This is a genomic window from Campylobacter sp. MIT 12-8780 (genome assembly GCF_006864535.1).
In the GTDB taxonomy this organism is placed as follows: Bacteria; Campylobacterota; Campylobacteria; order Campylobacterales; family Campylobacteraceae; genus Campylobacter_D.
The window spans coordinates 170527-285869 of record NZ_QHLL01000001.1; the positions used below are offsets into that span (position 1 = coordinate 170527).

General features: G+C 35.3%; 117 protein-coding genes and 1 tRNA gene (2 of these 118 only partly in view). 52 read left to right on the forward strand and 66 right to left on the reverse strand.

The genetic code is table 11. The features are described from left to right. Positions 1-1117 carry the 5' portion of a phosphoethanolamine transferase gene (locus DMB95_RS00835; protein WP_142930508.1) on the reverse strand. It extends 596 nt beyond the left edge of the window, so the window shows 1117 of its 1713 coding nt (coding positions 1-1117); it begins with the start codon at positions 1115-1117; its stop codon lies off the left edge, out of view. A 164-nt stretch (positions 1118-1281) separates the two neighbouring features. Between DMB95_RS00835 and radA the strand changes: the two genes are divergently transcribed. After that, entirely contained in the window at positions 1282-2625 is a 1344-nt protein-coding gene (gene radA, locus DMB95_RS00840; RefSeq protein ID WP_142930509.1) for a DNA repair protein RadA, read from the forward strand. Between the two features lie 132 nt (positions 2626-2757). Here the strand turns inward: radA and DMB95_RS00845 are convergent, their stop codons facing one another. Beyond that, entirely contained in the window at positions 2758-4065 is a 1308-nt protein-coding gene (locus DMB95_RS00845) for a major outer membrane protein (RefSeq protein WP_142930510.1), read from the reverse strand. Positions 4066-4316: 251 nt separating this feature from the next. Here DMB95_RS00845 and DMB95_RS00850 point away from each other — a divergent pair, with 251 nt between their 5' ends. The 3 genes from DMB95_RS00850 to ispG all read left to right on the forward strand — a co-directional run bounded on the left by DMB95_RS00850 (position 4317) and on the right by ispG (position 7032). After that, on the forward strand, positions 4317-5510 hold the full coding sequence (locus DMB95_RS00850) for an MFS transporter (RefSeq protein ID WP_142930511.1): 1194 nt from the start codon (positions 4317-4319) through the stop codon (positions 5508-5510). Between the two features lie 79 nt (positions 5511-5589). Continuing rightward, positions 5590-5883, forward strand: a complete 294-nt coding sequence (locus DMB95_RS00855; protein ID WP_142930512.1) for a hypothetical protein — start codon at positions 5590-5592, stop codon at positions 5881-5883. 78 nt (positions 5884-5961) lie between these two features. Next, positions 5962-7032 carry a flavodoxin-dependent (E)-4-hydroxy-3-methylbut-2-enyl-diphosphate synthase gene (gene ispG / locus DMB95_RS00860; RefSeq protein WP_142930513.1) on the forward strand — a complete coding sequence of 357 codons (1071 nt, stop codon included), beginning with the start codon at positions 5962-5964 and terminating at the stop codon, positions 7030-7032. A 75-nt stretch (positions 7033-7107) separates the two neighbouring features. On the opposite strand, the gene DMB95_RS00865 is transcribed toward ispG, so the two are convergent. Genes DMB95_RS00865 through lgt form a run of 7 tightly spaced genes read right to left on the reverse strand, consistent with a single transcriptional unit; the run spans position 7108 to position 16205 of the window. Continuing rightward, a complete protein-coding gene (locus DMB95_RS00865) occupies positions 7108-7815 on the reverse strand; it encodes a tetratricopeptide repeat protein (RefSeq protein WP_142930514.1) in 708 nt (235 codons plus the stop codon). Further along, the gene (locus DMB95_RS00870; protein WP_142930515.1) at positions 7815-9650 is read right to left on the reverse strand and encodes a dynamin family protein; all 1836 of its coding nucleotides are present in this window, start codon (positions 9648-9650) and stop codon (positions 7815-7817) included. The genes DMB95_RS00865 and DMB95_RS00870 overlap by 1 nt, the downstream gene beginning before the upstream one ends. After that, on the reverse strand, positions 9640-11853 hold the full coding sequence (locus DMB95_RS00875; RefSeq protein WP_142930516.1) for a dynamin family protein: 2214 nt from the start codon (positions 11851-11853) through the stop codon (positions 9640-9642). The genes DMB95_RS00870 and DMB95_RS00875 overlap by 11 nt, the downstream gene beginning before the upstream one ends. After that, on the reverse strand, positions 11834-12559 hold the full coding sequence (locus tag DMB95_RS00880) for a fumarate reductase iron-sulfur subunit (protein WP_137632744.1): 726 nt from the start codon (positions 12557-12559) through the stop codon (positions 11834-11836). The genes DMB95_RS00875 and DMB95_RS00880 overlap by 20 nt, the downstream gene beginning before the upstream one ends. Then, positions 12552-14543 (reverse strand): fumarate reductase flavoprotein subunit, encoded by a 1992-nt coding sequence (locus tag DMB95_RS00885; protein ID WP_142930517.1) that lies wholly within the window; start codon positions 14541-14543, stop codon positions 12552-12554. Before DMB95_RS00885 ends, DMB95_RS00880 begins: the two co-directional genes overlap by 8 nt. A 12-nt stretch (positions 14544-14555) precedes the next feature. Then, positions 14556-15305 (reverse strand): fumarate reductase cytochrome b subunit, encoded by a 750-nt coding sequence (locus DMB95_RS00890; RefSeq protein ID WP_142930518.1) that lies wholly within the window; start codon positions 15303-15305, stop codon positions 14556-14558. Positions 15306-15359: 54 nt separating this feature from the next. Further along, a complete protein-coding gene (lgt, locus tag DMB95_RS00895) occupies positions 15360-16205 on the reverse strand; it encodes a prolipoprotein diacylglyceryl transferase (protein WP_142930519.1) in 846 nt (281 codons plus the stop codon). A 98-nt stretch (positions 16206-16303) separates the two neighbouring features. Between lgt and DMB95_RS00900 the strand changes: the two genes are divergently transcribed. Further along, positions 16304-17032 carry a hypothetical protein gene (locus DMB95_RS00900; RefSeq protein ID WP_142930520.1) on the forward strand — a complete coding sequence of 243 codons (729 nt, stop codon included), beginning with the start codon at positions 16304-16306 and terminating at the stop codon, positions 17030-17032. Here the strand turns inward: DMB95_RS00900 and DMB95_RS00905 are convergent. From DMB95_RS00905 to DMB95_RS00930, 6 genes are read right to left on the reverse strand one after another with little or no spacing between them, the layout of a single operon-like run. Then, complete coding sequence (locus DMB95_RS00905; protein WP_137632739.1) at positions 17019-17555, reverse strand: hypothetical protein; 537 nt, start codon at positions 17553-17555, stop codon at positions 17019-17021. The genes DMB95_RS00900 and DMB95_RS00905 overlap by 14 nt on opposite strands. After that, entirely contained in the window at positions 17552-18112 is a 561-nt protein-coding gene (locus DMB95_RS00910) for a hypothetical protein (protein ID WP_142930521.1), read from the reverse strand. The genes DMB95_RS00905 and DMB95_RS00910 overlap by 4 nt, the downstream gene beginning before the upstream one ends. After that, positions 18109-19044: a hypothetical protein gene (locus DMB95_RS00915; RefSeq protein ID WP_142930522.1), complete on the reverse strand. Its 936-nt coding sequence runs from the start codon at positions 19042-19044 to the stop codon at positions 18109-18111. The genes DMB95_RS00910 and DMB95_RS00915 overlap by 4 nt, the downstream gene beginning before the upstream one ends. Before the next feature lie 12 nt (positions 19045-19056). After that, positions 19057-19680: a lysophospholipid acyltransferase family protein gene (locus DMB95_RS00920; protein ID WP_142930523.1), complete on the reverse strand. Its 624-nt coding sequence runs from the start codon at positions 19678-19680 to the stop codon at positions 19057-19059. Beyond that, positions 19664-20965 carry a tRNA (N6-isopentenyl adenosine(37)-C2)-methylthiotransferase MiaB gene (gene miaB, locus DMB95_RS00925; protein ID WP_142930524.1) on the reverse strand — a complete coding sequence of 434 codons (1302 nt, stop codon included), beginning with the start codon at positions 20963-20965 and terminating at the stop codon, positions 19664-19666. The genes DMB95_RS00920 and miaB overlap by 17 nt, the downstream gene beginning before the upstream one ends. Next, positions 20962-21204 (reverse strand): HP0268 family nuclease, encoded by a 243-nt coding sequence (locus DMB95_RS00930; protein ID WP_137632735.1) that lies wholly within the window; start codon positions 21202-21204, stop codon positions 20962-20964. The genes miaB and DMB95_RS00930 overlap by 4 nt, the downstream gene beginning before the upstream one ends. A gap of 137 nt (positions 21205-21341) precedes the next feature. On the opposite strand from DMB95_RS00930, the gene nusA reads away from it, so the two are divergent. Further along, positions 21342-22448: a transcription termination factor NusA gene (gene nusA / locus DMB95_RS00935; RefSeq protein WP_142930525.1), complete on the forward strand. Its 1107-nt coding sequence runs from the start codon at positions 21342-21344 to the stop codon at positions 22446-22448. Positions 22449-22608: 160 nt separating this feature from the next. After that, complete coding sequence (locus tag DMB95_RS00940) at positions 22609-23070, forward strand: hypothetical protein (protein ID WP_142930526.1); 462 nt, start codon at positions 22609-22611, stop codon at positions 23068-23070. 90 nt (positions 23071-23160) lie between these two features. On the opposite strand, the gene lepA is transcribed toward DMB95_RS00940, so the two are convergent. Beyond that, positions 23161-24951 carry a translation elongation factor 4 gene (gene lepA, locus DMB95_RS00945; protein ID WP_142930527.1) on the reverse strand — a complete coding sequence of 597 codons (1791 nt, stop codon included), beginning with the start codon at positions 24949-24951 and terminating at the stop codon, positions 23161-23163. A 154-nt stretch (positions 24952-25105) separates the two neighbouring features. On the opposite strand from lepA, the gene DMB95_RS00950 reads away from it, so the two are divergent. The 8 genes from DMB95_RS00950 (at position 25106) to DMB95_RS00980 (ending at position 36763) form a co-directional block, all read left to right on the forward strand. Beyond that, entirely contained in the window at positions 25106-26377 is a 1272-nt protein-coding gene (locus tag DMB95_RS00950) for a TolC family protein (RefSeq protein ID WP_142930528.1), read from the forward strand. Beyond that, a complete protein-coding gene (locus DMB95_RS00955; protein WP_137632729.1) occupies positions 26374-27111 on the forward strand; it encodes an efflux RND transporter periplasmic adaptor subunit in 738 nt (245 codons plus the stop codon). Before DMB95_RS00950 ends, DMB95_RS00955 begins: the two co-directional genes overlap by 4 nt. Before the next feature lie 3 nt (positions 27112-27114). After that, the gene (locus DMB95_RS00960) at positions 27115-30135 is read left to right on the forward strand and encodes an efflux RND transporter permease subunit (protein ID WP_142930529.1); all 3021 of its coding nucleotides are present in this window, start codon (positions 27115-27117) and stop codon (positions 30133-30135) included. Positions 30136-30208: 73 nt separating this feature from the next. Beyond that, positions 30209-30337 carry a hypothetical protein gene (locus DMB95_RS09690; protein WP_260604802.1) on the forward strand — a complete coding sequence of 43 codons (129 nt, stop codon included), beginning with the start codon at positions 30209-30211 and terminating at the stop codon, positions 30335-30337. Then, positions 30300-32009: a hypothetical protein gene (locus tag DMB95_RS00965; protein WP_142930530.1), complete on the forward strand. Its 1710-nt coding sequence runs from the start codon at positions 30300-30302 to the stop codon at positions 32007-32009. The genes DMB95_RS09690 and DMB95_RS00965 overlap by 38 nt, the downstream gene beginning before the upstream one ends. A 144-nt stretch (positions 32010-32153) precedes the next feature. Next, the gene (locus tag DMB95_RS00970) at positions 32154-32945 is read left to right on the forward strand and encodes a sulfite exporter TauE/SafE family protein (protein ID WP_142930531.1); all 792 of its coding nucleotides are present in this window, start codon (positions 32154-32156) and stop codon (positions 32943-32945) included. A 57-nt stretch (positions 32946-33002) separates the two neighbouring features. Further along, positions 33003-35837 carry an excinuclease ABC subunit UvrA gene (gene uvrA, locus DMB95_RS00975; RefSeq protein ID WP_142930532.1) on the forward strand — a complete coding sequence of 945 codons (2835 nt, stop codon included), beginning with the start codon at positions 33003-33005 and terminating at the stop codon, positions 35835-35837. Further along, positions 35834-36763 carry a hypothetical protein gene (locus DMB95_RS00980; RefSeq protein ID WP_142930533.1) on the forward strand — a complete coding sequence of 310 codons (930 nt, stop codon included), beginning with the start codon at positions 35834-35836 and terminating at the stop codon, positions 36761-36763. The genes uvrA and DMB95_RS00980 overlap by 4 nt, the downstream gene beginning before the upstream one ends. An 86-nt stretch (positions 36764-36849) precedes the next feature. Here DMB95_RS00980 and DMB95_RS00985 read toward each other — a convergent pair whose 3' ends face one another. Then, positions 36850-38307: an ankyrin repeat domain-containing protein gene (locus tag DMB95_RS00985; protein ID WP_142930534.1), complete on the reverse strand. Its 1458-nt coding sequence runs from the start codon at positions 38305-38307 to the stop codon at positions 36850-36852. A gap of 126 nt (positions 38308-38433) precedes the next feature. Between DMB95_RS00985 and DMB95_RS09515 the strand changes: the two genes are divergently transcribed. The 7 genes from DMB95_RS09515 to motB are packed head-to-tail and all read left to right on the forward strand — an operon-like array spanning position 38434 to position 44757. Continuing rightward, entirely contained in the window at positions 38434-38580 is a 147-nt protein-coding gene (locus tag DMB95_RS09515) for a hypothetical protein (RefSeq protein WP_162056656.1), read from the forward strand. Beyond that, entirely contained in the window at positions 38570-39709 is a 1140-nt protein-coding gene (locus DMB95_RS00990) for a MalY/PatB family protein (RefSeq protein WP_142930535.1), read from the forward strand. The genes DMB95_RS09515 and DMB95_RS00990 overlap by 11 nt, the downstream gene beginning before the upstream one ends. A gap of 51 nt (positions 39710-39760) precedes the next feature. Continuing rightward, on the forward strand, positions 39761-40198 hold the full coding sequence (locus DMB95_RS00995) for a YqaA family protein (RefSeq protein WP_142930536.1): 438 nt from the start codon (positions 39761-39763) through the stop codon (positions 40196-40198). A 3-nt stretch (positions 40199-40201) separates the two neighbouring features. Further along, positions 40202-40528: a YnfA family protein gene (locus DMB95_RS01000; RefSeq protein ID WP_142930537.1), complete on the forward strand. Its 327-nt coding sequence runs from the start codon at positions 40202-40204 to the stop codon at positions 40526-40528. 48 nt (positions 40529-40576) lie between these two features. Further along, a complete protein-coding gene (polA, locus tag DMB95_RS01005; protein ID WP_142930538.1) occupies positions 40577-43216 on the forward strand; it encodes a DNA polymerase I in 2640 nt (879 codons plus the stop codon). A 17-nt stretch (positions 43217-43233) separates the two neighbouring features. Continuing rightward, the gene (gene motA / locus DMB95_RS01010; RefSeq protein WP_142930539.1) at positions 43234-44007 is read left to right on the forward strand and encodes a flagellar motor stator protein MotA; all 774 of its coding nucleotides are present in this window, start codon (positions 43234-43236) and stop codon (positions 44005-44007) included. Between the two features lie 12 nt (positions 44008-44019). After that, a complete protein-coding gene (motB, locus tag DMB95_RS01015) occupies positions 44020-44757 on the forward strand; it encodes a flagellar motor protein MotB (RefSeq protein ID WP_142930540.1) in 738 nt (245 codons plus the stop codon). Positions 44758-44962: 205 nt separating this feature from the next. Here the strand turns inward: motB and flhB are convergent, their stop codons facing one another. Together flhB and DMB95_RS01025 are read right to left on the reverse strand one after the other, a co-directional pair. Further along, the gene (gene flhB, locus DMB95_RS01020) at positions 44963-46042 is read right to left on the reverse strand and encodes a flagellar biosynthesis protein FlhB (RefSeq protein ID WP_142930541.1); all 1080 of its coding nucleotides are present in this window, start codon (positions 46040-46042) and stop codon (positions 44963-44965) included. Between the two features lie 133 nt (positions 46043-46175). After that, positions 46176-46772, reverse strand: a complete 597-nt coding sequence (locus tag DMB95_RS01025; RefSeq protein ID WP_142930542.1) for a peroxiredoxin — start codon at positions 46770-46772, stop codon at positions 46176-46178. 182 nt (positions 46773-46954) lie between these two features. On the opposite strand from DMB95_RS01025, the gene ndk reads away from it, so the two are divergent. The 6 genes from ndk to DMB95_RS01055 all read left to right on the forward strand — a co-directional run bounded on the left by ndk (position 46955) and on the right by DMB95_RS01055 (position 50351). Then, positions 46955-47368: a nucleoside-diphosphate kinase gene (gene ndk, locus DMB95_RS01030; RefSeq protein WP_034905851.1), complete on the forward strand. Its 414-nt coding sequence runs from the start codon at positions 46955-46957 to the stop codon at positions 47366-47368. Further along, positions 47368-47727 (forward strand): DUF177 domain-containing protein, encoded by a 360-nt coding sequence (locus DMB95_RS01035; protein ID WP_137632713.1) that lies wholly within the window; start codon positions 47368-47370, stop codon positions 47725-47727. Before ndk ends, DMB95_RS01035 begins: the two co-directional genes overlap by 1 nt. A gap of 16 nt (positions 47728-47743) precedes the next feature. Next, the gene (rpmF, locus tag DMB95_RS01040) at positions 47744-47890 is read left to right on the forward strand and encodes a 50S ribosomal protein L32 (protein WP_137632712.1); all 147 of its coding nucleotides are present in this window, start codon (positions 47744-47746) and stop codon (positions 47888-47890) included. Next, entirely contained in the window at positions 47891-48877 is a 987-nt protein-coding gene (gene plsX / locus DMB95_RS01045; RefSeq protein ID WP_137632711.1) for a phosphate acyltransferase PlsX, read from the forward strand. Then, complete coding sequence (locus DMB95_RS01050) at positions 48867-49847, forward strand: beta-ketoacyl-ACP synthase III (protein ID WP_238386840.1); 981 nt, start codon at positions 48867-48869, stop codon at positions 49845-49847. The genes plsX and DMB95_RS01050 overlap by 11 nt, the downstream gene beginning before the upstream one ends. 69 nt (positions 49848-49916) lie before the next feature. Continuing rightward, positions 49917-50351, forward strand: a complete 435-nt coding sequence (locus DMB95_RS01055; RefSeq protein WP_142930544.1) for a hypothetical protein — start codon at positions 49917-49919, stop codon at positions 50349-50351. 98 nt (positions 50352-50449) lie between these two features. Here DMB95_RS01055 and DMB95_RS09520 read toward each other — a convergent pair whose 3' ends face one another. The 3 genes from DMB95_RS09520 to mraY all read right to left on the reverse strand — a co-directional run bounded on the left by DMB95_RS09520 (position 50450) and on the right by mraY (position 53014). Then, positions 50450-50590 (reverse strand): hypothetical protein, encoded by a 141-nt coding sequence (locus tag DMB95_RS09520; RefSeq protein ID WP_162056657.1) that lies wholly within the window; start codon positions 50588-50590, stop codon positions 50450-50452. Positions 50591-50734: 144 nt separating this feature from the next. Next, the gene (murD, locus tag DMB95_RS01060) at positions 50735-51943 is read right to left on the reverse strand and encodes a UDP-N-acetylmuramoyl-L-alanine--D-glutamate ligase (RefSeq protein ID WP_142930545.1); all 1209 of its coding nucleotides are present in this window, start codon (positions 51941-51943) and stop codon (positions 50735-50737) included. A 9-nt stretch (positions 51944-51952) separates the two neighbouring features. Further along, positions 51953-53014, reverse strand: coding sequence for a phospho-N-acetylmuramoyl-pentapeptide-transferase (mraY, locus tag DMB95_RS01065; RefSeq protein WP_137632707.1), 1062 nt, complete (start codon positions 53012-53014; stop codon positions 51953-51955). A 77-nt stretch (positions 53015-53091) separates the two neighbouring features. Here mraY and gpmI point away from each other — a divergent pair, with 77 nt between their 5' ends. After that, positions 53092-54570, forward strand: a complete 1479-nt coding sequence (gpmI, locus tag DMB95_RS01070; protein WP_142930546.1) for a 2,3-bisphosphoglycerate-independent phosphoglycerate mutase — start codon at positions 53092-53094, stop codon at positions 54568-54570. A gap of 47 nt (positions 54571-54617) precedes the next feature. Next, a complete protein-coding gene (gene fabG, locus DMB95_RS01075) occupies positions 54618-55361 on the forward strand; it encodes a 3-oxoacyl-ACP reductase FabG (protein WP_137632705.1) in 744 nt (247 codons plus the stop codon). Positions 55362-55383: 22 nt separating this feature from the next. Here the strand turns inward: fabG and DMB95_RS01080 are convergent, their stop codons facing one another. Then, positions 55384-55650: a helix-turn-helix domain-containing protein gene (locus tag DMB95_RS01080; RefSeq protein WP_137632704.1), complete on the reverse strand. Its 267-nt coding sequence runs from the start codon at positions 55648-55650 to the stop codon at positions 55384-55386. Positions 55651-55750: 100 nt separating this feature from the next. Between DMB95_RS01080 and DMB95_RS01085 the strand changes: the two genes are divergently transcribed. Further along, positions 55751-56272, forward strand: a complete 522-nt coding sequence (locus tag DMB95_RS01085) for a hypothetical protein (RefSeq protein WP_142930547.1) — start codon at positions 55751-55753, stop codon at positions 56270-56272. A gap of 83 nt (positions 56273-56355) precedes the next feature. Here the strand turns inward: DMB95_RS01085 and DMB95_RS01090 are convergent, their stop codons facing one another. The 4 genes from DMB95_RS01090 to DMB95_RS01105 all read right to left on the reverse strand — a co-directional run bounded on the left by DMB95_RS01090 (position 56356) and on the right by DMB95_RS01105 (position 60862). Continuing rightward, positions 56356-57021 carry a TenA family protein gene (locus DMB95_RS01090; RefSeq protein ID WP_142930548.1) on the reverse strand — a complete coding sequence of 222 codons (666 nt, stop codon included), beginning with the start codon at positions 57019-57021 and terminating at the stop codon, positions 56356-56358. 66 nt (positions 57022-57087) lie between these two features. Continuing rightward, on the reverse strand, positions 57088-59094 hold the full coding sequence (locus tag DMB95_RS01095) for an LTA synthase family protein (RefSeq protein WP_238386816.1): 2007 nt from the start codon (positions 59092-59094) through the stop codon (positions 57088-57090). After that, a complete protein-coding gene (locus DMB95_RS01100) occupies positions 59091-59702 on the reverse strand; it encodes a hypothetical protein (protein WP_142930549.1) in 612 nt (203 codons plus the stop codon). The genes DMB95_RS01095 and DMB95_RS01100 overlap by 4 nt, the downstream gene beginning before the upstream one ends. Further along, complete coding sequence (locus DMB95_RS01105) at positions 59699-60862, reverse strand: exo-alpha-sialidase (protein WP_142930550.1); 1164 nt, start codon at positions 60860-60862, stop codon at positions 59699-59701. Before DMB95_RS01105 ends, DMB95_RS01100 begins: the two co-directional genes overlap by 4 nt. 241 nt (positions 60863-61103) lie before the next feature. On the opposite strand from DMB95_RS01105, the gene acpP reads away from it, so the two are divergent. The 5 genes from acpP (at position 61104) to DMB95_RS01130 (ending at position 65378) form a co-directional block, all read left to right on the forward strand. After that, complete coding sequence (gene acpP / locus DMB95_RS01110) at positions 61104-61340, forward strand: acyl carrier protein (protein ID WP_137632700.1); 237 nt, start codon at positions 61104-61106, stop codon at positions 61338-61340. Positions 61341-61390: 50 nt separating this feature from the next. Next, entirely contained in the window at positions 61391-62605 is a 1215-nt protein-coding gene (locus DMB95_RS01115; protein WP_142930551.1) for a beta-ketoacyl-ACP synthase II, read from the forward strand. After that, the gene (locus DMB95_RS01120) at positions 62606-63544 is read left to right on the forward strand and encodes an acetyl-CoA carboxylase carboxyltransferase subunit alpha (RefSeq protein WP_137632698.1); all 939 of its coding nucleotides are present in this window, start codon (positions 62606-62608) and stop codon (positions 63542-63544) included. Between the two features lie 197 nt (positions 63545-63741). Next, the gene (locus DMB95_RS01125) at positions 63742-64149 is read left to right on the forward strand and encodes a hypothetical protein (protein WP_142930552.1); all 408 of its coding nucleotides are present in this window, start codon (positions 63742-63744) and stop codon (positions 64147-64149) included. Positions 64150-64205: 56 nt separating this feature from the next. Continuing rightward, on the forward strand, positions 64206-65378 hold the full coding sequence (locus DMB95_RS01130) for a DUF2972 domain-containing protein (RefSeq protein WP_142930553.1): 1173 nt from the start codon (positions 64206-64208) through the stop codon (positions 65376-65378). Between the two features lie 84 nt (positions 65379-65462). Here DMB95_RS01130 and DMB95_RS01135 read toward each other — a convergent pair whose 3' ends face one another. The 4 genes from DMB95_RS01135 to zapB are packed head-to-tail and all read right to left on the reverse strand — an operon-like array spanning position 65463 to position 68248. Continuing rightward, positions 65463-67310, reverse strand: coding sequence for a primosomal protein N' (locus tag DMB95_RS01135; RefSeq protein ID WP_142930554.1), 1848 nt, complete (start codon positions 67308-67310; stop codon positions 65463-65465). Then, positions 67307-67780 (reverse strand): prepilin-type N-terminal cleavage/methylation domain-containing protein, encoded by a 474-nt coding sequence (locus DMB95_RS01140; protein WP_142930555.1) that lies wholly within the window; start codon positions 67778-67780, stop codon positions 67307-67309. The genes DMB95_RS01135 and DMB95_RS01140 overlap by 4 nt, the downstream gene beginning before the upstream one ends. Before the next feature lie 5 nt (positions 67781-67785). Beyond that, entirely contained in the window at positions 67786-68028 is a 243-nt protein-coding gene (locus DMB95_RS01145; RefSeq protein WP_137632694.1) for a hypothetical protein, read from the reverse strand. Beyond that, positions 68018-68248 (reverse strand): cell division protein ZapB, encoded by a 231-nt coding sequence (gene zapB, locus DMB95_RS01150; RefSeq protein WP_137632693.1) that lies wholly within the window; start codon positions 68246-68248, stop codon positions 68018-68020. Before zapB ends, DMB95_RS01145 begins: the two co-directional genes overlap by 11 nt. A gap of 102 nt (positions 68249-68350) precedes the next feature. Here zapB and uvrB point away from each other — a divergent pair, with 102 nt between their 5' ends. After that, positions 68351-70321 (forward strand): excinuclease ABC subunit UvrB, encoded by a 1971-nt coding sequence (gene uvrB / locus DMB95_RS01155; protein WP_142930556.1) that lies wholly within the window; start codon positions 68351-68353, stop codon positions 70319-70321. A gap of 6 nt (positions 70322-70327) precedes the next feature. Here the strand turns inward: uvrB and DMB95_RS01160 are convergent, their stop codons facing one another. The 10 genes from DMB95_RS01160 to DMB95_RS01205 form a co-directional block, all read right to left on the reverse strand. Next, positions 70328-70681, reverse strand: coding sequence for a hypothetical protein (locus DMB95_RS01160; protein ID WP_142930557.1), 354 nt, complete (start codon positions 70679-70681; stop codon positions 70328-70330). After that, positions 70678-72063: a cytochrome P450 gene (locus DMB95_RS01165; protein ID WP_137632690.1), complete on the reverse strand. Its 1386-nt coding sequence runs from the start codon at positions 72061-72063 to the stop codon at positions 70678-70680. The genes DMB95_RS01160 and DMB95_RS01165 overlap by 4 nt, the downstream gene beginning before the upstream one ends. A gap of 6 nt (positions 72064-72069) precedes the next feature. Continuing rightward, positions 72070-73206, reverse strand: coding sequence for a DUF829 domain-containing protein (locus DMB95_RS01170; protein WP_142930558.1), 1137 nt, complete (start codon positions 73204-73206; stop codon positions 72070-72072). 105 nt (positions 73207-73311) lie between these two features. Then, positions 73312-74499 (reverse strand): capsule polysaccharide modification protein KpsS, encoded by a 1188-nt coding sequence (kpsS, locus tag DMB95_RS01175; RefSeq protein ID WP_137632688.1) that lies wholly within the window; start codon positions 74497-74499, stop codon positions 73312-73314. Between the two features lie 188 nt (positions 74500-74687). After that, positions 74688-76733, reverse strand: a complete 2046-nt coding sequence (locus DMB95_RS01180; protein ID WP_142930559.1) for a capsular polysaccharide biosynthesis protein — start codon at positions 76731-76733, stop codon at positions 74688-74690. A gap of 14 nt (positions 76734-76747) precedes the next feature. Beyond that, positions 76748-76837: transfer RNA gene (locus DMB95_RS01185), tRNA-Ser, on the reverse strand. A gap of 172 nt (positions 76838-77009) precedes the next feature. Next, complete coding sequence (locus DMB95_RS01190; protein ID WP_137632686.1) at positions 77010-77561, reverse strand: hypothetical protein; 552 nt, start codon at positions 77559-77561, stop codon at positions 77010-77012. Between the two features lie 173 nt (positions 77562-77734). Next, positions 77735-79552 (reverse strand): ammonia-forming cytochrome c nitrite reductase subunit c552, encoded by a 1818-nt coding sequence (locus DMB95_RS01195; protein WP_142930560.1) that lies wholly within the window; start codon positions 79550-79552, stop codon positions 77735-77737. Between the two features lie 18 nt (positions 79553-79570). Further along, positions 79571-80044 (reverse strand): cytochrome c nitrite reductase small subunit, encoded by a 474-nt coding sequence (gene nrfH, locus DMB95_RS01200; protein ID WP_442861438.1) that lies wholly within the window; start codon positions 80042-80044, stop codon positions 79571-79573. 308 nt (positions 80045-80352) lie between these two features. Next, positions 80353-80958, reverse strand: a complete 606-nt coding sequence (locus DMB95_RS01205; RefSeq protein ID WP_142930562.1) for a nitroreductase family protein — start codon at positions 80956-80958, stop codon at positions 80353-80355. 116 nt (positions 80959-81074) lie between these two features. Here DMB95_RS01205 and panB point away from each other — a divergent pair, with 116 nt between their 5' ends. The 3 genes from panB to panD are packed head-to-tail and all read left to right on the forward strand — an operon-like array spanning position 81075 to position 83137. Then, positions 81075-81896: a 3-methyl-2-oxobutanoate hydroxymethyltransferase gene (gene panB / locus DMB95_RS01210; protein WP_137632682.1), complete on the forward strand. Its 822-nt coding sequence runs from the start codon at positions 81075-81077 to the stop codon at positions 81894-81896. Positions 81897-81908: 12 nt separating this feature from the next. Next, positions 81909-82763 carry a pantoate--beta-alanine ligase gene (gene panC, locus DMB95_RS01215; RefSeq protein WP_142930563.1) on the forward strand — a complete coding sequence of 285 codons (855 nt, stop codon included), beginning with the start codon at positions 81909-81911 and terminating at the stop codon, positions 82761-82763. Next, positions 82754-83137 carry an aspartate 1-decarboxylase gene (gene panD / locus DMB95_RS01220; RefSeq protein WP_142930564.1) on the forward strand — a complete coding sequence of 128 codons (384 nt, stop codon included), beginning with the start codon at positions 82754-82756 and terminating at the stop codon, positions 83135-83137. The genes panC and panD overlap by 10 nt, the downstream gene beginning before the upstream one ends. A 1-nt stretch (position 83138) precedes the next feature. Here the strand turns inward: panD and DMB95_RS01225 are convergent, their stop codons facing one another. The 7 genes from DMB95_RS01225 to DMB95_RS01250 are packed head-to-tail and all read right to left on the reverse strand — an operon-like array spanning position 83139 to position 88478. After that, positions 83139-84014 carry an ATP-grasp domain-containing protein gene (locus DMB95_RS01225; protein WP_142930565.1) on the reverse strand — a complete coding sequence of 292 codons (876 nt, stop codon included), beginning with the start codon at positions 84012-84014 and terminating at the stop codon, positions 83139-83141. After that, positions 83992-84432, reverse strand: coding sequence for a pseudoazurin (locus DMB95_RS01230; RefSeq protein WP_142930566.1), 441 nt, complete (start codon positions 84430-84432; stop codon positions 83992-83994). The genes DMB95_RS01225 and DMB95_RS01230 overlap by 23 nt, the downstream gene beginning before the upstream one ends. A 22-nt stretch (positions 84433-84454) precedes the next feature. After that, a complete protein-coding gene (locus tag DMB95_RS09695) occupies positions 84455-84790 on the reverse strand; it encodes an ABC transporter ATP-binding protein (protein ID WP_260604804.1) in 336 nt (111 codons plus the stop codon). Beyond that, complete coding sequence (locus DMB95_RS09700) at positions 84768-85220, reverse strand: ATP-binding cassette domain-containing protein (RefSeq protein WP_260604805.1); 453 nt, start codon at positions 85218-85220, stop codon at positions 84768-84770. The genes DMB95_RS09695 and DMB95_RS09700 overlap by 23 nt, the downstream gene beginning before the upstream one ends. Continuing rightward, a complete protein-coding gene (locus DMB95_RS01240) occupies positions 85214-86281 on the reverse strand; it encodes a FecCD family ABC transporter permease (protein WP_238386820.1) in 1068 nt (355 codons plus the stop codon). The genes DMB95_RS09700 and DMB95_RS01240 overlap by 7 nt, the downstream gene beginning before the upstream one ends. Continuing rightward, positions 86278-87369, reverse strand: coding sequence for an ABC transporter substrate-binding protein (locus DMB95_RS01245; RefSeq protein ID WP_142930567.1), 1092 nt, complete (start codon positions 87367-87369; stop codon positions 86278-86280). The genes DMB95_RS01240 and DMB95_RS01245 overlap by 4 nt, the downstream gene beginning before the upstream one ends. Positions 87370-87371: 2 nt before the next feature. Then, positions 87372-88478, reverse strand: coding sequence for an ABC transporter substrate-binding protein (locus tag DMB95_RS01250; protein ID WP_142930568.1), 1107 nt, complete (start codon positions 88476-88478; stop codon positions 87372-87374). Positions 88479-88809: 331 nt separating this feature from the next. Here DMB95_RS01250 and DMB95_RS01255 point away from each other — a divergent pair, with 331 nt between their 5' ends. The 4 genes from DMB95_RS01255 to DMB95_RS01270 all read left to right on the forward strand — a co-directional run bounded on the left by DMB95_RS01255 (position 88810) and on the right by DMB95_RS01270 (position 94301). Then, the gene (locus DMB95_RS01255) at positions 88810-89961 is read left to right on the forward strand and encodes an efflux RND transporter periplasmic adaptor subunit (protein WP_442861439.1); all 1152 of its coding nucleotides are present in this window, start codon (positions 88810-88812) and stop codon (positions 89959-89961) included. 1 nt (position 89962) lies between these two features. Then, positions 89963-91924: an ABC transporter permease gene (locus DMB95_RS01260; RefSeq protein WP_142930569.1), complete on the forward strand. Its 1962-nt coding sequence runs from the start codon at positions 89963-89965 to the stop codon at positions 91922-91924. Position 91925: 1 nt separating this feature from the next. Beyond that, positions 91926-93275, forward strand: a complete 1350-nt coding sequence (locus DMB95_RS01265; RefSeq protein ID WP_142930570.1) for a TolC family protein — start codon at positions 91926-91928, stop codon at positions 93273-93275. Positions 93276-93371: 96 nt separating this feature from the next. Beyond that, on the forward strand, positions 93372-94301 hold the full coding sequence (locus DMB95_RS01270) for an AEC family transporter (protein ID WP_142930571.1): 930 nt from the start codon (positions 93372-93374) through the stop codon (positions 94299-94301). 1 nt (position 94302) lies between these two features. Here DMB95_RS01270 and DMB95_RS01275 read toward each other — a convergent pair whose 3' ends face one another. From DMB95_RS01275 to mapA, 7 genes are read right to left on the reverse strand one after another with little or no spacing between them, the layout of a single operon-like run. Continuing rightward, positions 94303-95274 (reverse strand): glycosyltransferase, encoded by a 972-nt coding sequence (locus DMB95_RS01275; protein WP_142930572.1) that lies wholly within the window; start codon positions 95272-95274, stop codon positions 94303-94305. Next, positions 95249-95440 (reverse strand): hypothetical protein, encoded by a 192-nt coding sequence (locus DMB95_RS01280; protein ID WP_142930573.1) that lies wholly within the window; start codon positions 95438-95440, stop codon positions 95249-95251. The genes DMB95_RS01275 and DMB95_RS01280 overlap by 26 nt, the downstream gene beginning before the upstream one ends. 16 nt (positions 95441-95456) lie before the next feature. Then, on the reverse strand, positions 95457-95909 hold the full coding sequence (locus DMB95_RS01285; RefSeq protein ID WP_142930574.1) for a hypothetical protein: 453 nt from the start codon (positions 95907-95909) through the stop codon (positions 95457-95459). After that, complete coding sequence (locus tag DMB95_RS01290) at positions 95885-96451, reverse strand: LPP20 family lipoprotein (RefSeq protein ID WP_335890269.1); 567 nt, start codon at positions 96449-96451, stop codon at positions 95885-95887. The genes DMB95_RS01285 and DMB95_RS01290 overlap by 25 nt, the downstream gene beginning before the upstream one ends. Before the next feature lie 55 nt (positions 96452-96506). Continuing rightward, the gene (gene gyrA / locus DMB95_RS01295) at positions 96507-99092 is read right to left on the reverse strand and encodes a DNA gyrase subunit A (RefSeq protein ID WP_142930575.1); all 2586 of its coding nucleotides are present in this window, start codon (positions 99090-99092) and stop codon (positions 96507-96509) included. Between the two features lie 39 nt (positions 99093-99131). Then, the gene (locus DMB95_RS01300) at positions 99132-99713 is read right to left on the reverse strand and encodes a ComF family protein (protein WP_142930576.1); all 582 of its coding nucleotides are present in this window, start codon (positions 99711-99713) and stop codon (positions 99132-99134) included. Next, positions 99710-100348 (reverse strand): outer membrane lipoprotein MapA, encoded by a 639-nt coding sequence (mapA, locus tag DMB95_RS01305; protein WP_137632664.1) that lies wholly within the window; start codon positions 100346-100348, stop codon positions 99710-99712. Before mapA ends, DMB95_RS01300 begins: the two co-directional genes overlap by 4 nt. Positions 100349-100543: 195 nt before the next feature. Here mapA and DMB95_RS01310 point away from each other — a divergent pair, with 195 nt between their 5' ends. From DMB95_RS01310 to DMB95_RS01320, 3 genes are all read left to right on the forward strand, one after another. Next, complete coding sequence (locus DMB95_RS01310) at positions 100544-101905, forward strand: SLC13 family permease (protein WP_142930577.1); 1362 nt, start codon at positions 100544-100546, stop codon at positions 101903-101905. A gap of 125 nt (positions 101906-102030) precedes the next feature. Then, complete coding sequence (locus tag DMB95_RS01315) at positions 102031-102669, forward strand: thiol:disulfide interchange protein DsbA/DsbL (RefSeq protein ID WP_142930578.1); 639 nt, start codon at positions 102031-102033, stop codon at positions 102667-102669. Then, the gene (locus tag DMB95_RS01320) at positions 102647-103327 is read left to right on the forward strand and encodes a disulfide bond formation protein B (RefSeq protein ID WP_142930579.1); all 681 of its coding nucleotides are present in this window, start codon (positions 102647-102649) and stop codon (positions 103325-103327) included. Before DMB95_RS01315 ends, DMB95_RS01320 begins: the two co-directional genes overlap by 23 nt. On the opposite strand, the gene DMB95_RS01325 is transcribed toward DMB95_RS01320, so the two are convergent. Next, complete coding sequence (locus DMB95_RS01325) at positions 103319-104314, reverse strand: alanine racemase (RefSeq protein ID WP_142930580.1); 996 nt, start codon at positions 104312-104314, stop codon at positions 103319-103321. The two genes, DMB95_RS01320 and DMB95_RS01325, sit on opposite strands and share 9 nt — an antisense overlap. Beyond that, on the reverse strand, positions 104314-105267 hold the full coding sequence (locus DMB95_RS01330; RefSeq protein ID WP_142930607.1) for a L,D-transpeptidase family protein: 954 nt from the start codon (positions 105265-105267) through the stop codon (positions 104314-104316). The genes DMB95_RS01325 and DMB95_RS01330 overlap by 1 nt, the downstream gene beginning before the upstream one ends. A gap of 255 nt (positions 105268-105522) precedes the next feature. On the opposite strand from DMB95_RS01330, the gene DMB95_RS01335 reads away from it, so the two are divergent. Genes DMB95_RS01335 through DMB95_RS01345 form a run of 3 tightly spaced genes read left to right on the forward strand, consistent with a single transcriptional unit; the run spans position 105523 to position 106924 of the window. After that, complete coding sequence (locus tag DMB95_RS01335; protein ID WP_142930608.1) at positions 105523-105903, forward strand: copper chaperone PCu(A)C; 381 nt, start codon at positions 105523-105525, stop codon at positions 105901-105903. Beyond that, positions 105903-106352, forward strand: coding sequence for a hypothetical protein (locus DMB95_RS01340; RefSeq protein WP_142930581.1), 450 nt, complete (start codon positions 105903-105905; stop codon positions 106350-106352). Before DMB95_RS01335 ends, DMB95_RS01340 begins: the two co-directional genes overlap by 1 nt. An 8-nt stretch (positions 106353-106360) precedes the next feature. Further along, positions 106361-106924, forward strand: a complete 564-nt coding sequence (locus DMB95_RS01345; protein ID WP_142930582.1) for an SCO family protein — start codon at positions 106361-106363, stop codon at positions 106922-106924. On the opposite strand, the gene cysK is transcribed toward DMB95_RS01345, so the two are convergent. The 3 genes from cysK to ciaB form a co-directional block, all read right to left on the reverse strand. Continuing rightward, entirely contained in the window at positions 106896-107810 is a 915-nt protein-coding gene (gene cysK, locus DMB95_RS01350) for a cysteine synthase A (RefSeq protein ID WP_137632657.1), read from the reverse strand. The genes DMB95_RS01345 and cysK overlap by 29 nt on opposite strands. Positions 107811-107960: 150 nt before the next feature. Next, complete coding sequence (locus DMB95_RS01355; protein WP_034902415.1) at positions 107961-108257, reverse strand: HU family DNA-binding protein; 297 nt, start codon at positions 108255-108257, stop codon at positions 107961-107963. Between the two features lie 106 nt (positions 108258-108363). Then, positions 108364-110217: an invasion protein CiaB gene (ciaB, locus tag DMB95_RS01360; RefSeq protein ID WP_142930583.1), complete on the reverse strand. Its 1854-nt coding sequence runs from the start codon at positions 110215-110217 to the stop codon at positions 108364-108366. Positions 110218-110312: 95 nt separating this feature from the next. Between ciaB and DMB95_RS01365 the strand changes: the two genes are divergently transcribed. Next, on the forward strand, positions 110313-110720 hold the full coding sequence (locus tag DMB95_RS01365) for an acyl-CoA thioesterase (protein WP_137632893.1): 408 nt from the start codon (positions 110313-110315) through the stop codon (positions 110718-110720). A gap of 11 nt (positions 110721-110731) precedes the next feature. Next, positions 110732-111130 carry an acyl-CoA thioesterase gene (locus tag DMB95_RS01370; RefSeq protein WP_137632655.1) on the forward strand — a complete coding sequence of 133 codons (399 nt, stop codon included), beginning with the start codon at positions 110732-110734 and terminating at the stop codon, positions 111128-111130. Between the two features lie 26 nt (positions 111131-111156). Here the strand turns inward: DMB95_RS01370 and DMB95_RS01375 are convergent, their stop codons facing one another. From DMB95_RS01375 to DMB95_RS01400, 6 genes are all read right to left on the reverse strand, one after another. Next, positions 111157-112086: a ribose-phosphate pyrophosphokinase gene (locus DMB95_RS01375; RefSeq protein WP_137632654.1), complete on the reverse strand. Its 930-nt coding sequence runs from the start codon at positions 112084-112086 to the stop codon at positions 111157-111159. 73 nt (positions 112087-112159) lie between these two features. Next, positions 112160-112840, reverse strand: coding sequence for an amino acid ABC transporter permease (locus tag DMB95_RS01380; protein ID WP_137632653.1), 681 nt, complete (start codon positions 112838-112840; stop codon positions 112160-112162). A 25-nt stretch (positions 112841-112865) separates the two neighbouring features. After that, a complete protein-coding gene (locus DMB95_RS01385; protein WP_137632652.1) occupies positions 112866-113618 on the reverse strand; it encodes an amino acid ABC transporter permease in 753 nt (250 codons plus the stop codon). Continuing rightward, positions 113615-114406 carry a transporter substrate-binding domain-containing protein gene (locus DMB95_RS01390; RefSeq protein ID WP_137632651.1) on the reverse strand — a complete coding sequence of 264 codons (792 nt, stop codon included), beginning with the start codon at positions 114404-114406 and terminating at the stop codon, positions 113615-113617. The genes DMB95_RS01385 and DMB95_RS01390 overlap by 4 nt, the downstream gene beginning before the upstream one ends. A gap of 21 nt (positions 114407-114427) precedes the next feature. Next, positions 114428-115156, reverse strand: a complete 729-nt coding sequence (locus DMB95_RS01395; protein ID WP_142930584.1) for an amino acid ABC transporter ATP-binding protein — start codon at positions 115154-115156, stop codon at positions 114428-114430. A 111-nt stretch (positions 115157-115267) separates the two neighbouring features. Then, positions 115268-115343: the final stretch of a CheR family methyltransferase gene (locus DMB95_RS01400; RefSeq protein WP_142930609.1), read on the reverse strand. 716 nt of this gene lie beyond the right edge of the window; 76 of the gene's 792 nt are visible here — the last part of the coding sequence; the start codon falls outside the window, past its right edge — the gene reads right to left on this strand; it ends in the stop codon at positions 115268-115270.

A 115343-nucleotide genomic window follows, 5' to 3' on the forward strand; every position in this document is an offset into this window, starting at 1 on the left:
TATCAATAAGGGGTAAAATTTTCTCATCAGGTTTTGAGTTTTCAAAATACGAGCTTAAACTCGCCCAATGAACCTCATCACTTCGCCCAAAAATCGTCGTTGAAGCCTTATCAAAGATACTGAATTTTTCTTGATTGGAAATATTTACATTTTTATAGCCTCCAAGTCTCATCGCATCGATAAGATTAAGGTATTCAAACCATTCTTTGTTACTATTTTCTTGATTTGCAAAGCTTAAAACTTGCGAAAGAGACTCATAAGTCGTAGCTCTTGAAGAGATAACATCATCAAATACAAGCAAATTCTTAGGTTTTTCATCTTTAAGCTTGCTTAAATTTGGAGTATTTTTAAGCTTATAACCATAAATTTGCATTAGATTTCTTTGTGCGGATTCACCGATGATTAAAACAAGGTTTTGAATTTGATCTTCTTTGCTTGCTTGAGTGTAGTTTAAATCTTTAATAAACGCATCATAATCATGCGAGATTTTTTCGTATTCTTTCATCGAAGAAAGAATCTTTTTCAAGCTTCCATTTACAGCAACTGCGGTGTTGTATATCACATCAGAAGCCCTTTCATAATGTGGGCGAAATTTAAAAATATGAGCTGCGGTAACAAAAAGCAAAAGCAAAACAAACACAAGCAAAATAACGCGACTCCCCCCCCCCTGTTTTAAAGCCCTTGCATACTTATACACAAGGTAAAAAAGCACGCAAAATAAAAACGCTAAAAGGCAGAATTTCAAGTCAAAATAAGTGATGAAAAATTCTTTACTCTCTCTTGGATCACTTTGCAACGCTACGCTCACAAGATAATCATTTAAAGTTACTTCAAAATGATACAGCATAAAAAGATTGATAAGAAAAAATAACACGCTTAAGGTTATAACACAGGCTAAAAAGAGCTTTTGAAACCATTGTATCTTGATAAAATAAATCAAACAAAAAGCTAAAAAATATGTGCAAAAAAGCATACTTTCGCGGTAAAAAAACGAGTAAAACCAATACATATCAAAAAGTTTAGGAAGATTATAAATTTGTGCCAGTGTGATAAAAAAAGAGTTTAACACAAAAAGCAAAATAAAGCTTTTTGCAAAACGCGTATCATGATAAAACATCTTACAACCCCTTTAAAAATAGGGCTAAATTCTACCATAAAAAAATAAATTCAAAACCTACGATATAAATTTAAAGTGTTTTTTGAAATTTCAAATGCAAAGATCAATTTTAGTTTTTGCTTAAGAAAAATGAGCTACAATAAGCTTTTGAAAAAAGGGAAGTTATGGCAAAAAACAAAAGTGTGATTTTTGAATGTCAGCATTGTGGTAACCAGCAAAGCAAATGGCTTGGAAAATGTCCTGATTGTGGCTCTTGGGATAGTTTTATCGAGCTTAAAGCCGAACAAATCGCTGTTTTAAAAGAAATCGCGACTCTAGGCTCTGCATCAAATGAAGCAGTGTGTATAGAAGAAGTGAAGATAGAGACTTTAAAGCGAATCAGCACTGATGATCATGAGCTTGATTTGGTGCTTGGCGGGGGTTTGGTGCAAGGTTCTTTAGTGCTTATCGGCGGAAGTCCGGGCGTAGGCAAATCCACGCTTTTGCTTAAAATCGCTTCAAATTTAGCCAAAAAAGGCACAAAAGTGCTTTATGTAAGCGGCGAAGAGAGTAAAACGCAGATCAAATTAAGAGCCAATCGCCTTGAAGCAAATGCTAAGGAGCTGTTTTTACTCACTGAACTTTGTCTTGAAGATATCATCGCTCAAATCCACAAAGGTGGATATGAAGTCCTCATTATCGATTCTATTCAAACTTTGTATTCAAACAAGATCACTTCAGCAGCTGGTAGCTTAACACAAGTAAGAGAGATCACTTTTGAGCTGATGAGGCTTTCAAAAGCTCATAATATCAGCACTTTTATCATAGGACACATCACAAAAGACGGAGCCATAGCTGGTCCTAGAGTGCTTGAACATATGGTTGATGTGGTGCTTTATTTTGAGGGCGATTCTACGCGTGAAATTAGGCTTTTAAGAGGCTTTAAAAACCGCTTTGGCAACACAAGTGAGGTGGGTATTTTTGAGATGAGTGCAAGGGGGCTTATCAGTGCTAAGGATATAGCAAGTCGTTTTTTTGTGCGTGGAAAAGCCACAAGTGGCAGTGCTTTAGGCGTCATTATGGAGGGCTCTAGAGCTTTGATTATCGAAGTGCAAGCTTTAGTATGTGAAAGCTCCTATCCTAAACGAAGCACTACAGGCTATGAAAAAAACCGCCTTGATATGCTCTTAGCCTTACTTGAGCGGAAGCTTGAAATTCCTCTAGGGCATTATGATGTGTTTATCAATATCAGCGGAGGCGTAAAAGTCAATGAAACAGCGGCTGATTTAGCTGTGGTTGCAGCTATCATCTCAAGCTTTAGAAATCGCCCCTTAAGCAAAGATAGCGTCTTTATCGGTGAGCTGAGTTTAAATGGAGAGATAAGAGAAGTTTTTAGCCTTGATACGAGGTTAAAAGAAGCGAGTATGCAACATTTTAAAAATGCTATAGTGCCGATTAAAGCTCTTGAAAAAATCGATATAAAATGCTTTGTCGCTAAAGAGCTTAGTCAAGTTTTAGAATGGATGTAAAAACCATAAATCAAAATTTAAAGTCTAAATTTTAAAAAAGAACAAATCTAAAAAAAGATTTTAATAAAAATAAGAAAAGAATTTTAAAAAAGCAAAGAGGCATAAAGCCTCTTTGTGCGGTTTAAACATGAATTAGAATTTGTAGATCGCTTGGAAACGAACTGAATTCTTTTTAGTGTCATAATCATCTGCAACGCCAGCTTCTGCTTTAGCTTTTACATCAAGATAAGAATAGTAAAGCAAGAAGTCAAGGTTTTTAGTATAGTTGTAGCTTACTTCTGCTACAGCTTCCATTTTATCGCCGCCACCTGCACCAGCAGAAGTTTGAGCAGTGCCTGCATCAGCAGTAGTTGCACCATAGATAAATTGAACGCCAAGTCTTAGATCAGATGGAAGAGTATAACCAGCAGTTACATAACCAAAGGTATTTTGTCCGAAGCTATCTGTAAGGTTAGAACCTTGCATATAGAAGATTTCCTTACCAGCTGGAAGCACTTTATAGCTTCTATCTTCGATCATGTTAATAGTAGTTTTACCTTTTTTACCATACATTACCCCACCAAGTGTGCCATCAAAGCCATAACCTTTGATTGTTCCTCTAAGATTTACAAAGTTACCATTAGCTACACTATCGCTACCAAATTTATCTTTTACAGTAGAATCCAAAGAGTTACCTAAGTAATTGACTTGAAGAGTCCAGCTTAAGTCTTGATCGATAGGTAAGCCATACACTACATCAAGAGCGTAGAAGAATGCTCTTTTATTCAAATAACCTAACCAAAGTTGAGTATCAAGAGTAGAACCACCCAAATCATACGCACCTATAGCAGCTGCACCATAGAAATTTTGTCTAAAGATGAAATCTGCTGCATTGCTACCAACAGCATCAACATTAGTTGTAGGTCTTTGGAAAGCTCTTTCTCCATCTGCTTCAAAACTATCTACAGCAAAAGCAGCTAAAGTTAAGCCATCTATGCCAGTATAAAGAGCTTTAGCAGCCATTCCTACCATATCATCAGTCCAAATGGTGCCAAGTTCTTGCTTACCCCAGATGAAGCTAGTGCCATAATCGGCTAAGTCATATTGCAAATATGCTTGACGAAGTTTAAAAGTCTCGCCGGTTGCAGTTGTATTACCTGCTCCATAACCACCATTATTGTCTTGTCCGTATTGAACTTGTCCAAATACTTTGAAGCCATCGCCAATATCAGCTTTTGCAGCTAATCTTGCACGGAATCTATGAGTTTGTCTTGCATTGTCGCCATTCATTGTACTTTGAGCGTTTCTATCAAACTCATCCCAAGCAGCTGTATCATAGCGGTATCTTAATTGACCTGTAAAATCAACATTCTTAATCGCATCTTCTAAAGAAACAGCGTTAAGTGCTGAAAACGAACCTGCAGCGATAGCAGCTGCTAAACTTAACTTTACTAATTTCATACGAAATCTCCTTCACTAAAATTTTGAATTAGTGCGAGTATTGTAACCAAAAAAACAGATTTTTTTGTTTAAAATTTGCTTAAAGTATCAAAAAAGCTTATTTTTAAGAGATAAAAAGCTCTTAAAATTGAAAAAATAGCATTATTTGAGTGCGTATTTTAGGGCAAAAGTGTATTTATGAAAAAAAATAAAAATTTATTTACCTTTTGGCATTACAATATCACGCTTTAAAATACACTAAAGGAGTAAGGGTGCAAGCGTATAAAAAAGCGATATTTGCTTTAGCTTTGAGTGCTTTTTGTTTGGGTGTTACTGAATTTGTAATGGCTGGAGTTTTAGTTGATGTGCAAAAGTATTTTAATGTCGATGCAAAAACAGCTGGCTGGCTTACGACTTTGTATGCGATCGGAGTTGTTATCGGTGCTCCTTTAATCACCATACCTTTAAGCCGTTTTAACCGCCACATACAGCTTCTTATCAATCTTAGCATTTTTGCAGTAGCAAATTTCATCATCTTTTTAAGTCCAAATTTTTATCTTACTGCCTTTGCTCGGTTTATGGCTGGGACACAACATGGCGTGTTTTTTGTCATCGCAACGCTTGCAGTTACTGCTATAGCTCCAGCACATGAACGCTCAAGAGCTTTAGCTGTAATGGTTACAGGGCTCACTGTGGCTTTGGTTACGGGCGTGCCTTTGGGGACTTTTGTAGGGCATTTTTTTGGTTTTAAATTTATCTTTTTGCTGATCTTTGTCATCACTTTGCTTGCGATTTTTGGAATTTTTCATATGATGCCAAGAGATATTAGCCCAAGTGCGATGAGTTTAAAAAGCCTTATACCAGCTTTTTCGCACAAAAATTTACTTAAAACTTATGTGATTACGACTTGCACTTGTGGGGCGCAATTTGTGCTTTATACTTATATACAAAAACTTTTAGTTGATGTCAGTGGCTTTGAAGTGGCAAACACCGCATATATCTTGCTTGTTTATGGACTATGTGCCATACTTGGCAATCTTTATGGAGGCAAGCTTGTTGATAAAATAGGTGCTGTAATGAGCCTTAGGATCATACTTATCTTACAAGTTGCGGTGTTTTTAAGCGTGAGTTTTACTATGTATTCGCAAATTTTAATCGTGATTAATATCGCTTTGATAGGCGCTTTGAGCTTTTCAACCATACCAGCTTTAAAGATGATGGGCTTAAGCAAGGCAAAAAGGCATGCAAATTCCTTTATCGATAGTGCAGTAAGCATAAATGAAGCAGCCTTTAATGTCGGTATAGCTCTTGCTTCTTGGCTTGGTGGCTTTGTGCTTGCGCATTTAGGCGTTGAGTTTAATGCTGTTTTTTCGGCGTTATTTGTGCTACCAGCTTTACTTTTTAGCGTGCTTTTTGCAAAAGATAAGGTGAATTTTAACAAACTCAAGAGAAAAAAGAAAGCTTAAACGCTCGCAAGAATTTGGCTTAAGTTGGAACGAAATTTGCTTTATCTTAAGTGTAAAATTCACAAAAAAGGAGTGTAAGATGGTTAATTCTATCCAACAAGAAAGCGTAAATTCGAACTTTTACTCAAAGGTTAAGACGCAAAAAACAAGTGCAGATGAGTTTCAAGCAACGATAAATGAGATCAAAAAAGAAGAAAGTGCAAAAAGCACAAATTCAAAATTTGAAAATCTCGATCTTGATCTGAGTAAGACAATGAGTAATTTTATCACTTATGCTCAAAACAAAAGCTATGAAGACGGCTTGAAAAAGATAGAAGAAGATCAGCTTAATAAGCTCTTTAAAACTATCGATGAAAACACAAAAAACCGCTAAAATGCTTTGAGCTAAAAGAAGTTTTAAGCACAAATTTGCTAGAATTAAAGCTTAAAACTTACTTAAAGAAAGCGTTTTATGGCTTATACAAGATTTAAAACAAAACAAATCAATGTGGGTGGCGTGCTTGTAGGAGGGGACGCGCCCATTTCTACTCAATCCATGCTTTTTAGCAAAACAAGAGATATAAAGGGCTGTTTAGATCAGCTTAATCGCTTGTATTTTGCTGGGGCTGATATCGTGCGTTTAGCTTGTCTTGATATGGCTGATGCAAGGGCTTTAAAAGAGATCAAAGCTCAAAGTCCATTGCCTCTTATAGTAGATATTCATTTTAATCATAAGCTTGCTGTATTTTGTGCTGAATTTATCGATGGGGTGCGGATAAATCCGGGGAATATAGGCTCAAAAGATAACATTAAAGAAGTCGTAAAAGCCTGCAAAGAACGCAAAATCCCTATCCGCATAGGCATAAATCACGGCTCTATAGAAAAGCAGTTTGCTGATCGTTATGGATATGGCGTTGAAGCTATGCTTGCAAGTGCGCAGTATAATATCAAGCTTTTAGAGGACTTTGACTTTACAGATATAAAAATTTCGATGAAAACTTCAGATACACAAAAAACCATAGAAGCGTATGAGCGTTTGCGTCCTTTGGTGAGTTATCCTTTTCACTTAGGCGTAACTGAAGCTGGCACAAAATTTCACAGCACTATAAAATCCTCAATCGCCCTTGGTAATTTACTCTTAAAAGGCATAGGCGATACGATGAGAGTTTCAATGACAGGCGAACTTGAAGAAGAAATTCGCGTCGCAAAGGCGATCTTGCAAGATAGCGGAGTGCAAAAAAGCGGGATTAATATCATCTCTTGTCCAACTTGCGGGCGCATACAAAGTGATTTGGTAAAGGCTATAAAAATAGTCGAAGAAAAGGTAAAACATATCAAAGAACCTTTAAATATCAGCGTTATGGGTTGTGTTGTAAATGCTTTAGGAGAAGCTAAAGGAGCTGATGTAGCTATCGCCTTTGGCAAAGGACAAGGACTTGTGATAAGACATGGCGAAGTCGTCGCTAAACTCAAAGAAAATGAGCTTGTGGATCGCTTTTTGCAAGAAGTTGAGGACGAAGTAAGGGTGCGAAAAGAAGCTTGAGGCTTTTGCTTGAAGCTTCTTTTATCGTTTTGAGGTGTTTATTTGCTTTTTTTGCTGGCTGAATTGTTATAAATTTTAATTCATCATCACATTTGGCTGGGCGTTTAGCTTTTTATACTCTTCACAAGAATTAAGATGTGTAAGATCGCAAGCTTTGCCGAAGTATTTTTTTGCGTCTGCTTGATTTTTCTTTTCAAGAGCAATTTTACCTAAAGCATAGCACGCTGGGGCGTAGTTAAGCTCGCAAGAACTCGTAAAAGCTCTTGAAGCAAGTTGAATGTTTTGACGCACTAAAATGCCATCTTCATAAAGCAAACCTTGTTTAAAGCAAGCGGCTGCGTCCTTGAGTTTGCACGCTCTTTGAAAAAAATCAAGCGCTAAGCTTCCATCTTCTTGTGCTTCATATCTTAGCCCTAAATTTACGCACGAATCCTTATGTCCTAGGACGCAAGCTTGATAAAAGCTTAAATCAGCTTGCTTGTTTTGTCCATTTTTATCTAAAAGCAAGGCAAGATTAAAGCAGGCGCTAGCTTGCTTGAGTTGGCATGCTTTTTCATAATAGCTTTTTGCCCTAGCATCATCTTTATCTACACCTTGCGCGCTTTCATACATAAAACCAAGAAAAAAGCAGGCTTTGGCGTTATTATTTTGCTGGCATAAATCATAAAAAATCGTTGCTGCTTGGGTGTAATTTTGCGCCTCATAACGCCCCAAACCTTCATCTAAGCTTGCTGAAAAAGCAAAACTTAAGCATATACTGATACATAAAAATAGTTTTTTCATCACAAATCCTTAATCAAATCTTTTGTTTTCAAAACCCATTGTTTTTGTTTTTCAATCTGGCTTTTGTATTTGTTAATGATAGCAAATTTTTGTAAAATTAAAACCTTAAAAGCTGAATTTAAATCCTCGTATTTTTTTAAGATAAAAGGCTTATCGATAAGCAAAGCCTCAAATTCGTAAAAATTTAGCTCAGTAAGCATTCTTTCATAAATTTCATGATATTCTGGGTGATAAAGATGAAATTCAGTGCTATCAAGTTCGAAAAATTCACGACTTTCATTGATCTTGCGACTAAAAAAGCTTAAAGTAAGCTTACTTGCACTTTCATAATTTGTCAAAGCTTTAATGCTAAGCTTTTCAAAAAACAAATCAAGCTTTAAACTCTCTTCAAACAAAGCCTGCTTAAAGTCCTTTAAAAAAAGCTCATCACTCGCTCCCACAAAGGCTCTTAGCTCTGAAAAATCCACCTCACTTTGCAAGGTTTCGTCTTTTTGAATATGCAAAAACTCGGATTTAAACAAAATGATTTTTTGTTCTAAGTATGAGAAAATACCCTTTAAATCAAGCTTTAAGCCTTCAAATTCTTTAAAAATTTGAGTTTTCATTTTTTTAAATTCTTTGTTGAGTTTATCGCTGTGATAAAACAAATTTAAAAATACCTCATCACTTGCTATAGCTGGGGCTTTGTATTCGTGTTTTTGATATAAGTTTTTGTGTAAAAAGCTTGTGCTTGGAGTGTAAAAATAAGCTTGTTTTTCTTTGATGTTTGCTCCTATTTCTTGGGCTATTTTTTCACTCAAAGCCTTAAGATGAGTAAGCACTTCTAAGCTAAGTAAATCAATCTTTTGCTTGATAATGCTTTCATTTTGTGTTAAAAAATCCTCATAAGTTTTAAAAATATTAACAAGTTTTTCAAGTATGTTTTCAAAAAGCAAGTATTGAGAAAGTAGAATTTCACAGAGTTTTAAAAGCCTTGTTTTGATGAAATTTTTATGCAGTTTTTGCGTATCTAAGCTTTGTAAATGTTTAAGCAAGGCATTGAAATTTGAGCGCTCATAGCTTTGTTTAGACTTAGCTTCTTTGCAAGATAAGGGTATGATTGCATTGTTAAAATACTTCCCAAAGACTTCTGTAGCGTAGTTTAAAACCCGTTCAAGTTCAACTTGATCGAGTTTGTCTTTTTGATTAAGCACGCAAAGGCTTTGGGTATCTTTTAAAAGCTCTAAATGCGATATGATAGCGTCTTCCTCGCTTTTTTTACCTGCATTATCAATCAAAGAAAGCCAAATAACACTATGTATATTTTCAAGCTCGCTAAAAGCACTTTTATCATCTGTTGCATTTGCATTTAAGCCGGGCATATCCACTAAAGTAAGCTTTTCAAGCAAGGGTATGGGAGCAAAAAGGGTAAGGCTTTTTACTGCTTGAAGTTCTTTTCTTTGATCTGTATAAAAACCAAGTTCGCTTAGCTCGCAAAGCTTTTCAAAGCCATTTTCAAACTCAACCTTTAGCAAATATTCCTTTGCATAACGCAAAAAAGTAGGCTTAAAGGTAACCGGCACAGCTCCTGTTGGAAGAATTTCTTTTTGCAAGATAAGATTTAAAAGGCTTGATTTGCCACTTGAAAACTGCCCCAAAATAGCTACATTTATAGGCTTTTCTAGGCTTGCAATGATAGAGTTTAGACGAGTTAAAAAAGACGCACTAGCATGCAAAAAAGGCTCATGAAAACGCATTTTAATGCGTTCTAACTCGCCTTTAAAATCATTTTGAAATTCTTGTTTGTATTCTTTTTCATAGGCATTGATAAAATCTTTAATAAGCTTAATGTGCATGGTTTAAACTTTCTTTGATATGTATAAGCTTTGCTTTTTTTGCTTCATTTTGCTCTAAAATAAGGCTTAAATTTTCAGTATCAAGCTTTTCAAGCCTTTGTTTAAACTCAAGCTCTTTTTCTTTGTGTGCCAAGACAAGTTCATTAACCTTATCTTGCAAAAAGCTAAACATTTCATTTTCTAAGCTTAACTTTCCAACAAATTCAGCACAATCAAAAGCTTGTAAAAAGTCCTCAAACAAGGAACTAAGCCTTGCTTTAAAGTCTTTTGCTTCGTTTTTAAGCATAATCAAATTTGAAAACTCACGCGATACATTACGCAAAAGCTCAAGGGCTAAAAACTGCGTAAAAGCTGTTGAAGCAAGCTTTCTAAAAGCTTGAATATCATTTAAAAACTCAGTGTTTTTTGCTTTGTATTTAAGGCTAAGCTTTTCGTTAAATGCTTCAGTTATTTTAAGGTTTTGAAAATAAATTTGACGCAAAATGTCATTAAAACCATCTTCTAAATTTTGTAAGAAAATTTTTTCTAAAGCTTCAAGTGCCCTAGAATTTGCTTTAGCGTAGTTAAACTCATCATTAAGCTTGTTTTCAAGTCTTTTAAATAAAGTTTTAAGACTAGAGTTTGCAAGGAGGTTATTTGCTTTTAGTTCAGCTTTGAATTCTTTTAACTTGGCTTTTAAACTCTCAAGCTTTTTAGCTTCAGTCTTAAATTCGCTTAAAAGCTTTATATTTTCATCATTTAAGCCTAAATTTTTACTTTGCAAGGCTTTGTTTTCACGCTCTAATTTTTCTATAAGCTCGTCTGTAATGAGCTTAAGTTCGTTTTTAAAGCTTTCAAGCACAAGTTTTGACTTTGTAGAGCTAAAAATTTGCTGGTATAAATAAGTCTCAAGACGCGGAATTTGACTTTGCATAAGAGTGTTTTCATCAGCTTTGTTTTCATAAAATTCTAAAGCTTGTTTTGAACTTATGCTTAAAAAATCAATCTTTTCAAGCAAAAACTCATCTAAACCTTGCTCCTTTAGTCTTTGTTTAAGGCTTTTTTGTGTGTAAGTAATCACTTCATCAAGCTCATTTTGAGTAAGTAAATCAGCCTTTGAGATGATGATTAAAAAACGACTTATACGAGAATTATTAAGGCAAGCAAGCAAAAACTCACTATCTTTTTGGCTTAAACTTTGGCTTGCATTCATAAGATACATTAAAAAATCACAATTATTCAAATAATCCTTGCTTAACTGCTCTCTTTGCACAAACACATCATCAAGCCCGGGCGTGTCGATGATAGTGATATTATCTTTTAAAAAATCAAGCTCACTGAAAAGTTCTATTTTTTGGATTAAAACTGAAAGTGGATTTTTAGCGCTACTATAAAAACTGAGTTCATTAAGCTTAATGTCCTTACTTAAGCTTTCATCGCCTATAAGATCTTTAATTTGAGGCTTAAGCTCGTTTAACACTTTAGCCAAGCCTTCATCATACAAGGCATTTTTTTGCAGACTTTCAAACTCGGCTTTATTCCAAAAATACAGCTTTGCTTTTGGCTCTTGAGCGTATTTTAAAAGGGTTAAATTAGCCGTTTCAGGTATGTTTGAAACGCCTAGAATTCGTGTTTTTAAAAGAGCATTTAAAAGACTTGATTTGCCAGCATTCATTATGCCAGCAACGACGATGTTAAACTCAGTGTTTTTAAAACGCATTAAAGCATTATTTAGTCTTTGATTTAAATTTGGTGTATCGCTTAAACTTAAAAGCTCATTGCAAAGGCTTTCAAGTTCTTTTGATTCGGTAAAAAAACCTTGTTTTTTATCTTGCACTTCACATTTAAAATGCTCTAAAAATGCGCTCACGCACTCAGTATCAGCTATGCTTTTTAAAAGCTTTAAGGCTCTTAAGAGTTGATCTTTTTCAAAAAAGCCAAGTTTTAGGGTATTTAAAATTTGAAGCTGGGCAAGTTGGATACTGAAAATATCAGCCCTTAAGTGAAACTTTTTTAAAATTTGAGTGAAAAGTTCAAGCTTTAAAAATCTTTCATAATTTTCATCATTTGCGCTTAAAATGATAGCACATTCAGCCTCGTTTATATCAAGATGATTTTCAAGCTTGCTTGAGCTGTCAAGATAGAGTAAATGCTGTTTCCATAGCCTTTTAAGCAAGTCAAGCCCCTCAAAATGAGGGGAGTTTTCATTTGTTTCTTTGGGCAACAAGTTGTCTTCTCATGTAGGCGATTTTACTTTGTAAAGGAAGCTCTTTAGGGCAATTATCCTCACAAGCAAGTAAGCTCATACAACCAAAAACACCATCATCATCGCCAACTAGCTCGTAAAAATCCTCTACACTTCTTTCATCGTGCGGATCTTGTAAATATCTAGCTGTTCTTAAAAGTCCTGTAGCACCGATGAAATTTGGACGCATAAGTTTAGTCGCGCAACTTGCAAGACAAATGCCACATTCAATGCAGCGATCAAGCTCAAAGGTTTCATCAGCCACTTCTGGTTCTATTTTTTCTTCTATCTTGCTAATATCAGTTTCTTTATCAGTATGCACCCAGCTTTCAACGCGTTTACACATATCCTCAAACCATTCGCCAGTATTTACGCTTAAATCTTTAATATGCCTAAAGGCTGGCATAGGCATAAGCTCTATGACGCCATCTTTATAGTCCTTTGTCAAGGTTTTACAAGCAAGTTTTGGCACCCCATTAATCATCATAGCACAACTTCCACAAATTCCAGCCCTGCATACAAAATCAAAGCTCAAATCCGCATCAAATTTTTCGCGGATTAAAGTAAGGCATACAAAAATCGTCATAAAAGGCGTTTCTTCAAGTTCATAACTTACAAATTGTGGTTTTGAAATTTTACTTAGCGGATTGTATTTTAAGGCTCTAATAGTAAGCTTTCTACTCATAATCTACTCCTATTCTTTGATTTTTGGCTTTATATTTGGCTTGAAGCTCATAAGGCATAAGTGCTTCTTGGATTTCATAACGTCCTTTGCCTTCATTTTCCATTTTTTCTCTTATGCTATCAACTTCTTCTTGTCTTTTGGCTGAAAGTGGATTTTCTATGATATTACCTTTGGCGCCATATCCTCTAAAGGCTGGTGGCATTTCCATTTTCATAATATCAAGTTCATCATATTCAACACGAGGCATATTTTCACCCTCTACCCAATAAGTAAGTGTTCTTTTCATCCAATTTAAATCATCTCTTTTTGGATAATCCTCTCTGTAATGTGCCCCACGACTTTCAGTTCTTAAAAGTGCGCCATAAGCTACGCAAAGTGCAACTTTAAGCATTCTTGGCACCCTGTAAGCTTCTTCAAGCTCTGGATTAGCACAATCAAGCTCTTTGTTATGCACTTTAACATCTAAGGACTTTTTATACAGCTCTTCAAGCTCATCAACAGCTTCTTTTAAGCCCTCTCCTGTGCGGAAAATGGCTACTTTTTCCCACATAATCTCTTTCATCTTGTTTTTGATCTCAAAAACATCGTTCTTGCCATCTTTGTTTGCAAGACTTTTGAGGTATTCATACTCTTTGGTTAAAAAGTCTTTAACTATGTTTGTATCAATCACTTCGCCATTTTTCTTACAATAATCAGCAAAATAATCCCCCACTATCATACCCGCAACAACAGTTTCAGCACATGAGTTTCCACCTAGGCGGTTAAAGCCGTGCATATCCCAGCATGCTGCCTCTCCACATGCAAAAAGTCCATCAAGCCACTGACTTTCTCCTGTTGGTTTGGTGCGAATGCCGCCCATTGAGTAGTGTTGCATAGGTAAAACCGGCGCCCAGCCCTTAGGTCCTTCATCAGCTGGATCGATACCATTAAAGGTTTTGCAAATATCTTGCACATCTCTTAAGTTTTTTTCTATATGAGCGCGTCCTAAGATAGAAATATCAAGCCATAAATGATCCCCATAAGGACTTTTCACGCCTTTACCTTTGCGAATATGCTCCATCATTCTACGACTTACCACATCACGACTTGCAAGCTCTTTTTTCTCCGGCTCATAATCAGGCATAAAGCGGTATCCATCAACATCTCTTAACACGCCTCCATCGCCTCTACAACCTTCAGTAAGTAAAATCCCACTTGGCACTATAGGCGTTGGGTGAAATTGCACCGCTTCCATATTGCTTAGTCTGCAAAGTCCTGTTTCAAGGGCTATAGCTGCACCTGTGCCTTCGCAAATTACAGCATTTGTTGTTTGTTTATAAATCCTGCCATAGCCTCCTGTTGCTATCATAGTTCCTCTTGCAACAAAGGCTGTAAGTTCGCCATTTGTCAAATCCCTTGCTATAACGCCAAGACATTTTTTGCCATCATGCATAATGCGAACCGCTTCCATTCTATCTATGATCTTAACCTCATTTTTAATGGCTTCATTTGCCACCCCATAAAGCATACAATGCCCTGTAGCATCGGCTATAAAACAGGTTCTCCATTTTTTAGTGCCACCAAAATCCCTTGCATTGATAAGCCCATGAGCAGCTTCTTTTTCCTCAATAACTGTTTTTTGAGCATTAATTACAACTGTTCTTGGTCCTTTTGTTACCCTAGTCCAAGGCACGCCCCAAGAAGCAAGCTCACGCACAGCCTTTGGTGCAGTTTGAGCAAACATTCTAGCCACTTCTTGATCACAGCCCCAATCAGAGCCCTTAACTGTATCTGCAAAGTGTAAGTCTTCATTATCGCCCTCGCCCTTAGCTCCATTTCCAAGACTTGCTTGCATACCGCCTTGAACCGCTGCTGAGTGCGAACGTTTTACCGGACATATACTTAAAAGGGTTACACTTTGATCTGTTTTTGCTACTTCAATGGCAGCTCTAAGCCCAGCTAAACCACCACCTATTACGAGTGCGTCACTATATTGAATATTCATTTTCTTTACTCCTTATCTTTGCATATATGTAGGCACATAACGATCGCCTGCTTTATGATCATCGCTTAAACCAACTTTTACATAAGCTGCCATAGTTAAAAGTCCTAGAGCGATGAAAAACACACTGATAAGCCATTTAAGCTTTTTAAGTGTTTTGCGACTTGCTTTAGCGTTTTTACCTTCAAACCAGCCCCATTTTACGCAAAGCCTGTAAAGTCCTATACCACCATGAAGCTCAACAGCAAAAAGCAAGATAAGATAAAAAGGCCACATTTGAAGCATTCTATCTCCACTACCATAAGGATCGATAGTGTGAGCTTGAAAAAACATAAGCCCTAAATGAAGAGAAGCAAAGAAAAACATGATAAAACCAGTGATTGCTTGGATAAACCATAAATTTGTATCGCTATGTTTAATCACTTTTGCGTGCGTGCGTAAAAGCTGCCATTGTCTAAAATTAATAGGAAATTTACGCATAGCAAGCCCAGCATGCACCACAAACACCACAAACACCACAAACACGATACAGGATACCACCCAAGGTTGCGGTGTGCCAAAGATAAAATCGCCCTCAAACATCTTAGCAATCCTATACATAAAATCGCTACTAATAAGAATACTAGAAACGAAAAACATATGCCCCCACATAAATAGCCCTAAAAAAAGCCCAGAAGCACTTTGGATAAAGTCAAGCTTAGCAGGCATTTTGCTTTTTTTGCCTTCAGCACTTTTTCCTAAGTAGCCTTCAATGATTTGTTGCATTTTTACTCCTTTTTTTGTAAATTCGCATTATCAATTTATATTATATTTGCGAATTTATTTAAAAGAGCTTAAAAAATAATTTTTGTTAAATCTAAGATAAATATATATTAAAAAAGTAACACCAAACATCACAAGACTTAAAAGCTGTCCCATACTCAAATCAAGCACTATAAAACCTAAATTTGAATCAGGTTCTCTAAAGAATTCACACACAAAACGCATAAAAGAATAGCTCATCGCATAAACTAAAATCAACTCACCTTGAAATTTCTGCTTTGTGCGTAAAAAATGAATGAGTAAAAAGATAACAAAACCCTCTAAAAATGCTTCGTAAAGCTGGCTAGGATGGCGTAAAACACCATTTACATAAATGCCCCAAGGCACATCAGTTGCTCGCCCAAATAATTCTTGATTTAAAAAATTTCCAATTCGTCCAAAAGTATAGGCTAAAGGCACGCTTAAAGCGACAAGATCAAGGTATTTAAGCAAATTTGAAAAATACGCTTTTTTAAAACGACGACAAAATAGCAAAGTCGCGATAAATGCTCCTAAAACAGCCCCATGAAAGCTCATACCGCGAATTCCTACAAATTCGCCATTTTGATCAAAAGGATTAAAAATCTGCCAAGGATGCGTAAGATAAAACAAGGTATAATCATCATAAATAAGTATATATCCAAGCCTAGCGCCTAAAATCACGCCAAGTTCTACCCATACAAAATAGCTATCAAGGAGTTTATCACTGATAGGGATTTTATCTTTTTTGACATAATGTTTTGCCAAAACAAGAGCAAACAAAAGTGCAAAAATGTAACACAAGCTATACCAATACACTTTAAATCCAAAGAATTCAAACGCTATAACATCAAAATGAGAATAAATATCTTGCCAAAACTGCACTCTTTGTCCTTTTGTTTTTCGATTTAGAAAACAAAAATATAGCAAATTAGGCTTAATCTTGCTATAATGTCTTTTTAAATTTCTTAAAGTGAGAAAAAATGAAAAAAATTGCTCTTATTTTATCTATAGTTTTGTTTTTAGCTTGTGCAAAAAACTCAGTTCTTACCATACCTTTGCCAAGTTTTCAAGCCGAATTTAAAGAAAAATCACAACACACAGATCAAGTAACATATAATTTGCTTCAAATGCAAAAAAAGAATGAGTATTCAAGCTATTTTGAGGACTCTATCCTTAAGATAAGACTTGATGAGGAATTAAAACTTTTAGCACAAAAGATAGAAGAAGCAAGCGTGAAACTCCTCCTTGCCAAAGGATATGATCTTAGCAAGACAAAGCAATATAAGTTAAAAGAAAGCATTGTTGTTCTTATCAAAGAAGAATTTGATCGAGAAAAAACAGACTTTCTAAAAGGAAAGCAAATAAGCTCAAATTTAAGCCTAGAGCTTGAATTTCAAGCATCTTTTAACAAAGTTAATGATAAAAACAAGGTGCAAACACAAGCAGGTGTAAAAACAAAACTTGAACCAATCGCGATAAACTACCCTATCAAAAGCGATGAGGGCATAGGCAACTTTAAAGAAAGCATAAGCAGTATCCCAACGCAAGTCAATGCAAATTTAAAAGAAGCTGTGCTTGATATTGATGAGGTGCTTCGAACCTTTTATTATGAAGTATTAAGCTCTCTTAATGAAAATATTAAAGCTGAAGATTCACAAGCTGAGGTGATAAGAATGCAAACTCAAGAAGGTATTATCATTTTTGAGTAGAAGCTGAAGTGTAAATTTGAGTGATAAAGTTGATATCTACAATATCGCCTTGTGCTTTAAAATCAACAGGTGTTTCAAGCTTGATGATATTTTTATACGCATTTAAAGCATCAATAAATTCATAAAATTCAGCCGTGCTTTTAAGCGTAGCGCTTATGTTAAACTCGGCAAATAAGTATTGGTTTGTGTTTGTATTTTCAAGCTTTTTAAGTTTTACATTTGTAAAATATGTATTTAAAAATTTTATAAAATCTTCTTCATCAAAACTTGAGTCAAATTGGGTGAAAATTTTCTCATTTTCGCTTCGTAAGGTATTAAGCTTGCTTTCACTAACTTGAAATTTCTCGTTAAGATGAGCATTAACAGAGTTTTGCGAGTATAATCTCAAGCTTACATTTTTATAATTTTTTACCATAGGTAAGATTAAAATCAAAACAAGCAAGCCACAAATGAGCACAAAAATCATCGCATAAATAACAAGCTTAACAAGATTGATTTCTTCAAGACTTTTATCATTTTTCATTGTATGCTCCCATAATTTAAGCTTTTATTTGTGCTTACAAATTTAAACCAGCCGGTATTGAGCGGATAAAAGCTTGTCTTGCTCTCATCAAAAATACTTTTTAGTGGCGTTTGCACGAGCAAAGAAAACATTTCTTTCGTTGGTGTAACGCCTCTTAGCTCAAGAGTGTTTTTGTTTAATTGCATACTTTCAAGGCGAATTCCTCCTGATTTAAGCACGAGATCAAAAAGATTATGAACGACTTTTTTGATCTTTATGTTGCTACCATCTTGTGAAATACTTTCATCACTATTGCTTGAAGCAACGATTTGCAGGGCAAGCTCTTTTCTTTGGGTAAGCAAGTCAAATAAAGCATCATTTTGGCTTGTCTTTTCTTGCAAAAGCACCGCTTCTTGCCTTTTGCTCTCAAGCTCTGAGCTTAAAAGCAAATACCTTGCAACGATGAAAAAATATACAGCAAAAATGATAGCTATGCTTAACACAAAAAAAGCGATCCAAATCTTTGCAAATAGGCTAAAAATAGGCTTTATCTTTGGCTTGATGAAACTATAAGTCATATTTTTAACTCCTTGCAAGCAAGCTCATGCATAAGATCAAGTGTATCAATTTGTATCACTTGCGGCTTGATAAAAATTTCACCTTCTATATAATCAAGCACTACTGCTGAAATATTTTCATTATCAAAAATCACAAATTCATCGATAAAATTGCCTTTATAGAGTGGGTTGTTATAAAATTCTTGTATGCTTGAAAAGATATATGAACACATCTTCATATCGCTTGAAAAATGGCTTAAATCCTCTTTTGTAGTCGTAGCGTATTTTAAATCATCAAGCTTTTCATCAAGTAAATTATCTAAATTCCCAAAATCATAATTTTCTATATCTATGTCTTCTTCGGGATTATTTTCCTCGCCTTTTTCTTGTGAAGAAAGGGTGGAGGCATCATCTTGAAGATTGATATCAAAAAAACTTCCAAATAAAATTTCTTTTTCTTTACACACCATCATAGCTACGCTTTCAGCTTGCCTATACGCATAAAGCACGATGCCTTTTCTAGCAGCTTGTTGTTTGATACAATAATACAACAAGCTCAAAGGTGAAAAGATAAAATCAAGCCCACCATAATCCTTAAAACTCTCTTTGTATTCTTGAATATTTGCTAAGGAAGTATAAATTTGAGCATTTGCTAAACTTAAGCAAGAAATATTTTCTGCATTGACACCAAAACGAGCAAATTCTTTAGTATCATTTGTCGGGATCAAGCCTTGAGTAGGTGCGTTGAAAAACACTGCTATGTAATGAAGCTGGTATTCTTTAGCAAGATTTTTAAGATAATCAAAAAGTTTTTCCTTATCCTCAAACTGCTTTTCATAGGTATTGATAATCTTTTTATTTTTAATGCTATGGGCGCGAATGATATGTGTTTTGCTTTCAAAAACCACACAAACAATCAACTGCAACATATAGCGTCTGAGCGAAAAAAACATTCCTCTTATCCTTTAAAAACTATCTTCTTTTGTAATGATAGCAAATTTTTCGCTTATTATTTGCTTCGCCTCGTTTAATTCTAAATTTTTTATATCAATAGGATCAGAAATTCTATATCTAATCCTTGAAAAAGGCTTAGGTAAAATCATCTTATCCCAGCTCTTAAATTCCCAATACCTGCTTGCTTCATAGTTTAAAAGCACTATGGGAAGATTTTTTTTTTGAGCGATTAAAACCGAGCCATCAGAAATGCTCCTAAAAGGACCCCTTGGACCATCAGGCGTGATTACTACATCGTCATTTTGTTCTAAAACTTTAAAAGCTTTTCTAAGGACATTTGCACCACCTTTTGAAGAGCTTCCACGAATGGTATTGATACCAAAAAGCTCTATATTTTGAGTGATAAGCTCGCCATCTTTATGCTGAGAAATCACAACAAAAGCCTTTTTTTGCTTATGCTCAAAATACCTAAACGCAAAGGGCATTAACGCTAAACGCCCATGCCAAAATAAGATCACAAAGGGCTTATATTCAAGCCTTTGTCCTATATAGCTTTTCTTGCAAGTTAAAAACAAAAGCCATTGCAAGCAAAAAAGCACTCTTGCCAAAAAAGCTATTTTAAACTGCTTCCCCATACAGCACCATACGCTTTGCATTCGTGATTTTCACGCGTTTTATCTGCCCTAAAAGCTCTTCACTTCCTTGAATTTGCACTAAGAAGTTATTATTTGTTCTTCCAGCTACGGCTGAATTTGCACGAAGTTCTTCAAAAAGCACATCAAACTCGGCTCCATTGTGCTTAGCCACGATCTCATCTAAAATTTCATTATGTCTAGTTTGTAGCTGAGTTAAACGTCTTGAAGCCGTAGCTTCATCAACTTGTTGAGGCATATTTGCAGCTGGAGTTAAAGGACGTTTTGAATACTTGAAAGAAAAAATTTGCTCAAAACGCACTTTTTCAATCACTTGCATAGTCTCCTCAAAATCTTTTTCACTTTCTCCGGGAAACGCCACGATAATATCAGTTGAAATGCTTGCTGTAGGGCAAAGCTCTCTTAACTTAAAGGCTCTATTTAAATACCATTCTTTAGTATAACCTCGCTTCATTGCCTTTAAAATTTCATTTGAGCCGCTTTGTAAAGGCATATGCATAGCTTTGCATACTTTTTCATTATTTGCAAAAACTTTTAAAAATTTATCATCCATATGCAAAGGGTGAGGGCTGGTAAAGCGGATTCGCTCTAAATTTTCAATCTCACTTAAACGTTCAAGCAAATCAGGAAAGTCCATTTTTTCATGGACATTTGAAAAACGTTTGCCGTAGTTATTTACATTTTGTCCCAGCAAAAAAATCTCTTTTGCTCCCCTTTCAACAGCCTTTTGAGCTTCTTTAAAGATAATTGAAAAAGGGATAGACACCTCATCGCCCCTAGTATGTGGCACTATGCAGTAAGTGCAGTGCTTATCACAACCTATGCTGATATTGATAAAGCTTTTATAAAGGCTATTTCTAAAGTCTGCAAAAGCAAATTCGCTCTCATCAAAGTTTATATCCGTGCCTAAAAATTTAGGAGTTTTTACAGCTTGAGTAATCTTAGAAATATTTCTAGCGCCTAAAACAAAATCCACATAAGGTGCGCGTTTAAAAATCTCACTTCCCAAATGCGAAGCCGTGCAACCGCAAACACCTATTTTTGCACCCTTTTTTTTCACTTTTTCAAAGCCACCTACTTCGCTAAAAAGCTTATGCACTGGCTTTTCACGCACTGAGCAGGTATTGATAAGTATAAGATCAGCTTCTTTGATATCCTCAGTTAGGCTATAATCTTCTTTTTGAGTGAGCTCAGCGATGATATGCTCGCTGTCTCTGACATTCATCGCGCAGCCTAAAGTTTGGATAAATAACTTCTTCGCGCTCAAAGAATATGCACCTCATACATATAATCCTCATCATCAAGCCCATAACGCACAACTCGGTGATATACACTCAAACCCTTTTTTTCAAAATGAGCCACAAGAGCAAGTAAATCTTTATGTGAGTTTTCTTTATCAAAATAAAAAAAGCTCTGCCCTTCTTGATCAACAGCTTCTTCAATCTTTTTTAAAGCTATAGTTTTTGGCTTTTCGTGAGGTAATTCTCTTGCTAATTTTAAATCCATTTTCACTTCCTTGTAATTTAAATTTGTAATTCTAGCAAATTTTACTTTTAATTAAGCTTATTTTTATACAATTTTATTCTAACTTTTCTTTACAAATCTACAGAAAATTAAATCACCAAAAAATAAAGGAGCATAACATGGAAAAAATCAGCGATATTATAGAATCTATTGCAAATGAAAAAAATTTAAAACTTGAAGCAGTCAAAGAAAAAGTCATCAAAGCCTTAATCAACACCGCAAAAAAAGTCTATGGCGAGCAGTATGAGTTTTTTGTCGATCCTAAAAATTTACAACTTTATCAAAAAATTCTCATCGTTGCTGATAGTGATGAAAGATTGCAAGATGATAACGAGCATTTTATCGCTATTTCAAAAGCAAAAAAAGAAGCCCCAGAAGTCGAAGTGGGCGATGAGCTTACTTATGAATGCCCTTTAGAAAATTTAGGTAGAACAGCTGTTAATATCTTGCATAAAGAGCTAGAATACCACATACAAAAGCTTTTAGAAGAAACCATTTATGAAAAATACCAAAATATGATAGGGCAAATGGTTTTTGGAAGCGTAGTGCGAGTAGATAGCGAGGAAAACACTTTTATAGAAATAGACGAGCTTAGAGCCTTTTTACCAAGAAAAAACCGCATAAAGGGTGAAAAATTTAAAGTCGGCGATGTAGTCAAAGCAGTCATTCGCAGAGTTTTTGCGGATAAAAACGGAATTCGTATCGAGCTTTCAAGAACAAGTCCGAAATTCCTTGAAGCCTTACTTGAAGCTGAAGTGCCAGAGATCAAAGATGGCTTGGTTAAAGTATATGCAAGCGCGAGAATTCCGGGCGAAAGAGCAAAAATCATCTTGCAAAGCTTGAGCGCAAGTGTTGATGCTATCGGCGCAACCGTAGGACAAAAAGGTGTAAGGATCAATGCAGTAAGTAAAGAACTTCACAATGAAAATATCGATTGTATCGAATACAGCGATGAAGTAGCCATACTTATCATGCGTGCCTTAGCTCCAGCGATCATCAGTTCAGTAAATTTAGAAGAACCTAAAAACGAAGATGAGCCTAAAATCGCTCTTGTTTCACTCAATAGCGAGCAAAAAAGCAAAGCTATAGGCAAAAGTGGCATTAATATACGTCTTGCTTCTATGCTTACAGGCTATGAAATCAAGCTTGTTGAACTTGGCACAGCAAGCAGTGCAAATAGCGAAGAGGCGATGAAAAATCTTGAAAATCTCTTTAAAAATGTCTAAAATAAAGATAAAAGCATAAAAGATTTTTTTGCGTTTTTTTGCAATAATCCTTGTTTAATGTTTATAAACCTTAAAACTCTATAACAAAAAACGATGCTTTTAAACTGCAAAGTTTTATTATGATATAAAAATATAAAGCAAGTCTTAGAAGGTTTTTACAATGAAAAAGATTGTTTTGATAGCTTTGATTATTATTATATTTTCAGCGTGTGGAACGACTTTAAGCCGCTATCCTATGGAATATATAGGAGGTGCGTGCGTAAGAGGAACAAGCTCTATAAATGATAATGAACAAAAAGTAGGTATGCTTTATCATTTTAATCTGGTTAGAAAATACACTATAGATATACCCGTTTGTTTTATTGGTATATATCCTGCTTTAATCGTTTATGGTGCTGATATCGTGATTTATAGTAGAATATCAAGCAAACATGCTGATGAGGATATTTGCGAATTTAGATTAACAAAGTTTGAAAGAGTGCAGTGCTTAAGCGACTTTGCAATACAACAAAAAAACGAAAATACAAAATACTACACCGACAATAAAGAACGTTTAGATAGTTACATCAATGTAAATGATGAGAAATACCAAATGCTAGAAATAGATAAAAAACAAAAATAGCTCATCATGGCAATAAGATATGATTGATTATTGAGTTTAGCACTAAAAATATTTTTTAAATTTAAGCACAAACTCACTACTTATCAGCATTTAATCTATCTTCAGCACGCTCAAAAAAGCTTCTTGAGGTAAGCTTACCTTACCTATGGCTTTCATTCTTTTTTTGCCTTCTTTTTGCTTTTCAAGCAATTTTCTTTTTCTTGTGATATCGCCCCCATAGCATTTTGCGGTTACATTTTTACCCATGGATTTTATGGTTTCTCTGGCTATGATTTTAGAACCTATGCTTGCTTGAATAGCTACTTCAAAAAGCTGTCTTGGAACTATTTCTTTCATGGCTTTTACAAGTTCTCTGCCCTTGCTTTGTGCCTTTTGGCTTGGCACTATAATGCTTAAAGCATCGACATTTTCCCCAGCCACCTTTATATCAAGCTTAACCAAATCCCCAACCCTAAACTCAATAGGCTCATAATCAAAGCTCGCATAGCCCTTTGTAAGACTTTTAAGCTTATCATAAAAATCCATAACAATCTCATTTAAAGGCAAATCATACTCAAGCAAAACCCGCACCGGCGTGATATAATCCATCTTAACCTGCACGCCTCTTTTATTGTTAAGTAAGGTGATGAGATTGCCTAAAAATTCACTTGGAGTGATGATAGTTGCGCGCACAAAAGGCTCTTTAATATGATCGATTTTATTCACCATAGGCAGTTCGCTTGGATTTTGAATTTGTATCATAGAGCCATCTGTAAGATATACTTCATAAGTTACAGTTGGTGCAGTAGCGATTAAATCAAGATTAAATTCTCTTTCAAGTCTTTCTTTAATCACTTCCATATGCAAAAGCCCTAAAAAACCCACCCTAAAGCCAAAGCCCAAAGCCAAAGAAGTTTCTGGCTCATAAGTAATAGAACTATCATTAAGTTTTAATTTCTCTAAAGCATCTCTTAAGTCTTCAAATTTATCTGTTTCTATAGGATAAAGCCCTGCAAAGACAAAAGCCTTTGCTTTTTCAAAGCCTTCAATGGCTTCGCTTGCTTTGTTTTTGCTTAAGGTTATAGTATCGCCAACTTGCACATCGCCTAAGGTTTTAAGCCCTAAAACCACTATGCCAACCTCACCTGAGCTAAGCTGTTTCGTCTTTATAGGTGCTAGGGGATGAGGGTATAAAAGCCCTTGCACGAGGTGCTTTTTAGCTGTGCTCATGATAAATACTTCATCATTTAAGGCAATTTGTCCCTCATACACACGCACTAAGGCTAAGGCTCCAAGATAATTATCAAACCAGCTATCATAAATCAAAGCCTTGCAAGGCGAGTTATCATCATCTTTTGGGGCTGGAATTTTTGTAATGATAGCTTCGATAAGCTCTTTGATACCCTGCCCGCTTTTTGCGCTCACGCAAAGCGCTTCATCGCAATTTATACCGATGATATGCTCAATCTCGTGTTTAACCTTATCAATATCAGCTGAAGGTAGATCGATTTTGTTAATCACTGGTATGATCTCAAGATTATTTTCTAAAGCTATATAGACATTTGCTATAGTTTGAGCTTCCACACCTTGACTTGCATCAACGACAAGCAAAGCCCCTTCACAGCTTGCTAAAGACCGGCTAACCTCATAAGAAAAATCCACATGTCCGGGGGTATCTATGAGATTAAGCACAAATTTTTCATTTTTAAATTCGTATTCAAGCCTTACACTTTGAGCTTTTATGGTAATGCCTCTTTCTTTTTCTATATCCATAGTATCCATAACTTGAGCTGACATTTGCCTATCACTTATAGCCCCACATTCACTGATAATGCGATCAGCTAAGGTGCTTTTTCCATGATCAATATGAGCGATAATGCAAAAATTTCTTATGTTTTTCATCGATGATAAAGCCTAAATTTGAAGTTTTTAAAAAGCACATTGTAGCAAAAGATGAATTAATTTTCTTTGAAATTTCATACTAAAACTAAGTGAATTAAAAGTAAAAATACTTTATACTTTAGCTTAAAATTTAGCCCATTAAGGAAAAGTTTAAGTGAAAAAATGGCTCTTTGTTAGCATTTTGCCTTTATTTTTAAGCGCTTCAAATTTAAACGAGCTTATCGAATTGAGCTTGAAAAATGAAACATATTTAACTAAAGAATTACAAAGTCAAAAAGCTTATGAAGAAAAGCGGGCTGCATTTAGAGCGTATCTACCAAGCCTAAGCGTGCAAGGAGCGTATGTTGCAAACAACAAAGATCGTTTCATCATCGATCCTAAAGAAAGCTTGTATGCAAAACTTTCTTTAAGCGTCTTGCTTTATGATGCAGGAGGAAGGGAGGCAAAGCTCAAAAGCCTTGAAAGCTTACACAAACTTGCCAAGCTTAATCAAGAATACAGCAAAAACTATCTCTTTTTTCAAGCAAGCACCTTGTTTTTAAACTATCAAAGTGTGCAAGCGTTAATCAAAGCAAGCGAGCAAAAAGAACTCTTTTTAAATGAAAATCTCAAACGCCTTGAAGCCTTTTATAAAACCGGCTTAAGCTCAAAAGAAGAGCTTGAAAGCGTAAGAGCAAAAGCTGCTCTTGTCAAACTTGAGCTGGCTAAAAATAAACTTCAATTGCTTGAAATTTCAAAAAATATCCAAGAGCTTTGCGGACAAAACTTTATCCCGCAAGGCAATGCAAGCCTTAAAGAACCGGGTTATCAAAGCTCAAATTCGCTTGAAATCATCATCGCGCAAGAACAAAGCATACTTGCAAAACACCAACTTCAAAGCGTAAGGGCTGAATATTTTCCGCGTTTTTTCCTACAGAACAATCTTGGTTTTTATAAAAATAACTTTGATATTGACATACCAAATTCGCCTATCTTGCCTTTGCAAGACTTTGCTAACAAATACTTGCAAAAACATTCAACAAATAATCAATTCATACTTGGTTTTGAATGGAAAATTTTTGATTTTGGCGCAACAAAGGCTAAGGTTGAGGCTGCACGACTTGAAGTGCAAATGATGAGCTTAAATGCTGCTTATACACAAAGAAAAAACAAGCTTGAACTCAACTATCTTATCGATGAACTCAAAGTTTTAAAAGAACAAATTAATGCTCTTGAGCTAAGCTTAAATGCAAGCAAGCTTGCCTTTGAAAGCGTGGATAAAAAATATAAAGCTGGTTTAAAATCTTATACTGAATATCTTCAAAGCTTAGAAAATCTTTTTCAAACAAGGGCGAATTTAGAACTTGTGAAAAATGAATTTGAAATCGCTAAGGCAAGGTATTATTTTAATGCTGGTATAAGCATAAAAGAAAGGATAGCTTCGTGAAAAAAGTTTTGTGTTTGTTTTTTGCTGTTTTAAGCTTAAAGGCTGAGGAAATTTATGCAAGCTTTGATGTGTATGCTCTTCATCAAAGCAAACTTGCCTTTGAAAGCGGTGGCATAGTTAAAGAGATCAAAATAGAGCCTTCAAGTGTAGTAAAAAAGGGCGATGTTTTAATCATACTTGAAAACTCAAGCGAGCTTATAGGCTTACAAAACGCACAAAATAAACTTGCACTTGCTGAAATAGCCTTTAAAAACGCACAAAGCAAGATGGATAAATTTAAAGAAGTGCAAAGCATGATCGATACACAAAGCTTTGAGGATATAGAAGCAAACTTTAAACGCGCAGGCTTAGAGCTTGAAAGTGCAAAAATCAATGTTAAGCATTTTGAAAACCTGCTTGATAAAAAAAGCTTAAAGGCTCCATTTGATGGCATAATAGCGGCTAAATTTGTCGAGCTTGGACAAGGGGTTGCGCCGATTTCTCAAGCTGTGCTTGAGATTTATTCGTATCCAGAAGTAAAACTTGTACTTAGTTTTGATGAGAAGTATAAGGACAAGGTTAAAGTGGGACAAAATTATCGTTTTAAGCTTAAAGGGCAAGATAAAGAACAAAGTGCAAAAATCAGCCTTGTATATCCTAGTATAGAGCCAAAAACAAGAAAGATTTTTGCAGAAGTAAAAAGTTCTCATCTTACGCCCGGACTTTTTGGAGAAGGCGTTATTATCGCTGAATAAGACATGTATAAGCTAGCCATTAACCGCCCTATCACAACCTTGATGTTTTTTGTTGCTTTAATCATCTTTGGACTCATTTCAGCCTTTTCTATGCCTATAAATTTATATCCAAGAGTAAATATCCCTTTGATTAAGATCACAGCAGCTACGAGTGGGGATTTAAGTTTTATAGAAAGCAAGATCACTAAAGAGATTGAAAATGCTATCAGCGAGATTGATGGCATTAAAAATATAAGCTCGGCAAGTTATGATAATTTCAGCATTAGTGTGGTTGAATTTGAGCTTAGTAAAGATCTTGAAATCGCAGCAAATGATGTGCGTGATAAGATAGGCGCTTTAAGTCTTAGCGTAAAGCCAAAGATAGAAAAAATTTCATCAGATGCAGGAAGTATCATCAGTCTTTTTATCAGCTCAAAAAGCAAAGATAGCCTTCATTTAATGAGAAGCGTTGATGAAAAACTAAAGCCTTTTTTACAACGCATTTTAGGGGTTGGCAAGATCGAAACCATAGGCTTTTTAAAGCCTCAAATTCGCATAAAACTTGATCCAGAAAAACTCAGCAAATACCACCTCAACGCCCAAGATGTGGCACAAATCATTCAAAGCCAAAATTTCAAACAAGCCTTAGGCGAGCTAGAAAATGACAAAGAAAATTTTATCATCAAGGGCTATTTTGAAGCAACAAACCTTGAAGAATTAGGGCAAATCAGACTTATGCCCGGAGTTTTTTTAAGCGATATTGCAAAGATAGAACAAGGCTATGAGGACGCTAAGCAAGATGCTTTTTTTGAAGGGCAAAATGGAGTTTTACTTGAGATAAACAAGATCAGTGGCTATAACGCTCTTGAAGCGATTAAAAATGTCAAAGCTAAGCTAGGCGAGTTTGAAAAGCTTGCTGGGGCAGATTTAAGCGTTAAAGTGGTGTATGATAAAAGCGAAAATATCAGCAAGCACCTTATGCAAGTGATCTTTGATCTTATTTTAGGTGTTATTTTAACGATGACTATCGTGTTTTTGTTTTTGCGAAATTTAAGTGCAACTATCATCGCAAGCATTGCTATACCTTGTTCTATCATCGCGACTTTTTTTCTTATCGATATGCTCGGCTTTGATCTAAACCGCCTAACCTTCATCGCTTTAACGCTTAGCATTGGCATTTTTGTTGATGATGCTATAGTGGTGATTGAACATATCTCAAAAAAAATCACTACTTTAAGCCCATTGCAAGCTGCTTTTGAGGGCATTAGTGAGATAGGTTTTAGCGTGCTTAGCATTAGCGTGGTGCTTTTGTGCGTTTTTATCCCCATTTCTTTTATGGACTCTGTGCCGGGCTTATTTTTTAATGCTCTTGGTATAAGTGTTGCGTGTGGGGTTGTAGTAAGCTTTTTAGTAGCGGTATTTTTAATCCCTAGCCTTTGTGCTCGCTTTTTTAACCCAGCTCAAAGCAAGTTTTATCAAAAAAGCGAACAATTCTTTGAAAATATAGAGCAAAGTTATCAAAACTTACTTGCTAAAATCCTTAAAAACAAAGGTAAATTCATACTTTTAAGCTTTGCTATCATTGCTGTATGCTTTTTCTTAGCAAGCAGGCTTGGGCTTGACTTTTTGCCAGAAGAAGATGACGCAGAGTTTCAAATTCAACTTGAACACAAGCAAAATGTGAGCTTAAACGCTATGCAAAATATCACCCAAGAAATACTAAGAACAATAAAAAGCGATGAAAGGGTGGAATATGCATATCTACTTTTAGGATATAATGACGCCAAAGAGAGTAAAAAAGCTAAAATTTATGTCAAGCTCAAGCCACTTAATGATAGGGATAAAAGACAGCCAGCCATTATCAATGAATACCGCCAAAAACTACACAATGAAAACTTAAAGATCAAAGTCTTATCCTTGCCCAAATTTGAAGGGGCTGGGGTTGATGAGCCAGTGCAATTTGTCTTGCTAGGAGATGATATAAACGAGCTTTTAAAAGCAAGTGAGCGCGCAAAGGCTGTGCTAGCAAGCAACAAAGATATCAGCGATATAGATGATAATGCAAATTCTAAAAAGGGCGAAGTCGCAGTAAGCATCAACAAAGAGCTTGCTAAAAAGCTTAATGTCAATCCTGAGTATGCTGCTGGTGTACTTGCTTACTCTTTTGGGCAGCTTAGCGTAGGAAGTATGAGCGTTGGGGACTTTAAAGATGAAGTGGTGCTTTCTTTTGATGAGAAATTTAAGCAAGATATAAAGGCTCTTGATAAAATAGAGATTAAAAACAACGATGGGCTTGTTTTAAGCCTTGCAAGCGTGGCTGATTTTGTGTATAAAGAGGATTTGGGCGTGATAAATCGCTATAACAAAAACCGCAGTGTCAAGATCACAGCAAGCAATGGGGATTTGTCTTTAGGTGCTGTGCAAAACTTGCTTGTATCGCATGCTGATGAAATTCTAGGACAAAACTCAAATTTAAGCTATACCTTTTCTGGTTTTATCAGAATGCTTGGCGAAACCATTCATGGCTTTGTTATCGTTGTCGCTTTAGCTTTGGTGCTGATCTATCTTGTTTTAGCAGCTTTGTATGAAAGCTTAATCTTACCTTTTATCATCATGCTTACCATGCCTTTAGCCTTTGCTGGGGCGTGCTTTGGGCTATTTATCACGGGAAATTCTTTCTCGCTTTTCGTGCTTGTAGCTATCATCTTGCTTTTTGGTATGGTGGGTAAAAATGCTATCTTGCTTGTTGATGTGGCAAATCAAAAGTGCCATGAGGGCTTAAAAGCTGATGAAGCATTAATAGAAGCTGGAAAACAAAGGCTTAGAGCGATTTTAATGACAACGCTAGCGATGATTTTTGCTATGCTTCCACTTGCCTTAAGCAGAGGCTCAGGCTATGAGGGAAACTCGCCTATGGCTATAGCTGTGATCTTTGGACTTATTAGCTCAACTATACTCACCTTGCTTGTGGTGCCAGCTTTATTTTCCTTTGCATATAAGCTTGATGTGCGTTTAAGAAGGATTTATGAGAGAAAAAAGGTTTAAGCTAAATTTGAAATTTCATTTTTTTTTTTTTTGATATAATCGCTTTTGATTTTTAAATTTTAAGGATAAAAAAATGAAAAAGAATGTCATCTTACTTGGTGGAAGTAATTCTGTAATGGTGAATGGTTTGCAAAAGGGGTTAAAAGAAGGCATTGATATCTTAAATGCTAGTGGCTGGGGGGGGGGGCTTAGAGTTTTATAATCTTGCCTTAGGAGCTAATGATTCTTTACAAAAGCTCTTTGCTATTAAACAGTATGCAAATATTATAAAAAACACAGAATATATTATCATAGAAACAAATATTAATGACTATGATATGTTTCATTGGGGTTTTTCTTTAGATATCATTGCTAGAAATTTTGAATTTTTATGCAAGAGTCTTGCCAATCTTCAAGTTAAGGTTCTTTTTTTGATATTGCCACTTAAAGTTTTCAATAATGCTGATGAAAAGAAATTAAAAATAATTACTCAACTTATAAGATTGAAAGTGAAGCAGTATAATTTTAATCTTATTGATATGCAAAAGTATTATCTCAATAAAGATTTAAATAGCTTTTTCGCAACAAGTGATCCCTATCATCAACTTGGCACCATAATGAAGGTATTGGGACAAAATATCATAAAAAATTTAGCCTTTTTAAAGCAAAATGTCCTCTCACAAAATTGGGAATTACCAAATTTTGTCATTGCAACACCAAAAGAAATTTTTGATTGTCCAGAAAAATTGCCAATGAAATATATTAAAAATTCTTTCATTGAACAATCCATATACAAAGTAGATGAAAAAACAAAGCTTCATTTTAATCAAAATTTTCAAAAGTATCATATATTGGGTATGTCTATATGGAATGCATTTGAAGGTTTAGAAAATGAAAACACTTTCTCAAGCTATATCATAGAAAACAAGTCAAACAAAATAGTTAAGAACATAAAAGGACAGTATTGCTTTTTTCATTCTTTGGAAAGTCAATTTAAGATTGATGAGCAAAGTTACTTGTATTTTAATGTAGATAATGAAAAATCAACTGAACCTAGTGTATGGTTGCTAAGAAATTTTAAACCTAACTTAAATATCAAGTATTGCGGTTTAGTGCATTTTTTCTTGGCTAACTCTATGGAAAATTTCCACCAAGAACAAATTGATTTTAATGCTTTGGCTGAAGAGGATATACAAATCCCCAAAGAATACAATTTCGATCATCTCATACCGCCTATTGAATTATACAAAGAAATCATCGATGAGTATTGCACCCGAATGGATCCAATAAAACTCGCTCCACTTCAAGCTCAAATGAATGATTTTTTAAATTCTAAACTACAGCATTTAAATCAAGAAAAAGAACAACTTGCTACTCAGATTCATTCTCTCCCTCATCAAAAACAAATTCAAGAACTTGAAAATCTCAAATTTGATACAAATATCAAAAAACTACAGATAAAAAAGCTTGAAAAAGAACTTGGTTTAAAACTTAGCGAACTTGAGCCAAAACTCATCATCACACAAGATGAGCTAAACTCAGCCAAAGCAAGAGTGCATAAACATTTAGCCTATAAACTAGGACAAGCTTTGATTATCAACTCAAAGTCTTTACTTGGGTATCTTAGAATGCCTTTTATCTTAAGCTATATCAAAGCCCAGCACCATTTTGAACTGAAAAAATATCAAAATGCCATTGCTAAAAATCCAAATTTAAAACTTCCTCCTTTGGAAAACTATGCGGACTATAAAGAAGCCTTACAAGAAAAACAATGCCTGACTTATAAGCTTGGACTTGCTTTAATGCAGGCTGATAAAACTTGGTATAAAGGCGGATATGTGAAGTTTTATTTTGAGAGTAAAAGATTGAAAAGAGAATTTAAGGGGAAGGGTTAGGTGTTTGATATTTAGTGAAAAAAATTAAATTTTATGATTGAAAATAAGGTTTAAACTTAGCAAATTCACAAGTTTTTTACACGCTTAAGTAGCTTTTTACTTTGACTGCGTTAGAATTTAGGCTTTGAATACATTGGAGTTTATATGGATTTTTTTGGTTTTGATCTAGCGTATGTTTTTATCGGTATTATCTCAGGCATAGCTTCTGGGCTTTTTGGTATAGGTGGAGGTATGATTATCGTGCCTTTTGCTTTGATTTTGGGGCTTAGCTCTCATCATGCCATTGCTATGTCTGTGGTGCAAATGATCTTTGCTTCAGTTTTTGGCTCATATATCAACTACAAAAAAAAGAATTTAAATCTCAAAGACGGGCTTTTTGTCGGACTTGGCGGTATTATTGGGGCAAGTTTTAGCGGGGTTGTGGTGAATTTTTTCACAGATATTACCCTAACAGCTGTGTTTTTGTGTGTTAGCATAGTCTTTTTTCTTAAATACGCCTTTAGCGTGCAAAATCCTATCAATTCAGAACAAAAAGGGAAGCTTTTAAAGAATTTCATACTTGTGTGTGCTGGGATTTTTACAGGCGTTTTTGCCATATCTTTAGGCATAGGCGGTGGGCTTTTAATCGCTCCTATTTTAGGGTATTTTTTGGGTTATGATAGCAAAAGAGTAGTTTCTTTATCACTTTTTTTTGTGATTTTTGCAAGTGTTTCAGGCACGATAAGCTTTGTTACTCAAGGCGTTATTAATAAAAGCGTGGTAAAAAATGGTATCGTCATAGGCTTAGGCTCTATGCTAGGCGTTTATTTAGGCATTAAAATAGTCCAAAATATGAAACTTGACGCACATAAAAAAGCACTTTTAGCCATTTACACCCTTTCTATAAGCCTAACTGGAATTTCTTTACTGCGCAAGCTTGGTATGATCTCTTTTTAGCTTTAAAGCAAGGATTTTATGCTACAATAAAAGCTTTGAAAAATTAAGGATATCAAAATGAACGATAGCATAAAAATCATCGGTGCAAGGGAAAATAATCTTAAAAATATCAATCTTGAACTTCCAAAAAATCAGCTTGTCGTTTTTACCGGACTTTCAGGCTCAGGTAAATCAACGCTTGCCTTTGCTACTCTTTATGCAGAAGGACAAAGACGTTATATAGAAAGCCTAAGTGCCTATGCAAGGCAGTTTTTAGATAAGGTTGCTAAGCCAGATGTTGATAAGATAGAGGGCTTAACCCCAGCCATAGCCATAGATCAAAAAACCACTTCTAAAAATCCTCGCTCCACGGTTGGCACCATCACAGAAATTTATGATTATTTGCGTTTATTATATGCTAGAATTGGCACCCAACACTGCCACAAATGTGGCAAAATCATCTCTAGTATGAGTGCACAAGATATTACAAATGAAATTTTAAAGCTTCCAAATGGAGCTAAAATCATCATCTACGCCCCACTTGTGCGTGAAAAAAAAGGCAGTTTTAATGATTTGCTTGAAAGTCTTGTTGCAAAAGGCTATGTAAGGGCTTTAATAGATGGAGTTTTAGTTAGACTTGATGAAGAAATAGAGCTTTCAAAGACAAAAAAACATAGCATCAAACTTGTCATTGATCGCTTAGAAATTCAAGATGATTTACTTGCTCGTTTAAGTTCTGATATAGAAAAAGGCTTGCAAGAAAGTTATGGCGAGCTTGAAGTTGAGGTTTTAAATGCTGAAGAGTTAGGCATTAGCAAGCATTATCATTATAGCGAGCATAATGCTTGTTTTGATTGTAAAATTTCTTTTAATGAGCTTGAGCCTTTAAGCTTTTCTTTTAACTCCCCAAAAGGAGCATGTGAGGCTTGTGATGGGCTTGGAATTCGCTATAGTCTTGATATGAAAAAGCTTATTGATGAGAATTTGAGCATTGAAAATGGGGCGATTAAAACCATGTATGGCTTTAATAAAAGCTATTATTATAAGTTTTTGCTTGCCTTTTGTGAGCAAAATGAGATCAGCACCAAAAAGCCTTTTGGTGAGCTTGGTGAAGATGAAAAACGTTTGGTGCTTTATGGTAATGCTAAGGAAATTAACTTTTTATGGAAAAAACACCGCTTAAAACGCACTTTTGAAGGAGTTGTGAAAATCGCTTATGATATACTCAAAGATGAAAGAGATTTAGAAGACTTTATGAGTGAAAAAATTTGTAAAGATTGTGGCGGACATAGGCTTAAACCTGAAAGCTTGGCTGTAAGAGTGGCAAATAAGGGCTTGGGCGAAATTTTAGATATGAGCGTGGAAGCTTGTGTAAGCTTTTTTTCAAATGAAAAGCATTTTAAGGCTTTAAACGCACAAGCAAAACTCATCGCAAGTCCTATTTTAAAAGAGATCAATGAAAGACTTTTCTTTCTTTTTGATGTGGGGCTTGGCTATCTTTCTTTGGGACGCGATGCAAGAACCATTAGCGGAGGAGAAGCCCAACGCATACGCATAGCCTCTCAAATTGGCTCTGGACTGAGTGGGGTGATGTATGTTTTAGATGAGCCTAGCATAGGGCTTCATGAAAGAGATACGCAAAAACTCATTAAAACGCTAAGAAATTTACAAGCTAAGGGCAATACCTTAATCGTGGTTGAACATGATAAGATGACTATTGAGGAGGCTGATTTTATCGTTGATATTGGTCCTAAGGCTGGTAAATTTGGTGGAGAGGTTGTTTTTGCTGGCACTTATAAAGAGCTTTTAAAAAGCAAGAGTGAAACAGCTTTATATATGAATGGTAAAAAAAGCATAGAACATGTTAAAAACCGCCCTCAAAAAGACTGGCTTGAGCTTAAAAATGTAAATATCAATAATATCAAGAATTTAAATGCTAAATTTCCTCTGCAAAATTTAGTCGCCATCACAGGTGTTTCAGGTTCTGGCAAAAGCTCACTTATCTTGCAAACCCTGCTTCCTTTTGCTCAAGAAGAGCTTAACCGCGCAAGAAAGGTAAAAACCTTAAGCGGAGTGCAAATTGAAGGGCTTGATAAGCTTGATAAGGTGATTTATCTTGATCAAAGCCCAATAGGACGCACTCCAAGATCAAATCCAGCCACTTATACAGGAGCGATGGACGAGATAAGAAATCTTTTTGCCAGCACCAAAGAAGCAAAGATGAGAGGCTATAAGGCTGGACGTTTTAGCTTTAATGTCAAAGGTGGACGTTGCGAAAAATGCAGTGGAGATGGAGAGATCAAAATAGAAATGCATTTTTTACCAGATGTTATGGTCGTTTGTGATGTGTGTAAGGGCAAAAGATACAATGAAGCAACCTTAGAGATCAAATACAAAGGCAAAAGCATAGCTGATATTTTAGCCATGAGTATAATAGAAGCCAATGAGTTTTTTAGCTCTGTACCTCGTATCAAACAAAAGCTTGATACCCTTGTGAAAGTGGGACTTGACTATCTTACCTTAGGGCAAAATGCCACGACTTTAAGTGGAGGAGAAGCCCAACGTATAAAGCTTGCAAAAGAACTTAGCCGAAGCGATACAGGAAAAACACTTTATATCTTAGATGAGCCAACAACAGGACTTCATTTTGAAGATGTAAATAAACTCATCTTAGTTTTACAACACTTAGTTGATCTTAAAAACTCAGTTTTTGTTATAGAGCATAATTTAGATGTGATTAAAAATGCTGATTATCTCATAGATATGGGACCAGAAGGTGGGGTAAAGGGCGGAAAAATCATCGCTTGTGGCAGTGTAGAAAAGGTGGCTAAAGAACATATTAAAAGCGGCTCTTATACAGGAAAATTTCTTGCTGCTGAGCTTAAAAACAAAAAGCAAAAGGTGGCTAAATGAGAGCTTTTTTAATCGATGCTGAAAATGTAAATTTTGATAGTTTTATCACACAAAGACGCTTTAAGAAAAAAGATCATTTTTATATCATCGGCAATTCAACCTTGAAATTTTCTCTTTTCACCTTGCGTTTTTTACAAGATAAAAAGCTTAAAATTTACGATTTTAATGAGTGTAGTAAGGATTATGCAGATAAGATTATTTTAAGTTTGCTTGGCTTTTTGCTGGCTAAAAAGAAGTTTAAAAAATGTTTTATAGTCAGCAATGATAAGATTTTTTCAAGGCTTGATTTTACAAAAGAACTTTACAAAAAACATGTAAAAATACTCTCACCAAGCAATGATAAGATCAAAAAAATACAAGAATCAGCCTATCATATAGAGCTTTTTGAAAAAAATGAAAGGCTTATTAAGGATTTAAGAGAAGAAAGTGTAAATTTAGGCGAGTTTCACCGCCTTTTACAAAAGCATTTTAAAATTCATGGAACCTTGATTTATAAGTATCTTAAGCAAGAAAAAAATGAGGAATTTTTTACACTTAAAAAAAACAAGCTTTTACTTGAAAAGCCGCATTCTTCAAAAGAGCTTCAAAGTCTTTCAAACAATGATGAACAAGTGCTTGAGCTTATACCAAATATAAAGCTACTAAGTCATGATAGCACAATTTCACAAGAAGATAAAAGCTTAAATGAAGCTCAAGAAGAAAATTCAAAAAAAGAACAAGAAGCAAACACCCAAAATTTCACTCAAAGAAAACAAACATATACCCAAAATAAATACAAAAAAAGTTTCAAAAACACTCAAAGCTTAAATTCAAACGAGGATAAAACCCAGTCTTTAAAAACCACGCACCCACAAACTCAAGAAAACGATCTTAAAAATAAGCTTTTCAAACAACTTTTTAATCCGCTTAAACTCTTTAAAAAATAATTGCATTTAAGCAAGATAAACTCAAGCTCAGCCTTTTTTCTTTCAAGATTAAGCCAAAGCACAAAGTTTGCATGATAAACACGCTTTTAAACCTCCTCAAAACTTCGATCAAGCAAGGTTATAAGCTCGGTATTATTATTTGCTTTAGCATAATCAAGAGCAGTTTTGCCCTGCGCGTCTTTAATGTCTATATTTGCCCCAGCCTTAATGAGCTTGCTTGCCTTTTGCGTTAAATTTGCCTTAACAGCGACAATTAAAGGCGTATCGCCTTCTTGATCGATAAAATCAGTGCCGATTTTACAAAGCCTTTTAAATATCAAGTCATCAGTGCTATCAAACCATAGATAATAACACAAACACACTTCCTCAGCCCTTATTTTATAGCCATTTTTAAGCATATATTCAAGTATTGCCTCGCCTCCTTCGCTTACAGCCAAAAAAAGCTTGCCAGCAAAACTAAAGCCAACCTTTTCAATAAGAAATTTAAAGCTTGCAAGGCTTTGAAATTTCATCGCCCTATCAAGCAAACTTAAATCCTCATCATCTCTAAGCTCTTTTAAATAAGGTTTTGTTTGAAGCAAAAACTCAAGACTTTTGAGCTTAGCAAAACTCACAGCAAGGAAAATTGGGTGTTTATGTATATCTTTTATACTTTGATCTTGATATTTTTCAAGTCTTGCTATATCATCGTTTAAAACAGCCAAAGAAAGTCTATCAAAACGTTCATCATCACTTAAAATTTGAAAATCAATCTTATCAAAATGTTCGCTTAGCCACTCAAAAGCTAAAAATTTGGCATTTAAAAGAGCAAAATGCCCCGCATATAAAGGGAAATGAAAGCCTTTCATCTGCACGCTTTCATCTTTTAAACCTTGTTTGCGTAAAAAATCAAGCATAAACAAATCCCCACACAAAGCACTAAAGCTCAAAAGCCCTACTCCATCAAGTCTTAAGCTCAAAACCCTTGTCCCACTAAAAGCCTTAAATTTAGCTTTCTTTCCACACTTCACATTTAAAGCCTGCTGTAAAAGCTCAGCGCTCAAACAAGGCTTTAAAACCTGCTCTTTTTGAGTTTTTCTCAAAATATCAGCAAAAGAATCCTCATCATAAGCGTTAAATTCAAGCTCTTGTCCTAAGATAGCTTTAAGCACATTTGCTTCTAATTTATACATCAGCGCATAATGAAGCAAAGCAAATCCCCTAAAATCCTTTGCTTCATACCATTTATCAAAATCAAGCAAATAAAGATAAAAAGCAAGATAATCTTTTTGCTGTAAATAACTCAAAGCCCTATAAAAAGGCGAGTTTAAAGCCCTTAAAAGCCAAATCACAAAAGCTAAACAAATAATATCTAAAATTAAGCTTAAAAACCTACCTTGATATAAGCTTAAGCACACATCTACAAACACAAATAACACAAATGCTAAACAAAGCTTTTTATATAAAGCTATACTACCAGCTTTTGATCTTAAAAGCTCTATGATAGCCACTAAAATCAAAGCGATCATTAAAACTGAATTTATAAGATATAAATAAGTCATCATGGCATTCCTTTGTAAGAAATTTTAGCCTAAAATTATCAATTTTTTTAAAAATTAGCTTTTAAATTTGCTATAATTTATCCTTTTTAAAGCAATTTTACTCTCAAATAAACAAAAAGGGGCATAGTAATGAATGCAAAACTCATAATTTCGTCTTCAAACATAGATAAATTTAATTACCTCGCCCTATTTAAAGGCTTTTTTGCTTGGAACACCAAAGAGCCTTTAAGTCGTAAGAATTTTTGGCTTGCTAAGGTTGGAAAAAATGAATTTTGATACCATCATTAACAGAAAAAACACTGATTCGCTTAAGTATAGCAATGATAATTTGCCTATGTGGGTGGCAGATATGGATTTTAAAGTTGCTGATTGCATACAAGAAGCTATGCAAAAAAGGCTGGATCATGGTATATTTGGCTATACTTGCTTGGATGAAAATTTTTTTAAGCATATCATAACATGGTGGGATAAAAAGCACAAAGCAAAGCTCAAGCGCGAAAGTCTTGTCTTTAGCAACGGCATAGTGCCGACTTTAGGTGCTTTGCTAAGAATTCTAAGCGAAAAAGGCGATAAAATCTTACTTCAAAGCCCTGTTTATCATGCTTTTTTTCATGTGATTAAGCAAAATGAAAGAGTAGTTTTAGAAAATAAAATGCTTTATAAAAATGGAATTTACAACATTGATTTTAAAGACTTAGAGCAAAAACTTATCAAAGATAAGCCAAAAATCATGATACTTTGCAACCCGCACAATCCTATAGGTAAAATTTTTAGCGAAGAAGAACTAAGACTTATCAGCAAGCTTTGCAAGGCTCACAACACCATACTTATCAGCGATGAAATTCATTGTGATATAGTCGAAAAAGGCTTTGCTTATACAAGTATGGCAAAAATCGATGAAAAAGCCATCATCATGCTTTCAAGCACAAAGGCTTTTAATCTTGCAGCCCTAGCTGGCTCTTATAGTGTGATTGATGATAAAAGCGTGCGTTTAAAGCTTCAAAAAGAGCTTATAAAATCTGGTTTAAGTATGCCAAATCCTTTTTTCATCGCCGCAAATAATGCCGCTCTTAGCAAAGGGCAAGCTTGGCTAGAACAAATGAATGCCTATATCAAGCAAAACAAAAGCCTTGCAACTGAATTTATCGAAGCAAAAACACCTTGCAAAATCGTGCGTGGGGAGGCTTTGTATCTGATTTGGGTAGATTGCTCGGCATTTTGCAAAGATACAAGCAAGCTCTATGAGTTTTTAAAATCAAATTTCAAGCTGCAAGTTTCTAATGGAAAAGATTTTGGGGGCAATGGTAAGCTGTTTTTAAGGATAAATATAGCCTGCCCTGAAGCTACGCTTAAAAAAGGCTTAAAACTCTTTGAAGCTGGCGTAAAAGCCTTTATCAAACGTTGATTTTGCTTTGTTTGAGCCTAGCCCTAAGCGAATTGAAAGAAAGCTATAATCATGCTTGAAAGCTTTTCTTATCTTGGACTTTTTGCGATCAGTTTTATCTCAGCAAGCCTTTATCCTTTGGCTTCTGAAGCCTTTGTGGCGGGCTTTTTATTTCAGGGTTTTTCACCTTTTTGGGTATTTTTCATCGCCACATTTGGCAACACACTTGGGGCTTTAAGCACCTATTTGCTAGGCTTTTTAGGTAAAAGCTTTATACTTGAAAAATACTTCCATAAGAGCCTTTTAAAGCTTAAAACAATGAATTTAAATTTCAAACGTTTTGGTTGGGCTTTTGCCTTTTTTACCTTTTTACCTTTAGTAGGCGATCTTTTTGCCCTCGCTCTTGGGCTTGCTCGCTATAATATAGCTAAAACTATACTTTTTATCGCACTTGGTAAGGCTTTTAGGTATGGGATTTTGATTGTTTTTGCTTTATATCTTAAGGGGTAAAATTTGAATATTTTTCAAAGTATAAGCTTTTTCTTTTTAGCGTGTTTGTTTGAAGTGGGTGGTGCGTATTTGGTGTGGCTTTGGCTTAAGGAAGGAAAAAGCTTTTATTTAGGGCTTTTAGGACTTGTGGCTCTTGGACTTTATGGAGTCATAGCAAGCTTTCAGCCTCAGAGTTTTGGACGCGTTTTTGCAAGCTATGGAGGCTTTTTCATCGTTTTTTCTTTGCTGTGGGCTATGATATTTGATGATTTCAAGCCTGATTTTTATGATATTTTGGGTTCAGCTTTAACCTTGCTTGGAGTAGCACTTATTGCTTTTGCACCAAGATAAGAATTATTTGTGTTATAATGTAATATAATATTTTTTTGAAAGAAGGATATGAAAACTTTAACGATTATTGATACTTTTGGCTTTTTTTTTAGATTGTTTTATGCTCTAAAGGGCTTTAGAAATTCTGAAGGCAAACCAAGTGGTATGGTAGCTGGTTTTGCAAATTTTATTTATAGCTTAAAAAACGAACACAAGAGTGATTATATCATCTTTGCACTTGATAGCAAGGGCAAAACTTTCCGCTCTCAAATCGATCCAAACTACAAGATCAACCGCACCCCGCCTCCACCTGAACTTTTAGAACAAATCCCAATTTGCATTGAAATGATCGAAAAAATGGGCTTTTTAAGCGTTTCTCGCGAAGGGTATGAGGCTGATGACATCATCGCTTCTATGGTAAAAGAATGTGAAAATAAAGACATTTTTGTGCGTATTGTTACGCAGGATAAAGACTTATATCAACTTATCAAAGATGATAAAGTCAGCATTTATAGCCCTATTTCAAAAAATGATTATGATGAAGCTGCTTGCGTTGAAAAATACGGCGTCAAGCCCTCTCAAATCAAAGATTTTCTTGCCCTTTGTGGAGACACTTCAGATAACATACCCGGTGTTAAAGGCATAGGTGCAAAGGGTGCAAAAACCTTACTTGATGAGTTTAACTCTTTGGAAGGAATTTATGAAAATCTTACACTCATTCGCAATGAAAGAAGCAAAAAACTGCTTTTAGAAGGCAAAGAAAACGCTTTTTTAAGCAAAAAGCTTGCCTCTTTGTATGAAAATCTAGAAGTTGCAAATTTGCTTGAAAATGCTTTCTATCCAGATGATGAGCCACTTTTAAAAGTTTTTGATATACTTGAAGAATACGAGCTTAATGTTTTGCTGAAAAAACTTCGCCAAAGTCCAGAAAATAAAGACAAAAATTTAGGCTTTAAAGCTCGTTTGATCCTTGATGAAAATGAATTGTTTGAAATTTTACAAAGCCTTGATGAAGAAAGCATTATCGCTTTTGATACTGAAACAACAGGACTTGATACAAAAAGTGCGAAGATCGTGGGCTTTAGTTTTTGCATGAACGAGCAAATGGCATTTTATGTGCCTTTAGCTCATTCTTATCTTGGTGTGCCAGCTCAAATTTCACTTTTAAGCGCAAAAAAGGCTATAGAAAAGATTTTTACGCATTTTGTGGTAGGACATAACCTTAAATTTGACTTTAAGATCATCAAGCAAAACTTTGATCTTTTACCCCCAGTAAAATATGCTGATACTATGATCTTAGCGTGGCTTTTTAATCCAAGCTTAAGAGTGAATATGGACGATTTAGCCCAAAGATTATTTGATTATGAAACCTTGCATTTTGAAAGTCTTGTTAAAAAAGGTGAAAGCTTTGCAAGTGTAGAGCTTGAAAAAGCATGTTTATATGCTGCTGAGGACGCGTATATTACGCTGAGATTTTATTTGTATTTTTTACAGAATTTAGAACCAAAGCTTTTAGATTTGGCTTTTAAGAGTGAATTTGAGTTTATCAAAGTCATTATGATGATGGAAGAAAATGGTATCAAGCTTGACACGCAAAGCCTTGAAGTGCTAATGAGTCGTTTTGAAAAAGACATTAAAGCACTAAGTGAGGAAATCTACACACTTTGTGAGGATAGATTTAACCTTAACTCGCCAAAACAAGTTGGCGATATACTCTTTGAAAAGCTTAAATTGCCAAGTGGCAAAAAGGGCAAAACAGGGTATTCAACCGATGAAAAAGTGCTTAATGAGCTTATTGATAAGCACCCTTGTATCAGCAAAATCCTTGCTTACAGAGAGCTAGCCAAGCTTTATTCAACTTATTGTGAGCCGCTTTTAAAACTTGCTTTAAAAGATGAAAAATCAAGAATTTACTCAAGTTTTTTACAAACTGGCACCGCTACAGGACGTCTTTCTTCAAAAGAGCCAAATTTACAAAACATACCAGCTCACGGACAATACGCAAAAGATTATAAAACCTGCTTTGTGGCTGAGAAAGGCTTTAGCTTTTTAAGCATAGATTATTCACAAATCGAGCTTAGAATGCTGGCTCATTTTAGTGAGGATCAAAAGCTTTTAGAAGCCTTTGCAAATGATGAAGATATACACGCAAAAACAGCAATTATGATCTTTGGTGAGAGTAATTATGAAACAAGAAGTATTGCAAAAAGCATTAATTTTGGGCTGATTTATGGTATGGGTTATAAAACTTTAAGTCAAAATTTAAACATTAAAGCTGAACTTGCTAAAAGCTATATAGAGCGGTATTTTGAGAATTTTACGAGCATAAAAAGCTATTTTGAAAAGGTAAAAAGCGAAGCAAAAAAAGTTGGATTTATCAGCACGCTTAGTGGGAGGAAGCGGTATTTTAATTTTACTGATGCTAAAGCTGTGCAAGTAGCTATGTTTGAAAGAGAAAGCGTAAATTCTATACTTCAAGGCTCAGCAGCTGATATTATCAAGCTTGCTATGCTTGAGATTGCTAAAGTCTTAGATGATGAAAAAAGGCTCATTTTGCAAATTCATGATGAGCTTATTTTTGAGGTAAAAGATGAATTTGTAGAAAAATTTAGCGATTTTGCTCAAAATATTATGCAAAATATAGTAAAATTAAAAGTTAATTTAAAAACCTCAGCCAGCATTGCGAAAAATTGGGGTGATTTAAAGTAAAAAAAGGAGTATAGGATATGGATTTAACAACGATACTAGGTATGATACTCGCTACAGCAAGTATTTCTGTGGGCGATATTTTAGAGGGTGGAAACCCTTTACATGTTATACATCTTAGCTCCGTTCTTATCGTGATCCCAACAGCTGCGTTTTGTGCGATGACAGCAACACATAAAAAAATCGTCAAAGCTGCTTTTAGCGAACTTAAAATCGTCTTTACCGGTGCAAAGGTTAATCTCGGCGAAAGGATAGCTCAGCTCATTGAGTTTTCAATCATCGCAAGAAGAGATGGCTTACTCGCCCTTGAATCAAAAACAAATGATATAGAAAATGATTTTTTAAGAAATGCCTTGATGATGCTTGTTGATGGCAAAAGCTTTGATGAGATCAGAGAAACAATGGAAATTCAAACTGAAGAGCTTGAAGAGCATTATAAAGAGTGCGGTGAGTATTGGATACGTTTTGGCGAAACTTGTCCTACAATGGGACTTGTTGGAGCGGTTATGGGGCTTATGCTAGCTCTACAAAAACTTGACAATCCTCAAGAAATGGCGCTTGGTATCGCAGGAGCTTTTACAGCAACGGTTACGGGTATCTTTGGTTCTTACGCTCTTTTTTCACCTTGGGGCAATAAAATGAGAGCTAATGGCATGGATTTGGTTAAAGAACAAAGAGTGATCACTGAAGCTATCAAAGGTATAGCAGAAGGAGCCAACCCAAGAGACTTAGAAGCTAAACTTTTTAATTTCTTAAGTCATGGCGATGTGCGAATTTCACAATTTGAAAAATAATAAAGGATAAAAATGGCTAAAAAACATAAATGTCCAGAATGCCCAGCAGGCGAAAAATGGGCTGTGCCGTATGCGGACTTTTTGTCCTTGCTTTTAGCACTTTTTATCGCACTTTGGGCGATTAGCGAAAGCAATCCAGCCAAAGTAGAAGCCTTAAAAACTGAATTTGTCAAAATCTTTGACTTCACACCAAGTCATACCATAGAACAAGAAAGTCAAAATCAACAAAGATTTCAAGGTGCTTCAAAACAACCTCAAGATCAAATCGAAGCTCTAAAAGCCCTTACTATGACGCAACAAGAAACTATACAAAAACTTAAAGCTGCTCTTGATCAAAGCGAAAATCAAGTCGCCCTTCATCTACCAGCTCGCGTGCAGTTTGAAAGAGGAAGCGCACAAATCACTTCAGCTGACATTCAAGACTTTTTAAAATATATGATCGACTTTTCTTTACAGCAACCACCTCAAGTCAAGATCGAAATTCAAGGCTACACAGACAATAGCGACACAGCCCAAAGAAGCTTTGCTTTAGCGTATGAAAGGGCTCAAAGTGTGGCGGAGTTTTTTATAAATGGTGGAGTGAATGTAAAAAATATCAGCCTGAAAAGCTTTGGTTTAAACAATCCTTTAAACAACGATGCAAGCTCACTTGAAAATAATAGAGTTGAAATTTATTATAAAATCGACACAAGCGATGAACAAACGCAAAAATCAGTGCTTGAAAATCTTAAAAACTTTCAAGGTAATTGAAATTAAAAGAATATAAGTGCTTTGCGTGTAAATTACAAAGACAGATGAGACTATGAAAAAGTGAATTTTTGTGCTTTGTATGCTCGTATTTATTTTTTAATTCTAGTAAGAAAATTTGTCATTGCAAGATCCATCTTAAGCATGTAGCAAAAACCATCTGCTTCGTGCTTTCTCTTGCTTCTCACAAATGCATATAAATTTACGCTTAACCTTTCAAACGATCGCCGTATTTTTGCTTATTTGAGGTATAAACAAAGCTTAAAACCTCAGCCACAGCCCTAAAAAGCTCTTTTGGGATAAGATCATTCACATCACAAACCTTATAAAGCTCTCTTGCAAGAGGTGGATTTTCATAGACTAAAACCTTATGCTCATAAGCGATTTCTTTGATCTTTAACGCTAAAAAATCCACTCCCTTAGCTACTATCCTAGGAGCTGGTTCTTTGCTATTATCATACCTTAAAGCTACAGCATAGTGGGTAGGGTTGGTAATCACCACATCAGCCCCAGCCACATCTTGCACCATTCGTCTGCGAGCTGCTTCCATTTGCAAACGGCGAATACGTCCTTTAACCTGTGGATCTCCTTCCATTTGCTTGTATTCATCTTTAACTTCTTGTTTAGACATTCTCAAACCCTTAAAATACTGAAAACGCACCAAAAGAATATCTAAAATTCCTATCAAAAAAAAGGCGATGATCACTATAGCAGCCAAGATGATAGCCTTTTCTCGTAGCCAATAAAGCTGAGAAACTATATCATAAAGCTCGACACGAGGAAGTTCTGTCATAAACTGAAGTAAAAATACAAAAGCTATACTAAACACTATGCCGACTTTAAGCACTATTTTAACGGACTCTACAGCTTTTTTTAAGGAAAATAAATTCGCAAGTCCTTTGATAGGATTGATTTTGCTAAGATTTGGCGTTATGGGCTTTGTGGTAAAAATGAAGCCAAATTGCATTAAATTTCCCAAAACCCCAGCGATCATAATGCTTAAAACTATAGGCAAAAGCATAATCACAGCTTCAAAAATCGTTTTAATAGTAATGGCTTGTAAAATTTTAATATCAATTTCCACACCGATAAAACTTTGATAATAGCGATATAAGTTCATAATCCTTTCGCCCAAAAAGCCCACCAAAAACAGCACTACAACAACGCCGACGATCAAGGTTACCACTGCAGCGGCATCTTGAGACTTTGGGACATTGCCATCTTTTCTGGCATCCTCTATCTTCTTACTCGTCGCTTCTTCTGTCTTTTCTTGATCATCAGCTGCCATTTTTTGCCTTTATGGAAAGTATAAAGTGGATTTTAACATAATTTAAGTAGTTTTATAAAGAATTTGCTTTATAAGTGTAGATTTTGTGAGTTTAAAGAGCAAAAGCCTCCTTTTACAGAGGCTTAAAAAGAGCTTATAAATCTTTTCCGTGTTTGCCTAGATAATCAGCCACGCCCTTAGGATTAGCTTTCATACCTTCATCGCCTTTATTCCAGCCAGCTGGACAAACTTCGCCGTGTTCATTTGTGAAAAGCATAGTATCAACCATTCTTATCATTTCATCAATGTTTCTACCAAGTGGCAAGTCATTGATCACTGCATGACGGACAGTGCCATCTTTATCAAGTAAAAATGAACCACGAAGAGCTACAGCTTCATTAAAAAGCACATCAAAGCCTCTTGCGATTTCTCTTGTTAAATCAGCTACAAGAGGAAATTGCACTTGTCCTATACCACCTTCATTCACTGGGGTATTTTTCCAAGCAAAGTGTGAAAACTCATTATCACCTGAAATACCAATCACTTCAATACCTCTTGCTTTAAAGTCCTTATATCTTTTATCAAAAGCGATGATTTCAGACGGACATACAAAGGTAAAATCTTTTGGGTAAAAGAAAACTACGGCACCTTTTTCGCCGATATTTTTGTAAAGATTAAAATCTTCAACGATTTGGTTATCGCCTAAAACTGCAGCAGCTGTAAAATCTGGTGCTTTTTTGGTTACGATCATTGTTGTTCTCCTAGATAATAAATTTTATTAGCAATGAAATTATATCATTTAATGTTTAAAATAAACTAAAAACTCATTTTTCACTTCTTTACAGCTTGTTTTAAATCTTTTTTAAAAAAAAATTGCTATAATTTCACTTTTTAGCATAAGGCTAGAAATTGATAAATTTCAAGGGGAACACTTTGCAACGCACGCTTTCCATTATCAAACCAGACGCTGTTAAAAAGGGAGTTATAGGCGAAATTCTTGCTCGTTTTGAAAAAAATGGCTTAAGAATAGCTGCTCTTAAAAAGCTAAAACTCAGCAAAGAACAAGCTGCTGAATTTTATGCTATCCACAAAGAGAGACCTTTTTTTAAAGATTTGGTTGAATTTATGACAAGTGGTGCTGTTGTTGTTTCTGTTTTAGAAGGTGAAAATGCCGTCTTAAAAAACAGAGAATTGATGGGAGCAACCAATCCAAAAGAAGCTGCAAAAGGCACTATAAGAGCTGATTTTGCCCAAAGTATAGACGCAAACGCTGTTCATGGTAGCGATAGCTTGGAAAATGCTCAAAATGAGATCAAGTTCTTTTTCAAAGAAGATGAAATTCTTTAATGAAAATCGCTTTTTCTAGGCTTAATCAAACCGCTTATCCTTTTAAGCTCAACCTTGAAAATATGATCTTTGAAGGAGAGCTTACAAAGACAAAGCCAAATTTAGCTGAACTTAAGATGAATATGCAAGGCTTTGTATATAGACCTTGTGATTCATGCGGGGAAGAACTTGAGCTTCACATCGATGAAAATCTAAAGCTTTTTTTAAGTGATGGAATTTTCAAAGACAAAGATAATAAACTCAGCGACACACTTGAGTTTTTTGACGGACAAATTGATTTGCTTGAGCTTGCTATAAGTGAGCTTGAGAGTTATTTGAGCGATTATTTTTATTGTCAAAAATGCAAAAATAAATTTTAAAAAGGAGAAAAAGACAATGGCAGTTCCTAAAAGAAGAGTGAGCAAAACCAGAGCTGCAAAACGCAGAACTCACTATAAAATAGAGCTTGCAAAGCCTATCAAAGACAAAGATGGCAGCTTTAAAATGCCTCATAGAGTCAATCCTGTAACCAAGGAATACTAATTGATAAGCGTTGCTGTTGATGCAATGGGTGGAGATTATGGCGAAAAGCCTATTATGCAAGGTTTGGTGCAAGCCTTGCGTGAAAAAGCTTTTAAAGCTATTTTAGTCGGTGATGAAAAACGTTTAAAACCTCTTATCCCAAACGATCTTATGCAATACATTAGCTTTGAACAAGCTGATGAAATTTTTCCTATGGAAGAAAGCGCAACTGAAGCTTTAAAACACAAACAAAGCACTATTTATAAGGCTGTTGAGCTTGTGCGAGAAAAAAAAGCTCAAGCTGTCGTTTCAGCAGGACATAGTGGAGCGACTATGTCTTTAGCAACCTTGCGTATAGGACGCGTAAAAAATGTAGCGCGTCCAGCCATAGCCACACTTATGCCAAACACACATTCTAAGACGCTTTTTTTAGATGTTGGAGCGAATGTAGATTGTAAAAGTGAGCATTTGTTTCAATTTGGCGTTATGGGCGAAGCTTATGCTAAGGTGCTGATGAATATAGCCAAACCTAGAGTCGCCCTACTTTCAAATGGTGAAGAAGAAACAAAGGGAAATGAACTTACCAAAGAAAGCCATTTGCTCTTAAAACGACTTGAAAGCTTTGTTGGTAATGCTGAGGGTAGAGATATTTTCAATGGCAGCATTGATGTGTTAGTATGTGATGGCTTTAGTGGCAATGTGATCTTAAAAGCCTGTGAAGGCACAGCAACAGCTATTTTTAAAATTTTAAAAAGCGAAGTTAAACAATCCCTACTCGCAAGCCTTGGAGCTATGCTGATGAAAGGTGTTTTTTCAAAACTTAAAAAGCATATTGATTGGCAAGAATACGGCGGAGCTCCTTTACTTGGTATAAATGGTTGTGTGATCATTTCACACGGAAAAAGCGACGCAAGAGCGATTAAAAACGCTATGCTTCAAGCCCTGCTTTTTAGCGAATCAAACATCAACAAAGTCATAGAAGATGAGCTTGCAAAATATGACAAATAAAGCCAGTCTTAAAAGTATCGCCGCATATATACCTGAGCAAATTTTAAGCAATGAGGACTTAGAAAAACTCATCGATACTTCAGATGAATGGATACAAAAACGAACCGGTATCAAAGAACGGCACATCGCTCAAGATGATGAAAAATCAAGCGATCTAGGCACTAAAGCTGCGATTTTAGCCATTCAAAGAGCAAATTTAAAGCCTAAAGATATCGATGCTATAGTCGTTGCAAGCTTAAGTCCGGATTATTTTACTATGCCTTCAACAGCGTGTGTTATCGCTTCAAATTTAGGTTTGAAAAATATTACAGCCTTTGATATAAGTGCGGGCTGTGCAGGTTTTATATACTTGCTTGAAGTGGCTCGCTCACTCGTTGAAAGTGGAGCAAAGAAAAATGTGCTTATCGTGGGAGCTGAAAAAACAAGCTCAGTAATGGACTATGAGGATAGAAGTATTTGCATTTTATTTGGCGATGGAGCTGGCGCAGCAGTGATTGGCAAAGATGAAGGTTATCCTATACTTGATGTGCATACAGCAAGTGATGGCAGATACGGCGAGCTTTTAAAGATAGACAGAGCCAAAAAATCAAGCCTTTGCTCGCCTTTGGCTATGAAAATGAAAGGTAATGAAGTCTTTAAAGTCGCCGTGCAAATGCTGCAAAATGATGTTGTTGAAATTCTTGCTAAAAACAAAATCAGCCCCGACAAAATAGACCTTTTCATACCTCATCAAGCTAATCTAAGAATCATCAAAGCCGTGCAAGAAAGGCTTAATTTTAACGATGATAAATGCGTCTTAACCGTGCAAAAATACGGCAATACCTCATCAGCGTCCATACCAATGGCGATGAATGAAGCCTACGAGCAAGGCAGGCTCAAACAAGGAAATTTGATCTTGCTTGATGCCTTTGGCGGTGGCTTTGTGTGGGGCTCTGCTCTACTTTATTTTGGCGGAAAAAACTTTTCTTAAATTTCTAACTTTGAAAATACATTTTTTGATATAATGCAATTCTTATTTTTTTAAAAAAAGGAGAAAACAATGGATACAAGCACCATTTTAATGTCGTTACAAAATAAATTACCAAGAAAAAATCCTCTTATTTTTACTGATATAAAAGAAAAATTTGAGGCTTTAAACGAAGGGCAAAAAAGGGATTTTGTAAGTAGAATCGCTTTATCAAAGCTTGGTAGTCCTACCTTGACTTTTTGGATAGGAAGCTTTTTATTTGGAGCTTTTGGTGTTGGTTTTTTTATGGCTGGAGCTAAAAAATTAGGTTTTATTTGGCTTGGAATTACGATTGTTAATATAATAATTGCATCACTTTTTGTAGAGCCAGGTTCTGTTTTAGATAAATTTACTACAATTATCCCTACAGCTTTATGGGTGACAAGTATGGTAGAGGCTGGTAAAATTTTAAGAAAAAATAATCACGAAAAAATCATGCAAGCCCTAGAGGAAAGCAAGAAAGTATAAGCTGTGGATTGTAATAAGTTTTTATTTCATTATAAAGACTATTTGCCAAATGTTTTTTTAAACTAAAGATTTTACGAGATAAGAAAGAAAGCAAAGACTTAAGCCTTAAACTCAACATGCTTGAATTTATAGCCTGAATGCACTTTTTGGGTTAGCGGCGTATTATTTGGTATGTTTAAAGTAGATCGTTTTGTAATCGAAAGCATTTGACTTGGAATTTTAAAGCTTGCTTTATCCATTACTTACTTTTATTCTATTTTGTAGAATGTATAAAGCTTAGTCAAAGAATTGACATTAGGGTTTTAGAAGGAAACGAATTTACAGGCGGGGGATTAAAATTCCTTGCTTTTTAAGATATAAAACAAAGCAAGCTATTTTTCAAATCACAAAGCCCTCACAAGCTCCTTAAATACCTCACCTCTTTGAGCATAAGAGCTAAACTGATCAAGACTAGCACAAGCTGGGCTAAGTAAAGCCACTTCATCTTTTAAAAGCTCTTTTGAAATTTTTTCTACCGCTGTTTTGAGTTCATAGCATTGCTCTAACTCAAGCTTAAACTCACTTGCTTTTATAGCTAGTTTTTGAGTGCTTAAGCCTATGATATAAAGCTTTATTTTTTGTTTCTCGCAAACTTTGAAAAGCTCACTTAAATCCACGCCCTTATCATCGCCTCCTATGATAAGATGAATTTTCTTACCCTCAAAACGTTTTAAAGCCATTAAACAAGCGTCTAAATTTGTGGCTTTTGTATCATTAACCCAAAGTCTATTTTGGCTGTCTTTAAGCTCTTCTAACTTGTGTGCTTCTATCTTAAAGCTATTGATTTTTTCATAACTTATGCGATCAAGTAAGATTTTTTCTATGCTTAAAGCCATAATGGCATCAAGTAAAAAAGGGCTTTTAAAACTTACTTTTTGAATGTCTATGTTTAATTTACTTGCTAGATCAACTTCATCTTTATAGCTGATGATATAGGCTTTGCTTGGCGTTTTTGCATAACTTTCAGGAAGCAAGGCTACATCGCCTTCATTCATACGTTCTAGCACGCTTAACTTTGCCTTTTCATAGGCTTTAAAAGAGCCATGCCAAGAAAGATGATCCTCAGTGATAGGTAAAAGTGCGTAAATTTCAGGCTTAGCTGTGTGGGTATAGTGTAAAGTAAAGGATGAGGTTTCAAGTATCCAAAGCTTCGCATAAGGATCAAGCTTGGCTAGTGGTGTGCCTACATTGCCTCCTATTTGGGCTTTTATATCGCTTAAAAGGTGCCCAGCCATCTGTGTGGTGGTAGTTTTGCCATTTGTTCCGCTGATCCACACACTTTTTGGCATAGCATCATAAAAAAAATCATACTCACTTGTTAAATGCTTAGCTCTTAAAACAAGCTCGTGATTTGGCAAAAAGCCTGGCGTTACGATCTCAAGCTCGCTTTTTAAAGGATCAAAAAGGCTATTTTCAAGCAAAGAATTTCCAAACTCATCTTTAGCCTCGCCCTTAAAATGATCATCATAAATATCAAAAGCTCCAAAACGATCAAAAAGCTCTTGTGCTATGGCTTTATTTGTCTTGCCGTATCCAAAAAGTGAAATTTTCATTTTAGTTCCTTAGCGAAGTTTAATCGTCGCAAGAGCAAGTAAATTCGCAAGCAAGGCTATAGTCCAAAAACGCACGATGATTTTATTTTCTACCCAGCCTATCTTTTCAAAATGATGATGAATAGGTGCCATTTTAAACACTCTTTTGTGAAAAATTTTAAAGCTTCCTACTTGCAAAATCACAGAAATAGTCTCAAGCACAAAGACAAAGCCTATAAGCAGGAGCAAAAACTCGTTTTTTGAGATGATAGCTAAATACCCCAAAAACGCGCCCAAAGCTAGACTTCCACTATCGCCCATAAATACTTGTGCTGGATAGCAATTATACCACAAAAAGCCAATTAAAGCACCTATTAAAGCACAGCACACGATGACAACCTCGCCTAAATTTGCAATCTTAGGCAAAAAGAGGTATTCACTATAAATGATATTGCCACTAAGATACATAAAAACAGCTAAGGTTGTCAAAGAAAAGATAGAAGGCACGGTTGCAAGTCCATCAAGCCCATCTGTTAAATTTACAGCATTTGAGCTTGAAATGATCACTAACACCCAAAAAGCAAGAGCAAAAACCCCCATATCAAAAAGCGGATATTTATAAAAAGGTACAAAAAGCTCAGTAGATAAGGCAGAACTTAGATACAAAGGCAAAACACAAACAAAGGCTGCTAAGATTAAAAAACACATCTTTGCTCTTGGGCTTAAGCCTGAGTGATTGTCCTTTTTAAGCACCTTTCCTAGATCATCAACAAGCCCAATGGCACAAAAAAGAAAGAGCACAAGCAAAGCCATCATCACAAGCAAACTATCAAGCTTAGCACACAACAAACTTGCTACTAAAGTTGCAAAAATAAACACCAAACCACCCATAGTTGGCGTTTCGCACTTACTTTTGTGAGAGCTTGGGGCGTATTCATAGATAGGCTGTTTGGCGTTTTTAGCCTTTGCCCATTTGATAAATTTTGGCATTAAAAACAAAGATAAACACAAACTGATAAAAAACGCAAAGCCAGAACGCACGCTGATATAAGTAAAGAAAGCATAGTCGCTAAAATAAGAAAGATAATACAAAATTTTTGCCTTTTTTGCTTTTTGAAAGCAAAATTATAGTAAAATCTGCCCTAAAATTTCCTTATAAAAGAGTAAAAATGAAACAAAAATGTATTTTAGTCATCACAGATGGCATAGGACATAATGAAAGCTCGTATTATAATGCTTTTGCAAAGGCAAAAAAGCCAAATTATGACAAACTTTTTCATGAAGTTCCTCACACACTTATCAAAACAAGCGGTTTAGCTGTAGGCTTACCAGAAGGGCAAATGGGTAATAGTGAAGTAGGACACATGTGTATAGGAAGCGGACGCATTATCTATCAAAATCTTGTGCGTATTAACAAAGCTATAGAAGAAGATACTTTAAAGCACTCAAAAGAGCTTGAAAAGCTTTTAAGTACTTGCAAAAAAGTGCATATCATAGGGCTTTATAGCGATGGAGGCGTGCATTCACATTTAAATCATTTTAATGCTGTGGCTGAAATTTGCAAAGATCAAGGAAAAGAAGTGATTTTACACGCCATTACTGATGGACGCGATGTTTTACCAACAAGTGGGCTTGAGTTTATCAAGGAGCTAGAACGTTTTGCAAAAAACAAAGAAATGAAGCTTGGCACGCTTGGGGGCAGGTTTTTTGCTATGGATAGAGATAAACGTTATGAAAGAGTGAAAAAATACTACGATACGCTTTTTGGGCACTCTTTAAAGGTGCAAAGCTTAAGTGCTTATGTGGCAAATTCCTATGAAAAGGGCATTAGTGATGAGTTTATCGAGCCTGTAAGCACGCTTGATTTTAAGGGCATAGAAGCTGATGATGGTGTGATTTTAATCAATTTTAGAAACGATAGAATGAAACAACTTGTGCTTGCCTTAAATAGCAATGATTTTAAAGAATTTGATCGCTCTTGTATCATCAAAAAAATCCTTACTATGACGGTGTATGATGATACTTTTAATCTGCCCGTGCTCTTTGAAAAAGAAAAGATAGAAAATACCCTAGCCGCAACCATAGCAAAAGAGAATTTAAGCCAGCTTCATACCGCTGAAACTGAAAAATACGCTCATGTAACCTTCTTTTTTAATGGTGGCAAGGAAGAATTAGTGCTTAATGAAAGCCGTATTTTAGTGCCAAGTCCAAAGGTAAAAACCTATGATGAAAAGCCTGAAATGAGTGCTTATGAGGTGCTTGATGGGGTGTTAAAGGGCATTGAAAAAGGCGAGGATTTTATCGTGGTAAATTTTGCAAATGGCGATATGGTGGGACATACAGGCGATTTTGAAGCTTGTGTAAAGGCTGTTGAAGCTGTAGATGAGTGCTTAGGAAAACTCATAGAAAAGGCAAGAGAGCATAAATACGCTTTTATTATCACAAGCGATCATGGAAATTGTGAAGCTATGCAAGATGAAATGGGTAATAAGCTTACCAATCACACAACTTTTGATGTATTTTGTTTTGTGGAAGCTTTAGGAGTGCATAAGCTCAAAGAAGGCATGGGCTTAAGCAACCTTGCAGCTAGCGTGCTTAAGATCATGGATATAACAAAGCCAGATGAGATGAATGAGGCTTTGTTTTGATTAACTAATGACAAGTATAATTGCAAAAACTTTCAAAAAGGAAAAATATGAAATTTAGTGGAAAAAATGTCTTAATCACTGGAGCGAGCAAGGGCATAGGAGCAAGCATTGCAAAGGTTTTAGCTGGTTTTGGCTTAAAAGTGTGGATTAACTACCGCTCAAAGCCAGAACTTGCTGATGCTTTAAAAGATGAACTTGTGAAAAATGGAGCAAATGCAGCTGTGATTTGCTTTGATGCAAGCAATGAGCTTGAGTTTAGCGCTGGTATAAAAGCCATCATTGAAAGCGATGGAGAATTAAGCTATCTTGTCAATAATGCTGGTATAACAAATGATAATCTTGCTCTAAGAATGAGCTTAGATGATTTTAACAAAGTCGTTAATACCAACCTTGATTCAGCTTTTCTAGGCTCAAAAGAAGCCTTTAAAGTGATGAGTAAGAAACGTTTTGGAGCCGTGGTTAATATCGCTTCTATAGTTGGTGAAATGGGAAATGCCGGGCAGGTAAATTACTCTGCAAGCAAAGGTGGAATGATCGCTATGACAAAAAGCTTTGCCAAAGAAGCAGCTAGCAGAAACATACGTTATAACTGCGTTGCACCAGGCTTTATAAAAAGCGATATGACAGAAGGCTTAAGTGAAGAGGTGAAAAAAAGCTATGAAGAAAATATCCCTTTAAAACGTTTTGCCGAGCCTGAAGAAGTGGCAAATGTCGTAGCCTTTTTGTTGAGTGATTATGCAAGTTATATCACAGGCGATACTATAAAAATCAACGGCGGATTATATATGTAAGCAAATTTAAAGCCAAGTTGCTTTAAATTTCGCCCTTAAAAAACTCACAAATATCCACTTTTAAAATCTTAGCGATTTTATACAAATGCTCTAAATTAAAGTGGATATTTTTATATCCAGCCTCAGCACCAGCAACCAATGAAACACTTTTATATCCCATACTTAAGCTTAAATCAAGCTGAGAATACCCCTTTTCTTTGCGAATTTTTGCTACATTTTGAGCGATTAAAAGATGAAAATTATTAATCTCATCTTGCCTAATCTCGCTGAATTCATTCTCTTTTTTCATACACTCACTTTTATAAGTTTTTATTAAGTGTATTTTGTTTATAATTTTATTTCACTCTATTATATTAGAGTGAAATAAATTTTATTCACAAGGAGAAAAAATGTCAAATTCAACTATGCAACCTAAAGGAAGTATTTTTAGTATGCGAAAAATTGCCAAATTTTTTGCTCTCGCTACGCTAGGTATAGGTATAAGTGCCTGCTCTACTATCATCAATGGAACAACTCAAAAAATGACTTTTGAGTCAAATCCAAGCTCGGCTTCTATAGAGATTAAAACTAGCGGAGGCATAAGCATAGGTAAATATACCACTCCAGCAAGTGTTACTCTTGAAAGAGGTAGAGGATACTTCACCCCACAAGAATATAAAGTATTAGTGAGTAAGCCGGGTTACAAAGATGTAGAATTTAATATTACTCATAGGGTAAGTGGTTGGTATATAGCTGGAAATTTAATTTTTGGTGGCTTGCTTGGCTGGCTTGTTGTAGATCCAATTACCGGTGCAGTGTATATCCTAGAAGCCGAAGGAAGTAATATAACAAGCGATGGCGACACAATCACTATCAGCCTACTTGAGGAGTTGAGCTTAGAGCAACAATCAAAACTTCAAAGAATTAACTAAAGAAATAATTTTACAAAGACTTTCAAGAGTTCTTATTGCTCTTGAAAGTTCAAATTTGATTTAACAAACAACCTTAAAAACTTCTAAATTTGCATTTGCAAAGTTAAAGCATGTTGCCAAAAGGCTGTTTCAAGGCGTGTTGTGGTGTTAAAAATTTCGCTGAGTTTTTTAAATTTACACTCATCAACGGCGTTTGTGTAGCTATTTACAAAGTCTTCAAAATCCTTTACCTCAGCTTGAAATTCCTTGCCCGCATAGGTTAAAATCCACTCTTTATAAGGATGATTGACAAGTCCTTGATCACCCAAACGCTCATAAATTTCCCTGCCTATATAGCCATATCCTGTTGCACAAGCACTTAAAGCCACAAGCATATCCAAAAAGTCCCCACTATCGCCCACGCTTAACACATATCTTGTATAAGCGATATTGGTGAAACTTTCATCTTTTACGCTTAATTTATCAGCTTCTATGCCAAGAGCAAGTATGCTTTTGTGAAGTTCTAGCTCGCCATCTACGATATAGTTTTGAAATTTCATCGCAAAACGAAGTTCTTTGGCTGTATTGGCATTTAAGGCAAGTCTTGCAAAAGCCTTAGCATAATTAATCAAAAAGATATAATCTTGCTTAAGATAAAACAAAAAATTTTCTTGTTTGAGCGTGCCATTTTCTAGCTCTTTGACAAAGTCATGGTGCAAATAAGCGTCCCATTCTTTAGCATTTGTTTCAAGTAGTTTTTGAAAAAGCATATTTGTCCTTTAAATTTTAAGATAAAAGAGGTATTTTAAATCAAAAAGGCTAAAAACAAGCTAAATTTATTCGCTTACTTCATAGCCTTTTGTAAAAATCCACCAGCTTAATGCCTTAGCTCTTTGAAGCTGTTTAAAAAGCTCTTTTGCCTCGTTTTCATCATCATCCAAAGCCTTTTTATCTTGAAAATACTCAAGCTTAAAACCATCATAAATAAAACGATCATTACTCACAGCAAAATACCCCAAATTCTCTTTTTGTCCTATCTTTACCGCTTTATCGTTACTTAATAAACTCTGCCCAAAACTTGCGAATTTATACCCTTTTGGCGCGACAAGCTCTGTTATGGTTGGCGTGATATCAAGATGAGAGCCAGCTTTAAATAGCACCTTTGGTTGTAGTTTTGGCGAATACACGATCAAAGGGATAGAATTACTTGTTTTTATAGAAGCAAGTGGATAAGGGTATTTCATATCATAATGATCACCTGTGATGATGAAAAGGCTATCAGGTAGGATTTTTGAGGTTTCATTAATAAATTTTGCAATCATTTGATCTTGATAATAAATGTGTGAAAACACCTTTCTTGCAAGTTCTTTGTTCGTAATTTCTTTATGTGTATTAACAAAAGTATCAATTCTTTGCCAAGGAATGTCAAATTCATCTAAAGGCAGATCATAGGGTGGATGATACGAGGTTGTAAGTATCATAGAAAAACTTTTTTCATCTTTGTTTTTAAGCGTATAATCTTTAACAAAATCATAAGTATAATGATCAAACGCTCCCCAAGCATTAGCATAAGGAGCTTTAGCCCCTTTTTCTTTAGCATTTTGAATGATTTGAGTATTATATAAAATTTCATCAAAGCCTTGTGAAGCTGTATAAACATCGATCTTTTGCCAAGTGCCAGAACCTGCATAATAAAAACGCGTCTTATAGCCTAAATCCTTAAAGATAAAACCGGGCGAAGTTTTAAAAACAGGACTTTTGCCAACACTAAGATTAAAAGGAATTTCAATCTGAAAAAGCCCGCTAATTTGCACATCAAGGCTTTTGATAGTTCCGGGTGCATTTTGGATAAAAATATCGGCTTTAAAAGCCTTTTTATCGTTAATGAGTGCGTTAAGATTGTGCATCAAATCAAGCTCTTTAAATTCCTCATCAAAATGCCACTCACTCAAGCTTTCAGCGATGATATAAAAGATATGATTGATTTGTGCTTGATTATTGCCCTGCACTTCTTTTTCTAAAAGCTTACTTAGATCAAATCGCGTTTCATTGCTATCAAGCTTAAAGAAATTTTTCGTTGCTTCAAGCACACTTTCATCATTATAATCGCTAAATTTAGAATTAAAAATTTTCACATAGCCCTTATACACATACAAAAGATCTCTAAAACTTCCTACGCTAAGCTTTCTTAAAAAAGCATTTTCCACAGGCACAAGCTCTTTTCCTAAAGAAATGCCCTTAAAGCCAAAATGTCCGTTGATAGCAAATAAAGCACAAAAGAAAAAGAGTAGAAAAAGCGCGCTATTTTTTACAAATTTAAAGCTTGCAAAAGAAGTTTTGCAATGTCTTTGTAAAGCCTTAAAACAAAGTCTTAGCAAAAGATAAAATGCAAAACTTAAGATAAGCCAAAGTAGGATTTTAAAACCTAGATTAAAATCCCCACTTTGAGCTGTTTTTAAAATCGCAGCTCTATCATCAAAGATAAGTCCTAGCAAAGTCGCATTAAACATATCTGCATAAATTTCATAAAAGCCTATATTTGCCACCACCACAAAAACACTAACCAAAATCACCAAAAAAGTATAAATTTCAAGCACAAAAAAGCGGTTTTTAAACAATAAAGCCAACACAAAATAAAGCGCACTAAGCACACCAATGATCTGCCCATCATACCAAAAAGCATTATGAAAAGCCAACACAAACTCATCAAAACTTGCTTCTTTTACAGCAGAAAAATAAAAGCTGATAAAAAGCACTCTTAAAGATAAGAATACTGCGTATAAAAAGATCATAAAGATCAAAGAGCGAAGCACGAGGATTTTAAAGCTAAAATTGTATTTCATTGTCTCAGTCTTTTATAAAGAATTTGTAAAGAAAAAACGAGCAAAAATGCAAAACTATATAAAAAAAGATATATATCAACAAAGCTTTCAAATAGCCCGCTAAAGCCAGATACAAAGCCACAAAGCGAGATTAAAGCTAAAAAAGCATAGCTTTGATTACATAAAAATAAAAGCACTAAAAAAAGCAAAACAAAGCCAGCTTGCATAAAATAAGAGCTATGATACAGATCAAAAGGGATTAAATTTAACTCGCCTAAAAAGACAACAAGCGAGGCAAAAAAGATCAAAGCAAAGCTTAAAGCTTGCTGTAAAGGGTGCTTAAACGCCTTTTTTGTGTCGGCTTTGCATATATCAAAATCAAATGAAAAATCCTTACTCAAACCCCTAAATACAAAAAGTGCGCACAAAAGCACACAAAATAAACTTGGAGTGTCAAAAAAAGAATACAAAAGCGTGATAAAAGAGTAATGTCTCTCATAAAAAGGCAAACAAGCAAGGATAAAAAATACCAGCAAAAGAGTGTATTTTAACCTTTTGCTTAGAGTAAAAAAGCTCAGTAAATAAAACAAAGCCGTAAAAACTAAAAAAGCATTGGATAAAGCACTCATTTTTCGCCCTCAAATTCAAGCAAATTTTGTAGATAAGATAAATCAAGCTTTTGAATTTTAATCTTTTGGCGATTAAAAGTATAGCTGATATATAAATTTTCATCTTTTATCATCGCAGCTGGATAGCTTAATTCCTCGCCCTCATCAAGACTAAGCAAACGCACAAATTCGCCTTTGCTAGCGTCCTTAAGATGATATAAAGAAAGCCTTGAACGCGTGCTTTTCTCACCATCATTATGCAAAAGCAAAACTTGTGTTTTAGCGTTTTGATCTTTAAAAACACTCAAAACACTTGAGCTATCATAGTTTTTAAGCGAGCTTTTAAAAGGTTCTTGCCACTCTTTTGCACCTAAAGAGCAAGTTTGCATAAAGGCTGTGTTTTCATAGTTTTTGTAGTTGCGAAAAAAGGCTAGACATTGACTTTCATTTAAAGCAACAATACTTGGCTGAAGCTGTCCTTTAAGCGAATTCAAACGCTTAGTGTGAGAAAATTTTCCTTCTTGATCGAAAAAGGCGACTAAAGGATATTTGTCAATAAGCTCATGATATATAGGCAGAGCAAATGCTCCATTTTCATAGATTAACGCAGGCGTTCTTACAAGATGAGAAAAATTTGCAAAGGCTGAGAGTTGCAATTCTTGCTTAAACACAAGCTTTTCAAGACTCTCATCAAAAACAAATTGATAAATTTTGCTCGTCGCCCAACCCCCAAGACTCACGCCTACGACGAAAAAATGCACGCGATTTTGACTATCTTTAAAAACGACAGGATTACCAAGCTTTTTGATAAATTTGTGATTAAGATGAGAGAGTTCTTCTGCGTTTAAAATGGCTCTTGGCTCACTCCATTCTTGTTTTATAGCATCAAAAAAACTTTGATAAATTTTTACATCTTTATGTCCTTCTCTTGAGCCAGCAAAAAAGACGAGCATAAGCCCTTTTTGAGTATCTACAAGCGAGCTTGAATGCGCGCTTTTTTCAGGTGGATTGATAAGAAAAATTTGCTTTGTTTTTGCACTTTGTGTTTTATTTGCTTCAGGCACGCTTATGAATACATTTTCTATGCTTGTTTTATGCCTTAGATAAAAACCAAGAATAAGCAAAAAAATGCCAAGCAGAACAAAACCAAGAAAACGAAATAACACACTCTTTTTTATCATAAATTTAATTTTTCCATTTTTGTATTTTAAGTTTTAAAGTATAGCAAAAAGAACTTAAATTTATGTCATATTGTGTTTAAATCTATCCTTAAAACGCCTATCATTGCACTTTTATAAAAGTCAAATCAAACATATAAATAGGCTTTAAATGTAAAAATAGCAAAAAAAATATCAATATTTGGCAATTTTAAGCAAAGTTATTATAAAATACGCTTTATTTTAATTTTTCAAAGGAGAAAAAATGGCAACTTTTGATGATGTAAAGAGTGTCGTTGTAGAGCAATTAAGTGTAGATGGTGATTCTGTAAAATTAGAATCTAAAATCATTGAAGATCTAGGGGCTGATTCTTTAGATGTGGTTGAGCTTATTATGGCTTTAGAAGAAAAATTTGGTGTTGAAATTCCAGATGGCGATGCTGAAAAACTCATCAAAATCGAAGATGTAGTAAAATATATAGACGAACATTTGTCAAAATAATTTAATTTTATCTTAAAAATTTTAAGATTGTAAATTAAAAGGAGTAAAATTTGGCAAGGGTTGTAGTTACGGGCATTGGAATGATCAATGCTTTAGGCTTAGACAAAGAGAGTTCTTTTAAGGCGATTTGCGAAGGCAAAAGCGGTGTAGATAAGATCACGCTTTTTGATGCAAGCGAATTTCCCGTGCAAATTGCAGCTGAAGTAAAGGGTTTTGATCCTTTAGAAGTGATTGATCCTAAGGAAGTAAAAAAGCTTGATCGCTTTATACAGCTTGGCATAAAAGCTGCCAAAGAAGCGATGAGTGATGCAAACTTTGATGAGAATTTGGATAAAGAAAGCTTTGGAGTCGTTTCTGGTGCTGGTATAGGTGGTTTGCCAAATATAGAAAAAAACTCAGTTACCTGCTTTGAAAGAGGTGCAAGAAAAATTTCACCTTTTTTTGTGCCTTCTGCACTAGTAAATATGCTAGGTGGAGTGATCTCGATAGAACACGGCTTAAAAGGACCTAATATAGCCTGCGTTACAGCTTGTGCGGCTTCAACTCACGCCATTGCTGAAGCATATAAAAGTATAGCCTTAGGCGATGCTGAAAAAATGCTAGTTATCGGCGCTGAAGCAACAATCTGCCCTGTGGGTATAGGTGGCTTTGCGGCGATGAAAGCTCTTTCTACGAGAAATGATGATCCACAGCACGCCTCACGCCCTTTTGATAAAGAAAGAGATGGCTTTGTGATGGGTGAGGGTGCTGCGGCTTTGGTTTTTGAAGAATACGAAGCAGCCAAAAAAAGAGGGGCAAGAATTTATGCCGAGCTTGTGGGATATGGCGAAAGTGGAGATGCTCATCATATCACTTCTCCAAGCCTTGATGGACCGCTTCGCGCTATGCAAAAAGCCTTGAAAATGGCTGGGGGCATAAAGATAGATTATATCAACGCACATGGCACTTCAACTCCAGCAAATGATAAAAATGAAACAGCAGCGATTAAAGAGCTTTTTGGTGCTAATATTCCGCTAATTAGCTCTACAAAAGGACAGCTTGGGCACTGCTTAGGTGCGGCTGGAGCTTTGGAGGCTGTGATTTCTTTGATGGCTTTAAATGCTGGCATAGTTCCACCAACTATTAATCAACTTGTCAAAGATGAGGATTGTGATTTAGATTATGTGCCAAATGTAGCTAAGAAAGCTGAACTCAAGGCTGTAATGAGCAATTCTTTTGGCTTTGGTGGCACAAATGGTTCGGTGATTTTTAAAAAGTTGGATTAAATGGCTGCGTATTTGGATTTTGAAAAGAGTATTCAACAAATTGATGATGATATTGTTAATGCTCAGATTAAAGGCGATATCGACGCTGTAAATATACTTAAGAAGAATTTAGAAAAAGAAATTGCTAAGGTATATAAAAATTTAAGCGACTTTCAACGCCTCCAACTAGCTCGTCATCCTGATCGCCCTTATGCGCTTGATTATATCGAGCTTTTACTCAGCGATGCTTATGAAATTCACGGCGATAGAACCTTTAGAGATGATCCAAGTATAGTGTGTTTTATAGGCTATCTTGGTGGAAAAAAGCTTATGATTATCGGCGAGCAAAAAGGGCGAGGCACAAAAGATAAAATCGCTAGAAATTTTGGTATGCCTCACCCTGAGGGCTATAGAAAGGCTTTAAGAGCCGCAAGATTGGCTGAAAAATTTGGCTTACCTATACTCTTTCTTGTCGATACCCCGGGAGCATATCCGGGTATTGGAGCTGAAGAAAGAGGACAGAGCGAAGCTATAGCTAGAAATTTATATGAGCTGAGTGCCTTAGAAACCATAACACTTGCTGTAGTTATAGGTGAAGGTGGAAGTGGCGGGGCTTTAGCCATAGGTGTAGCTGATCGTTTGGCGATGATGAAAAACTCTGTATTTTCTGTCATCTCTCCTGAAGGCTGTGCGGCTATACTTTGGAACGATCCAGCCAAAAGCGAACAAGCTGCCAAAGCCCTTAAAATAACAGCTGATGATCTTAAATCTCAAGGCTTGATTGATGCAGTGATTGATGAGAGTATCAATGGAGCCCACAGAAACAAAGAAATCGCTGCAAAAAATATCGCTACTTATGTAAGCAAAGCCCTAGAAGAACTTGAAAACACAAACAAAAAAGAACTCGTTGCAAGTAGAATGCAAAAGATTCTTTCTTTGGGTGCCTTTGAAGAAGCTTGATCTTTGGAGTATTTGTATTATACACAAATTTTGCTCCATATTTAAAAATAAGGTCTTAAATGAATTCTTTTAACTTTTGCTTAAGTATGTTTCTAGGGGGGTGGAGTATCAAACTCTAAACAATCTTTCTTCAAACAAAGTCTTTTTTCTTTCTCTTTAGCTTCTTTATTTATACCAAATTTGCAAAGGGTGTTTTAATGTTTAGCTTAATTCACACTCTTTATCTTTTTTTTGCTCATACTTATAGTGCTTTTAAAAAAAGTAAAACTATTTACAAAGGCTTAAAAAGACTGCCTAAAAATACGCAACTTCAATTTAAAATTCTTGACATTAAGCCTTCTTCTTTATTTTTTCTCTCTAGGGAAGAAATAAGAGCTTTTTTTGAGTATTTTCAGAATGTGAATGCTATTCTTTTTCAAAGAGCTTCTTTTTCATTTAAGCATATAGCCCCTTCAAGTTTGTATTTTATCTTTATGCATTTAGAAGAAATCCAAAATTGGTTAGCTTCAGCTAAATTTAAAGAAAAATACCTTGATACTAAACATCCTTATCCTCCTTTGCTTGATTGCGAACTTTTACAAACCCAAAATGGGGGGAGGCATTAATAAATGAATCTTTAAGCTATGTTGATATAGAAGCTGAAATAGCTTGGGATTTGAATTTGGCTTTGCCTAAAGGATATAAATTTACTTATATTACCTTTGGATCAAGTGGTTCTGAGGCTATGGTAAAATTTTTTAATTATTGTAAGGTGAAAACCTTATTTCACTGGACTTTGGATAAGGATAAATTTGCATATTATTATAGAGTCTTACAAGATAAAAATAATTTTTGTGCATTAACGCTTTGTTGTATCAATGAAGGTATTTGGGCTAAGTCTAAATTACCCTATCTCATCGATGAAAAAGTTCCTCTGCTTTTTGTTGCTAGAGATATTATAGAAATGATTAGAGTTATTGTCAATCATACAGGGCAATTACATATTGATCCTTTAATGAAAAAGTTCAATTTAACTTGCGATTATACCAAGCTTTTTCCAAAGATGAATTATGCTATATCAAATAATGAAAAGCCTAAAATTATCATTAAAAACCTAGTCCATCGCCTAGCTTTTCAAACTAAAATCAAACAATGGCAACACTTCATCAAAGAAGTCATTTGCATAGATTTTAACGATATAAAACCTGATAAAGCCTTTAAAACTTTTAAAAATTTAGCCTTAAAATTTGGCTTTGAAAGCCCAAAAGATGAAGCTATTTTTAAAGAAAAAATTAGCGTAGCTTCTAGTGGGCGTTTGGCAACTTTGCCTGTTGTTTTATATGCTCATGAAGATGATTTAAATAATGTTTTTACAAAAAATGCAAAAAATCAAAGTCAAAATTTGCAATCATTTCAAAAAGAAGACGGTATAAGCTTCATCATAGGGGTTTATTTACAGCTTAAAGCTAAGCTTCAAAGCGGCTATATCGATATAAGTAAAGAAATTTTAGATCAAAAGATTATCATTAATGATAGGGAGTTGATAGTATGTATAGAAAAAGCAGAATATGAAATATTAAAACTTAATGAAAAACTTATGAATGCTAGCAAAGCTTATATTCAAGGCTATATTAAAGCTTTGATTGAAAATGATAAGCAAATAGTTTCAAACTTAATAACTTGCGAGCAAATTTTAGAATATTTAAGAGAAAATAAAGCTGAACGTAAAGCGGTTAAACAAACCTTAGATCAAGAATATAGCTATATTAAAGAACATTATTCGCATTTTTTTAAATCTTGGAAGTATTATAATGAATTTGAAAAAATGTGTGAGGAGTTGGATAAAAAAGATTAAAGCACATATAAAAATTTAAAGCAAACTTGGTAAAAATCAAGCTAGTTTTAATAAAAACTTTTCAAACTAAAAAAAGCTAAAACACTAAGAAAAATCATTTGGGTCTATATCTGCACTGACTTCTTTGTATTGCTGGGCAAACTGGGCGATTTTGATCAAATTTGTATGCGTATGGCTTCTTAGTAAAAGATAAAAACGCCATTTTGCGTTGATGAGCTCTATAGCACAGCTTCCAAAGCCTATAAGTTCAGCACTTTTAAGCTTTTTAAACTCACCAGCTAAAAACTCGCAAAGCTCTTTTGCCTTTCTTTGCTCTTTATGTTCGATGACAAGTCTTAAAAGCCTTTTAAAAGGCGGATAAAGGTTTTTTCTGTTTTCAAGCTCATCTTGCAAGAATTGATCATAATCCTTAATATAAGTTTGAAAAAAAGCCTTTTGCTTGCTTTGTATAAGCACCCTGGCTTTTCCCTTGCGTCCAGCCCTTCCAGCTACTTGCATAGCAAGAGCAAGACATTCTTCACTGGCTTTATAATTGGGACGAAACAAAAACTCATCAAGCCCTAAAATCACGCTTAAATCCACACTATGATAATCATGTCCTTTAGCCAGCATTGAAGTGCCAACTAAAATATCAATCTTTTGCTCGTTAAAGTCCTTAAGTATAGTATTAAGCTTAGTCATACTTGTGATTTTATCGCGATCAAATTGAGCGATATTTGGGCTAAACTCACTTAAAGCCTGCTTTAATTGCTCGCAAAGTTCTGCTGTGCCTATCTTGCTTGCCTCAAGCATGACGCCTTTACAATGAGGGCAAATTTGATCTATAGGCTTTACAAAGCAGCAATAATGGCATTTTAAAAGATTTTTATTTTTATACACGCTCATGGCTATGCTACAAAATGGGCATTTGATCCTCTCACCGCAGTTTTTACACTGCACTTGGCGGAAATTTGCACGACTTGGTAGAAAAATCACAGCTTGTTTTTTTGCTCTTAAACTTGTTTTAAGCTCTCTTAAAACAAGGCTTGAAAGCCCTAAATCACTCTCATCAAAGATAAATTCTTTTTCACTTTCATAAAAGGTGCCTTTGAGTCTAAAATGCTTTTGCTTATAAAAGCTGGTTAAACTTGGCGTGGCTGAGCCTAAAAGCACTTGTATATCATGCTTTTGTCCTAAAAAAACAGCTAAATCCCTTGCATTGATATAAGGCTTGTTGCTTGCCTTATAAGAATTATCATGTTCTTCATCAACGATGATAAGCCCTAGTTTATGAAAGGGTAAATTTAAAGCTGATCTTGCCCCAGCAACAAGTAAAATTTCACCATTTTGCAAGGCTTTTAAAGCCTCATCTTTTTTCTTTTTTGAAATTTTTGAATGCCACATGATGAATTTATCTTCAAAATACACACTCAAACGTTTCTGCATTTGTGGGGTAAGTGAAATTTCTGGCATTAAAAGCAAGGCTTGCTCGCCTTTTTGCATATATTTTTCAATAAGCTTTATGTAAATTTCAGTTTTTCCACTGCCTGTATCTGCAAAAAGAAGGCTTGAGCTTTGAGCTTGTAAAAAATCATAAGCCTTGCTTTGCAAAGGACTTAAACTCACGCTTTTTAAAGGGCTAAAAGCATTGGTTTCATAGGGCTTTAAAAGCTCAAAAGAAGCCAAAACAAAGCCAAGCTTGCAAGTATAATAATAACTTATAAAGCAAGCTAGCTCAAATTGAGTCTTACTTAAAACGCGTCCAGTTTTTTCTATGATAGCCTTAGTCATAAAATTTGGCTTTGAAAGTTCTTTAAGAATGATAGCCCTATGAGGCTTATTTTGCTTGCCAAAAGGCACGATTACCTCGCTTAAAAGCTCGCATTCAAACTCGCTTTCATAAGTAAGATTATCAAGATAAGAGCCTATAATGGCAAGTTCATAATAGTTCATAAAAGCTCTTTACAAATACTTGAACTTACACACTCAAAACTCATAGTGCTAGGCTCATATACAAAGTCCACAAAGCTTTTACTACTAAGATAAAAACGATAGGTTCGCTTTCCTGTTTTCATCCATGCTTTAGAATTTGAATAAATTGGACTTGCCAACACACTTTTTGTGCAACAATCGCCCCCATTACATGCCTTAATCTCACTTAAAGAGCAATAAAATAAAGTCTGCTTTTCATTCATTATACTTGCTTCATCAAGCACGGCTAAATTTTGTGCTTGAGTGAAAATATCTTGATTTTTATGAAAAGCTAAAGCACTTTGTATAGTTGTAAAATCAGCCTTTAAACGCAATAAATTCGCATCTTGCTTGTTAAGATGAAAATACGGCAAAGCAATACCCACAAGCAAGGCTAAGATAAGTATAACTAAAACAAGTTCAAGCAGGGAAAAAGCTTTTTTAAAAGCCATAAATTTTACTTTAGCGGTGTTTCGTTGATCGTTTTTAAAAGCTTATTAAGTTCTTTTTGCAACATATAATAATCATAACTTTTCTTCACAAAGGCATTAACGAATTGTTTGAGTTCTATTTTTTTTGTCCCATTTGAAACAAGATCAATATCGGTTTCAAGATAGTTTGCAAAATCCTCCCCGCAACGAACGGTAAAATCTTTTGCTGAAACATTGACGATGACTTCTTTTATCCCATCACTTGCCAAGTACAGCCTCTATTTTCTTAGTAATATCTTCGCTGACTATGTTTTTGCTTTTTAGCTCTTCTTCAAGTCTTAAAATTTCATTACTTTTAGCTTCATTTTGAGCTTTTACACTCACAAGTTCATTTCTTAAATTATCGCAGGTTTCTACGAGTTCGTTATAACGCTCTAAAAGCTCATTAACCTTATCTGTAAGTGTGTTGATAATCTTATCATCATACATTGATTTTGCCTTTTTGAAAAATATTTTTCTAATTGTAGCAAAAAAGTTTTAAATTTTAAGCATTTTTTTGTAGAATTTGGCTTTTTAAAAGGAAAAAAGTCTATGAAACTCACCAGCGAATTTAGCCCAAGCCCTGATCAAAAACAAGCCATTGAAGGTATAGTTAAAAGCATAAAAGCAGGCAATAAATACCAAACCTTACTCGGTGTTACAGGCAGTGGAAAGACTTTTACTATGGCAAATGTGATTGAAAAACTAAACATGCCAACCTTGATTATGAGCCATAACAAAAGCTTGTGTGCCCAGCTTTATAGTGAATTTAAGGGCTTTTTTAAAGAAGATTTTGTGGAGTATTTTATCAGTTATTATGATTATTATCAGCCAGAAGCGTATATCCCACGCACTGATGTTTTCATAGAAAAAGATAGCTCAGTAAATGAGGACTTAGAAAGGTTGCGTTTAAGTGCTACAGCTTCACTTTTAAGCTATGAAAATGTGCTTTGTATAGCCAGCGTTTCAGCAAATTATGGTTTAGGCAATCCAAATGAGTATGTAGGCATGGTTTTAATCCTTGAAGAAGGTATGAAGTTTAGCCAAAAAGAGCTTTTAAAAAAGCTTGTGGATATGGGTTATAAAAGAAATGATGCCTTTTTTGATAGGGCTGATTTTAGAGTAAATGGCGATACTATAGATATTTATCCAGCTTATTTTGAAGATGAGGTGGTAAGGCTTGAGTTTTTTGGTGATGAGCTTGAAAGAATGTATCATGTCAATGTGCTTGAAAACAAAAAGGGTAAAGGGCTTAAAAAATTTATACTCTATCCAACAAGCCAGTTTAGCGTTGGTGAAGTAAGGCTAAAACAGGCTATTAAAGACATTAAAAAAGAACTTGCCTCCAGACTAGCTTTTTTTGAAAATGAAAATAAACTTGTGGAGTATCAACGTCTTAAACAAAGGGTTGAGTTTGACTTAGAAATGCTTGAAAGCACGGGCATGTGTAAGGGCATTGAAAATTATGCTTTGCATTTAACAGGCTTAAAGCCAGGAGATACGCCTTATACGCTCTTTGATTATCTTAATATAAATGATAGAAAATTCCTTGTTATCGTCGATGAAAGCCATGTGTCTTTGCCTCAGTTTAGAGGTATGTTTGCAGGCGATAGAAGCAGGAAGCAAACCTTAGTAGATTATGGTTTTCGCTTGCCCTCAGCCCTTGATAATCGCCCCTTAATGTTTGATGAGTTTATCAACAAAAATTGTCAATTTCTCTTTGTTTCAGCAACCCCAGCACCCCTTGAGCTAGAACTAAGCAAAAATCAAGTCTTTGAGCAAATCATGCGTCCAACAGGCTTGCTTGATCCTTTAATAGAACTAAAAGATAGCGACAATCAAGTTGAAATTCTCTTTGATGAGGCAAAAAAGGTTATAGCTAGAAATGAAAGAGTTTTAGTTACTGTGTTAACTAAAAAGCTAGCTGAAGAACTTAGCCGCTATTATATAGAGCTTGGTTTAAAGGTAAAATACATGCACTCTGACATCGATGCTATCGAGCGAAACGAGATCATAAGAGGGCTTAGAACAGGGCTTTTTGACATACTCATAGGCATAAATTTGCTCCGTGAGGGACTTGATCTGCCTGAAGTTAGCCTTATTGCTATAATGGACGCTGATAAAGAAGGCTTTTTAAGAAGTACAACAAGCCTTATTCAAACCATGGGTAGAGCAGCTAGAAATGTCAATGGCAAGGTTTTACTCTTTTGCAAAAAAATCACAAAGTCCATGCAAGAAGCCATGGACATCACAAGCAAACGCAGAGCCTTACAAGAAGCTTATAATAAAAAGCATAATATCACCCCAACTTCAGTCAAAAGAAACCTAGAAGATAGTCTTAAAAATGATCTTGATGAGGCTGAAATTTATCGCAAGGGCAAAAGCTTAGAAAAAATACCAGCAAGTGAAAGAGCAAAGCTTGCAAAAGAGCTAAGAAAGCAAATGTTAGAAGCTGCTAAAGCACTTGAGTTTGAAAAAGCAGCCGCTTTAAGAGATGAGATAGCCAAGATTCGCACTTTATAAATTGCTTTAAATTTGCTTACCTATACTTTGCTTGTCAAGTCCTTTTTTAAGTATGAGATCGATAATGGGCTGTTCTCTTTTATTAGCCCTCTTGCAATGATCTTTTTGAAAAAAATCAGTGATTTTTATCACCACCTTAGCCCAAGTTTTTTTTCTTTCTCGCCACGCATGCGAAGAGAGGCTTTCCCACGCATAGCCATTAAATAGTGTAGCATTGACAAAATGATCCATAGCGCGCACACCTTGACGCACCCTTGCTACACTGATGAAAATTCCTACAAAAACGATAAAAATATACCCTATGATAAACAAAGGCACCACAGCACATAAAAGCAAGGTGCCAGCTAGCTTTTCTTTCATTCACTCTTTCTTTTACTAAACTTGATATACATTCCATTTGCCGTGCGTATAGTAAGACGTCCAACGACATCTGGGATAAAATTTTCTTGTAATTCTAGCTTATATTTGCTTAAAATATAACTAAGTATAATCATAGCTTCTTGCATAGCAAAGCCCTGCCCTATACACACCCTTTCTCCCATACCAAAAGGCATATAAGCGTCTTTATTTTCAAGCTTTTCAAATCTTGAAGGATCAAAATCATCTGGCTTGTGCCAAATTTTGCGGTGGCGATGTATGAGCCAGGGAGCGACAACCACACCTGAACCTTTTTTAACCTCTTTATCACGAATTTGCGTATCTTTTCTAGCACTTCTAGCAAAAAATCCAACCGGTGGATAAAGCCTTAATGCCTCTTTAAAGCAGTAATTAAGCCATTTAAGCTTTTTAATATGCTCGATTTTTGGCTCTTTTTCATCTTGTAGAATTTCTTTTAACTCCTTATAAGCTCTTTCTTGCTCATCTTGATATAAAGAAAGCAGATATAAGGTCCAAGTTAAAGAACTTGCCGTGGTTTCATGTCCTGCTAAAAAGAGCATGGAAACTTGATCAAGGATTTCCTTAAAAGAAAAACGCTCATTTGTATCGCTATCAACAACCTTAAGCAAAGAAGCTAAAATATCATTTCTCTCTCCTGCTAAACCCTTGTTTTCTTCTTCATAGCGAGGCTTGATGATGTCGCTAAGCACCTTTCTTATCACTTCTCCAGCTTCTAAACGTTTTTTCTCACCAAGTAAATTTGAAAGCCATTTTGGAAAGCAAAACATTTGTCTCATCGCTGTTCGCACGCTTTGTTCTTGAAAAGTCACAAAGGCATCAAGTATGATTTTACCTTTTTGCTCATCAAGTTTTTCGCTCATTATAGTGCGGAAAATCACATCAGCTGTCACAAAGGTCATCTCCTCATCAACTTCGATAATGCCATCTGCTTGCTTGTCAAGCTGCTTTTCAAGGCGAGTGATTAAGTCCCTAGCTGCTGCACTCATAAGCTCAAAAACCTTATCTATCCTTGTCATCTCAAAGCTTGGACGCAAAAGCTCTCTTTGTTTTTTCCACACCTCATCATTTGTGGTAAAAATGCTTTGTCCTAAAAGCGGCTCTAAAAGGCGGTGCAAAAGCTCACTTTTTGGGAATTCTTTGACCTCACTTACCATGATTTTTTTTACTTCTTGGGGATTATTCACCACAAAAAGATCAAAGCCAGGCATTTTTACCCTGCCTGTTTGCATACTATAACTTCTCTCATATAGTCCATCAAGCCATGATCTGCGTTTGAGCAAAAAAGTCATTAAATTTGATGCCTTGTTTTTGTGGGGTTTTGGATAGAAAGGACATTGTGCCATAGTGTTTTACCTCGCTTTGATTTTGTTTTCAAGCAAATTTTCATCAAGCACAAAAGCAAAAAAGTCATATTCGCCTTTGTGCTGGCTTGCTTCTAAATATAAAAAATGGGCTCTATACCAATCACGTCTTATTTTAGCGTATTCTTCTTTGCTATAAAGCTTATAAAAATGTGTGGAAAGAAAAGAAGGCGCAATCTGCATATCCTCAACTCCGCTTGTTTTAAAAAAATCAACCTTATAAAAACATGCTCCATCAATCTTGGAAGTAAAATCAAACCAAATAAGCTTAAATTGAGCTAAAAAGGCAAGATTTTGTTTGTATAAATTCTCATGTTTATGATAGCTCATCAAAGGCACGCATTCGCCCAAAGTAAGCACCTTAAGCTTATCAAAAGGGATATTTTCATCAAGGCTTTGCTTAATCAAGTCTGCAAGCACATTGATGATTAAAATCGTGCCTACACTATGTGCGCAAAGTATGAGTTCGTAATTTTCTTTTTGTGCGTTTGCTTTCAAGGTTTTAAAAACAATTTTAGCAAATTCAGCCGTTCTTGCGTCAATATCTTTAATCTCACCTCTAGCCCAACGAGAACAAAACGCACAGATTCGCGAGAGCCAAAATGCCGCTGTTTTATTGCCTATCTTAAAAATAAGCTTGCTTGAAAAATATAGCACAAGCAAGGAAAATATCACAGCTACAATCTCATGACTTAAATTTGTTATAGGTTTAAAGCTCAAAAAGATCAAAGCAAAGATAAACAAATAACTAAAAAGCACATAAAAAAATGGATAAAATCCAGCTACTAAAGGGGCTTTGCACGCCTTTGCAAAACGCACAAACAAGCCCGTAATCACATAAATTTTAAAAAAATCAAAAGCATCGGCAAGTATAGAAAAGATATTTTTATGCCAATTTGCCTTGACTATGTCATTCCATGCTAAAAAATGATAATAATTTTGCGAATTTTCACCTTGAATACTCCAAGAAGTGTGGAATTTACTTTCTTGTTTATTCTTAGAGAGTATGAATTTTTTTTGTGCCATTTTTTCATAAAAGGCTAAATTTTTTTTAAACATTAAATAATAATATCTAAAGCCTCTTGGATCATATCCTGCTATGTAGAAAATATCTCTTTTTTGCATTATAGCTCTTTGTTTTTTTAAGAATTTAACTAAAATTAATTAATCAATTCCTAACATTTATAAGAGCAAAAAAGCCTAATTTATAGTGATCTTGCGAGTTTATTGTTAAAGATCTAAAAAAGAATTTTTGTAAAAATTGCCATTGATTTGATTGTTTTGTATGAGATAGCTTCTAAAATTTGTATAGAGTTTATAATTTGGCTTAAACGCATGGGCTTCTTTCCAAAATATATCTAAAGGTTTTTGATAGCTCAAGCCCTCTATATCATAAAATGCCTTACCGCACACCTTAAGCGGGCAGTTATGATACAAGGCTGAAAGCCCTACGGTTGAATTCACCACCACACAACCCAAAGCATCGTTTAAAAGACTTGGTAAGTGAGCATCGTGTATATAAAACACTCTTCCTTCAAGCTTGTATTGCCTACAAAGCCTATCTATCAAAGCACCATAATGAGTATAACCCCTATCCATAGGATGATGCTTAAATACAAGGCAGTGTTTATCTCTAGTATTTAAAGCAAAAGAACTTAGCGTTTGAATGATGAAATGCTCGACACTCCTGCCCTTATAATGCTTTAAAATTTGTGTATCATTAAATACCTGCAAAACAGCGACGAAATACTTCCCTTTGAGCTTTTTAAGCTCTTCATTCGTCTTTTTTTCACTCAATTTATACCAAAATTTCCTATAAAAAGCTCGTATCCAAGGGATAAGTTCAAGAGGACTTAAAGAACGATGATGTAAGCGGTTATTGTAAAATGGAGCCAGCAAAAAAGCAAAAAGCCAATACCAAAAAGCAAAAAATGCCATGCACTCAAAAGCACCCTCAAATTTCTTATTCGCAGCACTTACAGGAATTTCAAGATCAAGATAAAAATTCTTATCCCTAGGAAGCTGAGAATTTGCATTAACGCCGTTTTTCTCAAAAGTGATGAAATTTGGGCGAAGATAGCCTTCTTCAAAGATATAAACGCCTATTTTAAGGCTTTTAGCAGCCCTTATAGCTATGCTATGCAAAGGACGGCAGTCATTGTAAGTGATGATATAATCGATCTTGTGTTCTTTGCAAAAATTTTTAAAAAAGGTTTTGAAATTTTTAAGCTCGCCTTTATACTTATGAGCGTTAAAAGGATAAAAGAACTTATCTCCGCCGTTAAAATTAAGCTTAAATACCCTAGTGTCATTTTGTTTGAGTTTTTTTGCGAGCTTGCTGAAAAAAGGACCGATTGGACCTTGCAATAAAAGAACATTTTTACCAGCAAATTCTTTCATCTTTTGCTTAAAATTCATAATGACTAATGTATCCTCGCCCTATATTTTTGAAATAAAATATTGATTTTTACAAAATTTTAATTATAACAAAAAAATAAAAATTTAACTTGAAATAAAGTCTAAAAAGCGACATTTTTTTAAATTTTCTTTATGCTCTATCTTGGCTTTAATGCAAGAATTTATTAAGGAGACTTTCCAAGTCAAATTTAATTTTTTATGAAAAAGTATTCATACACTCGCCTTATCTTTCTTAGGCTAGTATTTCTTAAAGTCAGCAAAAACCTCAGCCATTTTTTAGAAAAATACGCATTTTGAAGCTCAAGCAAACTCTTAAAGGCTGGCTCAAACTCGCAAAGTTCTTTATCTTTAGCATTGATATATCTTGGATATATAAGCAAAACTCCTGCGACAAGCTCTTCAAGGCTAAGCTTTCGCTTTCTACGAGCACAGACAAGTTTATCTATACTTAAGCCCCAGCCAGCATAAAAAGGAAGTCCATACACCACCACTTTTTTAGCTCTTAAAATCGCCTCAAAACCAACGGTTGAAGTGATAGTATGCACCTCATCAACGCTATCTAAGCAAGAATGCAAACTCACATCACTTACAATCTCATCACAATACTCAAGTATGATTTTTTCATCTTTTAGCCCTTTTCTGTTGCCACTTAGCACATCAGGGTGGGGTTTAAAGACTATATAAGCATCTTTGTTTTCAAGCCTTGCTTGCTTGATAAGCTCTTGAGTGCTTAAGTTAAAGCCACCAAGTAACATAGAAGCGTCATCTTCAACTTGAGCGGCGATGAGGAGGATTTTTTGTCCTTCTTTGGCGTTAAATTTTATATTTTTATGAAAATCGTTGTTGTATTTTGAGAATTTGTGTTTAATGATCTTTGCGATGATTTTTTGCGCTCTTTTAATATGACTTTGATCAAACTCATAATTTTGCAAGAGGTATTCTAAATCACTTTCCTTGCTTGGATCGATATAAAGCCCTTTGCTATCAACCACTAAAGAAAAAGGGCGCGTCAAATCAGAACCCAAAGAAACCGAGCGGATAAAGCCATCTTCAACTCTAAAAATTCGCACCCTTTCGCCAAAAACTTCTTTGATCTTTTCATCACTAAAACTTGCTCCCCACACAAAAAGCTTATCATTATCTTTAAAATTTATGGGCTTTTTAAGGGAATTTAAAAAAATGAGCTTGTTTTTTTTAGCCTTAAAAAAAGGCTTGATAAAAGGGCGTTTCCAAAGTGAAAAACCTAGGAAAAACAAAGTATTTGAATTTATTTGCTCGATCGTTTTATACTTGTAAAGCGAGTTTATCGTATCTAAAATATCGCTTTTTTCTTGTGAGTAGGGATTGAAATACTCGCTATAAAGTATATACGCTCCTGCAAAAAGCTCCTCAAGTGTAAGCTTTTTCTTGCGACGAGCGCAGACAAGTTTATCTGTAGTTAAACCCCAGCCCGCATAAAAGGGCAAGCCATAACACACGCACTCACAACCACACAGCAAGGCTTCAAAGCCCATTTGAGAAGTCTTTGTATAAACCTTATCAAAATGCTTAAGCAAGGCTATGGGATTAAAATTTTCTTTAAGTAAAGTGCAGTTTGGGGGCAAATTATCAAAGTCAAAATCAGCTTTTTTCTTTTTACTCAACACATCTGGGTGAATTTTTATATAAATTTGAGCGTTTGGATTTTCTTTTATAGCATCATTTATCATCTCTTGGGTGCTAAACTGCAAGGCTAAGCCGTATTTTAAGGACGCATCATTTGCACTTTGAGTGATGATTAAAATGCGTTTTTGCTTTGTTTTTTTAAAAAAATCAGCTGGTAAATCAAGTGCGTTATTGTATTTGCTTAGTTCGTATTTTTTGATAAGCTGTATGGATTTTTGAGCGATTTTAAGCAAATTTTCATCTTGTTTAAAATCATATTCATTGAGTATGTTTTCAAGCCTTGAAGGCGAGGTAGCATCATAATAAATTCCCACATCATCACGCACCAGACTAAAACTAGGCGAATGCTCAAGCCCTAAACCAACAGAGCGTAAAAAACCATCTTCTAAAAGCTCAAATTTAGCCTTATATCTTTGAGCTTGTTTTAGCGCCCAAAGTCCAGAATTCTTACGCCCCCAACCATAAAATACACTTGCTTTATCAACCTTAACACCTAGTATAAAAGGCTTAAGATTTAAAAAAGACTTGACATTGTTTATAAGGCGTTTGGAGTTTGCGTATCGTTTCATAAGAGCCTTGAAGGTGGCGGACAGAGAGGGATTTGAACCCTCGAGACCCGTTAAGATCTGCACCCTTAGCAGGGGTGTGGTTTCAGCCACTCACCCATCTGTCCTTTGTAGTTTTAAAGCTGTAATTATAACGAATTTAGCTTGAATTTAACTTAAAAAACTCAAGGGGCTTAAATCCGCTAACTTTATTTTTAACCCAAAAGCAAAATAAACATACCAAAAAACAATAAAGAAATTTAAATATTTCTTAAGCTCAAAAAGCCTAAAGAAGCTGTGTTATAAGCTAAGATAGGCTAAGATAAAAGTTATCACAAAAGCAAAAGCAAGGGTTAGAAGCTGTTTTTGCCTGTCTTTTTTCATCGCTACAAGCGTGATCATCAGCCCTGAGATGTAAAGAGTGATCAAAGCTAGTCCAAAACCCACAGAAAGCACAGCAAAATACCATTTGCCCTTATCCTTATGAAGCATGATCATATCGCCAAGCAAACTTCGCTCTTTTGTAGTAATAATAACTTGATCACTTTCTTGCTTGATATTTACACTATAATGCACCCCACCCATACTCATACCACCTTCTCTTTTATCATTTTTAAGCTCGGTATGACTTGGAATTTTAAGTTTGAGCTCTTTAAGCAAAGTAAGAAGTTCTTCTTTTTCTTTGCCTATAGTAAGCGTTTGTTTTACGCTAAAGCTTTGTTCTTTAAGTCCTATATCTTGATTTGCTCCAAAGATATAAGCTATACCTGTAATAGCATACATCAAAGCAAGTGGCAAGAAAAATAAACTCACATAAATATGAATTTGACGAAAAAATTTATTTTTATTCATATCAAAATCCTTTCATTTTATGTATCAAAATTTAATATTTTTTAATAAACAAAATGTAACAAATAATGATAATTCATTAAAAGCGAACAGCAAAAAAATAAGTTTAAATCAATATAAAAAACAAGAAAAATAGCAAGTTAAAAATATAAAAGCCCCGAAGTGGGGCTTTAATTTTAGTATTTATCAATCACTTGATAATTATATGGCTTAGTGTTTTTATCAAACTCAAGATATTCAGCTGGCGGGTTGCCGTTAATCTCTTCGTGTTGATAGTATCTATCGCCTGCTTTATGTCCGTTCATATCCACTTTATAGCGAATTTCGCCCGGATTGAGCTTTTGTATATCTTCAAAACCAAGATTTGAGGTTTTAAAGTCATTTATACCATTAGCTGCAGCGATTTGCACGAGTTTGGTTTGTCCTTCTCTTGCCATTTCAACAGCTTGTAAAAGCATTCTTGAAGCTTCTCTTGGGTTGTGAAAGCCTGTTGAGTTTTCAGCACCTACAAAATCGCCTCTCATTTGAGCTTTTCTGTGAAGTTCTAACACCTCTTTAAGCGTAGCTGAAATTTTTGCCTGATCAGCCTTGCCATCTGTTTGATACTCAGCCTTAGCACCTAAAAGCTCTCTAAGGTTTTTAATATCCATGATAAGACTTACTGTTGCATACTCAGCACTTCTTAAATCATACGCTACTGATTTTTGAATATCTAAAATTTGAGCTTTTAGATAATCTTCGCTTTGAGTATGGCAAGTCTTGCACGCTGCGTTGATATCTTGTAAAGGTGAAGTTACATTGTGTTGAGTAAGTTTTTTCGCACCTTTTCTGATATAAGGCATATGACAATCCGCACATGAAACGCCATTTGCTGCATGCACGCCACCGCTGTAAAGCTCGCTTTCTGGGTGTTGAATTTTAATCATAGGCGCACCACTAAGTTTGTGAGCCCAATCTTTATCAAAGTTTGCACGCACTTTGTCATAATAATCATCAAACATTTCTATCCTAAATGGCTGTCCTTTTTTCCATTCACTCCAAGGAAATGCTAGTTCTATACCCGCAACTTCAATTTCTGTGAATTGATTGCCATCTCTTAAAGAATCAAACTCATCATAAGTTTTTTGAGTGCCATCAAACCATTTTTTGCTTGGATCTTGTGCTATGGTTTCGCCTATAGTTTTTACCTTTGTACCGGTTGGTTTGAAGTAGTATTCAACATGGCATTGTGAGCAAACAAGGGTTCTCATCTCTTCACGAGTAGCCTTAATGCCAGCTACTGGGTCTTTTTCATAACCTCTTGAAACAAGAGCATTAATCGCTGCTGGACGAGTAAGTCTTAAGCTCATATCGTTTGGATTGTGACAATCCGCACAAGTTACGCCCATTCTTTTGCCTCCATGTGGTCCTGAGTGTTCGGCTGAGTTTTCAGCATAGCCATTTACTGCTGGAACGGTTTTGATCATAGTCCAATATTTTGCTGAGTTAAACGCTACCCAATCACCTTTTGCAGTATTGTTTAAGAGCCAAGGAGTCCAACCACTATGACAATTCATACAGGCAGCTGGTTGTCCGCCAAAAGCTTTAAAGCCGTGAGCATTTAAGAAATCTTTATTATTTCTTGCTGTATCCATTTGATCAACTTGTATCCAGAAGTGCCCTCTTTCTTCATTTGCATCAAGAGAGAAAGGATAACCTGCCCAAAGCACAGTAAGCTGTGGATAACGGATAAGCTTTGAATACGCCAAATTTCCACCAAATTCAGTAGCTATAGGCTTTTCTGTCTCAACGGTAAGATACATATCCAAATAATCAGGGAAGTTTTTACCCCAATGATCAAAAGTTGGATTATCATCACTTAACTCGACTAAATCCTTAGAGAGTATCCCTCCAACCCCTTCGTTTTGTTTTTTGGTGATATCACTATTAAGATAAAGCACCCCAGCGATCAAAACGATAACAATTACAATCGCACTTAATAACTTTTTATTCATTCATTCCTCCTTGTAAGTTTAAAATCCTCTTTTGTGACCAACACCTGCGTGACAGGATACACATTTAAGCGTATTGTCTTTATGTGGATTGGTCGTAGCGTTAATCACAACGCCAACATAATCAGCATGACACCTTACGCAATTGTCCTGCACCATAGCCTTGCTTTTTTCATTTGCACTTAAATTTGCTGGCAAATCATTAAGCTTAAAGGTAAAAGCATAAGCATGTCCTACACCACTTTCAGCCTTAGCGATCCATTTATCAACAAAACTATGTGGCAAATGGCAATCATTACAGCTTGCTCTTGGCTCTCCTGCGATTTTCTTTGAGTGCGGAGCTTTCAAGTAATCAGCATACACATCATTCATAATGTGGCAGTTATTACAGGCTTCGCTTGCGTTTGAAAAATACGAGATTCCTTTTGCATTATAAAAGGTATAAAATCCCAACGCAAAAAGCACAAAAAGCAAAACAAGAAAAATGCTAAAAATGCTACTAGAGCTTTCATTTTTATCTAATTTTTCCAAGCACCCTCCTTTTTTGATAAGATTTTTGTTAATCATACATTAACTTTATTTAAAGTTTTCTTAAGGATTAATTTACTCTTGATTAGCTTTTTATTACATATAAAAATTGTTTTATTTTGATAATAAGCCTATTTTAAAAGGTTTTGAAGGAAAATATAAAAATTTAGATTTTGATAAAGTAAATACTTAAGTAAAAAAAATCCAGCCTTTTTAAAGTCTTTCAATGCTTAAATTTCAAAACTTTTGCTGGATTTTAGGATAAAAATTAAAATTTATAAAAAACGCACCACTTCATCAAAATCAAAACGCGTTTTTTCTGGAATTTGTGTGCTGGCTTTTTTGCCAAGTGCGATCATAAGGCTAGCTTGTTCTTTATTTGTATCAAGTTTAAGATAATCATTTAAAGCCTTTTTATCAAAACCGCCTATAGTGCAAGTGCCTATATCCAAAGCATTTACCGCATAAAGTATGCTTGCAAGTGCGATGTGAGCTTGCTCTCTAGCATAAGCAAGCTTTTGATCCTCATTCATACCTTCTAAGAAAGGCTGATAGGTTTTTAAACGCATATTTAACTCAGCTTCACTCATCTTTCTTTTTCTTAATTTACTTTCAAAATACTGAGGAAAATCAAGCCTTGAAACGATGATGATAACAGCTGCTGCTTGGGCTACATGAATTTGCTTATTTGCAATTTGTGCAAGTTCTTGCAACTTTACTTTATCCTCAGTCAAGATAAATTTCCAAGGCTCAAGCCCAAGACTGCTAGGACTTAACCTTGCGATCTCTAGAATTTGCCTTAAATCCTCACTTGAAAGCTTAGTATCTAAAAATTCGCGGCACGAATACCTTGTGCTTAAAATTTCAAGTTCTTTTTTCATACTTTCTCCTTTATTTGTTTGCATTTATTTTATGATACACAAAAATAGTAAAAATTTTTACTTTCATATTTGCTTAAAAAGATTTATAATTACACATATTTTTTTAAGGACGAGTTGTGAAAAAGACGATTTTGAATTTTTTCAAACAAAAAGAGCAAAACGATAAAATCACTATGGTAAGCGCGTATGATTACCCTAGTGCAAAGGCTTTAGATGAGGCTGGTGTTGATATTATCCTTGTTGGGGATTCTTTAGCGATGGTGATCTTAGGACATGAGAGCACCTTAAGTGTGGGTATGGAGGAAATGCTTCTTTTTACAAAAGCTGTAAGCAAGGGAGCAAAAGACGCTTTTATCTTAGCTGATATGCCTTTTATGTCTTATCAAAGCTCAAGTTATGATGCTTTAATCAACGCAGCAAGATTTATGAAAGAAGCAGGAGCAAACGGCGTAAAAATAGAAGGTGGAAGAGAAATTTCAAGCGTGATTAAGGCTTTAAGCGAAGCTGGGATTGTAACTTGCGTCCATCTTGGCTTAACCCCACAAGCTATTAATGCTTTGGGTGGATATAAGGTGCAAGGAAAAAGCTTGCAAAGTGCTCAAAAACTTCTTGATGATGCAAGATTGGCTCAAGAATTAGGAGCAAGTATGGTGCTTTTAGAGTGTGTGCCAAGCAAACTTGCAGCAAAAATCACGCAAAGTTTGAAAATACCTGTCATTGGCATAGGAGCTGGGGCGCATTGTGATGGACAAGTTTTGGTTTATCACGATCTTTTAGGTATAAATACTGGCTTTAAGCCTAAATTTGTCAAACAATTTGCCAATTTAAATCCAAAAGAAGGCATACAAGCATATATCAAAGAAGTCAAACAAGGCACCTTTCCAAGTGCTGAGTTTAGTTTTAGTGGCGATGATGATATGTTTGAAAAATTGTATTAAAAAGGAAAAATCATGCAAGTTATCACTTCCATAAAAGAGATGAAAGAACTTAGCAAAATGTGGCAAAAAGAGAACTTAAGCATAGGCTTTGTGCCAACAATGGGCTATTTACATGAAGGGCATTTAAGCCTTGTAAAAGCTGCAAAAGCAAATGATAAAGTCGTGCTAAGTATCTTTGTCAATCCTATGCAATTTGGGGTAAATGAAGACTTAAGCACTTATCCAAGGGATTTGCAAAAAGATACAAAGCTTTGCGAGCAAAACGGCGTTGATGTGCTTTTTTGCCCGAGCGTTGATGAAATGTATCCAAAAGGCTTTAGCACCTTTGTGGATATGAATTCCTTAAACGACAAGCTTTGCGGGGCAAAACGAGAGGGGCATTTTAGAGGGGTTTGCACGGTTTTGATGAAATTTTTTCATATTATTATGCCAAATAAAGCGTATTTTGGACAAAAAGACGCCCAGCAATGCCTTATCGTAGCTCATATGATAGAGGATTTAAATATGAATGTTAAGCTTGAAATTTGTCCTATTATCAGAGAAAGCGATGGCTTAGCAAAAAGTTCAAGAAATGTGTATTTAAATGAGACTGAAAGAAAAGCTGCTCTTGTGCTTTCAAGGGCGATTTTCTTAGGTGAAAAGCTCATCTTGCAAGGAGAAAAAAATGCCCAAAAAGTGCAAAAAGCTATGCAAGAAGAGCTTGAAAAAGAAGCTTTGGCAAGGATTGATTATATTCATTTAGTAGATTGTAAAAACTTGCAAGACTTAACGCAGATAAAAGATGAAGTTTTAGGAGCTATCGCTGTTTTTATAGGCAAAACTCGTTTGATCGATAATTTTTTATTGAAGGATTTAGCATGCAAATAACACTACTTAAGGCTAAAATTCATCGCGCAGTGGTTAATGAAGCAAGACTTGATTATGTAGGAAGCATTAGCATAGATGAGAATTTGCTTAAAGCAAGCGGGATCGTTGAGTATGAAAAAGTGCAAGTTGTTAATATCAACAACGGCGAGAGGTTTGAAACTTATGCAATCGCAAGCAAAGAAAAAGGAGCAATTTGTCTTAATGGAGCAGCTGCTCGCTTAGTGCAACTTCACGATAAAATCATCATTATGGCGTATGCAAATCTTGATGAAAAAGAAGCGGCTGAATTTAAGCCAAAGGTTGTTTTTGTCGATGAAAAAAATGAGCTTACAAAAGTTACGCATTATGAAAAGCACGGCGAGCTTTTTAAGTAGGCTAATTCAAACGCTCAAGCAAGGCTTTAACAAAGCTTTTATATGAGTTTTCACAAAAATCAAAATACAAGCTTGGCTCTATAAGCTCAAGTTCATTAATAAGAAAGTTTTTCCCATCATAAAACAAATCAACCCTTGCATAAAGGCTGCTTTTAGCAAGGCTTTGCACGGCTTTTAAGGCTAAGTTTAAAGCCTCTTTTGGCACATTTTCACAAGGCTTGATGATGACATTATAGGCTGAGTTTGCTCTAAACTCGCCCTTTGGCACTTCTCTTTTAATCGCGTAGCAAAACTCAGCCTTAAAAAAGATAAGGCATAATTCACCAAATTCGCTTATACCAGAGATAAACTCTTGCACCAAAGCCCCATTTTCATACTCTTTGTTTAAGTCTTTACATTCAGCCAAAGGCTTTACCTTATAGCCACTTTGTCCGATTAAAGGCTTGATGATGAGCTCTTTTAGCCCGGTATTTTGCTTAAAAGCTTGAATGTGTTCTTGCCAAAAAGGCTTTTCATTTTCGAGCAAAAATAAACTTTGTGGCAAGGCTAAATTCTCATTTTGCAAGCGTTTGAGATAAATTTTATTAATATTTGTCTTGATGAGTGAAAGTTCATTTTGTATGCAAATTCCCTTTTGCTCGCAAGTCTTTAAAAACTTTAAAAAGGCGTTAAAATCAAGACTATAATCCCACACCGCCAAAGGCAAAAGCACACTTTTTTCATCTAATCTTGCAAAGTCAAGCTTCTGCCAGGTTTCAAGCCTAGCCTTAAAGCCTAAATTTACAAGACAAGCTTGCAAGCCCTGCAAGGCAGCATTACCCTGCTCGTAGGCTTTGCAAGTTAGTATTACAAAATCATTCTTTGATTTGCTTAGCATACTTTTCAAGTCTGCCTTTATTTTCGCTGGCTCTTTTTTCAAGTTTTGGGATAGCAAGTCTCACTTTTTCTAAATTTGTAGCTTTTCCAACTTGAATGATACCCATCATATTCATGATCTTGTGCGGTGGGCATTCATAGATATATACGCCTTCCTTGTCAAAGGTAAAAGTTGCTTTTTCATCAAGCTTACTTTCAAATTTGCTTGCTCCTTCAGGGATCACTACACTTTTTGCCCAGTGGGTTTTATGTGTTGGCACGAAAGTTACACTATCGCCTGGCTCAATCTGTAAAAAACCAGGCTCAAAAACCATAGTTCCTTCACTATTAACATCAAGCATTTTTACCTCATGATTTTTAGCATTTGCACCAAGGCAAAGCACCACTACTGCTGATAAAGCAAGTAAGTATTTTTTCATTTTTTCTCCTTTTAAAATGTGTTTAAATTGCTGCTTTAGCAAGCACTATAGGCTTACCATCATCATCTTTAAAAATATCAGCCCTTACGCGATAAATAGGCTCTATAATATCGCGTTTAAGCACCTCTTTTGCCTCGCCTTTTGCCCTAATCTTTGCATCATGCAAGATTAAAATTTCATCAGCAAACTGCGCAGCTAGGGAAAGATCGTGCAAAATCATAATGGTTAAAAGCCCCTTTTCATAAGTGCTTTTTCTCACACTTTCAAGTAAAACGCATTGATGATGCATATCAAGTGCAGATACAGGCTCATCTAAGAGCAAAATTTCAGGACTTTTAATCAAAACAGAAGCAAACATCACCATTTGTCTTTGCCCCCCCACTTAAATTTAAAATATCCTTATCAGCAAGGTGCAAAATCCCAAGACTATCCATGACCTCAAGAGCTTTTTTTATCTGTTCATCACTTAAAACCATACCCAAACTATCAAGCAAGCCCAAAAGCACCACCTCTAAAGCACTCAAACTTGCATCAACATTACTATCTTGAGGCATATAAGCGATTTTTTTCTTCCAAGCAAAATGATTTGAAAAACTTAAAATTTCATCTTTAAATGAAATTTTACCCTTAAAAGAAAGTTCAGCAAAAAGTGTTGATAAAAGCGAGCTTTTACCAGCCCCATTTGGTCCAAGTATGGCATAAACCTTACCCCTTTGAAACTCAGCACAAAGCTTATCAGCTACGCATAGTGTTCCTCTGTGAATACTTAAATCTTCAAGCCTTAACATAAACCCTTCCTTTTTGAAAGTATGATCCAAAAGAAAAATGGCACGCCCACAAAAGAAGTAACTATACCCACAGGAAACAAAGCTCCGGGGATAATCACCTTAGAAAGCACTGAAGCTATACTTAAAAAAGCTGCCCCACAAAACATAGAAACAGGCAAGAAAAAGCGTTGATCTTCCCCAACTAAGGTGCGTGCTATATGAGGTGCAACAAGCCCTATAAAACCAATAACCCCAACAAAAGAAATGGCAGTAGCTGTCATCACAGAGACAAAAAAGAGGGTGCGAAGTCTAAGAGCGTTTAAATTTACGCCCATAGCCTTAGCCCTTTGCTCGCCTAATCTAAGAGCGGTTAGCTTCCAGCTATCAAGAAGTAAAAAGCTTATGCAAAAAGCTGATATGATAGCTACCACAGGTAAATTTGTCCAATTTGACTTTTGTAAAGAGCCAAAGAGCCAAAAAAGTATGAGCTGAGAAATTTCAGGGCTTGAGAGAAACTGCACCAAAGAAAGCATGGATTGAAACAAAAACAAAAGCGCAATGCCTACAAGCACAAGGGTTGATGAATCAAACCTTCTTAAACTTGCAAAACCAAAAAGCACGCAAGCACTCAGCATAGTCATGATAAAAGCTCCCACAGGCACAGCCCAAAGCAAAGATATATCAGCTGTTCCAAAGGCTATAACCAAAGAAGCCCCAAAACCAGCTGCTGCTGCAAGTCCCAAAGTATAAGGGCTTGCCATAGGATTGTTAAGCAAGGTTTGAATTTCAGCCCCACCAACCCCAAGTGCAGCTCCAACAACCAAAGCCATCAAAGCAATAGGAAGCCTTAAATCCCACACTATAGCCATAGTCGTGCTATCAATTTCTTCTTGAGTAAATTGAGCAAATATAGCCTCTACAACCTCGCCTGGCTTTAGCCAAGCTGGACCAGTAGCTATATCAAACACCATAGAAATAAAGGCTATGATTAAAAAGCCAAGTATGATATAAAATCTTTTAAGCTCTCTTTTTCGGTGAGCTTTTAGGCTTTTTGCTATGTGTTCATCTTTGCTCATTTTCATTTAGCAATGCCTCCTATATAATAAGTTCCTTCTGGCATAAAAGGCATAAAAAGTGTATGAAAGTCTTCATAAGTTTTGTTTGGATCTATATCCTTAAAAAGCTGTGGATAAAGCATTTTAGCGATAAACTCAACTGAGGCTATATCAGCCATAGTCGTTGAGGCTCTATGATAAGCTGCAAACAATCTTTCATTTTTTACCGCCTTTAAATCCGCCCAGCCAATGCGCTCTTTAAAATGAAACAAACGTCTTAAAGCCTCACTTTCTTCTATATAAACGCCCATTGCCATAGCCTCTTTGTTGGTGTGAAGCTCTCTTTCTCTTCCGGTGATGATGATTACATCAGGATTTGAAGCGATGATTTGCTCGTTATTAATCACTGCCCATTTTTGCACTAAATTACGAGCTATATTATCCCCTCCAGCTAAGTTTATCAAAGCACCCCACATATCATTTCCATAAGTAAAGCTAAGCTCACTTGCTCCTTTATTGCCAAATTCTATATAAATTTTAGGCTTTTTAAGTCCAGCTTTAGCAATGCGACTTTGCACCTCATCAAGCCTTGTTTTATAAAAGGCATTGATCTGCTTTGCTCTTTGTTTTTGATCTAAAATCAAGCCTAAAATTTCAGTGCTTTTAGCGTGCTGATCGTAACTTTCTTTATTATAAGAAAGCACGATTACAGGGATATTTTGCTTTTCAAGTAAGGGTAAATGCTCCTTGATAAGCTCATATTGCCAATCAGCTATGACAAAAAGATCAGGCTTTAAGGCTAGAAGCTTTTCTATGCTAAAAGTACCAAATTGAGGATCGCCCACATCTGCAAGCTTTTCAAGGCGAGGGATAATGCTTTTATAAGCCTCATAATTTTCGCTCATATACACCGCCCAAGCATCTTTTACAAAGCCAACAACTCTATCAAAAGCTTCTTTTTTACCAACAGCTAAAAAATCAGTATAATAAAAGCCTAAAACCATGCGTTTAGCAGGCAAGTTAACACGCACCTGCCTGTCTAAAATATCCTCAATCACAAGCTCTTTAGCCTGCAAAGAAAACGCCAAAACTAAAAAGCAAAGAAAAAACTTCATTCTTACTCACTTGCTTTAAGTATGAAAGTTCCTTCAGGTACTATAGGTAAGTATTTTTTATGAAAATCAACATAGGTTTTAAGTGGATCTATGTCTTTAAAAAGCTCTGGATACATAACCTTTGCAAGATATTGTATCATGCTTGCATCAGCTAAGGTTCTGCTTGCTCCCATGTAAAGTCCATATAAACGGTCATCTTTTATAGCTGGTAAAGCACTCCAGCCTGGACGTTTTTTATACGCATCAAGTCTTTTTAGGGCTTCTTTTTCATCAATATGAATTCCCATAACCATAGCTTCTTTATTTTTCTTAAGCTCTGTTTCGCGTCCTGCGATCATGATGACATCTGGCTTTGCAACTAAAATTTGTTCTGGATTGATAGGCGACCACTGAGCTACAAAAGGTGCAGCTATGTTTTCTCCACCAGCTAAGTCAATGAGTGAGCCCCACATATCCTTACCATAAGTAATGCCAGCCTCACTTGGTCCTTTGTTACCAAACTCAATATAAATCTTTTGTTTTTTTGGCTTTGCTTTAGCTATACGATCACTTACATCTTTAGCTATGCCTTCATACCATTTTACAAGCTCTTCAGCTCTTTTTTCCTCGCCTGTAATTTGTCCTAATATCCTTGTGCTTTGCGCGTGAAGCTCGACTTTTTCGCGGTTATAATCAAGCACAACGATAGGAATACCAGCTTCAATAACAGGCTCTAGATCAAATTCCAAAATCTGCCATTGCCACGCACCCAAAATAAGCAAGTCTGGCTTTAAAGAAAGCACCTTTTCAACGCTAAAAGTGCCAACCTCAGCTTCACCAAAATCCTCAAGTTTAGTAAGTTTTGGCACAGCCTTGCTATACACTTCCCAGCTTGACGGCGTCCAATCCGTCCAAACAGCTTTTGAAAAACCAACAACATTATCAAGCGCCTTAACCCCACCAACTGCTAAAAAGTCAGTATAATAAAAGCCTAAAGCTATACGTTTTGCAGGTAAATTAACCTTCACCTCTCTACCTAAAACATCTTTAATCACCACTTCTTTTGCATGCGCACCTAAGGCAAAGATGCCTAGAAACATAAAAAGAAACGCTAAGAAAGATTTTTTCATTGTTGCTCCTTGTAAGAAAATTAAAATGTTGATTATAGTAAATTTTTCTTTAATGCAAGCTGAATAAGAATTATTATCAAAATATATAATTTTTGATAATCAAAAAATTAAGAAAAAAAAGAAGTAAAAATATCCTTAAAAAATACACCTTGTTAGTTTGAGATAAAGAAGTATTTTGATTTAAAGTGATATTAGGATTTGAAACTTGTATTTAATTCACCCTTAATTCACTTTTTAAGATTAAAATTATATTTTTGAATTTTGATAAAAGGTTTTTGATTTGAATTTTTTGTTGCAATTAAAGTCAAGATTATTTACCCATAAAATGCTTATTTTAGCAAGCGTTACGTTGATATTTATCGTTTTTATTGTGTATTATTTCTTTTTCTATAACACAAACACAAACTCTTATATCACCCAAGCTGTGAGCAGAACCAACATAGAACAAAGTATAGAAGCAGTAGGCGAGGTATATGCTAAAGAACAAGTTGATGTGGGCGCTCAAGTAAGCGGGCAGATTATCAAACTTTATGTAGATATTGGCGATAGGGTTAAAGAAGGGGATTTGATCGCTCAGATTGATAAGGATAAACAGCAAAATGAGCTTGATATCACCAAAGCCCAGCTTGAAAGTGCTAAAGCAAATTTAGAAAGTAAAAAAGTCGCCCTTGAAATTGCTGATAATCAATACAAAAGAGAACAAAAGCTTTATGAAAGTAAAGCAACCTCGCTTGAAAGCCTAGAAAGCCTAAAAAATAATTTTTATACTTTAAAAGCAAATGTTGCAGAGCTTGAGGCTCAAGTTGTCCAGCTTGAAATCAGCCTTAAAAACGCCCAAAAAGATTTAGGCTACACCACCATAACAGCCCCAATAAGTGGCATTATCATCAATGTCGCTGTTGATGAAGGACAAACGGTAAATGCTAATCAAAACACCCCAACCATAGTAAAAATCGCAAATTTAGATGAAATGGAAGTGCGTATGGAAATCGCTGAAGCTGATGTAAGCAAGATCAAAGTCGGCACAGCTGTAAAATTTGCCACCCTAAACGATCCAGATACCAAATACGACGCAAAGATAGCCAGCATAGATCCAGCAAATACCACGCAAAGTGATGCTACAAGTGGGGCAAGCTCAAGTTCTAGCTCAACAAGCTCAAGTTCAGCAATTTATTATTATGCTCGTTTTTTTGTGAAAAATAAAGATAATTTTTTACGCATAGGTATGAGCTTAGAAAATGAAATCATCGTCGCAAGTGCTTCAAATGTCGTTGCTATACCAACTTATGCTATACAAAGCGATCAAAAGGGGTATTATGCCTTAGTGCTTGAAAATAAAAATCCTACAAAACATTATATAAAACTTGGCATTAAAGATAGTTTAAATACCCAAATCACAGAAGGTTTAAGCGAAAATGATATCTTAATCGTAGGGGATTTAAATGCTAAAAGTAGCTCAAGCATAAGAATGGGTCCTCGCTAAGATGATCAGTCTTGAAAATATCTATAAGCAAATCGGACAAACATCGATTTTACAAGGCATAAATCTACACATTGAAAAAGGCGAATTTGTCGCTATTATAGGACAAAGTGGAAGTGGTAAAACTTCGCTTTTAAATATCATCGGCACGCTTGATGAACCAAGTTCTGGTTTTTATCGTTTTCAAGATTATGAAGTAACGATGATGAGTAAAGATGAAAAAGCAAGATTAAGACGCGAAAAAATAGGCTTTATCTTTCAACGTTACAACCTTTTAAGTCTGCTTAGCGCCAAAGAAAATGTTGCTTTACCGGCTGTATATGCAGGCAAAAGCACAGAATCAAGAAATACAAGAGCAAAAGAGCTTTTAAAAGAACTTGAGCTTGATCACAAACTTGATTCTAAGCCAAATGAACTAAGCGGCGGACAGCAACAAAGAGTAAGCATAGCAAGAGCGTTGATGAATGGAGGAGAACTTATCTTAGCTGATGAACCAACCGGGGCGCTAGATAGCAAAAGTGGCGTGATGGTGCTTGAAATTTTAAAAGAGCTTAATGCCAAAGGACACACCATAATCCTTGTAACACACGATCCAAGTATAGCCGCACAAGCAAAAAGAATCATAGAAATCAAAGATGGACAAATCATCAAAGACAGCCAAAATAGCACTCAAATAGCTCAAAATAAAGATTTAAATTCATCAAAAACCATCTCAAAAGTAAGCATAAAAGCAATGCCTAGTGAAAGAAAAACTTATAATTTGCTTAAAAATCAGCTTTTTGAATGCTTTAAAATCGCTTATTCATCAATCATCGCTCACAAACTCCGCTCACTTTTAACCATGCTTGGTATCATCATAGGTATAGCCTCAGTTGTTTGCGTTGTTGCGCTTGGGCTTGGCTCTCAAGAGCAAGTTTTAGCCTCCATTTCAAGACTTGGGACAAATACTATAGAAATCAGAGCTGGTAGGGGTTTTGGCGATATTCGATCGGGTAAAACAAGGCTCAATTTAAGCGATGTAAGCACATTAAGAAGCCTTCCTTATCTTGAAGCTGTTGAGCCTCAAGATGATACAAGCGGAACTATAGTATATAAAAATATAATGCTTAATGCTAGGGCTGAGGGCGTGGGGATAAATGAATTTAGCATAAAAGGCTATGAGCTTGAGCTTGGGCGGATTTTAAATGAGCATGATATAGCCACAAGTGCGAATGTTGCTGTGATCGATCATAATGGACGCAATGCTTTGTTTAAGGATATGGCTGTAGATGAAATTCTAGGCAAGGTGTTTATCTTTGCTAATAAAGCTTTTAAGGTTATTGGGGTGTTGAAAAAGGACCCTAACCGAAGGGCTGAGGATACAACTATACGAATTTATATGCCTTTTTCAACGCTGATGAATAAGCTTACTGGAGATAAATTGCTTGATGAAATCGTGGCTAAAGTCAAAGATGATGCTTCCCCAAGCGTGGCTGAACAAGCTATCATCAGGGCTTTAGAGATTAAAAGAGGGCAAAAAGACTTTTTTACTATCAATTCAGATGCCATTCGTCAAAGCATAGAAGAAAACACAAGAACAATGACGATTTTAATCACTTCAATTGCTCTTATTGCTCTAATCGTTGGTGGCATAGGAGTGATGAATATCATGCTTGTTTCAGTAAGTGAGCGCACAAGAGAGATTGGTATAAGAATGGCAATAGGAGCTCGAAAAGAAGATATTTTGATGCAATTTTTAATCGAAGCGATTATGATATGCTGCTTAGGAGCTGTGCTTGGAATTTTACTTTCTTTTGCTGTGGTGCAAGCTTTTAATATACTAAGTCCTGATTTTAAGATGATTGTTTCAATTTCTTCAGTATTTTTAGGACTTTTAAGCTCGGTATTTATAGGCGTTGTTTTTGGCTTTTTCCCAGCTAAAAATGCAGCGAATTTAAATCCTATCAATGCCTTATCAAAGGAATAAAATGAAAATTTTATATGCTTTTATCATAAGCTTTTTTTTCTTAGCCTGCTCTCACACAAAAGAGTTAAATCTCAAGCAACACGAGCTTAGCCAAAGCGAGCAAAGAACACTAAAAATCAATGAAAATTGGTGGCAAGAGTATGAAAATCAAAAGCTCAATGCTCTTATGCAAGCTATGCTTGAAAACAACAGCGAGCTTAATGTCGCAAGGATAAATCTACTCAGTGCTATTGCAAGATATGATTTGATTGACTTTGATCTTTATCCTACTTTAAGTGGAAATTTAGGAGCAAGCGTAGCAAGGGATTTGAACTTAGGCACAAATTCACAAAATTTTTCAAATGCTTTAAATTTAAGTTATGAGCTTGATATTTATGGCAAAATTTATGATGAGCGAAAGTCAAGCGAGTTTAGCGTAAAAGCAAGCGAGTTTGATCTTGAAAGTTTAAAATTAAGCCTTATTAACTCAAGTATCGATAATATCTTTGATTTGGCATATTTTAACGATGTAGAAAGCCTTTTAAGCGAGCATTTAAGCAACCTAGAGCAGATGAAAGAAATTTATACTTTAAAATATGAGCTTGGTAAGATAGAAGAGCTTGATTTGCTCAATATAGAGCAAAGTTTGCTTAATGCCAGACAAAATTTACTCAGCAACGCACAAAATAAAGAACTTACGATCAAAAACCTTAAAGACTTACTTGGATCAAAACAAAATTTTATGCTTATAAGTTCTTTTGATACGCTTAAATTGGCTGATTTTAAGGACTTGAGTTTAAATTTTGATCTTCCTTTGGCTCTTTTTGCACACAGACCAGATATAAAATCAAAAGCAAGCTCACTTCAAGGGGCTTTTCTAGACATAAGTGTGGCTGAAAAATCAATGTTTCCAAGCATAAGTCTAGGCTCAAGTTTAAGTGGGGGCAATGAAAACTTAAACCAAAGTTTTAAGTTGCTTACCTTGGGTGGAAATTTACAGATCAGCTTACCTTTTTTAGATTATCCACGAGTAAAGCAAAATATCAAAATTTCACGCCTTGCGTATGAAGCTTTAAGACTTGAATACGAACAAAGCTTGCAAACGGCGATTAATGAGTTTTATTTATGTTATAAAGACTATGAATTTTACAACAAACTCTTAGCAAACATCAAACTCATCAATGAAAAACAAGAAAAAATCACCCTTGCTTACGCTCAAAAATACGATCTTGGCAAAAGCGAACTCAAAGACTATCTTGACGCTAAAAACAGCCTCATCAGCTCAGCTCAAGAGCTTTTAAGATCAAGGCTAAATGTCTTAAAAACAACAAATTTATATTACAAAATCACCACCGCAAAACTGGAAAATTAATTTTTTTATCTTATAAGACCTGTGTAAATAATAAAAATTTGAAAAATTTATTCTAAAAAGTAGTATAATCCTTTCTGTTTTTTAAAAGGATAAATTGTGCTAATTTTTAATCCATTATTTACTATACTTGCGCTACTTATGGGTGGCTATGTTGCTAAACGTTTGGGTGTGCTTAAAGCAAAGCAATCTCGGGCTTTTTTGGATTTTACTATTACTTTTGCTTTGCCTTGTTTAATATTTGATAGATCTTATCATTTGAATTTTGATCTTTCTTTGATCTTTTATATAGGTTTGGGACTTTTTTCTTGTATCTTGGCTGGTTTATTGTGTGTTTTGCTAGGCTTTTGGTTTAAATTTTCAAAAGTAACCTTGGTGAGTATGTTTTTGCTTGCTTCTTTTGGAAATACTTTATTTATAGGAATTCCTATCATTTCAACCTTTTATAAAGAAGAACAATTTATAGGCGAGATTATACTTTATGATGCCTTGGCTACTGCCCTACCTATGGCACTTTTTGCACCTTTTATCATTGCGCTAGCAAGTGATGAAAAAGTGAGTTTTACACAAAATTTAAAAAAAGTCTTTCTTTTTCCACCTTTTATCGCTTTAGCACTTGGCTTTTGCCTCAAAATTATGCCTTTGCCAAGTTTTATTTTTGAGCCTATTAGGATTTTTGGCAATGCTGCTACGCCTGTAGCTTTATTTGCCATAGGTTTGGGGCTGGGTTTTAACTCGATTAAATCAAGTATCAAAAGCACACTTTTAGTGTTGAGCGCGAAAATGCTTTTTGCTCCATTGATTTTTATATGCTTAGCTCTTGTGTTTGATTTGGAATTTAAGCCTTCTTTAATCGTTGCGATCTTTGAATCAGCTATGCCGACGATGACTTTAGCTGGTATTTTGATCATTAAAGCCAAGCTTGATAGTAATCTAGCTATTAGCACGCTTGCTTTTGGTGTGATTTTTGCTTTTCTTTCTATGCCATTTTTACTTTTTATTTTTGCATATTTGGGTGTAAAAATATAGTTCAAAAACTAAATTGAAAGATTTTTATGAGCCTTTGTCCTATTTTATAAGACTTTGTTTGCGTTTCTTTTAAGCCTTGTTCAAAATCCTCATATTCACTTAGTTTAGGCAGCTTTGCATTTGCATTTTGTTGAAGTTCTTGCTCGTAAATTTTTCGCTCTTTTTTATGTTGAAAAAGTATGTATAAAAGCACAAAAGACACAAAAGGCATTTGAAGCCAGCCAAAAAAGCTTCTGTGAAGCCTTATAACTGCGTAACCAAGCTTATAAGAAAGATGAAAACGAAATCTTTCTTTACTTTGGGTATTCAAAGCGACAATACCGCCAGTATAAGCACTTCCACCAAGTTTAAGCCATTTCTCATAATACTGCCACCACAAAGGCCAAGTTTTTTTACATAAGGCATTATTCCAAAAGCGGTTTTTACTCCCATAGGCATGAATGATAGATGAGTTTCTGCTTGCTCTGTAAAAAATCTGCCCTGAATATTTGTTTTTATTTAGCATTTTAACCTTAAGTTTGTTTTTGTGTATAAGCATAGAAAAGGCAACTTGATCGTTAAAATCCTCTGCTTCATGATGTTTGGCGATGATTTTATAAAAATGTTCGTAAAGCTTTTTAGGATTTTTAAGCCTATCATTAAAGCTTAAAATAGGAGTGCGAAAGATAAAATACTCTTTTAAATTTTCATCTTTAAAGGTATTTAATCCTCTATCTGCTGCAAGTGGCAATCTAAGCTTGAAAAGCTCACTAATATCTTTAAGTATTAAACAATCAAAGTCAAGATAGACTATGTTTTTACATTCATCAAGTAAATTTAAGGCTTCAAATCTAGCAAAAGCCATATGAGTCCAACGTTTGATAAAAAATTGTTTAAAGCTAAAAGAAAGTGTTGGGGTATAAAAACGAAGTTTTGCTAAAAAATCTTGTTGAGTAAATGATATAAACTTAACGCAAAGCCCCCCCCCCAGCAGCTAAATTTAGCATAATTTGCTTATCCTTAGGGCTTAAATCATCACAAAGTATATAAAAAATATCAATCTTTTTTGGCATAATTTCTAAAAGATTAATCATCATCGTTCCAAGCGTAAAAGCACTATTTGCAGTTGCAGCAAGCAAAATACCTCTTTTGAATTTCATCTTTTTTCCTCCTTTTTTATCTTTGTTTAATGAGCTGGTAAATCAAAGCCTTATCATTAGCAAAATACACACGAAAACGCAAGGGGATAAATTTAAGATAAGTTGTGCTTTGAGCTTGCAAGAGTTGCGTTTTTGTGGTGTGGCTTACTCTTACTTCAGCCTTTGAAAAGCACTCAAAAAGTCTTTCTTTGTGATTATTTAAGAAACGAAGTTTTAGAGCTTTTGGCATCTCATCATCGATAACACCTAATGCTGTTTTTTGCAAAAAACTCAAATCATCTTCACTATAGCCAAGCTCGCATGCAAAGTCTTCATCTACAGCCTCACTTTGAGTCATGGCTGAAGATATGCTTTGGCTTTGATGATACAAGATAAGATCTTTGTTGCTTAGCTCAGCCCAAAAGATAAACTCATCTTGGGCGCTAAGACTAAGCAAAGCAAAGACTAATACGCAAATAATTCTTTCCACTTATCAGCGTCTATTTTCAGTTCCATATTTACTCTGTAAAGCCCTTGATTAAAGCTTTCATCGATAATGCTTGCATTTTTAATCAAGCCATTTACTTGAGCTGTGATGGTTGAACTTCCAAGCATAGCATCTTTTACGGTATCTTTGCCATTGATTTTCACACCATAAAGTTTGCTTGCAAGCTGACGATATGCATCAGTTACAGCTGCTCTTTTAGCCAGCGCAAGAGCTTGTGCTGATGAAACAGTATTTAAAGGAGCTATACCCTCACCTACCGAGCTAAAGCTAAGTTCATTTTCTGAGTTATCCAAAGCCAGCATTTTTTCTTGCTGAATAATAGATCTGACATCATCTTTATCAACTTTTTGCACGATAATATCTTTTGAGCTCGTGCTTGTTGTTTGATTTGTCGCAGGGCTTGATCCTATAGGATTTGCCAAATTTGCTGGAGCAAGTGGATTGCTACTATTGGTGGATCTAGGAGCCACAACACAAGCCGTGATCATTAAAGCTACAAAGAGCGTTAAAGCGGTATTCTTCATTTTTCAACCTTCAAAATATTTTTGCACTAAAGCTAAAGCAAAAAGCGTTCCAATTTTATTCAAGCAAGTCAGCATTTTCACTTTCGCCCTCATCATTACCTTCTTCTTTAGGACATTTAGCTATACTTAAAACCTCATCATTTTCAACATTTACGACTATAACTCCGCTTGTATTGCGTCCAGCTTTGCGTATGCTTTGCATATCAACTCTTATCATCTTACCAGAGCTTGTAAGAGCCATTAAATCCATACTTTCATCAACGATGACAACGCTGATTAAATCCTTAGTTTTATCAGTAAGCTTCATACAAATGACGCCTTTTCCGCCACGATTTGTAAGGCGGTATTCACCAGCATTAGTCCTTTTGCCTATACCCTTAGCACTTAAGCTTAAAATTTCTTGCTCGTCATTTTCTATGAAAACAGCTCCAACAAGCTCATCATCTTTTTCTTTAAATTTAATCGCCGTTACGCCTCTAGCAACGCGTCCAATTTCACGCACCTTTGCAAGTTTAAATTTAATACACATACCCTTTTTAGTGACTGCAAAGAGCATTTTGCCCGGCTTTTCATCACTTGTTTCATTTGTTTCTTCACTTAAGCTCTCATCTAAAATTTCAGCTGAATTTTCTTCACTTACTTCGCCTAAATCAGTTTTGAAAAGCTCATTTTCATCACGTTCAACAATGATAGCAGTTACTAATTCATCGTTTTCATCAAGATTTATCGCTCTTACTCCAACACTTCTTATATTTTGGTATTCGCTTAAATTTGTGCGTTTAACAAGTCCGTTTTTAGTAAAGAAACATAAGGATTTATTTTCATTAAAATCACTAGTTGGTATGATGGCTTTGATCTTTTCATCAGCTTGCAAATTGATCAAATTTACCACAGCTTTGCCTTTTGCGGTGCGGCTGCCTTCTGGGATTTTATAGACTTTTAGCCAGTAAAGCTGCCCGCGATCTGTTACAAACATCAAAGTATCATGAGTATTTGCGGTAAAAAAGCTTTCTATAAAATCATCATCATAAGTTGTTACTGCGACTTTACCTTTGCCGCCTCTTTTTTGCTTTTCATAAGCTTTACTTGGCACTCTTTTGATATAGCCTCTATGCGTGATAGTTACGACCATATTTTCATTTGGGATTAAATCCTCTATATCTATATCATCATAATCCTCTACGATTTCAGTTATACGAGGCACATTGAATTTAGCCTTAATCTCCTTAAGCTCTTCTTTGATAAGCTCTTCAAGCTTTTCTTCACTCTTAAGCAAGCCTTCAAGCTTAGCGATCTCAGCCATAAGCTCTTTAAGTTCGTTTTCAAGTTTTTCTCTTTCAAGCCCTGTTAAACGTCCTAATTTCATATCTAAAATGGCATTAGCTTGCAATTCACTCAAGCCAAACTCATTCATAAGTCCTGCTTTAGCCACAGCATTATCAGCACTTGCTTTGATTAAAGCGATAACTCTATCTATATCATCAAGAGCGATTTTAAGCCCTTCTAAGATATGAGCCCTTGCTCTTGCTTTTTGAAGTTCAAAAATAGTTCTGCGTATGATAACTGTTTTTCTGTGATTTAAAAATAAATTCAAAAGCTCAATGAGTGAAAAAATCTTTGGTTCTTTATTGTGTATGGCAAGCATGATGATACCAAAAGTGCTTTCCATAGTGGTGGATTTAAAAAGATTATTAAGCACTATCTCACTCATCGCGTCTCTTTTAAGCTCGATAACTACGCGAATGCCTTCTCTATCGCTTTCATCTCTTACCTCAGCTATGCCCTCGATTTGTTTTTCTTTTACAAGCTCATCGATTTGTTCTATAAGGCGAGCTTTATTCGTTTGATAAGGCAGTTCATCAATGACGATAACATCTTTATTTGCTTTTTTTTCTATATGCGTTTTTGCACGCACCTTTACCCTGCCGCGCCCTGTTTTATAAGCTTCTATAATGCCTTTTTTACCATAAATAATACCAGCAGTTGGAAAATCTGGTCCTTTGATAAAAGTCATGATTTCTTCGAGGCTTGCTTCTTTGTTTTCAATCAAATATAAAAGCCCATCGATAAGCTCATTTAGGCTGTGAGGTGGTATATTTGTTGCCATACCTACAGCTATACCACTTGAGCCATTTAAAAGTAAATTTGGCACACGAGAAGGTAAGACATCTGGTTCTTTTTCTGAATCATCATAATTTGGCACAAAATCAACCGTGTCTTTATCAATATCTTGTAAAAGCTCGTGTGCAAGATTACTCATCTTTGCTTCTGTATAACGCATAGCCGCAGCTCCATCACCATCAATAGAGCCAAAATTACCCTGCCCTGTGATGCTTGGATAACGCATAGAAAAGCTTTGAGCCATACGCACAAGCGCGTCATACACAGCCGTATCACCATGCGGATGATAGCGTCCTATCACAGCACCAACTATACGAGCAGATTTTACAAAGGTAGTGCGACTTTTGCTTTCATCATTATTCATCGCATATAATATACGTCTATGCACAGGCTTAAGTCCGTCCCTTGCATCTGGCAAAGCACGTCCTATAATAACGCTCATAGAATAATCTAAATAGCTTGATTTTATGGAGTTTTCAATATCCACAACCTGAATGTCATTGTCAAAAATGTTCTTCATCTTGTTTTTCCCTTGAAATAAAAGCTAAATTATAGCAAATTATTCTTTTGCATTAGCTAAAACTAAAGCAAAAAGCACTCGAATTTTATGATTTTGCAAAACTTTTTTAGCCTCAAGCAAGCTTGATCCTGAAGTAATAATATCATCGATTAAGATAACACTTGAATTTATAGGCTTTAAAAGCTTGTAATTTCTTTTATTTTTTTGACGAAAACTCAAACTTTTTCCTGAATATTTTAAAGTGTTTTGAGCGTGCAAGGTATGAAATTGAACGTTGATATTTTTACTTTTTACATATCTTGCAAGCAAAGCAGAATGCGAATATAAAGAGTTTTCAACCCTATCATCAAGAGGAATGGCTGTGATTTTTTCCTCGCTTTGAAAGTTAAAAAAAACTTTAAATTTAGCAAAAGAAAGCTTAGCTAAAGTATTTAATATAAAATAGCCATAAAATTTATGCTTGGAGTGCAAAAGATGCTTGATCTCGCTGTATTTGTAAAAATAATACACCTTAAAATCCTCATCAAGCTTTCTCACCCCAAGACTAAGCTCACTTAGCTCTTCTAAGCAATGCTCACAAAAGCCAAGCAAGCAAAAACTGCCGCAGTTATAGCATTTCAAAATGCAGAGATAAGCTCGGCAGTTTTGTTTGCCATTTGCTTAATCAGCAAAAAGGTATAAAATGAAATTTCTCTTGCGTCGCTAAAGCCCATTACATCTTGCTTTGTGCGAACTACAAACTGCTTATTCATATTGATATTTTTTAAGGTTAGCCTTCCTGATATATTTGAGTGAAGCCCTGTAGCATCAAGCTTTGAATTAAAGTCGATAAAAGAAAGATCAAGCCTTAACACATAAGGCGAGTTATTGATCCCCTCAACAACGATAATGCCTCTTGCTTCAAGCTCTTGCTTTAAGAAAACATAAAAAGCGACATTAAACTGCTCGTTGATAAAATATCTATCATTGCCAGCAAAAAAAAGCTTTTTTTCTTCACTTAGATCATCGATTCTATGAAAATATACCTTTTTTAAAGCCGAGCTTGGATCAAGGGTGCGTTTGTCCGCACAACACTGAAGCCCTATATCGCTGATATAAAGCAAACCTTTAATCTTTGCTTCGAAACCTTGAGCAGTATCACAACGATAGCAAGGCTGTTGTTTTGATAAATCACTTGCCTTTTGAAGCGTAGTTTGAGCTGGAGCACACGCTATGAAAAATAAGGCTAATGCTGAAAATACAAACACTTTAAACATTTATTCTCCTTTTTTAAATCATTAAATAATTTGAGTATTTTATTCAAAATTGGGCTAAAATTCAAGCTTTTTTATCAAAGTTGTTTGCAAAAATGTGAAATTTACATTTTTTCTTACACTTTTTTAAGCCAAAAAGAACAACAAAGCTTATTCTTAAGCTATAATAAAAACAGAATTTAAAAATAGGAGAAAAAAATGTCTAAACAAATGAAAATTGCTATTTTTGTAATTGATGTTATTTTATTTGCATGTTTGCTCGCCTTTTTACCCTTTGATGAAAAGGTAAATAAAGGCTTAGCTATACTTGTTTTTGTTGCTATTTTATGGCTTAGTGAGATTATCCATGTAACCGTAACAGCGATTTTAATCCCCATTTTAGCCGTTTTAACAGGACTTATGAGCGTGGAAAAGTCTTTAGTAAGCTTTGCTGATTCAAATATTTTTTTATTTTTTGGTGGCTTTGCTTTGGCTGCGACTATGCACTATCAAGAACTTGATAAGGTTATCGCTCAACGCGTTTTAAGACTTGCAAATGGCAAATTTGCACTTTCTATTTTTTATATATTTTCTACCACTGCCTTTTTATCAATGTGGATGAGTAATACCGCTACAGCAGCGATGATGCTTCCTCTTGCTATTGGTATGCTTTCACAAATTGACGCAACAAAAGAAAGAAATACTTATGTGTTTGTGCTTTTAGGAGTAGCGTATAGTGCAAGTATTGGTGGTATAGGCACGCTTGTTGGCACACCACCAAATGCGATAGTTGCTACTCAGCTTAATATTACTTTTGCCCAGTGGTTGCAATATGGCATTCCTATGGTTGTTATTTTAATGCCTTTGATGATTTTTGTGCTTTATATGACTTTTAAACCAAAGCTTGATCAACGTTTTAGCGTAGATGAAGAACTTATCCCTATGGATAAAAACAAATACATTACTCTAGCTATCTTTATCTTTATCGCTTTGTGCTGGGTATTTAGCTCATATATCTCGCCGCTTTTTGCTGCTCTTTTTGATGCAAAGAGTATTAAAAACTTTGATAGCATTATCGCTATACTTGCTGCTGTTTTAGTGTGTGCAAGTGGGGTGATTGATTGGAAGAGAGTGCAAAAAAACACTGATTGGGGTGTGCTTTTACTCTTTGGAGGTGGTATAACTTTAAGCATTATCTTAAAAGATAGCGGAGCAAGTAAAGTAATGGCTGATGGCATAGTCTTGCTTATCAATGGGAAAAATATCTTTTTAATCGCCTTAATCGTTGGTGCATTTATCGTATTTTTAACCGAATTTACCTCAAACACAGCTTCAGCAGCCTTGCTTGTGCCGCTTTTCATCTCTATAGCTGATTCTTTGGGTGTGCCTGCACTTGGACTTGCACTCATTATCGCCATAGGAGCAAGTTGTGCATTTATGCTTCCTGTTGCCACTCCGCCAAATGCCATAGTATATGGCACCGGACATATCAAACAACAAGAAATGGTAAAAGCTGGCATTCGCTTAAATGTGCTTTGCTCCATCATCATCGCCATAGCAGCATATTTGTTCTGGCTTTAAGCTTTGCTAACCTAGCTAAAGTAAAAACTTTGGCTAGGTAAAAACTCAAACCTGCAATTCCCTTTAAACAATGATTTAACAAAATAAAGTATCATTATAATAAAATTCAAACATAAGGAAAAAAGATGAAAAAATTCAAAGCTCTTTTACTTGTGGCATTTATGACACTAAATGCTTTTGCTTTAAGTGAAGGTAAAGAATATGAAGTGTTAAAAACTCCCATTGCCAATGAGCAAAACTCTGTCATAGAAGTGTTTAGCTTCTCTTGTATAGCCTGCTACACACACCACAAATTCAACACTCTAGCTAAGATAAAAGAAAAATTACCAAATTTAAACACCAAGCTTTATCCTGTAAAAGGCGGTCAGTTTGGCGAGGAATTTGCCCAACTTTACGCCTATGCACTTGCAAAGGATACTACAAATAAAAAAAATATTCTTGCTCATGACAGCCTCACCCACAAACTTAGTGATGCGTATTATACTGCTCTTTTTGAAAGAAAGCAAAACTACGCAAACTCAGCGAGTTTTAGCGAGCTTGGACTTAAAACACTTGGCATTTCAAAGGCTGAATTAGAGCGATTCTTAGCAAGCGCTGAAGGACAAAAAGTCTATAATGATTTTGATAAAAGTTATGGAGCATTAAGTCAATACGGCGGCACACCAACCTTTATCGTTGGTGGCAAGTATATCATCAAAATGGCGGAGATTAAAGGTTTAGATGAACTGATCAAGGTTGTTGATGAACTTATCAAACAAAAATAAATCAAGCCAAGCCTTATGGCTCTGGCTTTTTAGCATTAGTTTGCTTTCTTTGCTTTATTCTCACTTTTTTTTACAGCATTATCTTTTTATGCAGCCTTGCGAACAATGCGTGTATGTGCGTTTTGCCTTCAGTGTAATTTTATGTGCGAGTGTTGTGGGGTATTTTAAGCTTGGCTGGCTTAAAAGCGTGGCGTATGCTTTTGTTTTTTGGGCGATTTTTCTAGGATTTAAGGCATGCTTGATGCTTTTGCATAGCTATGAAGCCATAAAAGCGGATAATCCTTTTGGTATAAATGCTTGTTCTAATACACCTCATTTTCCCTTTAAGCTTGCCTTGCATGAGCTTTTGCCTAGTCTTTTTGCTATTAGTGGAAGTTGTGGTTTTGATGCTCCAAGAGTGAGCCAAGACGCTCAGCTTAGCTTGGTGCAAGAGTTTTTTATCGGCACTTTAGAACATGGTTTTAGTGATGGCTTATATAGCAAAGGCTGGTATTTACTACCTTCATTTGAATTTATCAATATGGCTACAGCTTGCATGCTTATCTTTGGCTTTTTTTTACTTCTTAGTTTGTATAGTTTTGTGCGTTTTGCACTCAAAGAATACAAATTTGGCTTGCTTACATTTTGTTTGACTATAAGCTTGATCTTTTTAGCATAAAATTCTTGGGATTAAAGGAGAAAGTTTGACAAGAATTTCATACTCTATAGTATGAAAAAAACTCGCCCACACTCTAGCATCATTAAATACACAAACTTCATCGCCCAAATCTTTGCACGAGAAACTATCCATTGACATACGTCCTAAAAGCTTTTCTCCATTTGCTAACTTTAATTCTCCTGTGCCATCAAAGCGAAAAAGCCCATCTGCATACCCCAAATCATAGGTACTTATAGCGATATCTTTACTCGCACTAAAACGTCCGCCATAACCTACACTCTGTCCTTTTTGAAGCACTCTTGAGCTAAGTTTTTGTGCGTAAAGGCTTAATACTTTTTGTAAATTTGTGTTGTATTCACTATAACCAAACTGAGCCAAACCAACACGGCATAATTCATCTTCATCAAGACTTTTGCAACGAAGCAAAGCAGCGGAATTATGCGAATGAAAAAGCAAATTTGGGTTAAGTTTTTGCGCCTTTTCTTTAGCGAGTTGAAATTTTTGTTTTTGTACAAAAAAGCTTGAATCATACTCATCAGCCCCTGCAAAATGTGTAAAAATGCCCTCTACTTTCAAGCCCAAATCACACGCATTTTGATACACTTCTTCAAGCTCATCAAGACTAATGCCGTTTCTATGCATACCCGTATCAATCACAAGATGTAAGCTCGTGCCTTTTTTAAATTTATGCAAATCTTCTTTATCATTCAAAGCATAGATAAAATCAGTTCTTTCATCGCCGTTTGGACGATGAGAAAGTATAAGTATACGAGGAAAAAGCCCTTGAAGCTCAAGAGCTTCTTGTTGATTTTTAAGAGCGATAAAATTCACTCCCAAGGACTTTGCAATAGGAGCTAAAAGCTTCACTCCATGCCCATAAGCATTATTTTTAAAGACACAAATCAACCTATGAAAGCCACCTGCCTTTTTAGCAAGCAAAGTAAGATTATGTTCGTAAGCTTTTTGATCAAGCCTAATAAAAGCCATTATTGCTCTGCGATGATTTGCATTTTTCCGTTTTTAAGCTTTACATACAAAAGCTTATTGCCACGAAATTGATAACTTGGAGCGTAATAATCCTCATAAAAAGATATCCTAAAAAGCTTTTCGTTTTTGATATTTGGATATGGACTTATGCTAATCTTTGAAAATTTAATCGTTTTTCTTTCATTTTTAGAAAAAATAGCCCTTTTCATCGCTGCAAATTCGTTGAATTTTTTCTTATCAAAACGTCTAAAATCCTTCTCATCATAAAAGCTAAGATAAGTTTTTGTATCACTAATCGTCCAGCTGTGCTTCCAAGCAAAAAGCGAAGCAAGCAAAGCAGCGATTTCATCAGTATTTGCTCTTACAACCTCTTTTTCTTCTGTCATAGCAAATACTTCTTTACGATTTTCAATGAGCTTTGTAAATTCTTTTAAAACATCATTATATAAAGCTATACAACCTCTTGTTTTATACTCATCAAGCCTTGATCCATCAAGCGGATAGCCATGTATCCATATACCCCCGCCTGTTTTTCCTTGCACTCTATCAAGCAAATTTGGATAAGTTGTTGCAAAGGCATAATGTCCATAATAAGTCGTTGGCGGTGTAAATTTCTTACCAAGCTCATAAAATCCTATAGGAGTTTTTAAATCCCCTTCGATTTCTTTATCGCCCATCAATCCGGTTAGGGTGTTTTTTTGATCAAATTCTTGAGTGAGTTTGCCATCTTGATAGCGAAACACTTTAAAAGTTTTTTCTGTTTTGTTTGTAACAATGATAGTTGATTCTTCATCATAATAGCCCAAAGACACATCTTTACCTTTAAGCTCTTCAGCCCAAAAATCCTTATTTGCAAGCTCCTTTTCAAGCTCTCTTCCAACAGCTTCTAAGCCTTCATTAAGATAAATTTTAGCCAAATTTGACGCCTCGCTTAAAGAAAACAAGCACAACATTATAGTGATAAATCTTAACTTTAACACAAATCACCCTTTCGATAAGTTTTTGATGAATTTTCTAAAAGAAAAATTATACTATAAAATACTTAATTTTACTTATATTTTTGTATTTATTGCATTTATTATGCTAGAATTAAGGCTTTAGGATATATTTTTAAAGGATTAATGATGAAAAGGATTATTTTGGCTTTTTTAAGCTGTGTTATTTTAGGTTTTGCACACGAGCATATACATAGTAAAGATCAGGGCTTGATGAGTGATTTTGCGCTTAATAATGGCTCTATAATCATTAAGAACGCCTATATCTTGCAAACTCCGCCAAATAGAAAAAATACAGCTATTTTTTTAAGCATTTACAACAATACAGATAAAGATATCGCTTTGATCAAAGCCACAAGCAATCTCACACAAAAAGTCGAACTTCATACGCACGCGCATTCGCATATGCAAGCTGTGGATAAGATCGTTATCAAAGCACATTCAAAAGCCATACTTCAAAGTGGAGGCGATCATATCATGCTTTTTGATACAAATGTTAATGAAAACACACAAACACATCTTGAGCTATATTTTGACAATAAAGAAAAAATAATACTTAAAAACCTACCAAGCAAAAGCTTTGTAACAAAGTGATGTATAAAAAAATTTTCTTTTTTGCCCTTGTTTTGCTTGGCATTTTGGCATTTTTTGTCGTGCTAAACACCACTAAAACACAAGGTAAAAGAGAGCTTATTAGCGAGCTAAAACCTTTAGAATGCGATCTTAATGTAAAAGATTGTATGTTTGATTTTAAGGGTAAAAAAGTGCTGGTAAAAACAAGTCTTAAACCTCTTGTTTCTTTGCAAGAATTTGAACTTATACTTGAAAACTTGGGCGATTATAAAAAGCTTAATGCTCGAATTTATGGGCTAAATATGTATATGGGCGACATAGTACCAAGCTTTGAAAAAATACACTCAAATTCTTATAAAGCAAATATAGTCTTAAGTGCTTGTGTGATCGATATTATGCGTTTTAGAATGGAATTTTTTGAGGGTGAAGAAAAGCTTGATTTTTATTTTGATTTTGATGTAAAAAGATGAGTTGTGTTATGAAAAAGATAGGTTTTTTGATACTTTGTGTTGCGATTGTAAGTATTATTGGGTGTTTTGAGACTGAAAAAAAATACGATTTTTTACTTAATTCAGAGCAAGGTAAGGTAAGCTTAAAGGATTTTGAAGGTAAAAAGCTTATCGTGTATTTTGGCTTTAGTTATTGTCCTGATGTGTGTCCAGCGACTCTAGCCCTTATATCAAATGAACTTAAAAAATTTAAAAACAATGAAATTTTCTTGCTTTTTATCTCGCTTGATCCGCAAAGAGACAAGGATATAAAAGCGACAAATGAATGGCTAAGATATTTTTATACGAATTCAACCACCTTGCTTGCACAAGATGAAAATGAGCTTGCAATACTTGCTCAAAACTACGGCGTGATTTATAAAAAAGTGCCACTTAAAGACTCTGCTTTAGAGTATTCTATAGCACACAGCAACGAATTATTTTTATTTGATAGCAAGGGTAAGCTTTTTCAAAGAATTTCAGATCTTAGTCAAAAAAGCCTACACAATGCTTTTGAGCGTTTTCTTATGCTAGATCAGCAAACAAATCAGTAGAAAGATACCTTTCTGCTGTATCATTAAGCATAGTTACGATAATCTTATCTGGGTGTGCTTGAGCGATTTTGCTCGCCACAAATACATTTGCCCCACTTGAAATTCCAACCATTAAGCCATTTTTTCTAGCCAAAGCTTTAGCTGTATTAATCGCATCTTCATTGCTGATAGTTTGTATCTCATCAATGACTTTTTGATTTAAAATTTCTGGGATAAAATTTGCTCCTATGCCTTGAATTTTATGTCCGCCAGCCTGTCCTTTACTTAGAAGTGGTGAACTTTGAGGCTCTATGGCTACAATTTTTACTTTATCACCAAGCTTTTCTTTAAGCACTTCACCCACGCCACTAATCGTGCCTGCAGTGCCAAAACCAGCGACAAAAAAGTCGATTTTTCCATCAAGATCGTTTAAAATTTCAAGAGCCGTGTTTTCTCTATGTGTGTTTTTATTAGCCAAATTTTCAAATTGACTTGGTATAAAAGAGTTTTTTATTTGCTCTTTTAAAGCCAAAGCTTTATTATATGCTCCTTTCATACCTTCGCTAGCTGGTGTTAGCTCAAGTTTTGCACCAAAGAAAAGCATCATTTTTCTTCGTTCTATACTCATGGATTCTGGCATAGCAATGATGATTTTAAGCCCCAAATCAGCACAAATCATCGCCAAAGAAATTCCCATATTTCCGCTCGTGCATTCAATGATAGTTGTGTCTTTGTTGATCTTCCCTGTATCAAGAGCATTTTTAATCATCGCAAATGCAGCTCTATCTTTGATCGAATGACTCGGGTTTAAAAACTCACATTTGCCATATAAGTTTTCTCCAAAGCCCTTTAAGGCTATGAGTGGCGTCCTACCGATAAGTTCGGTAACATTTTGATATACTTTCAATACCAACTCCTTTTAATAAGATAAAATACCTTTGCATTTTACATACTAAAAGTTTAAAAAGAAATAAAACGAGATAAAAAAAGAGTGAAAAAAAGAAAATCAATACAAAAGGCTAGAAAAGCTCTAGCCTTTTTGGGCTAAAATTAAAAATTATTTTTTCTTTTTAGCTTTACCGCCAGCAACAGCTTCTTTAAGGTTTTTACCTACTTTGAATTTAGCTACATTTGTTGCAGGAACTTGGATAGTTTTTCCTGTGCTTGGAACTCTAGCTGTTCTTGCAGCTCTTTTTGCAGTTGAGAAAGTTCCAAAGCCGATAAAGCTGATAGTATCACCTTTTGTTAAAAGTTCGGTAATAGTAGCGATAACTGCATCTGTAGCAGCTGTAGCGTCTTTTTTTGTAAGCCCAGAAGTTTGAGCAACTTTTGAAATGAAATCTGCTTTAGTCATAAAAGCTCCTTTGTTAAGATAAAAAGTGCCTAATTCTAGCATATTTTAAATGCTTTTGCAAGAGTTTTTATATAATTTTCATTATAATTTGTAAAATTTTAGGCTTTTAGAGCTTGTGTTTCAGGCTTTTTGCTTTATAATATTCAAATTCGCCACTTTTATCAAGTTCATTGCCTATTTCTTCATATCGTTTATAATAATATAACACAAATTCCCTACACTCCTTATCTAAAGGCAAAAATACTTCATCTTTAAGCACGCAAAAACAAGATAAAAACTCACTTGCATCTTTTCTTTGCATATAATGTTTAGCTAGCATTGCATAAGTGCGTAAAAACTCTTCTTTAAAGCGCTCATAGCCTTCTAAAGTAAAGTCAATACTCAACTTTTCTTCATTAAAATGCAATACTTTTGTTTTAAAAAGCAAGCTTAAATGGATCAAGCCTTCAGTATAATAAGGCTTTACCTCCTCAACTTTTTGCCAAGCGATAAGTCCAACCGCTCTTTTGATAAGTTCGTGAAAAACAGGTAACTTTAAGTTCTCTTGTTCGTGCAAGAAAAAGCTTACTAATCCGCCAGCTGTGGCTTTAAACTCTTCTATATTTTTAAATACGCCACTTTGATTCATCAAATTTTCGCTTTCCTTGCTAATGAAAAAAATATGCCCAAACTCATGCCCTATAGTTGAAATTTCATAGACTTTTTTCCATAATTTCTCATTAAAAAATAAAATTTCTCTACCATAACTTAAAAAATCCTTTTCAAAAATTTCACTTGCAAGTTTCATAAAAGGCTTACTTTTGGTATTTTCATACACAAAATTCAAAAAAGCAAAGATTTTTTTACCAGCCTTAGCGCTTACAAACTCATCATTTGGCACAACTTGAGCTGAAAACAAGCCATTAAGCTCCGCCCCATAAAAAAGCATAGGCATACAAATATAAAGCTGTGTTTTATCAAGATTATTTTGCACTTCATCAAATAGGGCTTGATCTTTTATATCAAGACTTTCATAAAGAGTTTTAAAACTTTGTTTTATATCTTTGATAAAGGCTTTAGCGTCAAATTCACTTTCATCATTTAAGCGAATATCCCATTCTAACGCTACTGCATGCGTGTAATTGTCCTCATAATACTCAAGCGGATGAGCCACTTGTAAAGAAGAGCCAACCTCAAGCCAAGCAAGTTCAGCTTCTTGCCAACGCCAAATCACTTTATCATTATCCTTTTCGCAAAACGCAAATTTGAGTTTTTCAAGATACTTTATATAAGCAAGATGTTCTTTTTCTTTAGCTTTTGATTGCAAATTTGCAAGGCATTCATCAAAAAACCTTTCTAAAGCCAGCACTTCTTCTTTAAATACCACCGCATAAGGAGCAAATTTAAAGCCCTTGTCATCTTTCATCAAAGCCCCATAACTTCGCTCACAAGGCTGATCTTTTTCATCTTTTTGATACAGCTTATTTGTTTTTAAAAAATGCAAAGCTTCTTTTAACTCCTTAAATTCTCGTGCCAAAAAAGCATTGTTTTCATCTAAGATGAGCTTGCTCCATTTACTTTGCCACACATTTATCACTTGTCCTATTTGATGCACACTTTGAATAAGTGCTGTATAAAACTCATCTAAAATTTGAGCAGATTGTAGCTCTTTAATCAAATCCTCGTGTTCTTTTTCATAAAATTTCCTTACTTCATCATAAATTTGATACATTATGTCTTTAATCTTTTCTTTTGAAAAATTCGCCTTTTCAAGCTCTTGCTTTAATGCTTCTTCTTTAAGATCAACAAAACGGCGTAAAATAGCAAGTCTGGTGTTTTCATTATCTTCAAGTTCGCAGAGTAAAAGGGCATTTTGAAATTCACTTGGTAAGTTCTTAAAAGAAGCGATATGATCATAATACGCATTGATTTTTTGTTTTCTTTTGTGAGTAAGTTTGGCTAGGCTTTTAAAATTATTCATCTTTTATCCTTTGTTGTTGTGAAAAATTGATTATAATTTAAATTTTAAAACAAGGAGTAAAAATGCCAAATTTAGATTCTATACAAAAAACAGCGATAAAAGATATGGGCGAAGCAAAACTAAAAATAGTCGCTATGCCAAGTGATACAAACCCAGCCGGCAATATCTTTGGGGGCTGGATCATGTCGCAAATCGACCTTGCTGGAACGGTTGCAGCAAGAGAACTTGCACCTGAGCGAACTGTAACTATATCTATGGATAGAGTTGTATTTAAGCAACCTGTGTATGTAGGCGATATAGTGTGTTGTTATGCAAAAGTGATTAAAGCTGGAAACACTTCTATCACTGTTGAAGTCGAAGTAATTGCTGATCGAGTAAGCGAAGAGGGCTTTACTATGTGTGTGCCAGTAACTTCAGCCATCGTTACTTATGTAAGCGTAACAAAAGATGGAAAGAAAAAGCCAATAGAACCCGAGCTTAAAAGACTTCACGGCTTTGCTTGAAAAGATAAATCATGCAAGAAGCTTTGATTAAAACCATAGCTATGCCAAGCGATATTGACAAAGAAGGCAAGATCAGCGCAGGTTGGGTAAGCAAACAACTTGATCTTGCTGCTGGTGTGGCTGTTAAAGAGCTTACCGGGCAAAGAAGTGTAACTATAGCGATGAATAACATTCATTTCAAAGAGCCGATTTTGGTAGGTGATTATGTTTTGTGCTTTGCAAGGATTACAAAACTTGGTAAAAGTTCGATCAAAATTCAGCTTCACATAGACTTAAAAAGGCTGGATACTCAAGGCTTTAGCCTCAAAAAAGAAGTTATAAGCGCTGAAGCGACTTTTGTAAGTCTTGATAAAAATGGAAAGAAAATCGATCTTAGCCTTTTAGATAAAGAAAAACAAGGCTGTTTTTAGCTCTTTTTTAAGAGCTAAATTTAAACTTAAATAAATAAAGAATTTACACTTTCATTATGATATACGCGGCGAATTACCTCACCAAAAATAGGAGCTACGCTTAAGACTTTGATTTTGGATAATTCCTCGCGTAAAGGTATAGTATCAGTTACAACAAGCTCATCAAGGCTATCTTTAGCTATCCTTTCATAAGCTAAGCCACTAAGCACAGCGTGAGTACAGCATGCCATCACAGATTTTGCTCCATTTTGTTTAAAGGCTTCAGCAGCTTTAGTGATAGATCCAGCTGTATCGATGATATCATCAACTAAAATGACTTCTTTATCCTTAACATCACCGATGATATTCATCACTTCGCTTTCATTTGCTTTTTCGCGACGTTTATCAACGATAACAAGATCAAGCCCCAAACTTTTAGCTACACTCCTAGCTCGTGCTACGCCACCAATATCTGGACTTGCGATAATAGGATTTTTAAAATGTTTTCCTTGTATGTATTGGCTAAACACTATACTTCCATATAAATTATCCACAGGAATATCAAAAAAGCCTTGAATTTGTCCTGCGTGAAGATCAATAGTAGCGACTCTGTTAATACCAGCCGTTTGCATTAAATTAGCAACAAGCTTAGCCGTGATAGGCACTCTAGGCATAGCTTTTCTATCTTGTCTTGCATAGCCAAAATAAGGAATAATAGCCGTGATAGAACTTGCGCTTGATCTTTTTAATGCATCTGTGAGTATAAGCATTTCCATGAGATTATCATTTGTTGGTGCGCAAGTACTTTGTATGATAAAGACATCTTTACCACGCACACTTTCATCGATTTGTATGCTAATCTCGCCATCACTAAAACGTTTTACGCCGGCATTGCTAATGGGTAAAGAAAGGTATTTTGAAATTTTTTTTGCAAATTCTATATTCGCTGAACCAGAAAAAATTTTATAACCACGCATGATAAGCCTTTTGTGTCAAATTCAAAAAATAATTATAACCAAAAATAACTAATACGCACAAAAAACAAAAGTGCTAAAACGCATAAGCTGTTTTTTTCTCATAATACCTTACCAAGCTTGAAAGCGCAAAACAAATCACAAAATACACCCCAGCAACCAAAGCAATCATGGCTAGAATTTGATCAAAGCTTTTAAGCTGAGCAAGCAGTATTTTTGACTGGTAAGTAAGCTCTGCGATTTGAAGTCCAGCCAAAAAAGAAGTATCCTTAATCGTCGTTACAACTTGGGAAAGCATAGAAGGAATAACCTTGCGAAAGGTTTGAGGCAAGATGATATAAAAAAGCGTAAAAAAGGTGCTAAAGCCTTGAGAATACGCTGCCTCAAACTGCCCTTTTGGGATAGAGTTTAGCCCTCCACGAATGATTTCAGCCATAACCGAGCTTGTATAAAGTGAAAAGCCTATAGTCCCCCAAAAAGCACTTGCATAGCTTGCACTGATAAAGCTTGGCAAACTAAAGAAATTTGGCAAAACAAAAACAGCAGCAAGCATCCACAAAAGCAAGGGTGAATTTCTAAATACTTCTATATAAAAAGTCGCAAGGCTTTTAGTGAAACGATCGCCATAATTGCGAATGATAGCCAAAAAAGTGCCAAGTGCTATAGAAATCACACAAGTTGCAAAAGCAATAATAAGTGTTAAAACAAGCCCATGTCCTAAAAAGGCAAAATTTTGTGCATTAAAAACATTTTCCATTTTTTTCCTTTATTTTAGCCTTGCTTTACCTTGCAAGATGAGCTTTTTTGAGCCTATCCTCATAAGCTTTGGCAAAATACGCCAAAGGATAGCACACTATAAAATACAAAAACGCCGCAAAAATATATGCTGGAGCATAGTTGAGATTTTCTCCTGCATAAATATCAGCTTGATACATAAGCTCTCCACCTGCTACGATAAGTAAAACTGAGGTATTTTTAATCAAATTGACCATTTGATTGGTAAGTGGAGGCAGGATAATCTTAATGGTTTGAGGCACGATGATATAACGCATTTGCTGTATATAAGTAAAGCCTTGAGAGCTTGCTGCTTCAAATTGTCCTTTTGGCACAGCTTGTATGCCACTTCGCACCACTTCACTCACATAAGCACCATGATACGCACCCACGCCTAAAACACCGACTAAAAAGATATCTAAATGAATGCCAAGTGGAGGCAAGGCAAAATATAAGAAAAAAATTTGTATCACAAGGGGTGTGTTTTGAAAAATCTCCACATACACCCTTGTATAGGCTTTAAGGAATTTATTTTTACTTGTAGCCATAACTCCGCCTATAGTGCCAAAAATAAGGGCTATAGCAAGAGCTAAAACACTCACTGAAAGCGTATAAGCAAAACCACTTAAAAAGCGATCGCTATGATTTAAAGCGTCAATAAATTTCCATAAGGCAAGCGGATTTGAACTATTTTCATCATAAATATTTAAAGAGATGAAAAGGTTCTCAAGCCACTTGACAAAGCCTATATTTTCACTCATTCAGCAAGTTTCCATTTCTTTGCGAGTTCTTCAAAAAGGGCTGTATTTTTACCTACAAATTCATCAACAAAACCTGCAAGATCGCTATTGCTTTTTTTGCTCACTATGCCGTATTCTTGAGGAGCAAAATTATCTGGTAAAATTTCACTTTTTTCATCAACATAACCAAGCAAGATTGATTTATCAACACTAAAAGCATCAACTCTTTTTGCATCAAGAGCTGCTTTTATGCTTGGATAATCAGGAAATTCGCTAAAACTCACACTTACTCCAGCTGCTTTTGCACCCTCATCAAGTGCTTTTCTTGAAGTAGCAGCTTGAGCAACGCCTATATTTGCACCATTCATATCAGCTATGCTTTTATAGCCTTTTTCTTTAAGCACTAAAAGCCCTACAGAGTCCTTATAATAAGGCGTAGAGAAGTTAAATGCCTTTTTTCTTTCCTCAGTTATGGTAAAGGTAGCAATGACAAGATCAACAGAGCCATTATCAAGAGCTGGACCTCTAGTTTTTGCATTTACTGGAATGAGTTTGATTTTATTTTCATCGCCTAAAAGCTCTTTGGCTAAAGCTTTTGCAACATCAACTTCAAAGCCTTCTATCTGCCCTGTAGCTTGATTTAAAAGGGCAAAATGAGGCACATCATTTTTCACACCAACTATAAGCTCTCCCCTACTCTTTATAGCTTCAAGAGCCCCAGAACCTTTGCTTTCTTGTGAATTATTTGATCCACAAGCTATGAATGCAAGGGCAAGGCTTGCAACTGCTACAATTTTCTTTAAATTCATTCTTTCTCCTTTGTTTGAATTTTAATGATTAAGGATTTTTCCTAAAAATTCTTTAGCTCTTTGAGTTTTTGGGTTTTCAAAAAAGCTAGATGGGATATTTTCTTCAACTATGGCTCCATCTTCCATAAAGATTATCCTATCAGCTACTTCTTTTGCAAAGCCCATTTCATGGGTAACTACTACCATAGTAGTATTGCTTTGATGAGAAATTTCACGCATAACATCTAAAACTTCTTGTATAGTTTCTGGATCAAGAGCTGAAGTTGGCTCATCAAAAAGTATGTAAGGTTTTTGCGTGCAAAGGCTTCTTGCTATGGCAACGCGCTGTTGTTGTCCGCCTGAAAGTGTGGCTGGATAGACTTTTGCCTTATCCACCAAACCTACGACTTTAAGGTATTTATAGGCTATTTCTTCGGCTTCTTTTTTACTCTTTTTTTGAAGTTTTATAGGGGCTAAGGTTAAGTTTTCAAGCACGCTCATATGAGGGTAGAGATTAAAATGCTGAAACACCATAGCACAATATTTTCTACAAATTTGAGTTTTTGTTTTAGGAGTGAGTTTAATCCCACCTACAAAAACTTCCCCAGAACTTACTTCCTCAAGTCCATTCATACAGCGAATAGTTGTTGATTTACCAGAGCCAGAAGGTCCTATGATAACGAGTTTTTCGCCATCTTTTATACTTAAATTGATATCTTTTAAGACTTGATGGGAGCCGTAAAATTTATTGACATGTTTAAGTTCGATCAAAATAAAGCCTTTATTGTTAAAATCTTAAATTTAATAAATAAAAAATTATATGATATTTTTTTTAAAAAAAACTGAATTCATAAAAAAATTCAGCCAATCTAAAAATTTTACTCAATTTCTTACATAATAAGTCCCACCTCGCGGAGCAAAAACCTTAGTAAAATACTCACTTTCTGGTATAAGATCA

What these genes read in the sequence shown, in the direction of transcription:
- radA (WP_142930509.1), top strand. Translation starts at nt 1,282, where the DNA reads ATGGCAAAAAACAAAAGTGTGATTTTTGAATGTCAGCATTGTGGTAAC.
- DMB95_RS00845 (WP_142930510.1), bottom strand. Translation starts at nt 4,065, where the DNA reads ATGAAATTAGTAAAGTTAAGTTTAGCAGCTGCTATCGCTGCAGGTTCG.
- DMB95_RS00855 (WP_142930512.1), top strand. Translation starts at nt 5,590, where the DNA reads ATGGTTAATTCTATCCAACAAGAAAGCGTAAATTCGAACTTTTACTCA.
- ispG (WP_142930513.1), top strand. Translation starts at nt 5,962, where the DNA reads ATGGCTTATACAAGATTTAAAACAAAACAAATCAATGTGGGTGGCGTG.
- DMB95_RS00865 (WP_142930514.1), bottom strand. Translation starts at nt 7,815, where the DNA reads ATGAAAAAACTATTTTTATGTATCAGTATATGCTTAAGTTTTGCTTTT.
- DMB95_RS00870 (WP_142930515.1), bottom strand. Translation starts at nt 9,650, where the DNA reads ATGCACATTAAGCTTATTAAAGATTTTATCAATGCCTATGAAAAAGAA.
- DMB95_RS00880 (WP_137632744.1), bottom strand. Translation starts at nt 12,559, where the DNA reads ATGAGTAGAAAGCTTACTATTAGAGCCTTAAAATACAATCCGCTAAGT.
- DMB95_RS00885 (WP_142930517.1), bottom strand. Translation starts at nt 14,543, where the DNA reads ATGAATATTCAATATAGTGACGCACTCGTAATAGGTGGTGGTTTAGCT.
- DMB95_RS00890 (WP_142930518.1), bottom strand. Translation starts at nt 15,305, where the DNA reads ATGCAACAAATCATTGAAGGCTACTTAGGAAAAAGTGCTGAAGGCAAA.
- DMB95_RS00900 (WP_142930520.1), top strand. Translation starts at nt 16,304, where the DNA reads ATGAAAAAAATTGCTCTTATTTTATCTATAGTTTTGTTTTTAGCTTGT.
- DMB95_RS00905 (WP_137632739.1), bottom strand. Translation starts at nt 17,555, where the DNA reads ATGAAAAATGATAAAAGTCTTGAAGAAATCAATCTTGTTAAGCTTGTT.
- DMB95_RS00910 (WP_142930521.1), bottom strand. Translation starts at nt 18,112, where the DNA reads ATGACTTATAGTTTCATCAAGCCAAAGATAAAGCCTATTTTTAGCCTA.
- DMB95_RS00915 (WP_142930522.1), bottom strand. Translation starts at nt 19,044, where the DNA reads ATGTTTTTTTCGCTCAGACGCTATATGTTGCAGTTGATTGTTTGTGTG.
- DMB95_RS00920 (WP_142930523.1), bottom strand. Translation starts at nt 19,680, where the DNA reads ATGGGGAAGCAGTTTAAAATAGCTTTTTTGGCAAGAGTGCTTTTTTGC.
- DMB95_RS00930 (WP_137632735.1), bottom strand. Translation starts at nt 21,204, where the DNA reads ATGGATTTAAAATTAGCAAGAGAATTACCTCACGAAAAGCCAAAAACT.
- nusA (WP_142930525.1), top strand. Translation starts at nt 21,342, where the DNA reads ATGGAAAAAATCAGCGATATTATAGAATCTATTGCAAATGAAAAAAAT.
- DMB95_RS00940 (WP_142930526.1), top strand. Translation starts at nt 22,609, where the DNA reads ATGAAAAAGATTGTTTTGATAGCTTTGATTATTATTATATTTTCAGCG.
- lepA (WP_142930527.1), bottom strand. Translation starts at nt 24,951, where the DNA reads ATGAAAAACATAAGAAATTTTTGCATTATCGCTCATATTGATCATGGA.
- DMB95_RS00960 (WP_142930529.1), top strand. Translation starts at nt 27,115, where the DNA reads ATGTATAAGCTAGCCATTAACCGCCCTATCACAACCTTGATGTTTTTT.
- DMB95_RS09690 (WP_260604802.1), top strand. Translation starts at nt 30,209, where the DNA reads ATGAAAAAGAATGTCATCTTACTTGGTGGAAGTAATTCTGTAATGGTG.
- DMB95_RS00965 (WP_142930530.1), top strand. Translation starts at nt 30,300, where the DNA reads ATGCTAGTGGCTGGGGGGGGGGGCTTAGAGTTTTATAATCTTGCCTTA.
- DMB95_RS00970 (WP_142930531.1), top strand. Translation starts at nt 32,154, where the DNA reads ATGGATTTTTTTGGTTTTGATCTAGCGTATGTTTTTATCGGTATTATC.
- uvrA (WP_142930532.1), top strand. Translation starts at nt 33,003, where the DNA reads ATGAACGATAGCATAAAAATCATCGGTGCAAGGGAAAATAATCTTAAA.
- DMB95_RS00980 (WP_142930533.1), top strand. Translation starts at nt 35,834, where the DNA reads ATGAGAGCTTTTTTAATCGATGCTGAAAATGTAAATTTTGATAGTTTT.
- DMB95_RS00985 (WP_142930534.1), bottom strand. Translation starts at nt 38,307, where the DNA reads ATGATGACTTATTTATATCTTATAAATTCAGTTTTAATGATCGCTTTG.
- DMB95_RS09515 (WP_162056656.1), top strand. Translation starts at nt 38,434, where the DNA reads ATGAATGCAAAACTCATAATTTCGTCTTCAAACATAGATAAATTTAAT.
- DMB95_RS00990 (WP_142930535.1), top strand. Translation starts at nt 38,570, where the DNA reads ATGAATTTTGATACCATCATTAACAGAAAAAACACTGATTCGCTTAAG.
- DMB95_RS00995 (WP_142930536.1), top strand. Translation starts at nt 39,761, where the DNA reads ATGCTTGAAAGCTTTTCTTATCTTGGACTTTTTGCGATCAGTTTTATC.
- polA (WP_142930538.1), top strand. Translation starts at nt 40,577, where the DNA reads ATGAAAACTTTAACGATTATTGATACTTTTGGCTTTTTTTTTAGATTG.
- motA (WP_142930539.1), top strand. Translation starts at nt 43,234, where the DNA reads ATGGATTTAACAACGATACTAGGTATGATACTCGCTACAGCAAGTATT.
- motB (WP_142930540.1), top strand. Translation starts at nt 44,020, where the DNA reads ATGGCTAAAAAACATAAATGTCCAGAATGCCCAGCAGGCGAAAAATGG.
- flhB (WP_142930541.1), bottom strand. Translation starts at nt 46,042, where the DNA reads ATGGCAGCTGATGATCAAGAAAAGACAGAAGAAGCGACGAGTAAGAAG.
- DMB95_RS01025 (WP_142930542.1), bottom strand. Translation starts at nt 46,772, where the DNA reads ATGATCGTAACCAAAAAAGCACCAGATTTTACAGCTGCTGCAGTTTTA.
- DMB95_RS01035 (WP_137632713.1), top strand. Translation starts at nt 47,368, where the DNA reads ATGAAAATCGCTTTTTCTAGGCTTAATCAAACCGCTTATCCTTTTAAG.
- rpmF (WP_137632712.1), top strand. Translation starts at nt 47,744, where the DNA reads ATGGCAGTTCCTAAAAGAAGAGTGAGCAAAACCAGAGCTGCAAAACGC.
- DMB95_RS01050 (WP_238386840.1), top strand. Translation starts at nt 48,867, where the DNA reads ATGACAAATAAAGCCAGTCTTAAAAGTATCGCCGCATATATACCTGAG.
- DMB95_RS01055 (WP_142930544.1), top strand. Translation starts at nt 49,917, where the DNA reads ATGGATACAAGCACCATTTTAATGTCGTTACAAAATAAATTACCAAGA.
- DMB95_RS09520 (WP_162056657.1), bottom strand. Translation starts at nt 50,590, where the DNA reads ATGGATAAAGCAAGCTTTAAAATTCCAAGTCAAATGCTTTCGATTACA.
- murD (WP_142930545.1), bottom strand. Translation starts at nt 51,943, where the DNA reads ATGAAAATTTCACTTTTTGGATACGGCAAGACAAATAAAGCCATAGCA.
- gpmI (WP_142930546.1), top strand. Translation starts at nt 53,092, where the DNA reads ATGAAACAAAAATGTATTTTAGTCATCACAGATGGCATAGGACATAAT.
- fabG (WP_137632705.1), top strand. Translation starts at nt 54,618, where the DNA reads ATGAAATTTAGTGGAAAAAATGTCTTAATCACTGGAGCGAGCAAGGGC.
- DMB95_RS01080 (WP_137632704.1), bottom strand. Translation starts at nt 55,650, where the DNA reads ATGAAAAAAGAGAATGAATTCAGCGAGATTAGGCAAGATGAGATTAAT.
- DMB95_RS01085 (WP_142930547.1), top strand. Translation starts at nt 55,751, where the DNA reads ATGTCAAATTCAACTATGCAACCTAAAGGAAGTATTTTTAGTATGCGA.
- DMB95_RS01090 (WP_142930548.1), bottom strand. Translation starts at nt 57,021, where the DNA reads ATGCTTTTTCAAAAACTACTTGAAACAAATGCTAAAGAATGGGACGCT.
- DMB95_RS01095 (WP_238386816.1), bottom strand. Translation starts at nt 59,094, where the DNA reads ATGAAATACAATTTTAGCTTTAAAATCCTCGTGCTTCGCTCTTTGATC.
- DMB95_RS01100 (WP_142930549.1), bottom strand. Translation starts at nt 59,702, where the DNA reads ATGAGTGCTTTATCCAATGCTTTTTTAGTTTTTACGGCTTTGTTTTAT.
- DMB95_RS01105 (WP_142930550.1), bottom strand. Translation starts at nt 60,862, where the DNA reads ATGATAAAAAAGAGTGTGTTATTTCGTTTTCTTGGTTTTGTTCTGCTT.
- acpP (WP_137632700.1), top strand. Translation starts at nt 61,104, where the DNA reads ATGGCAACTTTTGATGATGTAAAGAGTGTCGTTGTAGAGCAATTAAGT.
- DMB95_RS01120 (WP_137632698.1), top strand. Translation starts at nt 62,606, where the DNA reads ATGGCTGCGTATTTGGATTTTGAAAAGAGTATTCAACAAATTGATGAT.
- DMB95_RS01125 (WP_142930552.1), top strand. Translation starts at nt 63,742, where the DNA reads ATGTTTAGCTTAATTCACACTCTTTATCTTTTTTTTGCTCATACTTAT.
- DMB95_RS01135 (WP_142930554.1), bottom strand. Translation starts at nt 67,310, where the DNA reads ATGAACTATTATGAACTTGCCATTATAGGCTCTTATCTTGATAATCTT.
- DMB95_RS01140 (WP_142930555.1), bottom strand. Translation starts at nt 67,780, where the DNA reads ATGGCTTTTAAAAAAGCTTTTTCCCTGCTTGAACTTGTTTTAGTTATA.
- zapB (WP_137632693.1), bottom strand. Translation starts at nt 68,248, where the DNA reads ATGTATGATGATAAGATTATCAACACACTTACAGATAAGGTTAATGAG.
- uvrB (WP_142930556.1), top strand. Translation starts at nt 68,351, where the DNA reads ATGAAACTCACCAGCGAATTTAGCCCAAGCCCTGATCAAAAACAAGCC.
- DMB95_RS01160 (WP_142930557.1), bottom strand. Translation starts at nt 70,681, where the DNA reads ATGAAAGAAAAGCTAGCTGGCACCTTGCTTTTATGTGCTGTGGTGCCT.
- DMB95_RS01165 (WP_137632690.1), bottom strand. Translation starts at nt 72,063, where the DNA reads ATGGCACAATGTCCTTTCTATCCAAAACCCCACAAAAACAAGGCATCA.
- DMB95_RS01170 (WP_142930558.1), bottom strand. Translation starts at nt 73,206, where the DNA reads ATGCAAAAAAGAGATATTTTCTACATAGCAGGATATGATCCAAGAGGC.
- kpsS (WP_137632688.1), bottom strand. Translation starts at nt 74,499, where the DNA reads ATGAATTTTAAGCAAAAGATGAAAGAATTTGCTGGTAAAAATGTTCTT.
- DMB95_RS01180 (WP_142930559.1), bottom strand. Translation starts at nt 76,733, where the DNA reads ATGAAACGATACGCAAACTCCAAACGCCTTATAAACAATGTCAAGTCT.
- DMB95_RS01190 (WP_137632686.1), bottom strand. Translation starts at nt 77,561, where the DNA reads ATGAATAAAAATAAATTTTTTCGTCAAATTCATATTTATGTGAGTTTA.
- DMB95_RS01195 (WP_142930560.1), bottom strand. Translation starts at nt 79,552, where the DNA reads ATGAATAAAAAGTTATTAAGTGCGATTGTAATTGTTATCGTTTTGATC.
- DMB95_RS01205 (WP_142930562.1), bottom strand. Translation starts at nt 80,958, where the DNA reads ATGAAAAAAGAACTTGAAATTTTAAGCACAAGGTATTCGTGCCGCGAA.
- panC (WP_142930563.1), top strand. Translation starts at nt 81,909, where the DNA reads ATGCAAGTTATCACTTCCATAAAAGAGATGAAAGAACTTAGCAAAATG.
- panD (WP_142930564.1), top strand. Translation starts at nt 82,754, where the DNA reads ATGCAAATAACACTACTTAAGGCTAAAATTCATCGCGCAGTGGTTAAT.
- DMB95_RS01225 (WP_142930565.1), bottom strand. Translation starts at nt 84,014, where the DNA reads ATGCTAAGCAAATCAAAGAATGATTTTGTAATACTAACTTGCAAAGCC.
- DMB95_RS01230 (WP_142930566.1), bottom strand. Translation starts at nt 84,432, where the DNA reads ATGAAAAAATACTTACTTGCTTTATCAGCAGTAGTGGTGCTTTGCCTT.
- DMB95_RS09695 (WP_260604804.1), bottom strand. Translation starts at nt 84,790, where the DNA reads ATGTTTGCTTCTGTTTTGATTAAAAGTCCTGAAATTTTGCTCTTAGAT.
- DMB95_RS09700 (WP_260604805.1), bottom strand. Translation starts at nt 85,220, where the DNA reads ATGTTAAGGCTTGAAGATTTAAGTATTCACAGAGGAACACTATGCGTA.
- DMB95_RS01240 (WP_238386820.1), bottom strand. Translation starts at nt 86,281, where the DNA reads ATGAAAATGAGCAAAGATGAACACATAGCAAAAAGCCTAAAAGCTCAC.
- DMB95_RS01245 (WP_142930567.1), bottom strand. Translation starts at nt 87,369, where the DNA reads ATGAAGTTTTTTCTTTGCTTTTTAGTTTTGGCGTTTTCTTTGCAGGCT.
- DMB95_RS01250 (WP_142930568.1), bottom strand. Translation starts at nt 88,478, where the DNA reads ATGAAAAAATCTTTCTTAGCGTTTCTTTTTATGTTTCTAGGCATCTTT.
- DMB95_RS01260 (WP_142930569.1), top strand. Translation starts at nt 89,963, where the DNA reads ATGATCAGTCTTGAAAATATCTATAAGCAAATCGGACAAACATCGATT.
- DMB95_RS01265 (WP_142930570.1), top strand. Translation starts at nt 91,926, where the DNA reads ATGAAAATTTTATATGCTTTTATCATAAGCTTTTTTTTCTTAGCCTGC.
- DMB95_RS01280 (WP_142930573.1), bottom strand. Translation starts at nt 95,440, where the DNA reads ATGAAATTCAAAAGAGGTATTTTGCTTGCTGCAACTGCAAATAGTGCT.
- DMB95_RS01290 (WP_335890269.1), bottom strand. Translation starts at nt 96,451, where the DNA reads ATGAAGAATACCGCTTTAACGCTCTTTGTAGCTTTAATGATCACGGCT.
- gyrA (WP_142930575.1), bottom strand. Translation starts at nt 99,092, where the DNA reads ATGAAGAACATTTTTGACAATGACATTCAGGTTGTGGATATTGAAAAC.
- mapA (WP_137632664.1), bottom strand. Translation starts at nt 100,348, where the DNA reads ATGTTTAAAGTGTTTGTATTTTCAGCATTAGCCTTATTTTTCATAGCG.
- DMB95_RS01310 (WP_142930577.1), top strand. Translation starts at nt 100,544, where the DNA reads ATGTCTAAACAAATGAAAATTGCTATTTTTGTAATTGATGTTATTTTA.
- DMB95_RS01315 (WP_142930578.1), top strand. Translation starts at nt 102,031, where the DNA reads ATGAAAAAATTCAAAGCTCTTTTACTTGTGGCATTTATGACACTAAAT.
- DMB95_RS01320 (WP_142930579.1), top strand. Translation starts at nt 102,647, where the DNA reads ATGAACTTATCAAACAAAAATAAATCAAGCCAAGCCTTATGGCTCTGG.
- DMB95_RS01325 (WP_142930580.1), bottom strand. Translation starts at nt 104,314, where the DNA reads ATGGCTTTTATTAGGCTTGATCAAAAAGCTTACGAACATAATCTTACT.
- DMB95_RS01330 (WP_142930607.1), bottom strand. Translation starts at nt 105,267, where the DNA reads ATGTTGTGCTTGTTTTCTTTAAGCGAGGCGTCAAATTTGGCTAAAATT.
- DMB95_RS01335 (WP_142930608.1), top strand. Translation starts at nt 105,523, where the DNA reads ATGAGTGATTTTGCGCTTAATAATGGCTCTATAATCATTAAGAACGCC.
- DMB95_RS01340 (WP_142930581.1), top strand. Translation starts at nt 105,903, where the DNA reads ATGTATAAAAAAATTTTCTTTTTTGCCCTTGTTTTGCTTGGCATTTTG.
- DMB95_RS01345 (WP_142930582.1), top strand. Translation starts at nt 106,361, where the DNA reads ATGAAAAAGATAGGTTTTTTGATACTTTGTGTTGCGATTGTAAGTATT.
- DMB95_RS01355 (WP_034902415.1), bottom strand. Translation starts at nt 108,257, where the DNA reads ATGACTAAAGCAGATTTCATTTCAAAAGTTGCTCAAACTTCTGGGCTT.
- ciaB (WP_142930583.1), bottom strand. Translation starts at nt 110,217, where the DNA reads ATGAATAATTTTAAAAGCCTAGCCAAACTTACTCACAAAAGAAAACAA.
- DMB95_RS01370 (WP_137632655.1), top strand. Translation starts at nt 110,732, where the DNA reads ATGCAAGAAGCTTTGATTAAAACCATAGCTATGCCAAGCGATATTGAC.
- DMB95_RS01375 (WP_137632654.1), bottom strand. Translation starts at nt 112,086, where the DNA reads ATGCGTGGTTATAAAATTTTTTCTGGTTCAGCGAATATAGAATTTGCA.
- DMB95_RS01380 (WP_137632653.1), bottom strand. Translation starts at nt 112,840, where the DNA reads ATGGAAAATGTTTTTAATGCACAAAATTTTGCCTTTTTAGGACATGGG.
- DMB95_RS01385 (WP_137632652.1), bottom strand. Translation starts at nt 113,618, where the DNA reads ATGAGTGAAAATATAGGCTTTGTCAAGTGGCTTGAGAACCTTTTCATC.
- DMB95_RS01390 (WP_137632651.1), bottom strand. Translation starts at nt 114,406, where the DNA reads ATGAATTTAAAGAAAATTGTAGCAGTTGCAAGCCTTGCCCTTGCATTC.